Source organism: Nocardia sp. BMG111209 (genome assembly GCF_000381925.1).
Taxonomy (GTDB): Bacteria; Actinomycetota; Actinomycetes; order Mycobacteriales; family Mycobacteriaceae; genus Nocardia.
Genome location: NZ_KB907307.1, coordinates 4,705,491 through 4,820,833, shown reverse-complemented (window position 1 = coordinate 4,820,833; position 115,343 = coordinate 4,705,491). Strand labels below are relative to the sequence as shown.

Annotated in this window: 106 protein-coding genes (2 of these 106 cut by a window edge); 69 read left to right on the top strand and 37 right to left on the bottom strand. The window is 70.0% G+C overall.

All coding sequences use genetic code 11. The annotated features are described in order from the left end of the window. Nucleotides 1-25, bottom strand: the start of a protein-coding gene (locus G361_RS0122360; RefSeq protein ID WP_019929349.1) for a DNA recombination protein RmuC. It extends 1,154 nt beyond the left edge of the window; only the first 25 of its 1,179 coding nucleotides appear in the window; its start codon is at nucleotides 23-25; its stop codon lies off the left edge, out of view. A 181-nt stretch (nucleotides 26-206) separates the two neighbouring features. Here G361_RS0122360 and G361_RS0122355 point away from each other — a divergent pair, with 181 nt between their 5' ends. Both G361_RS0122355 and G361_RS51090 read left to right on the top strand, forming a co-directional pair. After that, nucleotides 207-1,388 (top strand): exonuclease SbcCD subunit D, encoded by a 1,182-nt coding sequence (locus tag G361_RS0122355; RefSeq protein ID WP_019929348.1) that lies wholly within the window; start codon nucleotides 207-209, stop codon nucleotides 1,386-1,388. An 82-nt stretch (nucleotides 1,389-1,470) separates the two neighbouring features. Next, a complete protein-coding gene (locus tag G361_RS51090; RefSeq protein ID WP_019929347.1) occupies nucleotides 1,471-5,946 on the top strand; it encodes an AAA family ATPase in 4,476 nt (1,491 codons plus the stop codon). A gap of 657 nt (nucleotides 5,947-6,603) precedes the next feature. Here G361_RS51090 and G361_RS44465 read toward each other — a convergent pair. The 4 genes from G361_RS44465 to G361_RS0122330 form a co-directional block, all read right to left on the bottom strand. Further along, nucleotides 6,604-7,170 carry a hypothetical protein gene (locus tag G361_RS44465; RefSeq protein ID WP_196814526.1) on the bottom strand — a complete coding sequence of 189 codons (567 nt, stop codon included), beginning with the start codon at nucleotides 7,168-7,170 and terminating at the stop codon, nucleotides 6,604-6,606. A 147-nt stretch (nucleotides 7,171-7,317) separates the two neighbouring features. Beyond that, a complete protein-coding gene (locus G361_RS44460; protein ID WP_063711818.1) occupies nucleotides 7,318-8,853 on the bottom strand; it encodes an AlkA N-terminal domain-containing protein in 1,536 nt (511 codons plus the stop codon). A gap of 134 nt (nucleotides 8,854-8,987) precedes the next feature. Next, nucleotides 8,988-9,221 (bottom strand): YbdD/YjiX family protein, encoded by a 234-nt coding sequence (locus G361_RS51085; RefSeq protein WP_019929344.1) that lies wholly within the window; start codon nucleotides 9,219-9,221, stop codon nucleotides 8,988-8,990. Nucleotides 9,222-9,226: 5 nt separating this feature from the next. Then, nucleotides 9,227-11,554 (bottom strand): carbon starvation CstA family protein, encoded by a 2,328-nt coding sequence (locus G361_RS0122330; RefSeq protein WP_026343363.1) that lies wholly within the window; start codon nucleotides 11,552-11,554, stop codon nucleotides 9,227-9,229. Nucleotides 11,555-11,908: 354 nt separating this feature from the next. On the opposite strand from G361_RS0122330, the gene G361_RS0122325 reads away from it, so the two are divergent. The 4 genes from G361_RS0122325 to G361_RS0122310 all read left to right on the top strand — a co-directional run bounded on the left by G361_RS0122325 (nucleotide 11,909) and on the right by G361_RS0122310 (nucleotide 15,949). Beyond that, on the top strand, nucleotides 11,909-13,225 hold the full coding sequence (locus G361_RS0122325) for a sugar ABC transporter substrate-binding protein (RefSeq protein ID WP_019929342.1): 1,317 nt from the start codon (nucleotides 11,909-11,911) through the stop codon (nucleotides 13,223-13,225). 257 nt (nucleotides 13,226-13,482) lie between these two features. Next, complete coding sequence (locus G361_RS0122320) at nucleotides 13,483-14,331, top strand: carbohydrate ABC transporter permease (protein WP_155981740.1); 849 nt, start codon at nucleotides 13,483-13,485, stop codon at nucleotides 14,329-14,331. Beyond that, nucleotides 14,328-15,179 (top strand): ABC transporter permease subunit, encoded by an 852-nt coding sequence (locus tag G361_RS0122315; RefSeq protein ID WP_019929340.1) that lies wholly within the window; start codon nucleotides 14,328-14,330, stop codon nucleotides 15,177-15,179. The genes G361_RS0122320 and G361_RS0122315 overlap by 4 nt, the downstream gene beginning before the upstream one ends. A gap of 98 nt (nucleotides 15,180-15,277) precedes the next feature. Beyond that, nucleotides 15,278-15,949 (top strand): respiratory nitrate reductase subunit gamma, encoded by a 672-nt coding sequence (locus G361_RS0122310; RefSeq protein ID WP_019929339.1) that lies wholly within the window; start codon nucleotides 15,278-15,280, stop codon nucleotides 15,947-15,949. 58 nt (nucleotides 15,950-16,007) lie between these two features. Here the strand turns inward: G361_RS0122310 and G361_RS0122305 are convergent, their stop codons facing one another. The 4 genes from G361_RS0122305 to G361_RS0122290 form a co-directional block, all read right to left on the bottom strand. Further along, nucleotides 16,008-16,652: a dihydrofolate reductase family protein gene (locus G361_RS0122305; protein WP_026343360.1), complete on the bottom strand. Its 645-nt coding sequence runs from the start codon at nucleotides 16,650-16,652 to the stop codon at nucleotides 16,008-16,010. Between the two features lie 35 nt (nucleotides 16,653-16,687). Next, entirely contained in the window at nucleotides 16,688-17,767 is a 1,080-nt protein-coding gene (gene ychF / locus G361_RS0122300) for a redox-regulated ATPase YchF (RefSeq protein ID WP_019929337.1), read from the bottom strand. Between the two features lie 53 nt (nucleotides 17,768-17,820). Further along, on the bottom strand, nucleotides 17,821-19,356 hold the full coding sequence (locus G361_RS0122295; RefSeq protein WP_026343359.1) for a serine/threonine-protein kinase: 1,536 nt from the start codon (nucleotides 19,354-19,356) through the stop codon (nucleotides 17,821-17,823). Nucleotides 19,357-19,431: 75 nt separating this feature from the next. Continuing rightward, a complete protein-coding gene (locus tag G361_RS0122290) occupies nucleotides 19,432-20,055 on the bottom strand; it encodes a TIGR03086 family metal-binding protein (RefSeq protein ID WP_019929335.1) in 624 nt (207 codons plus the stop codon). Between the two features lie 102 nt (nucleotides 20,056-20,157). Between G361_RS0122290 and G361_RS51640 the strand changes: the two genes are divergently transcribed. The 5 genes from G361_RS51640 to G361_RS0122260 all read left to right on the top strand — a co-directional run bounded on the left by G361_RS51640 (nucleotide 20,158) and on the right by G361_RS0122260 (nucleotide 25,969). Further along, nucleotides 20,158-21,117 carry a YafY family protein gene (locus tag G361_RS51640; protein ID WP_019929334.1) on the top strand — a complete coding sequence of 320 codons (960 nt, stop codon included), beginning with the start codon at nucleotides 20,158-20,160 and terminating at the stop codon, nucleotides 21,115-21,117. Nucleotides 21,118-21,765: 648 nt separating this feature from the next. Then, complete coding sequence (locus tag G361_RS0122280; protein ID WP_026343358.1) at nucleotides 21,766-22,431, top strand: GNAT family N-acetyltransferase; 666 nt, start codon at nucleotides 21,766-21,768, stop codon at nucleotides 22,429-22,431. 182 nt (nucleotides 22,432-22,613) lie between these two features. Next, nucleotides 22,614-23,171 (top strand): hypothetical protein, encoded by a 558-nt coding sequence (locus tag G361_RS0122275; RefSeq protein ID WP_019929332.1) that lies wholly within the window; start codon nucleotides 22,614-22,616, stop codon nucleotides 23,169-23,171. Between the two features lie 287 nt (nucleotides 23,172-23,458). Continuing rightward, a complete protein-coding gene (locus G361_RS0122270) occupies nucleotides 23,459-24,583 on the top strand; it encodes a hypothetical protein (protein WP_019929331.1) in 1,125 nt (374 codons plus the stop codon). Between the two features lie 648 nt (nucleotides 24,584-25,231). Further along, entirely contained in the window at nucleotides 25,232-25,969 is a 738-nt protein-coding gene (locus tag G361_RS0122260; RefSeq protein ID WP_026343357.1) for a DUF1906 domain-containing protein, read from the top strand. A gap of 7 nt (nucleotides 25,970-25,976) precedes the next feature. Here the strand turns inward: G361_RS0122260 and G361_RS51070 are convergent, their stop codons facing one another. Then, a complete protein-coding gene (locus G361_RS51070; protein WP_231386959.1) occupies nucleotides 25,977-26,354 on the bottom strand; it encodes a hypothetical protein in 378 nt (125 codons plus the stop codon). A gap of 210 nt (nucleotides 26,355-26,564) precedes the next feature. Then, nucleotides 26,565-27,368 carry a hypothetical protein gene (locus G361_RS0122250; RefSeq protein WP_026343356.1) on the bottom strand — a complete coding sequence of 268 codons (804 nt, stop codon included), beginning with the start codon at nucleotides 27,366-27,368 and terminating at the stop codon, nucleotides 26,565-26,567. Nucleotides 27,369-27,599: 231 nt separating this feature from the next. Between G361_RS0122250 and G361_RS0122245 the strand changes: the two genes are divergently transcribed. Next, nucleotides 27,600-28,937, top strand: coding sequence for a mannosyltransferase (locus G361_RS0122245; protein WP_155981546.1), 1,338 nt, complete (start codon nucleotides 27,600-27,602; stop codon nucleotides 28,935-28,937). On the opposite strand, the gene G361_RS0122240 is transcribed toward G361_RS0122245, so the two are convergent. After that, entirely contained in the window at nucleotides 28,876-29,172 is a 297-nt protein-coding gene (locus G361_RS0122240; protein WP_019929325.1) for a 4a-hydroxytetrahydrobiopterin dehydratase, read from the bottom strand. The two genes, G361_RS0122245 and G361_RS0122240, sit on opposite strands and share 62 nt — an antisense overlap. Nucleotides 29,173-29,386: 214 nt before the next feature. Between G361_RS0122240 and typA the strand changes: the two genes are divergently transcribed. The 7 genes from typA to G361_RS0122205 all read left to right on the top strand — a co-directional run bounded on the left by typA (nucleotide 29,387) and on the right by G361_RS0122205 (nucleotide 37,289). Then, nucleotides 29,387-31,288 (top strand): translational GTPase TypA, encoded by a 1,902-nt coding sequence (gene typA / locus G361_RS0122235; RefSeq protein ID WP_026343355.1) that lies wholly within the window; start codon nucleotides 29,387-29,389, stop codon nucleotides 31,286-31,288. A gap of 139 nt (nucleotides 31,289-31,427) precedes the next feature. Beyond that, nucleotides 31,428-33,197, top strand: coding sequence for an ABC transporter substrate-binding protein (locus tag G361_RS0122230; RefSeq protein WP_026343354.1), 1,770 nt, complete (start codon nucleotides 31,428-31,430; stop codon nucleotides 33,195-33,197). Beyond that, on the top strand, nucleotides 33,194-34,105 hold the full coding sequence (mshB, locus tag G361_RS0122225) for an N-acetyl-1-D-myo-inositol-2-amino-2-deoxy-alpha-D-glucopyranoside deacetylase (RefSeq protein WP_019929321.1): 912 nt from the start codon (nucleotides 33,194-33,196) through the stop codon (nucleotides 34,103-34,105). The genes G361_RS0122230 and mshB overlap by 4 nt, the downstream gene beginning before the upstream one ends. A gap of 13 nt (nucleotides 34,106-34,118) precedes the next feature. Continuing rightward, on the top strand, nucleotides 34,119-34,277 hold the full coding sequence (locus G361_RS50465) for a hypothetical protein (protein WP_196814525.1): 159 nt from the start codon (nucleotides 34,119-34,121) through the stop codon (nucleotides 34,275-34,277). Next, nucleotides 34,274-34,684, top strand: coding sequence for a hypothetical protein (locus G361_RS0122215; RefSeq protein WP_019929319.1), 411 nt, complete (start codon nucleotides 34,274-34,276; stop codon nucleotides 34,682-34,684). The genes G361_RS50465 and G361_RS0122215 overlap by 4 nt, the downstream gene beginning before the upstream one ends. Nucleotides 34,685-34,854: 170 nt before the next feature. Next, nucleotides 34,855-36,918, top strand: a complete 2,064-nt coding sequence (locus G361_RS0122210) for a nitrate- and nitrite sensing domain-containing protein (RefSeq protein WP_231386955.1) — start codon at nucleotides 34,855-34,857, stop codon at nucleotides 36,916-36,918. Beyond that, nucleotides 36,915-37,289 (top strand): DUF742 domain-containing protein, encoded by a 375-nt coding sequence (locus tag G361_RS0122205; RefSeq protein ID WP_019929317.1) that lies wholly within the window; start codon nucleotides 36,915-36,917, stop codon nucleotides 37,287-37,289. Before G361_RS0122210 ends, G361_RS0122205 begins: the two co-directional genes overlap by 4 nt. Nucleotides 37,290-37,296: 7 nt before the next feature. On the opposite strand, the gene G361_RS0122200 is transcribed toward G361_RS0122205, so the two are convergent. From G361_RS0122200 to G361_RS0122185, 4 genes are all read right to left on the bottom strand, one after another. Continuing rightward, a complete protein-coding gene (locus G361_RS0122200; protein ID WP_019929316.1) occupies nucleotides 37,297-39,252 on the bottom strand; it encodes a GMC family oxidoreductase in 1,956 nt (651 codons plus the stop codon). A 185-nt stretch (nucleotides 39,253-39,437) separates the two neighbouring features. After that, nucleotides 39,438-41,435, bottom strand: coding sequence for an amino acid permease (locus G361_RS0122195; protein WP_019929315.1), 1,998 nt, complete (start codon nucleotides 41,433-41,435; stop codon nucleotides 39,438-39,440). Between the two features lie 72 nt (nucleotides 41,436-41,507). Next, nucleotides 41,508-43,523 (bottom strand): PH domain-containing protein, encoded by a 2,016-nt coding sequence (locus G361_RS47125; protein ID WP_019929314.1) that lies wholly within the window; start codon nucleotides 43,521-43,523, stop codon nucleotides 41,508-41,510. Next, entirely contained in the window at nucleotides 43,520-44,035 is a 516-nt protein-coding gene (locus G361_RS0122185) for a PH domain-containing protein (RefSeq protein WP_019929313.1), read from the bottom strand. The genes G361_RS47125 and G361_RS0122185 overlap by 4 nt, the downstream gene beginning before the upstream one ends. Nucleotides 44,036-44,158: 123 nt before the next feature. On the opposite strand from G361_RS0122185, the gene G361_RS0122180 reads away from it, so the two are divergent. From G361_RS0122180 to dapC, 3 genes are all read left to right on the top strand, one after another. After that, entirely contained in the window at nucleotides 44,159-46,759 is a 2,601-nt protein-coding gene (locus G361_RS0122180; protein ID WP_019929312.1) for a bifunctional FO biosynthesis protein CofGH, read from the top strand. Nucleotides 46,760-46,928: 169 nt separating this feature from the next. Next, nucleotides 46,929-47,252 carry a ferredoxin gene (gene fdxA / locus G361_RS0122175; RefSeq protein WP_026343351.1) on the top strand — a complete coding sequence of 108 codons (324 nt, stop codon included), beginning with the start codon at nucleotides 46,929-46,931 and terminating at the stop codon, nucleotides 47,250-47,252. Nucleotides 47,253-47,268: 16 nt separating this feature from the next. Then, entirely contained in the window at nucleotides 47,269-48,375 is a 1,107-nt protein-coding gene (gene dapC, locus G361_RS0122170; protein ID WP_019929310.1) for a succinyldiaminopimelate transaminase, read from the top strand. A gap of 70 nt (nucleotides 48,376-48,445) precedes the next feature. Here the strand turns inward: dapC and G361_RS0122165 are convergent, their stop codons facing one another. Beyond that, nucleotides 48,446-49,312, bottom strand: coding sequence for an oxygenase MpaB family protein (locus G361_RS0122165; RefSeq protein WP_019929309.1), 867 nt, complete (start codon nucleotides 49,310-49,312; stop codon nucleotides 48,446-48,448). Between the two features lie 112 nt (nucleotides 49,313-49,424). Here G361_RS0122165 and G361_RS0122160 point away from each other — a divergent pair, with 112 nt between their 5' ends. From G361_RS0122160 to G361_RS0122150, 3 genes are all read left to right on the top strand, one after another. Then, the gene (locus tag G361_RS0122160; protein WP_019929308.1) at nucleotides 49,425-50,051 is read left to right on the top strand and encodes a TetR/AcrR family transcriptional regulator; all 627 of its coding nucleotides are present in this window, start codon (nucleotides 49,425-49,427) and stop codon (nucleotides 50,049-50,051) included. A 211-nt stretch (nucleotides 50,052-50,262) separates the two neighbouring features. Then, on the top strand, nucleotides 50,263-51,690 hold the full coding sequence (locus tag G361_RS0122155; protein ID WP_019929307.1) for an acyl-CoA synthetase: 1,428 nt from the start codon (nucleotides 50,263-50,265) through the stop codon (nucleotides 51,688-51,690). Between the two features lie 55 nt (nucleotides 51,691-51,745). Further along, nucleotides 51,746-52,117 (top strand): PPOX class F420-dependent oxidoreductase, encoded by a 372-nt coding sequence (locus tag G361_RS0122150; protein WP_019929306.1) that lies wholly within the window; start codon nucleotides 51,746-51,748, stop codon nucleotides 52,115-52,117. Between the two features lie 656 nt (nucleotides 52,118-52,773). Here G361_RS0122150 and dapD read toward each other — a convergent pair. Then, nucleotides 52,774-53,727 carry a 2,3,4,5-tetrahydropyridine-2,6-dicarboxylate N-succinyltransferase gene (dapD, locus tag G361_RS0122145; protein WP_019929305.1) on the bottom strand — a complete coding sequence of 318 codons (954 nt, stop codon included), beginning with the start codon at nucleotides 53,725-53,727 and terminating at the stop codon, nucleotides 52,774-52,776. A 193-nt stretch (nucleotides 53,728-53,920) separates the two neighbouring features. Between dapD and dapE the strand changes: the two genes are divergently transcribed. The 6 genes from dapE to G361_RS0122115 all read left to right on the top strand — a co-directional run bounded on the left by dapE (nucleotide 53,921) and on the right by G361_RS0122115 (nucleotide 60,187). Next, nucleotides 53,921-55,063 (top strand): succinyl-diaminopimelate desuccinylase, encoded by a 1,143-nt coding sequence (dapE, locus tag G361_RS0122140; RefSeq protein WP_019929304.1) that lies wholly within the window; start codon nucleotides 53,921-53,923, stop codon nucleotides 55,061-55,063. Nucleotides 55,064-55,073: 10 nt separating this feature from the next. Next, the gene (locus tag G361_RS0122135) at nucleotides 55,074-55,877 is read left to right on the top strand and encodes a TIGR00730 family Rossman fold protein (protein ID WP_026343350.1); all 804 of its coding nucleotides are present in this window, start codon (nucleotides 55,074-55,076) and stop codon (nucleotides 55,875-55,877) included. Then, entirely contained in the window at nucleotides 55,871-56,464 is a 594-nt protein-coding gene (locus G361_RS0122130; RefSeq protein WP_019929302.1) for a TIGR00730 family Rossman fold protein, read from the top strand. The genes G361_RS0122135 and G361_RS0122130 overlap by 7 nt, the downstream gene beginning before the upstream one ends. Then, nucleotides 56,461-58,224, top strand: coding sequence for a long-chain-acyl-CoA synthetase (locus G361_RS0122125; protein ID WP_019929301.1), 1,764 nt, complete (start codon nucleotides 56,461-56,463; stop codon nucleotides 58,222-58,224). Before G361_RS0122130 ends, G361_RS0122125 begins: the two co-directional genes overlap by 4 nt. Nucleotides 58,225-58,343: 119 nt before the next feature. Next, nucleotides 58,344-59,219 carry a dihydropteroate synthase gene (folP, locus tag G361_RS0122120; RefSeq protein ID WP_019929300.1) on the top strand — a complete coding sequence of 292 codons (876 nt, stop codon included), beginning with the start codon at nucleotides 58,344-58,346 and terminating at the stop codon, nucleotides 59,217-59,219. Next, nucleotides 59,216-60,187, top strand: coding sequence for a glucosyl-3-phosphoglycerate synthase (locus G361_RS0122115; RefSeq protein WP_019929299.1), 972 nt, complete (start codon nucleotides 59,216-59,218; stop codon nucleotides 60,185-60,187). Before folP ends, G361_RS0122115 begins: the two co-directional genes overlap by 4 nt. A gap of 171 nt (nucleotides 60,188-60,358) precedes the next feature. Here G361_RS0122115 and G361_RS0122110 read toward each other — a convergent pair whose 3' ends face one another. The 5 genes from G361_RS0122110 to sigE form a co-directional block, all read right to left on the bottom strand. Beyond that, nucleotides 60,359-61,195 (bottom strand): hypothetical protein, encoded by an 837-nt coding sequence (locus G361_RS0122110; RefSeq protein WP_019929298.1) that lies wholly within the window; start codon nucleotides 61,193-61,195, stop codon nucleotides 60,359-60,361. Nucleotides 61,196-61,264: 69 nt separating this feature from the next. After that, nucleotides 61,265-61,711 carry a Sec-independent protein translocase protein TatB gene (gene tatB / locus G361_RS0122105; protein WP_019929297.1) on the bottom strand — a complete coding sequence of 149 codons (447 nt, stop codon included), beginning with the start codon at nucleotides 61,709-61,711 and terminating at the stop codon, nucleotides 61,265-61,267. A gap of 9 nt (nucleotides 61,712-61,720) precedes the next feature. Continuing rightward, on the bottom strand, nucleotides 61,721-63,406 hold the full coding sequence (locus G361_RS0122100) for a trypsin-like peptidase domain-containing protein (protein ID WP_019929296.1): 1,686 nt from the start codon (nucleotides 63,404-63,406) through the stop codon (nucleotides 61,721-61,723). 10 nt (nucleotides 63,407-63,416) lie between these two features. After that, nucleotides 63,417-63,890, bottom strand: coding sequence for a zf-HC2 domain-containing protein (locus G361_RS44450; protein ID WP_019929295.1), 474 nt, complete (start codon nucleotides 63,888-63,890; stop codon nucleotides 63,417-63,419). Between the two features lie 65 nt (nucleotides 63,891-63,955). Beyond that, on the bottom strand, nucleotides 63,956-64,816 hold the full coding sequence (gene sigE, locus G361_RS44445; RefSeq protein ID WP_019929294.1) for an RNA polymerase sigma factor SigE: 861 nt from the start codon (nucleotides 64,814-64,816) through the stop codon (nucleotides 63,956-63,958). A 247-nt stretch (nucleotides 64,817-65,063) separates the two neighbouring features. Between sigE and G361_RS0122085 the strand changes: the two genes are divergently transcribed. The 6 genes from G361_RS0122085 (at nucleotide 65,064) to G361_RS0122060 (ending at nucleotide 69,727) form a co-directional block, all read left to right on the top strand. After that, nucleotides 65,064-65,684, top strand: coding sequence for an O-methyltransferase (locus tag G361_RS0122085; protein WP_026343348.1), 621 nt, complete (start codon nucleotides 65,064-65,066; stop codon nucleotides 65,682-65,684). A 73-nt stretch (nucleotides 65,685-65,757) separates the two neighbouring features. Further along, nucleotides 65,758-66,411: a TetR/AcrR family transcriptional regulator gene (locus G361_RS0122080; protein WP_019929292.1), complete on the top strand. Its 654-nt coding sequence runs from the start codon at nucleotides 65,758-65,760 to the stop codon at nucleotides 66,409-66,411. Between the two features lie 25 nt (nucleotides 66,412-66,436). Beyond that, nucleotides 66,437-67,393 carry an ABC transporter ATP-binding protein gene (locus G361_RS0122075; protein WP_036494210.1) on the top strand — a complete coding sequence of 319 codons (957 nt, stop codon included), beginning with the start codon at nucleotides 66,437-66,439 and terminating at the stop codon, nucleotides 67,391-67,393. Then, nucleotides 67,390-69,045, top strand: coding sequence for an ABC transporter permease (locus tag G361_RS0122070; RefSeq protein WP_019929290.1), 1,656 nt, complete (start codon nucleotides 67,390-67,392; stop codon nucleotides 69,043-69,045). The genes G361_RS0122075 and G361_RS0122070 overlap by 4 nt, the downstream gene beginning before the upstream one ends. A 129-nt stretch (nucleotides 69,046-69,174) precedes the next feature. Then, the gene (locus G361_RS0122065) at nucleotides 69,175-69,381 is read left to right on the top strand and encodes a hypothetical protein (protein ID WP_019929289.1); all 207 of its coding nucleotides are present in this window, start codon (nucleotides 69,175-69,177) and stop codon (nucleotides 69,379-69,381) included. Between the two features lie 130 nt (nucleotides 69,382-69,511). Further along, nucleotides 69,512-69,727, top strand: a complete 216-nt coding sequence (locus G361_RS0122060; protein ID WP_019929288.1) for a hypothetical protein — start codon at nucleotides 69,512-69,514, stop codon at nucleotides 69,725-69,727. On the opposite strand, the gene G361_RS0122055 is transcribed toward G361_RS0122060, so the two are convergent. Then, the gene (locus tag G361_RS0122055) at nucleotides 69,718-71,034 is read right to left on the bottom strand and encodes an XRE family transcriptional regulator (RefSeq protein WP_155981545.1); all 1,317 of its coding nucleotides are present in this window, start codon (nucleotides 71,032-71,034) and stop codon (nucleotides 69,718-69,720) included. The genes G361_RS0122060 and G361_RS0122055 overlap by 10 nt on opposite strands. Before the next feature lie 344 nt (nucleotides 71,035-71,378). On the opposite strand from G361_RS0122055, the gene G361_RS49645 reads away from it, so the two are divergent. The 5 genes from G361_RS49645 to G361_RS0122030 all read left to right on the top strand — a co-directional run bounded on the left by G361_RS49645 (nucleotide 71,379) and on the right by G361_RS0122030 (nucleotide 73,995). Continuing rightward, nucleotides 71,379-71,528, top strand: coding sequence for a hypothetical protein (locus G361_RS49645; RefSeq protein WP_019929286.1), 150 nt, complete (start codon nucleotides 71,379-71,381; stop codon nucleotides 71,526-71,528). 99 nt (nucleotides 71,529-71,627) lie between these two features. Next, complete coding sequence (locus G361_RS51635) at nucleotides 71,628-72,017, top strand: DivIVA domain-containing protein (protein WP_019929285.1); 390 nt, start codon at nucleotides 71,628-71,630, stop codon at nucleotides 72,015-72,017. After that, nucleotides 72,014-72,586, top strand: a complete 573-nt coding sequence (locus tag G361_RS0122040; protein WP_019929284.1) for a DNA-3-methyladenine glycosylase I — start codon at nucleotides 72,014-72,016, stop codon at nucleotides 72,584-72,586. The genes G361_RS51635 and G361_RS0122040 overlap by 4 nt, the downstream gene beginning before the upstream one ends. A 182-nt stretch (nucleotides 72,587-72,768) precedes the next feature. Further along, nucleotides 72,769-72,936, top strand: a complete 168-nt coding sequence (locus tag G361_RS48465) for a DUF3117 domain-containing protein (protein WP_019929283.1) — start codon at nucleotides 72,769-72,771, stop codon at nucleotides 72,934-72,936. 246 nt (nucleotides 72,937-73,182) lie between these two features. After that, nucleotides 73,183-73,995: a putative RNA methyltransferase gene (locus G361_RS0122030; RefSeq protein WP_026343346.1), complete on the top strand. Its 813-nt coding sequence runs from the start codon at nucleotides 73,183-73,185 to the stop codon at nucleotides 73,993-73,995. Between the two features lie 19 nt (nucleotides 73,996-74,014). Here the strand turns inward: G361_RS0122030 and glgA are convergent, their stop codons facing one another. Further along, complete coding sequence (gene glgA / locus G361_RS0122025; RefSeq protein WP_052172696.1) at nucleotides 74,015-75,238, bottom strand: glycogen synthase; 1,224 nt, start codon at nucleotides 75,236-75,238, stop codon at nucleotides 74,015-74,017. Between the two features lie 68 nt (nucleotides 75,239-75,306). Here glgA and glgC point away from each other — a divergent pair, with 68 nt between their 5' ends. Then, the gene (gene glgC, locus G361_RS0122020; RefSeq protein ID WP_036494209.1) at nucleotides 75,307-76,521 is read left to right on the top strand and encodes a glucose-1-phosphate adenylyltransferase; all 1,215 of its coding nucleotides are present in this window, start codon (nucleotides 75,307-75,309) and stop codon (nucleotides 76,519-76,521) included. Nucleotides 76,522-76,533: 12 nt separating this feature from the next. On the opposite strand, the gene G361_RS0122015 is transcribed toward glgC, so the two are convergent. The 3 genes from G361_RS0122015 to G361_RS44440 all read right to left on the bottom strand — a co-directional run bounded on the left by G361_RS0122015 (nucleotide 76,534) and on the right by G361_RS44440 (nucleotide 80,152). Further along, nucleotides 76,534-77,673: an Mrp/NBP35 family ATP-binding protein gene (locus G361_RS0122015; RefSeq protein ID WP_026343344.1), complete on the bottom strand. Its 1,140-nt coding sequence runs from the start codon at nucleotides 77,671-77,673 to the stop codon at nucleotides 76,534-76,536. 67 nt (nucleotides 77,674-77,740) lie between these two features. Beyond that, nucleotides 77,741-78,613: a lytic transglycosylase domain-containing protein gene (locus tag G361_RS0122010; RefSeq protein ID WP_026343343.1), complete on the bottom strand. Its 873-nt coding sequence runs from the start codon at nucleotides 78,611-78,613 to the stop codon at nucleotides 77,741-77,743. A 150-nt stretch (nucleotides 78,614-78,763) separates the two neighbouring features. Continuing rightward, nucleotides 78,764-80,152 (bottom strand): lytic transglycosylase domain-containing protein, encoded by a 1,389-nt coding sequence (locus G361_RS44440; protein WP_231386943.1) that lies wholly within the window; start codon nucleotides 80,150-80,152, stop codon nucleotides 78,764-78,766. Nucleotides 80,153-80,421: 269 nt separating this feature from the next. Here G361_RS44440 and G361_RS0122000 point away from each other — a divergent pair, with 269 nt between their 5' ends. From G361_RS0122000 to G361_RS0121990, 3 genes are read left to right on the top strand one after another with little or no spacing between them, the layout of a single operon-like run. After that, nucleotides 80,422-81,402, top strand: a complete 981-nt coding sequence (locus G361_RS0122000) for a CoA ester lyase (protein ID WP_026343342.1) — start codon at nucleotides 80,422-80,424, stop codon at nucleotides 81,400-81,402. A gap of 12 nt (nucleotides 81,403-81,414) precedes the next feature. Beyond that, the gene (locus G361_RS0121995) at nucleotides 81,415-81,906 is read left to right on the top strand and encodes a general stress protein (RefSeq protein ID WP_019929275.1); all 492 of its coding nucleotides are present in this window, start codon (nucleotides 81,415-81,417) and stop codon (nucleotides 81,904-81,906) included. A gap of 4 nt (nucleotides 81,907-81,910) precedes the next feature. Then, entirely contained in the window at nucleotides 81,911-82,486 is a 576-nt protein-coding gene (locus G361_RS0121990; RefSeq protein ID WP_019929274.1) for a suppressor of fused domain protein, read from the top strand. 4 nt (nucleotides 82,487-82,490) lie between these two features. Here the strand turns inward: G361_RS0121990 and corA are convergent, their stop codons facing one another. Next, the gene (gene corA, locus G361_RS0121985) at nucleotides 82,491-83,561 is read right to left on the bottom strand and encodes a magnesium/cobalt transporter CorA (RefSeq protein ID WP_019929273.1); all 1,071 of its coding nucleotides are present in this window, start codon (nucleotides 83,559-83,561) and stop codon (nucleotides 82,491-82,493) included. Between the two features lie 108 nt (nucleotides 83,562-83,669). On the opposite strand from corA, the gene G361_RS0121980 reads away from it, so the two are divergent. The 5 genes from G361_RS0121980 to G361_RS0121960 all read left to right on the top strand — a co-directional run bounded on the left by G361_RS0121980 (nucleotide 83,670) and on the right by G361_RS0121960 (nucleotide 89,658). Continuing rightward, nucleotides 83,670-84,524, top strand: a complete 855-nt coding sequence (locus tag G361_RS0121980) for a PHP domain-containing protein (protein WP_019929272.1) — start codon at nucleotides 83,670-83,672, stop codon at nucleotides 84,522-84,524. Continuing rightward, entirely contained in the window at nucleotides 84,521-84,787 is a 267-nt protein-coding gene (locus tag G361_RS0121975; protein ID WP_019929271.1) for a hypothetical protein, read from the top strand. The genes G361_RS0121980 and G361_RS0121975 overlap by 4 nt, the downstream gene beginning before the upstream one ends. A 51-nt stretch (nucleotides 84,788-84,838) precedes the next feature. Then, the gene (locus G361_RS0121970) at nucleotides 84,839-86,383 is read left to right on the top strand and encodes an FAD-dependent oxidoreductase (RefSeq protein ID WP_019929270.1); all 1,545 of its coding nucleotides are present in this window, start codon (nucleotides 84,839-84,841) and stop codon (nucleotides 86,381-86,383) included. 697 nt (nucleotides 86,384-87,080) lie between these two features. After that, nucleotides 87,081-88,283, top strand: coding sequence for an NADP-dependent malic enzyme (locus G361_RS0121965; protein WP_019929269.1), 1,203 nt, complete (start codon nucleotides 87,081-87,083; stop codon nucleotides 88,281-88,283). 61 nt (nucleotides 88,284-88,344) lie between these two features. Beyond that, nucleotides 88,345-89,658, top strand: coding sequence for a glycoside hydrolase family 27 protein (locus G361_RS0121960; protein WP_019929268.1), 1,314 nt, complete (start codon nucleotides 88,345-88,347; stop codon nucleotides 89,656-89,658). Between the two features lie 132 nt (nucleotides 89,659-89,790). Here G361_RS0121960 and G361_RS0121955 read toward each other — a convergent pair whose 3' ends face one another. The 3 genes from G361_RS0121955 to G361_RS0121945 are packed head-to-tail and all read right to left on the bottom strand — an operon-like array spanning nucleotide 89,791 to nucleotide 92,717. Beyond that, the gene (locus tag G361_RS0121955) at nucleotides 89,791-90,168 is read right to left on the bottom strand and encodes a glyoxalase superfamily protein (protein ID WP_019929267.1); all 378 of its coding nucleotides are present in this window, start codon (nucleotides 90,166-90,168) and stop codon (nucleotides 89,791-89,793) included. Between the two features lie 25 nt (nucleotides 90,169-90,193). Beyond that, nucleotides 90,194-91,387, bottom strand: a complete 1,194-nt coding sequence (locus tag G361_RS0121950; protein WP_196814607.1) for a DUF1501 domain-containing protein — start codon at nucleotides 91,385-91,387, stop codon at nucleotides 90,194-90,196. Between the two features lie 22 nt (nucleotides 91,388-91,409). Continuing rightward, nucleotides 91,410-92,717, bottom strand: coding sequence for a DUF1800 family protein (locus G361_RS0121945; protein WP_019929265.1), 1,308 nt, complete (start codon nucleotides 92,715-92,717; stop codon nucleotides 91,410-91,412). Between the two features lie 107 nt (nucleotides 92,718-92,824). On the opposite strand from G361_RS0121945, the gene G361_RS0121940 reads away from it, so the two are divergent. The 8 genes from G361_RS0121940 to G361_RS0121905 all read left to right on the top strand — a co-directional run bounded on the left by G361_RS0121940 (nucleotide 92,825) and on the right by G361_RS0121905 (nucleotide 99,327). Beyond that, a complete protein-coding gene (locus G361_RS0121940) occupies nucleotides 92,825-93,508 on the top strand; it encodes a winged helix-turn-helix domain-containing protein (protein WP_019929264.1) in 684 nt (227 codons plus the stop codon). Then, nucleotides 93,505-94,872, top strand: coding sequence for a cell wall metabolism sensor histidine kinase WalK (locus G361_RS44435; RefSeq protein WP_052172695.1), 1,368 nt, complete (start codon nucleotides 93,505-93,507; stop codon nucleotides 94,870-94,872). Before G361_RS0121940 ends, G361_RS44435 begins: the two co-directional genes overlap by 4 nt. A gap of 249 nt (nucleotides 94,873-95,121) precedes the next feature. Then, on the top strand, nucleotides 95,122-95,541 hold the full coding sequence (locus tag G361_RS0121930) for a hypothetical protein (RefSeq protein ID WP_155981543.1): 420 nt from the start codon (nucleotides 95,122-95,124) through the stop codon (nucleotides 95,539-95,541). Nucleotides 95,542-95,643: 102 nt separating this feature from the next. Then, nucleotides 95,644-95,970 (top strand): hemophore-related protein, encoded by a 327-nt coding sequence (locus G361_RS44430; RefSeq protein WP_155981542.1) that lies wholly within the window; start codon nucleotides 95,644-95,646, stop codon nucleotides 95,968-95,970. Between the two features lie 69 nt (nucleotides 95,971-96,039). Continuing rightward, a complete protein-coding gene (locus tag G361_RS0121920; RefSeq protein ID WP_036494205.1) occupies nucleotides 96,040-96,873 on the top strand; it encodes a DUF1707 domain-containing protein in 834 nt (277 codons plus the stop codon). A gap of 84 nt (nucleotides 96,874-96,957) precedes the next feature. Beyond that, complete coding sequence (locus G361_RS44425; protein ID WP_019929259.1) at nucleotides 96,958-97,491, top strand: hypothetical protein; 534 nt, start codon at nucleotides 96,958-96,960, stop codon at nucleotides 97,489-97,491. Nucleotides 97,492-97,497: 6 nt separating this feature from the next. Then, entirely contained in the window at nucleotides 97,498-98,637 is a 1,140-nt protein-coding gene (locus G361_RS44420) for a histidine kinase (RefSeq protein ID WP_019929258.1), read from the top strand. Between the two features lie 42 nt (nucleotides 98,638-98,679). Continuing rightward, complete coding sequence (locus G361_RS0121905; RefSeq protein ID WP_231386941.1) at nucleotides 98,680-99,327, top strand: response regulator transcription factor; 648 nt, start codon at nucleotides 98,680-98,682, stop codon at nucleotides 99,325-99,327. On the opposite strand, the gene G361_RS0121900 is transcribed toward G361_RS0121905, so the two are convergent. From G361_RS0121900 to G361_RS0121885, 4 genes are read right to left on the bottom strand one after another with little or no spacing between them, the layout of a single operon-like run. Further along, on the bottom strand, nucleotides 99,290-99,985 hold the full coding sequence (locus G361_RS0121900) for an ABC transporter permease (RefSeq protein WP_019929256.1): 696 nt from the start codon (nucleotides 99,983-99,985) through the stop codon (nucleotides 99,290-99,292). The two genes, G361_RS0121905 and G361_RS0121900, sit on opposite strands and share 38 nt — an antisense overlap. After that, on the bottom strand, nucleotides 99,982-100,638 hold the full coding sequence (locus G361_RS0121895; protein WP_019929255.1) for an ABC transporter permease: 657 nt from the start codon (nucleotides 100,636-100,638) through the stop codon (nucleotides 99,982-99,984). The genes G361_RS0121900 and G361_RS0121895 overlap by 4 nt, the downstream gene beginning before the upstream one ends. 25 nt (nucleotides 100,639-100,663) lie before the next feature. Further along, entirely contained in the window at nucleotides 100,664-101,815 is a 1,152-nt protein-coding gene (locus G361_RS0121890) for an ABC transporter ATP-binding protein (RefSeq protein ID WP_019929254.1), read from the bottom strand. An 8-nt stretch (nucleotides 101,816-101,823) separates the two neighbouring features. Beyond that, nucleotides 101,824-102,720: an ABC transporter substrate-binding protein gene (locus tag G361_RS0121885; protein WP_155981733.1), complete on the bottom strand. Its 897-nt coding sequence runs from the start codon at nucleotides 102,718-102,720 to the stop codon at nucleotides 101,824-101,826. A gap of 240 nt (nucleotides 102,721-102,960) precedes the next feature. Here G361_RS0121885 and G361_RS0121880 point away from each other — a divergent pair, with 240 nt between their 5' ends. From G361_RS0121880 to G361_RS0121860, 5 genes are all read left to right on the top strand, one after another. Further along, nucleotides 102,961-103,956 carry a glycine betaine ABC transporter substrate-binding protein gene (locus G361_RS0121880; protein WP_019929252.1) on the top strand — a complete coding sequence of 332 codons (996 nt, stop codon included), beginning with the start codon at nucleotides 102,961-102,963 and terminating at the stop codon, nucleotides 103,954-103,956. A gap of 106 nt (nucleotides 103,957-104,062) precedes the next feature. Then, nucleotides 104,063-105,523 (top strand): wax ester/triacylglycerol synthase domain-containing protein, encoded by a 1,461-nt coding sequence (locus tag G361_RS0121875; protein ID WP_081635447.1) that lies wholly within the window; start codon nucleotides 104,063-104,065, stop codon nucleotides 105,521-105,523. Between the two features lie 52 nt (nucleotides 105,524-105,575). Continuing rightward, nucleotides 105,576-106,091 (top strand): hypothetical protein, encoded by a 516-nt coding sequence (locus G361_RS0121870; RefSeq protein WP_026343339.1) that lies wholly within the window; start codon nucleotides 105,576-105,578, stop codon nucleotides 106,089-106,091. Between the two features lie 159 nt (nucleotides 106,092-106,250). Next, nucleotides 106,251-107,891, top strand: coding sequence for an MFS transporter (locus G361_RS0121865; protein WP_019929249.1), 1,641 nt, complete (start codon nucleotides 106,251-106,253; stop codon nucleotides 107,889-107,891). Between the two features lie 59 nt (nucleotides 107,892-107,950). Then, on the top strand, nucleotides 107,951-108,448 hold the full coding sequence (locus tag G361_RS0121860) for a hypothetical protein (protein ID WP_019929248.1): 498 nt from the start codon (nucleotides 107,951-107,953) through the stop codon (nucleotides 108,446-108,448). A gap of 8 nt (nucleotides 108,449-108,456) precedes the next feature. Here G361_RS0121860 and G361_RS0121855 read toward each other — a convergent pair whose 3' ends face one another. Continuing rightward, nucleotides 108,457-109,086 carry a TetR family transcriptional regulator gene (locus tag G361_RS0121855; RefSeq protein WP_019929247.1) on the bottom strand — a complete coding sequence of 210 codons (630 nt, stop codon included), beginning with the start codon at nucleotides 109,084-109,086 and terminating at the stop codon, nucleotides 108,457-108,459. Nucleotides 109,087-109,154: 68 nt separating this feature from the next. Between G361_RS0121855 and G361_RS0121850 the strand changes: the two genes are divergently transcribed. The 5 genes from G361_RS0121850 to dhaK form a co-directional block, all read left to right on the top strand. Then, a complete protein-coding gene (locus G361_RS0121850) occupies nucleotides 109,155-110,714 on the top strand; it encodes an NAD(P)/FAD-dependent oxidoreductase (RefSeq protein ID WP_019929246.1) in 1,560 nt (519 codons plus the stop codon). After that, nucleotides 110,711-111,547, top strand: a complete 837-nt coding sequence (locus tag G361_RS0121845; RefSeq protein WP_019929245.1) for an SDR family oxidoreductase — start codon at nucleotides 110,711-110,713, stop codon at nucleotides 111,545-111,547. The genes G361_RS0121850 and G361_RS0121845 overlap by 4 nt, the downstream gene beginning before the upstream one ends. A gap of 5 nt (nucleotides 111,548-111,552) precedes the next feature. Further along, the gene (locus tag G361_RS0121840; protein ID WP_019929244.1) at nucleotides 111,553-112,476 is read left to right on the top strand and encodes an alpha/beta hydrolase fold domain-containing protein; all 924 of its coding nucleotides are present in this window, start codon (nucleotides 111,553-111,555) and stop codon (nucleotides 112,474-112,476) included. Nucleotides 112,477-112,636: 160 nt separating this feature from the next. Then, entirely contained in the window at nucleotides 112,637-114,427 is a 1,791-nt protein-coding gene (locus G361_RS0121835; protein WP_019929243.1) for a long-chain fatty acid--CoA ligase, read from the top strand. 124 nt (nucleotides 114,428-114,551) lie between these two features. Continuing rightward, nucleotides 114,552-115,343: the 5' portion of a dihydroxyacetone kinase subunit DhaK gene (gene dhaK, locus G361_RS0121830; RefSeq protein ID WP_026343338.1), read on the top strand. The gene runs 210 nt beyond the window's last position; only the first 792 of its 1,002 coding nucleotides appear in the window; it begins with the start codon at nucleotides 114,552-114,554; the stop codon falls past the right edge of the window.

Genomic DNA, 115,343 nt, shown 5'->3' with positions numbered 1-115,343 from the left:
GCGCGAACAGCATCGGTGCGGTCATGGGTGCAGATAGTGCCCCATGCCTCCGACAAGTTCCGGCAACCCGGCAACCCTCGGGCGTCGACACGCGGTGCCCGCCGAAACCGGTGGCGCGGAGCGGGCATCGTAATCGGGGTCGTAATTGGGACAGCGCGGAGTGCCGGTTTCGAATTTGTCGGTGCCATCGCCTACGGTTTCGCGGCATGCGGATGCTGCACACGTCGGACTGGCATATCGGCCGTACCTTCCACGGCGTGGATCTGCTTGTGGACCAGGCACGTTCGCTGGAGTACCTCGCCGAGATCGTGGCCGAGCAGCGGGTCGATGTCGTACTCGTGCCCGGTGACGTGTACGACCGGTCGATTCCCGGCGCGGAGGCGATCGCCGTGTGCAATCGGGGTTTCGAGGCGATCCGCGCGGCGGGCGCGGTGATCGTCGCCACCTCCGGCAATCACGATTCGCCGACCCGGCTCGGCGCGCTGGGCAGTTTCGCGGCGGCGGGCGGGCTGCATCTGCGCACCACGGTGGCGGATGTCGACCGGCCGGTGCTGCTGTCCGACGAGTTCGGCGAGATCGCCTGTTACGGCATCCCGTATCTGGAACCGGAGATCACCCGGGTGGAACTGCAGGTGCCGCAGGCTCGCTCGCATGCGGACATCCTGGCGGCGGCCATGACCCGGATCCGGGCCGACCTCGACCGCCGTGGCAATCCGCGGTCGGTGATCCTCGCGCACGCCTTCGTGGTCGGCGGCGAGGCGACCGGTTCGGAGCGGTCCATCTCGGTCGGCGGCGTGGAGACGGTGCCGCTCGGCGCCTTCGACGGCATCGACTATGTGGCCCTGGGACACCTGCATTCGCCGCAGGTGCTGTCGGAGTCGGTGCGCTACAGCGGTTCCCCGCTGCCGTACTCGTTCGGCGAGCGTTCGCACCGGAAGGCGGTGTGGGTGCTGGATCTGGACGGCGACGGTCTGAAAGAAGTGGTGCGGCACGAGATTCCGCGGGTGCGCGGACTGACCCAGCTCACCGGCGAACTCGACCGGCTGCTCACCGATCCCGGCCACGCCGAGGCCGAGGACCACTACGTCTCCGCACAGCTCACCGACCATGCGCGCCCGGTCGACGGCTTGCGCCGGCTGCGCGAACGCTTCCCGCACGCCGTACACGTGGAATGGTCACGGCCGGAGGGCAATCCGGAACTGCGCTACCGCGAGCGCGTGCACGGCCGCCGCGACAGCGAAGTGGCGCACAGCTTCCTCACCGACGTCCGCGGCACACCCACCCCCGGCGAGATGCGGTGGCTGGAACGCGCGCTCGCCACCGCCACCGCCGAGCGCGCCACCGAGGCGGTGGCCGCCACCGCTCTGGTCGAAGGGCTGACGGCATGAGCGGCCGGGAGCCCGACGCGGCAGGCGCGGACCGCTCCATAGTGGCGGGTCCGAGTGGCGGCGGCGCCACGGGTGGGCGCGCGTGAGGCTGCATCGGCTGGAGATGACGGCATTCGGCCCGTTCGCCGAGACCTCGATCGTCGATTTCGACGAACTCGGCGCGGACGGACTGTTCCTGTTGCACGGGCAGACCGGTGCGGGCAAGACGACGGTGCTGGATGCCATAGCCTTCGCGTTGTACGGTCGCGTGCCCGGGGCCCGCGGAGAGAGCAAGCGGCTGCACTCCGATCATGCCGACGCGCAGACGCCTCCCCGGGTGTCGCTGGAGGCGACGCTCGGCGGTCGGCGCTTGCGGCTGATCCGCACCCCGGAATTCCGGCGTCCCAAGAAGCGCGGCACCGGCTGGACCGACGAGAACGCCACCGCCACACTGGAATGGCTCGACGGCCGCGGGCCGCACCTGTCCCGGATCCCGGACATCGGTGACGAGGTGAACCGCCTGCTCGGCATGAGCGCCGATCAGTTCTTCCAGGTGGTGCTGTTGCCGCAGGGCGATTTCGCCCGATTCCTGCGCTCGGACAACGAGGATCGCGAACGCCTGCTGGAAAAGCTGTTCGACACCGAACGTTTCGGCACCGCCGAACAGTGGCTCGCGAATCGGCGGCGGGAGAGCGGCGCCGAGGTGGAGACCCACCGCCAACACATCGACCGGTTGGTAGCCCAGGTCGGTGTCGCCGCGGGCCTGAGCGCGACCGAAACCGTCGGCCCGCTCGAGTCGGTCGACTGGTCACAGCAACTCCTGGACACCGCGCGCACCACGGTCGCCACCGCCGCGACGGAACTCGAACGCTGCCAAGCCGAGTCGAGCCGGGCCCAGACCGCCGCCGAGGAACAACGCCGCCTGCACGACCTGCACCGCCGCCTCACCGCCGCCCGCACCCAACTCGAAACGCATCGCGCCGCCACACCACACCACACCGCGCTGCGAGACGAACTGGATCGGGCGCGCCGCGCCGAACCCGTGGCCACCGCTCTCGGCGACGCCCGCACCGCCGCGGTGACCCATCGCCGGCGCACCGACGAGACCCGCACCCGCGCCGAAACCCTCGCCACCCGCCTGCTCGAACCGCCGAGCGCCGAACTCGCCGGAACATCATGGGCCGCAGCAGATCTGGCGGCGAACGAACTCGCGGGCACCGAGCTGGCCCCGGACCTCACCGCTCTCGTCACCGCGGAATCGGCGAGCACGGACCTCCGGGCCGAGCGGGACACGACGTCCGCTGTCGGCGCGGGAACGAGATCTGCTGTTCTCGTCACCGCCGCCGACACCGCGCTTGTTCGACAGAGCGGCGACCACTCGAAACACGGTGAACGCAAAGAGCTTTCGAAAGGACAGAACCCGCCGGTCGAGTCCGGGTCCGCAGAAGTGCGCACGCTCGATGTGAGCACTGTCGAGGTGGCGGATCCGGTCGACAACTCGTCCGTCGAGGGCTCCGGACTTGCGAGTGCGGTCGAGGACTCATCCGTCGAAGGCTCCAGGCTTGCCAGTTCGGCTGGCGCCTCGTCTGTAGCGGACCTTGGCCTTGTGAGTTCGGTCGGCGACTCGTCCGTCGAAGACTCTGGACTTGCGAGTTCGGCTGGTGCCTCGCCCATCGATGGCTCCGGGCTTGCGAGTGAGGTCGGCAATTTGTCCGCCGAGAACTCCGAACTTGCCTTTTCGGCTGGCGACTCGTCCGTTGAGAGCCCAGGGCTTGCGAGTGCGGTCGGCGACTCGTCAGCCGAGGACTCCAGGCCCGCGCAGGGGCATGATCTCGGAATCCCTCCGAAACCTTCTGTGCACAAAGATGTTTCGTCCGGCGCATCAGATGGCTCGACGGACGATCGGACGACGCTCACCCAGGGTGTGCGCTCGCCGGAGGCTTCTTCCGGCGTGATCGAACTCGAACTGTTCTCGGTCGCGATCGATGAGATCGATCGTAATTCTGCTGCGCCACAGATGGTTTCGCAGGAAGTCGATCCGGGCGAGCAGCCCCCGGCGGGGCGCAAGAAGGCCGCACGCGGCCGGAAGAACGCTCGGCGCACCGCCGACGACCGGCCTCGTCGAGTCGACGAGGCTGCTCTTCTCTGGGAACCCAGCGATGACGAGCCCGGCCTGTTCGCCATGGATGCCGTCCTGGTCGATGCAGCGGTCAGCGAGACCGGTGACTCGGCGGCGGTGGGTGAGGCCGGTGATTCGGCATCTGCGAGCGACTCCGGTGACTTGTCCTCGGCGGGCGGGACCGGTGACTCGTCGGAGTCGGCCGGGGTGAAGGCGAACTTGCACGGTGAACTGCGAGGTGCCGCAACCGATTCGGAGCTTGTCGGGACCGCGGGATCCACAGTGGCCGGGCAACGTGTGCCGGTCGAGTCGGGAGTTCCGGGCGAGGCGGGTGCCGAACGGATTTCGGATGATGTGCCCCGACCGGAGCTTGACGCAATCGACGTTTCGGCGTCGATGCGAGACACGGCCGAGAAGTCCGCGCTGGGCGAGGCGTCCGACGGTTCGGGTGACCCGATTGCGGCCGAAGCCGGTTCGGAACCGGTGGGGGAGCGGACCTCCGGGTTGGTGGTGGCCATTGCCCGTTGGTCCGCGCAGATCGGGGCCCTGGACGAGGTGCGGGCCGACGCAGAGTCGGCGGAACGGCTGGCCCGGGAACTGGCCGAATTGCGCGGGGAGCAGGGGAAAGTCGCCGCGCGGCTGGAGCGGTGTGGTCAGCGACACGCGCAGTTGCCGGAGGAGATCCGGACGGCCGAGACGCGGCTGCGGGAGTCCTCGGACGCGCTGGCGGCGCTGCCCGGGTTGTCGGCGGAGAGCGAACGGTTGCGCACCGCCGCGCGGGCCGCGATCGAATTGGTCGAGCGCCGAGCGCAATCGGAGCCGGCTCGCGCCGAGTACGAGGCCGCACGGGTAGCGCATGTGGACGCCCGGGAACGCACACTCGATGTCCGGGAACGGCGGCTCGCGGGCATGGCCGCGGAGCTGGCCGGCGCGCTCGACGACGGAATGCCTTGTGCCGTATGCGGTTCGCTGGAGCATCCGGCCCCGGCGAGCACGGCGGCGACCACGGCGACCAAGGAGGACGAGGAAAGAGCCGTGGCGGCCGAACGGGCCGCGGAGGGTGCACGCGATCGTGCCCTGGCGCGCAGTACCGATCTGGCACGGCAGATCGAGGTGCTGGTGGAGCGCGGCGGCGACGTCGACCGAGCGGAACTGGCCGTCACGCTGACCGACATCACGCAACGCCACGATGCGGCGCGGGCCGCGGCCGCACGCACCGACGATCTGACCGTCGCACTGGCCCGCCTGCGCAGCGAGGAAACACGGCTGCAGGATGAGCTGCGCGAACTGGAAGGCCGGGCAACGGCGGTCGCCGCCGGAATCGTGGCGGCGGATCGGCGTTCGGCCGAACTCACCGAGCGACTGCGGCTCGCCGCCGGAGCCGACGGCACCGTGGAGCGGCGGCGAGCCCGGCTGGAGGCGCTGGTCCGGGAAGCCTCGGAACTGCGCGAGGCCCGTGCCGAATCGGCGACCGCACGGGACCAACTGCTGACGGCGGCACGCCGGGTGGAACAGCTCGGACGCGCATCCGGCCTGATCACCGGGCCCGGCACTGTGGTGGCAGCCGGCGCGAGCGAACCCGATTACGCCGTACTGAGCAGCCACGCGGGGGTGGTCGACGCGGCCACTCGAACCCCGCAGCAGCAGACGGTGATCGATGCGGAGCTGGCCGCCGCCGACCGCACCCGCGCCTACGCCGAGGCAGTGCTGGCGGAGCCGGACATCCAGGCCGCCGCCACGGCGGTACCGGGCGACCCGGAAACTGCGGAGGCACTGGTCGTGCGAACTCGCGCGGCGCTGGACACTGCCGTCGCAGGCCATGCGGAGGCGGCCCGACGGGTGACCCTGCTGGAGGATCTCGGCGGCCAACTGTGGGCCGCGGTGGACCGCATCGCCCCGATGCAGCGCGCACACGACGAACTGGCCGGACTCGCGGAGGTGGTCGCCGGTCGTGGGGAGAACAACCGGCGAATGTCGTTGCGCTCCTATGTACTCGCCGCGCGGCTGGAGGAAGTGGCGCTGGCCGGATCGGTCCGCCTGCGCCGGATGTCCGGCGGCCGTTACGAATTCGTGCACAGCGACGCCGCCGGCTCGCACGGCCGCCGCGGTGGCCTGGGCCTGGACATCCGCGACGACTACACCGGAGCGATCCGCCCGGCGAAAACCCTGTCCGGCGGCGAAACCTTCATGGCCTCACTGGCTCTGGCGCTCGGACTGGCCGACGTGGTGGCCGCGGAATCGGGCGGCCTGGTCCTGGACACACTGTTCATCGACGAGGGCTTCGGCAGCCTCGACGCCGACACCCTCGACGCGGTCATGGGCGTCCTGGACGAATTACGTTCCGGCGGACGGGTGGTCGGCATCGTCAGCCACGTCGACGAGATGCGGCAACGCATCCCCAGCCGCCTGCACGTGGTACGAACCCCCACCGGATCCCACCTACACGCCACGGTCGCTTGAACCGCCACGTCGGCCGCTCGGAATGGGTTTCGGCCATGCTGGCTGCTCGGGATGGGCATAAGCCGTGTCGGTCGCTTGCGAGGGGTTTCCGCCACGCTGGCCGCGGGGGGCCGTCCGCGGCGTCGTCGCGCGGGCCGTGCGTGGTCGTGAGGGGCGTCCGCCATGCTGGTCGCTCGGGATGGGCGTCGGCCAGGTTGGCCGCTTGCGAGAGGTGTCCGCCATGCTGGCCGCTTACGAGGGGTCGGCTGCTAGTGAGGGGGCGTCCGCCACGCTGGCCGCTCGTGAGCGGCGTCCGCCACGTCGGCGCTCGTGAGGGGGGCCGCCACGTCGGTCGCTCGTGAGGGGCGTCCGCCACGCTGGCCGCTCGTGAGGGGTGTCCGTCACGTCGGCCGCTCGTGAGGAGCTTCGGCCACATCGGCCCCTCGGGATGGGTATCCGTCACGTCGGTCGTTTGCGAGGGGCGTCGGCCACGTCGGCTGTTCGTGAGGGACATCTGCCATGTCGGCCGTCCGCGACGGACACTGCACCGAGCCGACCGACCGAATCATGGCTCTGCATTGCCGAATTCACCCGGGCCGCATTCACCCGGCGACCCGCCGACAGCGGCGCGGCACCGACTCCGCCGTCCGCTCGGATGTTCGCGGCGGCGTCGGCATCTCACGGTCGGGGTGGTGCGCTCATCCGGGGCCGGTCCAGTGGACCGAACAACGTCGGCTCGAACGGCTTTCCATCGCAGAGCAACTCATAGCCGGGGCTGGTGGTCCACATGGCGGCGTGCAGCCGGCGCAGCAGCATCTCGGGCGGGGCGAAGTCGAACGACAGTGTGCGGGTGGCCGATTCCCAGTTCTCGCCTGCCGCGGAGGCCGCTGGACCGGCGCGCAATTGGGATACGAGCGTGGCCCGCATGACCTCGATGTTTCCGCCCCCGGAGAACGACAAGCAGTCGTGCCATGAGGGTAGGCCGCTCATGATCTCGAGCGCCTCGGTGAGGCCGTACCCGATCACGCCTGCCGACCCCTCGGAAGAGGCATAGAGCACCGGACGGATCGGTGCGGGTTCGCCGCAGAGGAAGAACGAGCCGCCGGTGTAGTCGCCCGCCACCGAGGTCAGCGGCAGGCCGGAGGTGAGTCGGTAGTCTTCGTCCATCCCATTGCGCGCCCGGACCGGCGTGAACCGGCATACCTGCCAGATCACCTCCGCAAGATCGGCATCCGTCGCGAGCACATCGAGGATTGCTTGATCGTGCATCAGGCCACACTATCGGCGGCCGCCGACATCCCGGTCGACCGTCGATCCGAACAGCTTGCACCGGAACGGAATTCGCTCGATCAGGGGACGAGCGACTCCCTTGTTGCCGGTCGACGCCGTCCGTCAGCGGCGGGCGGCCAAGGGCATGCCGCGGTTCATCATGGCGGGGGCGCCGAGGCGGGCGGGGGCGGTGCGTTCGGCCAGGGCACGCTTCCACATGTGCATGGACAGGTAGGAGCGCCAGGGGGCCCAGCGGCCGGTGTCGGCGAGGTCGATGCCGAACAGGGCGGCGCCGCGGCGGACCACCAGGTCGGTGTGCAGCAGGATGTCGGGGTCGGCGAGCAGTCGCATCGTCACGTAGTCGGCGGTCCAGGGGCCGACACCGTCCAGGGCGAGCAGGTCGCGGCGGATGTCGGCGGCGGTGCGGCCGGAGTGCAGGACCAGGTCGCCGGAGGCGAGGGCGCGGGCGACGTTGATGATCGAGGCGGTGCGTCGGGTCGGGCCGGTCAGTACGTCGGCGCCGCGTTCGGCGATGGTCTCGGCGGAGGGGAACAGGTACGGCATCGGGCCGGGGATGGGGTCGCCGAGGGTTTCCACCAGGCGGGCGGTGTGGGTGGTCGCCGCCGAGACGGAGATCTGCTGGCCGATCATGGTGCGCAGCAACAACTCCGGGCCGTCGAAGCAGCCCGGCACCCGGATGCCGGGGCTGAAGGGCATGCGGCCGCGGCGATTTCCGGCGTCGAGGGCGTCGTCGATACCGACCGGATCGGCGTCCAGGTCGAGCAGGTGCCGCAGCCGTGCCACCGTCGGCGCGAGGTCGCGCATGTCGTGCAGGGTCAGGCCGGCGCGGACGTGGCCGGGCAGGACCTGCAGCCGGACCGTCGCATAACCGTGCGGGGTGCGCAGGGCCCGGGTGTAGGTGCCGTCCTCCCACTGCTCCAGGCCGGGTACCGCGTGCGCGGACAGGAACCACTCGAGCCACGAGCGGTCCAGCGGCTCCCGGTAGGGCAGGCGCAGCGTCAGCAGGCCGTTCACGGTCGGGCCGTTGCCGTTGGGGATGGCGTCGCCGCGTAGTCGGCGCGACTCCTCGCGCAGGGTGGTCGGGCTGACCGCGAACACCTCGCGCACGGTGTCGTTGAACTGCCGGATGCTGGCGAAGCCGGCCGCGAAGGCGATGTCGGACATCGGCATTCGCGTGGTCTGGATCAGCAGGCGGGCGGTGTGGGCGCGGTGGGCGCGGGCCAGGGCCAGCGGTCCGGCGCCGAGTTCCGCGGACAGCACCCGGGTCAGCTGCCGTTGCGAATAGCCGAGGGCGTCGGCGAGCGCGGGTACGCCGCCGCGCTCGATCACGCCGTCGGCGATCAGCCGCATCGCCCGGGCGGCGAGGTCGGCGCGGGTGTTCCACAGCGGGGAACCGGGGGCGGCGTCGGGGAGGCAGCGGCGGCACGCCCGGAACCCACTCTGCTGGGCGGCGGCCGCCGTGGGTAGGAACGTGACGTTCGAGCGTTTCGGAGTGATAGCAGGACAGGATGGCCGACAGTAGATCCCGGTCGTGCGCACCGCTGTGACGAACTGCCCGTCGAATCGGGCGTCACGGGTCGCTACAGCACGGTAACAGCGCTCGAAGTCCAGACCGTTCGCACTCACGCAGTCCACCATGTCAGTCTCAGCGCCCGAGCGCTAGCGGTATTCAGTCATCTGTCCCGGGTCCTATCGTTCGAATATCATTCGTTTTTGCTATCAATCAGATAGCTATTTGTGTGCTGATTACCGCGCCGGAGAGCTCGGTGGGATCAGCAGCAGCGGTTGACCGGATTGCGATCTGCCGCGTCATGACGCTCGCGCCAGTATTCGCGTTCGGTGGGTATCGGACATTCTGGATGGTTGCGCCGGAGATGCTCGACGTATCGGGCATAATCCTGGCCGCCCAGGACCGCGTTGAGGTACGACGCGAGCGCGCGGCCCGCGCGCACGACGGTCCGGAGGGGACCGCCGAGCGCATCGGACCGCGCGGCGTTCGTCGGCACGGGAGTCAATCCACGGCCAGGGCGTGTGCCGCCCCCGGAATCCGGACCTTGCCGGCCCGCGCCAGCTCGTCCCATTCCTGTTGCACTTCCTTCTCGGTCTCGGTGGTGGCGAATCCGGTGGGACCGAAGATCTTCGACGGCACCTCCGGTGTCTCGGTGGTGGGTCCGCCGCCCTGGCGCAGGGCCCGGACGCAGACGATCACGCCGACCACCGCGACCAGCAACACCAGCACCGCGAAGACGATCGACAGGGTGCCCTGGATATAGGTGTTGCGAATGATCTTGCCGAAATCGGAGATCTGCTTGTCCAGGGCCGGGAAACTGGTGACGCCCTTGGGAAGTTGATGCGCGTCGCGTGCGGCGAGGAACGCGTCACGCTTGGCGATGGTGTCCGAGTGCAGTTTCCAGTAGCCCAGCTTCGGATCGTGCGAGAAGATCTTCTGCCAGGACGCCGTCATCGTGACGATCAGATCCCACGCCAGTGGCAGCGCCGGGATCCACGCCCATTTCACCAGGCCCTTCTTCACCACGATCACGAGGACGACGGTCAGCGCGACCGCGGCCAGCAGCTGGTTGGAGATGCCGAACAGCGGATACAGCGTGTAGATACCGCCCAGCGGATCGGTGACACCCATCAGCAGCACCGAACCCCAGCCCGCGACCACGATCGCCGCGCACAGCCAGGCGCCCGGCCGCCACGACGGATCCTTGAAGCGGCGCAGCGGGCCGCCGAGGTTGCCCAGCGTGTCCGACAACATGAATCGGGCCACCCGGGTGCCGGCGTCGATGGTGGTGAGGATGAACAGCGCCTCGAACATGATCGCGAAGTGGTACCAGAACGACTTGAGCCCGGATCCGCCGATCAATCGCTGCATGACCTCCGACATGCCGACCGCGAGGGTGGGTGCGCCGCCGGTGCGCGAGTAGATGGCCGTCTCGCCGACATCCTTGGCGGCCTGGTCGAGCTGGGCCGCGCTGATCGGATTGCCGCCCAGGCCCAGGGCATTCACCTTGTCCGCCGCGGCCTGCGCGGTGGTGAGGCCGCCGCTGTTGATCGCGAAGTAGAGGTGCTGGTCCAGGATCGAGGCGGCGATGATCGCCATGACCGCGACGAAGGATTCCATCAGCATGCCGCCGTAGCCGATCATGCGCGCCTGCGACTGCTTCTGGAGCAGCTTCGGCGTGGTACCCGAGGAGACCAGCGAGTGGAATCCGGACAGCGCACCACAGGCGATCGTGATGAACAGGAACGGGAACAGACTGCCCGCGAAGGCCGGACCGTTGGAATTGCCGGCGAACTGGGAGATCGCGGGCGCGTGCAGCACCGGCGCGGTGACGACGACGCTGACCGCGAGCAGCACGATGGTGCCGATCTTCATGAAGGTCGACAGATAGTCGCGCGGCGCCAGCAGCAGCCACACCGGGAGCACCGAGGCGATGAAGCCGTAGACGATGAGGATCCAGGAGATGGTGGTGCCGGACATGGTGAAAAGGTCACGGCCCCAACCGGAATCGCCGACCCAGCGGCCGGAGATGATGATCAGCAGCAACAGTACGAAGCCGGCGATCGAGATCTCCCCGACCTTGCCCGGCCGGACGAAGCGCAGATAGAGACCCATCAGGATGGCCAGCGGGATGGTCATCGCGATCGAGAAGACACCCCACGGGCTGCCGCCGTGCAACTTGCCGTCCGGGCCGGTGGTGGCCGCCAGCGCCTGCACCACGACGATGCCGAGCACCGCCAGCAGGATCACCATGATGACCAGTACCGCGATCAGGGCCGCGATGCCGCCGACCACACCCAGCTCGTCGCGGGCCATCTGCCCGAGGGAGCGGCCGCGGCGTTTCACCGAGGCCCACAACACCATGTAGTCCTGTACCGCGCCGGCCAGGACCACGCCGACGACGATCCAGATCGTGCCCGGCAGATATCCCATCTGGGCGGCGAGGACGGGCCCGACCAGCGGTCCGGCGCCGGCGATGGCCGCGAAATGGTGACCGAACAGGACCCGCCGGTCCATCGGCATGTAGTCCTTGCCGTTCTCCAATTCCTCGGCCGGAGTGGCGGTCCGGTCGTCCGGCTTGGTGATCTTCCATTCGATCAGCCGGGCATAGAACTGGTACGCGACGATGTAGGTGCAGACCGCGGCCAGCACGATCCAGACGGCGTTGACGTTCTCGCCGCGGGCGATCGCGAGTACGGCCCAGGCGGCGGCGCCGAGAATCGCGACGACGAGGAAGATGCCCTTCTTCGCCGGGGACAGCGGGGAACGATCCACGACCCCCACGGGGGGTAGGTCGGGGTCTGTCCGGAGGTATTCGATGGTCGCCATGGCGAGCAACTCTCCTGGTGGTCGTGCGTGGTCCTGCGGAAATCGGTCACACCGTAACCGAGCGCGAAAACCCATTGGTCCGACTTAAGCAAGTCTGAACATTGCCCTCCGGTAGGGGTTGCCTACCCGAGCGAGCTGGCCGGAACCCGCTGATCGACACGTTCGGGCCGGCCGCTCGACCTCTGCCGGGCACGCGAATTCGGGCACGCCGGACAGGCCCGCGTGTCGGCGGGTGCGGTGTGTGCGCGGTCCGTAAGCTCCGGACCTGTTCCGCGGCCGGGCCGATGGTGTCGCCGCTCCGCCGCGTTCGCGCTCGTCCTGTCCCGTGCCTCAGGTTTTCCGGCGGAAGGAGATGTGTTGGCGTCGCGACTGCCCCGCCGCACGCTGCTCCGGTCGGCCCTCGCCGCACCCGCCGTCGCCACTTTCGGGACGGCCTGCGGTGGTGGGGCCGACGACGCGGTCACCTTCTTCTTCCAGGCCCGGCCGGAGGAGGCGCGGGCTCGCCTGCGGATCATCGACGCCTTCGCCGCGCGGCATCCCGGAATTCGCCTCCGCATCATCATGTCCGGCCCCGACCCGATGCAGCAGATGCTGACCTACTGTGCCGGTGGCCGGTGCCCGGACGTCCTGATGGCGTGGGAGCTGCTGTACGCGGGCCTGGCCGAGCGCGGCGTGCTGCTGGATCTGCGCACGCTGCTGGACCGCGAACCGGAATACGCGGAACAGCTTCGCGCGGAGTCGTATTCGACGCTCTACGACACGTTCGGCTACGGCGGCGGGCAGTACGCGCTGCCGGAGCAGTGGTCGGGAGTGTTCCTCTACTACAACCGGAAGCTGTTCGCCGAGGCCGGAATCCGGCCGCCGGGCCGCTGGGCCGACGCCTGGACCTACGACGAATTCCTCGCTGCCGCACAGGCCACCACGCGCCGCGACCACGACGGCCGGATCCGGCACTGGGGTTTCGCGGACGGCTGGGTGCCCTACTACTCCGCCGCCTGCTTCGGAATGAACAACGGCGCAACGTGGTTCAGCCCCGCGGTACGGCCGGAGCGGGTGAACCTGGGTGATCCCCGCTTCGCGGCGGGTATGCAGTTCTACGCCGATCTCGCGGTGCGGCACGGGGTGGCGCCGAGCGTCGCGGACCGGCAGGCGATGGCCGCGCCGGACCTGTTCGCCCGCGGCCGCGCGGCCATGCTGCTGGGCGGGCACTGGCTGTTTTCGGAATTCGCCGGACGCGACGATCTCGACTTCGACGTCACCGTGCTCCCGGTCGGCCCGCACGGCGGACCCGCCGCGGTCACCGACGTCGGCTGCACCGGCCTGGCCATCGCCGCGGACAGTCCGCACCGCGAAACTGCCTGGGAATTCGTGAAATTCGCGACCGGACCGGAGGGTCAGGCGCTCGTCGCCGAATCCGGGCTGTTCGTACCGGTACTCCGATCCGCCATGGGCTCGGCCGGTTTCGCGGCGGCGCACCGGCGGATCGGCAATCTGGCGGTGTTCACCGACGGGCCGGATCATTCCCGCCCGCTGGCGGTCACCCCGGTGTGGGGGAAGGTGGACGCGCTGCTGGCCCGGCACTGCAACCGGGTGTTGCGCGGTGCGGCGAGCGCGGACTCGCTGGCGGCCGCGGCGCCCGATATCGACACCCTGCTGGGAGCGCGCTCATGAGCGGCCCCGTCCGGCGCGACCCGATCGACATTCGCAGCCACGCCGCCGAATTCGTGGCTGTTCCGCCACCGGCCCGGGGCGCCGACCGGGCTGCGGTGAGCGGGCCGGTGGACACGGCACCCGAGCGCACCGAATGCGTCTGCGCCGAGGGAAGTCTCGCCGGGTGCGCCGGCCGATGCGGGCCGGTGGGTGCGGCGGGCGACCGGACCGGTCGCCGTCCCTCTTCCGCGCTGCGTCGGCACCGGGCACGGGCCGGAATGCTGTTCGTCGCCCCGAATCTGGCCTCCGTGCTGATATTCCTGGTGTTCCCGCTCGGGTTCTCGCTGTATCTCAGCTTCCATTCGTGGGATCTGTTCCGGCCCATGCGATTCGCGGGGCTCGGCAATTATCGGCAGCTGTTCGGCGACCCGTTGTTCTATGTGGCGCTGCGCAACACCGGGGAATTCACCGTCCTCACCCTGCTGCCGACGGTGGTGATCAGTCTGCTGACCGCCGCGGCGCTCAACCGCCGGTTGCCGGGCATCGGCCTGTTCCGGACCTTGGCATTCCTGCCGCTGGTCGCCTCCACCGTGGCGATGGCGGTGGTGTGGCGATTCCTGTTCGCCACCGACGCCGGTGCGGTCAACCTGCTGCTGCGGCTGTTCGGGCTGAAACCCGTTGCCTGGCTGAGTGATCCGAGCGCCGCCATGGTCGCGCTGAGTATCGTCACCGTCTGGCGGAGCGTGCCGTTCGCCACCGTGGTCCTGCTCGCCGCCATGCAGGGTATTCCGGCGAACCTGTACGAGGCCGCCCGGATCGATGGCGCCGGCCGCTGGCGGCGGTTCCGCTCCGTCACCGTGCCGCTGATCCGCGGGGCGCTGTCGTTCGTCCTGGTGATCACGGTGATCAATTCGGTGCAGGCCTTCGACCAGGCCTACGCCCTCACCGACGGCAACGGCGGCCCCGAGACGGGTACCTATGTGCTCGGGATCATGTTGTTCCAGAACGCCTTCGGCTTCTACGAGATCGGTTACGCGGCCGCACTGGCCTGGGTGATGTTCGCGCTGCTGCTGGCGCTCACCCTGTTCCAGCTGTGGCTGGCGCGCCGGGACGAGGACCTCGGGTGATCGCGGTCCGGGCGCGCCGGGAGCTGATCCGGCGCCTGTGGCACGGCGCGCTGGCGTACGCGGCGCTCGTGGTGATCGGCTGGTGCGCCGTCGCGCCCCTGCTCTGGGCACTGGCGGCCTCGCTGAAAAGCGAAGGCGCGGTGAGCGATCCGAATCCGATTCCGGACCGTCCGCAGTGGTCCAACTACGGCCGGGTCTTCGGCGTGCTGCCGCTGGGTCGCATGCTGCTCAACACCGCCGGTTACGCGGCCTGCGTCACCGCCGGGCAGGTGCTGTTCTGCTCGCTGGCCGGATATGCCTTCGCCCGCTTGCGTTTTCCCGGTCGCGAGGCGCTGTTCGTGGCCTACCTGGCGACCCTGATGGTGCCCCTGACGGTCACGGTCATCCCGCAGTTCGTGTTGATGCGCAGCCTCGGCTGGGTGGATACGCCGTGGGCGATGATTGTGCCCGGTCTGTTCGGCTCCGCCTTCGGTACCTATCTGATGCGGCAGTTCTTCCGCACACTTCCAGCGGAATTGGAGGAGGCCGCCATTCTGGACGGCTGCACGACCTGGCAGATATATTGGAGAGTTCTTCTGCCGCACGCCCGTTCGGCGGTCACGGTGCTGGCGGTGCTCACCTGGATCACGGTCTGGAACGATTTCCTGTGGCCGCTGGTGATGATCCAGCGCACCGAGATCGCCACCGCGACCCTGGGACTCGTGCAACTACAGGGCCAATACCACACGGATTGGTCACTGCTGATGGCCGCGGCCCTCCTCGCTCTGGCCCCGTTGCTGCTGGTCTACGCGATGGCGCAGAAGACCTTCGTCCGTGGCATCGCACAGTCCGGACTGGCTGGTCGGTAACGAGCAAAGCTATATCCGAGCAACCTCCGTGATTGTCTTGTCAATCAGCACTCGGTCTGCAAGTCTGTGAATCGTCATCCGCACACGGAGAGAACCCCATGAAGTATTTCCTGTGGGTAGTGCTGCCCTACAGCGCATTTGCGCTGTTCGTGGCAGGCCACTTCTGGCGCTTCCGACACGACCGCTTCGGTTCCGATCGGCGCGGAACCGGCACGCGGATCGAGGGAACCGGTGCCACGTTGTTCCGGTCCGGCATCCTGATCGTCATCGTCACCCGCCTTCTCGTGGTGTCGTTCCCGGCGTTGCACTCCCAGCCCTACGGCGCCGCCCACATGACGGTCATCGTGTTCGAGGTACTCGGCTCGGCGCTGACGATCAGCGGCGCGGTACTTCTCGCGGTGCCGCACATGATCGCGGGCACCCAGCGCTCACTGGTCTCCCCGATCGACCGCCTCACCGTCCCCGTCCTGATCCTCGCCCTGTTGTCGGGCCTGCTGGTCCAGTTCGGCTCGGACTCCTACCTCGGTGAATATCGCACCGCCGGAACACTTTTCGAATGGTTCCGCTCCCTGATCACCCTGCACCCGCACCCCGCCGCCATGCAGTCCGCCCCCGTCCCCTACCAACTCCGCGGCCTGATCGTCACCCTCCTCATCGCCATCTGGCCCTACACCCGCCTCTCCGGCATCCTCGCCGGCCCACTCCTCCACTGGTGTGGCCGCCTGTACCGGGCCGCGCAGTCGCGTCCGTTGAAACGGTTGCGGCAGTAGGTGATCCACGATCATCTGCCTTGCTGCTACGGGGCGATGAGCCGGTACCGCCGCGCTCTCACTCGCTGCGGTTCCGGTTCCACAGCTGATGCGTCAGACCGCTTGCTGTGCTGATGGACTCGACACTGAATCGCTCTTCCAGGCCGGTGAGGTGATCCCAGATCCGAACACCGGCACCGAGCACGATCGGAATGATCGACACGTGCAGAAAATCAATGAGATCGGCCTGGAGGAACTCGCTCACGGTGGACGGCCCGCCGCCGATCCGGACGTCCAACCCGCCGGCCGCATCGTGCGCCAAGCGAAGCGCCTCCTCGGGTGAGGCGTCCACGAAGTGGAAACTGGTGCCGTTGTCGAACTCGAGAGTTGCGTGCGGGTAATGGGTCAGAACGAAGACCGGGGTGCGGAAGGGCGGTGCGTCTCCCCACCATCCCGTCCAGCCGTCGTCCGGCCATTCGCCCGCTTGCGGGCCGAACTTGCGCCGACCCATGATCTCCGCCCCGATACCCTGGCCCCACATGCTGAACATGGCGCGGTCCACGGTCACCGGTTCGTCTATTCCGTGAATGCCGTGGATGACGCGTCCGTCGAACTTGCCGAACAGCGCTCCTGCCCCACCGATCGGCGCTTCGAACGTCACGTGATCGCCGGCGGCATACCCGTCCGAGGAGACGAAGAGGTTGTGGACTCGCGTACGGGACACAGTGGCTCCCAAACATGTAGTTGCAAGAAACGCGGCTAGACGTTGAAGCGGAACTCGACCACGTCGCCGTCGGCCATGGTGTAGTCCTTGCCCTCCATGCGGACCTTGCCCGCGGCGCGGGCGGCGGTCATGGAGCCGGTGGCGACGAGGTCGGTGTAGGAGACGATTTCGGCCTTGATGAAGCCGCGTTCGAAGTCGGTGTGGATGACGCCGGCGGCCTTGGGGGCCGTGTCGCCCTGGTGGATGGTCCAGGCTCGGGCTTCCTTGGGGCCTGCGGTGAGGTAGGTCTGGAGGCCGAGGGTGTGGAAGCCGGCCCGGGCCAGGGCGTGCAGGCCGGGTTCGGTCTGGCCGATGGATTCCAGGAGTTCCAGGGCGGATTCGTCGTCCAGTTCCAGGAGTTCGGATTCGACCTTGGCGTCGAGGAAGACGGCGTCGGCGGGGGCCACGGCGGCGGTCAGTTCGGCCACCCGGGCGGCGTCGGTGAGGACCGATTCGTCGGCGTTGAAGACGTAGAGGAACGGCTTCAGGGTGAGGAGGGAGAGTTCGCGGAGCAGGTCGGCATCCACGCGGTCGCGCGCGGCGAAGAGGGTGGTGCCGTCGTTCAGGATTTCCTGGGCGGCCTTCGCGGCGTCGAAGACCGGTTTGCGGTCCTTCTTGACCTTGGCTTCCTTCTCCAGGCGGGGGACCGCCTTCTCGAGGGTCTGCAGGTCGGCGAGGATCAGCTCGGTCTCGATGATCTCGATGTCCGCGAGCGGGTCGACCCGGCCGTCGACGTGGACCACATCGTCGTCGGCGAAGACGCGCACGACCTGGCAGATCGCGTCGGCCTCGCGGATGTTGGCGAGGAATTTGTTGCCGAGGCCCGCGCCCTCGGAGGCACCCTTCACGATGCCCGCGATGTCGACGAACGACACCGTCGCGGGCAGGATCCGGGCCGATCCGAAGATCTCCGCCAGCTTGTCCAGCCTCGGATCCGGCAGCGGGACCACGCCGACGTTGGGCTCGATGGTGGCGAACGGGTAGTTCGCAGCGAGCACGTCGTTCTTGGTCAGCGCGTTGAACAGGGTCGACTTGCCGACGTTGGGCAGGCCGACGATTCCGAGGGTGAGACTCACGAGAGTGGGAGTCTACCGGGCCGCGGCGGTCGGCCGTCGCGCGCACGGCCCGATCACTTGCGTGGCATCACCGTGACGACCGTGCCGTCGGTATCCGCCGCCAGGTACGCGCCGCCGTAGTCGTCGGTCAGGTAGACCCGGATGGTCGGGCGGTCGTCGTTGAACGTCCACGCGGGGTCGATGATGATGTAGCGCATGGTGGGATTCGGGACGCCCAGTTGTGCGTCGGCGGCGTCCAGCAGGGCGGGCAGGTTGTCCCAGTTGATCGAGCGCAGCGCCACCGTCTTGGTGCTCAGCTGACCTCCCGGGCCGGTGCGGCTGCCCTTGCCGTCGCGGTAGGTGTACTCGTCGTAGAGCTTGGGCTGGTTGCGCACCGGCGCGCCGGTGTTCACATAGCTCGGATAGATCGTGGTTTCGGTGAATTGCTGTCCGCCGGTGGCCTGTTCGAGTGCGGTGATCGCGGTGCGGATGCCGTCGGGGGTGAGCAGGGTTCCGGTGACCTGTTTGCCGCGGGCCGCGCTGGTCGGGGCGGCCGAGACGGTGTCGGTGTCGTCGGTGGCGGTGTCGCCGGGCTGGACCGGGGCGGTCGTGCTCGGCTGGGCCTCGAGGGTGTTGCCGGCGCCGGATTTCGGCCAGACCAGTACTGCCGCGGTCGCGGCGGCGGCGACCACCAGTACCGAGGCGCCGATCAGGATGCCGCGGCGGCCGGGGGAGGAGGTCCGGACGGGGGCGGCCCGGTGTGTCGCGGCGGCGGGCGGGCGCGGCCCTTGGACAGGGGCGATCGAACCCTGGGCGGCGTGGGCCAGGAGGTTGTCCACGACGTCGGCCGGCGGGCGGTAGTCGGGGTCGGTCACCAGCAGGGCCTGCAGGGTCTGCGACAGGGGGCCGGCGTGCCGGGCGGGCGGGACCGTGCCCTGCATGATCGCGGCCAGGGTGGCGACGGAGGTCTCGCGGTGCATCGGCTGGTAGCCCTCCACCGCGGTGAACAGCAGCATGCCCAGCGACCAGAGGTCCGAGGCAGGATTGCCCTCGATGCCCGCGAGCCGTTCCGGCGCAAGGTAATCCAGCGAGCCGATCACCACGCCGGTGGAGGTGAGGCCGTCGTTGCCCTCCATCGCGGCGATGCCGAAATCGGTGAGGACCGGTGAATCGTCCTCGCGCATCAGCACATTCGCGGGCTTGATGTCGCGGTGCAGGACGCCGACGGCGTGCGCTGCTCGCAGTCCGGCGAGCAGGCCGCGGCCGATCTGCGCGGCCCGCATCGGATGCATCGGGCCGAGGGCGAGATGGTCGGAGAGGGAACGGCCGCGGACCAGCTCCATCACGATCCAGGGGAACTGTTCCGCGGGGGTGTCCACGATGTGATGGATCGCCACCACATTGCGGTGGTTGATCCGGGCCAGGGCCCTCGCCTCCCGCAGGACCCGCTCCCGCTGCTTGACGTCGCCCTCGGCGGGACGCACCTCCTTCAGCGCCACCTCACGATGCAGGGCGAGATCATAAGCTCGCCATACCGTTCCCATGCCGCCACTGCCGAGCGGTTCGATCAACTCGAAACGCCCGTCGACCGTTGTCCGCCCGGTTTCCACGGCGGAAGCCTATGGGGTGCGCGGCCCGCGCGCGAGACCTGGTGTGTCCCGTCGCGATGACGGCGAGCCCGGGACTCAGCGCCGCGGGGTGCGGCCGAGATACCGCAGCAGGTGTTCGACCGCGGTATCGCCGGATTCGCCCGCGACGACCGGCGCGTAGGCGCCCCACTGCCGCAGTGGCTCGATCACGCCGTCGGCGGCGAGCAGCAGCGCCGCGGCCAGGTCCTCGGTCAGCGGGGACGGGCGGCCGATCGTGACGGCGATATCCCAGGCGTGCACGGCGGCGTCCAGTGCGCACAGCACGGCGGCGATCGGGGTGGGCAGGTCGCCGTGCGGCAGCGGGGTCGGGACGGTCTCGGCGTCGTCGGCCACGGTGGCCCAGGCCGCGGCGCTGTCGGCGGCGGCCGCGGCGACCAGACCGGTGGCCGGGACGTCGAGGACGCCGGACGGTGCGAACGGGTCGTAGGCCGGGCCCGCGCCGACGCCGAGTGCGCGGGCGAAGGCGAGCTGATCGCCGGCGGCGTGCTGGATCACCTGGGTGACGGTCCATTCCGCGCACGGCGTGGCCAATTCGCCCTGATCCGTGCGGACCTCGGCGACCACCTCGGTCAGTGCCCGCAACGAGGTGGCGAGGACGTCGCGCCAGATCGGGGCGAGGGTGACCGCGGCCGAATTTCCGGTGGTGGCGATGATGCTCACAGTTCTTGCCTCTCAGTGTTTTTCGCTTCCGTTGTGACCCAATCTACGAGGCCATCAGGTAGGTTTCCTTCCTGATGAGAACCGGCTGCGGAAGGTTTCGATGTGAGCTCGACCACACTGCGGACGCTCCGGCTGCTGTCGCTGTTGCAGGACCGCACGCACACCGGTCCGGAACTGGCCGAGCGGCTGGGGGTCAGCGACCGCACCCTGCGCCAGGACGTCGCCCGGCTGCGTGAACTCGGATATCCGGTGCATGCGGGGCGGGGTTCGGCCGGTGGTTACCGGCTCGGGCAGGGCAGTGCGATGCCGCCGTTGCTGCTCGACGACGACGAGGCCGTGGCGATCGCGGTCGCCGCCGGGCTGGCCGAGGACGGGTCCACCGGTATCGCCGATATCGACCGGAGCATCGCGCGGGCCCTGGCGAAGTTGCAGCGGATCATGCCGAAACGGTTGCAGCGCAAGGTGTCGGCGCTGCGGTCGGCCACCGACATCGGCCCCGCGGTGACCGGTTCGGTGGAACCGGACGCACCGGTGCCGGCGCAGCGGCTGACCCTGCTCGCCGAGGCCGTGCGGGCGGGCCGGGTGCTGTACCTCGACGATGTCCCGGTCGAGCCGTATCGGCTGATCAGCTGGCAGCGGCGGTGGTATCTGGTTGCCTACGAACGGAATTCGCACGTCTGGCGGGCGCTGCCGGTGGCCGGGCCGGCGCGGGTGGAACCGGGCGCCGAGCACTTCGCCGCCCGCGCGCTGCCGGACGAGGATCTCACCGCCTTCGTACTCCGCGAGATCGCCTCCGCCGGTTGGCGGGTGCACGCCCGGATCACCGTGCTCGCACCCGCCGAAACCGTACTGGCCCGGATCAATCCGACGGTCGGTGTGGTCGAGCCGGTCGACGACGTCAGTTGTGTACTGCTCACCGGCGCCGACACCCTGGAGACCATCGCGATCTATCTGAGCATGCTGATGATGGATTTCCGTGTCGACGGACCGCCGGAACTGGTGGCGCACATCCGCACTCTGGGCCGCAGGTACCTGGAGGCGGTGCCGCGGGAGGACGCCTGAGCGCCGCGGCCGCCCGGGAACGGCACCGGGCCGCGCCACCCCCGAGGTTGTTGCCGCGGAGCCGATTTCGGCTGCCGCATGCCCCTCCGGCGTCCGCCCGGCAATCCGGCGAACCTCGCAAATCGGGGTGTGGTCCCGTTCGGACGGGTTATCCGGTTGTCCGGGAAAGGAAGTCGTCGCCCGCTCCGACGTGCCGACGGACCCGGGCGGGTATTCATCGGCGGGCAACACGATGTTCGCAGTCCGGTCCGAACGGGGGGTTGCTGGGATTGCGCAGGAGGCGGTTTCGGTCGACGGGCGGCCGGCGCGCGCGGCCGGGTGGCGCGGTGTGCGCACAAGCATCTCCGCGGGCTTCCGTCAAGACGTAATCGCCCGGTGGAAGCGGATTTAACGTCTCCTTGATCTTGTCCCGGGAGCGCAGGTCACAGCCTTGCCACAACCCCTTTGCACGACCCGCCGAGCGACACGCGAAGGTATGCTGGGAATTTACACGTCGCCTGCACCGGCGACGGCAGCAGTTCCGTTATCGTTCACTTCACTATCCGATGCTGCTGCTGGCGCGCCAGGGCTGGTACGTCGTTCCGGAGATTCGAGCCGGCGGCACCTGCCCGACGTGCCGGAGACCGTCCGCGAAAGCTCGAGGGAAACGTGCCTGCACCCGTTACTCTCACCGGTCGCCACGTGCGACTGGAACCCCTTGCGCCACATCATGTTCCGGGACTCGCCGAGGCGGGCGCCACGGACCGTGAGGTGTACGCGTTCACGCCCGTGCCACACGGGCCGGCCGAGGCGGCCGCCTACGTGGCGCAGGCGATGACCGATCACATGGCGGGTACCGCGCTGGCCTTCGCGATGATCGCGACGGCCGACGGCCGGGTGCTGGGTTCCACCCGGTTCACCCGGTTCGACTACTGGCAGGGGCCGATGGTCTGGCCGATCGTGCACGGCCTGCCGGTGGGCGATCCGGTGCTCGCCATTCCCGATGCGGCCGAGATCGGCAACACCTGGCTGTCGCCGCGGGCGCGCGGCACCGGTGTCAATCTGGAGTCGAAACTGCTGCTGTTGCAACACGCCTTCGAGGTCTGGCGGGTGCGCCGCATCGCCATGCGGGCCGATGTGCGCAATCTGCGCTCGCGGATCGCCATCGAGCGGCTCGGCGCGACCAGTGACGGGGTGCGGCGGGCGCATTCGCGCGGTCTGGACGGCGAGGTGCGCAGCACCGCGTTCTACTCGATCCTCGACGAGGAGTGGCCCGTCGCGCGCGGCACCATCGAACAGCAGCTGGCCTCGAGTTCCAGGCTGCTGAACGCCTGATCGCACGCCGCTACAATCGACAGGGCAACGGTCGGACACGGGGTATTTTCCCGAACGGTCACCCGGTGCCCGGCGTACGGCGGTGATGGCGACCGCCGGTTTTCCGCCCCTGTCCGGGTTCCGCACTTGCACGATTCGCGGGACGGGCCGCCCCCGGCGGCCCGCATGCCGAGGAGATCCGCATGACCGACCCGACGCACGATCGGATCCGCGGCGGGCAGCCGCACCCCCGGATCTGTCTCACCGATTCCGCGCACAGCGAGCCGATGGTGAGTGTGTTCCTCGTCCCCGAGCCCCGGGTCCGCGGAGCGTCCATGCTGCACCTGATCGAACAGGCGCCGGTCGCCGGCGACACTCCGGCCGCGGACCTCGATCTGGTGGCCGCACTGGAGAAGCGCACCCTGCCGGGCGCGCGGGTGCGCATGATGCCGTCCGCGACGGCCCGGGCGGGAGATCCGTTCCGCGGCCCCGGCGTGCGCACGATCTTCCACGACCACTACATCGGCGACGGACCGCTGGGACTGGATCTGGCCGACGCGGCCGAACTGACCCGGCTGGCCTTGCTCCCCGAGCGTCCGATCGGGCCGCGCCGCATCGACGACTTCCAGGACTACTCGATCCGGCAGGCGATGCTGGCGATATATCGCTATTTCGGTGTCGATCAGCGCATCCCGCTGATGTACCACGGCTACGCCGATCCGGCCGGCGCCTGGCTGGCCGTTCGCACCGCGCTCGCCTAGCCGGCCGCGAGGCGCGTCGAAATTCACCGTTACCTCCGGGGTACTGCACCGGGTATGGTCGGTTCGGTCGGTTGTGAGAGTTCCGCCACGCGGGAGACTCCTACCGGTGGGGGAGGGTGCCCAGCGGGCATCACACCCTACGATGTACCCGGCGGTGCCCGGCAGCGCCGCCGTCGCGGACCCTGTCCTGCTGCCCCCTCATCGGCAGGACAGGGCTCCGTATTTTCTGATCTTCTGCGCTACGCGGTATGGCGTCCCCTATCCGACACAGTGAGGTTCGGGAACTCATGCGACAGTCCGCCGGTCAGGCTCGGCTCGTTTGGATCGATTACGCCGAATTCGGCGCCCGTTTCATCGCCGAGGCGGTGACACCGGCGCGGATCGAGGCGGCGGTGGCCGATATGACCGGCCGCGGTATCACCATCGGACCGTTCTCGGTGGGACCGCTCGCGGGTTTCGTGGCCGAGGGCAAGGTCGGCCGACCCGTGATCGTGCAGGGTGGCCCACTGGTGGAATTCGGCGTGCGACTACCGGCGAGTCTGCTGGTCACCATCACCCTGGGCGGTCAGCAGTTCCGGCTGGAGGCGATCGTCGACATCGCGTTGACCCTGCACGCCCGCGCCGCGGATCCACTGCTGATCGTCATCGACATTCCGCCCGTCGAGCCCGGCGACGTCGGCTTCAGTGTGCGGGCCCAGGCCATCGGCGGCGTCCTCGGACTGCTGCTGGAACCGATCACCGTGCTGGTGCAGCGGGAGGTCGCCGCGCGGGTCAACACCATGCTCGACGATCCGCAGACCCGGCGCGCCCGCCTCTTCGACATCGAGGCCATCCTGCAGGGCCGGCGGACCCGTCCGCAGCTGCCGCCGCGACTGGAGTGGATCGGCTACGACGAGTTCGGCCGCCGATTCTTCCCCCGCATCGTCACCGCCGACCGGGTGCGCGAGGTGGTCGAGGGCCTGGCCGGCCGGGTCATCGAGGTCGGCCCGCTGCGCACCGGCCCCGGTGCCGCGGCCACCGTGCAGGCCACCGGGGTGATCCGGATGCCGCGGGTGACCGCGCGACCGGGTGCGGATCCGGTCTCCTTCGACCTGGCGCTGCCGGTCGAACTCGATCTCACGATCGATGCCCTGGTGGCCAACCGGTACCGCGCGGACCTCACGATTCCGCTGACCCTGATCGCCCGCGCGGCCGAACCCCTGCTGATCGTCGTCGACGTACCGGCACCGGCGCCGGAGGACATCCAGGTGAACCTGCGGCCGCTGAGCTGGCGCGCCAAGGCGCTCGGGGTGCTCGGCGGTATCCGGGGGCAGCTCGCCACCCGGGTGGCCGCCGTGGTGCGGGAGGAATTGGCGGACCTCTCCTTCCGGACGATCGACGTCGCCGATCGGATTGCCGCGGCGGCGGACTGAACCCGCGTGACGCGTGTTGTTGTTGAGCCCTGTGTTCCTGGCGGTTCCGTTGTGAATATGGTGGAATAAGTCCGCATTTTGCAGGCTCCCGGCGCGCAGGCGGCACGTCCGTGTCGCCGGGGAAGGCGCGCCGGGTACGCTTCCGGTTCCCTCGCGTCGCACCCCACTCCGTGAGCCCGCGCGCCCGTAAGTCGGTTCCGCACTTCGCAAGTCCGCGCTCGTCGCACGCTTTCCGCTCGCTGCACGTTCTGGTTCGGATATGCCGTAATACGTTGTGCGGCTCGCCGGTCGCACGCTCGGATCGACCGACGCGATCGCGCGCCACACCTCGTGCGATGTCGGCCCGGTGGTGCCGTTCGCCGAGTTCTGTTGCCGGTAACCGACTCTCGTACAGATCGGTCGTCGGTTCGTCGCTCCTCGGGTTCGCTCGCCGGTAACACCTTCTCGTCGATATCAGCTCGGTTGTGTTGCACGCCATCGCACTTCGCGCATTGTTGTTCGCCTCGAGTTCCGATTTCACCGCATGTCCGTGCTCGTCGCACCGCATCGAATTCCGGACGGCCTCGCCGTCCGCGCCCGAAATTGCTGTCGCTCGAACCAATTCCGCTGTTGCTCGAAGTGGGCCGGGTGCCCACGGGAAGGAGCGCGATGCATTCGCGCGCACTCACTCGCCGGACTCTGCTGGGATACGGCGCCGCGCTGACCACTGCCGCCGCCACGACGCTGACCATGGTCGGACTGTCGGTGGAGGACGCCCAGATCGCCGAGGCGGATCCGCTCGGCACACTGCTCGACTACGCGGGCGGCGTCCCCGGCGCCGACGCGATCCGGGACGCCGGGCACGCCGGTGTGATCCGTTATGTATCGGATCGGCGGCCCGGAGCGGAATGGATGGAGGGAAAACCGTTGCAGGCGCGCGAGGTCGATGCGCTGCGGGTGGCGGGACTGTCCATCGTGTCGAACTACCAGTTCGGCAAGGGACCGACCGCCGATTGGCGCGGCGGCCTGGAAGCCGGTAAGCGGCACGGGGATCGGGGAGTGGCCCTGCACCGCGCCGCCGGCGGCCCGGACGCCGCGCCGATCTACGCCTCCATCGACGACAACCCGTCCGCCGAGGAATTCGCCGAGCAGATCGTGCCGTATCTGCTCGGCTGGCAGGCGGTGGTGGGCCCGCAGCGGCTCGGCGTCTACGCCAACTCACCCACCATCGGATGGGCCCGCGACGCCGGCTTGGGTGCCTGGTTCTGGCAGCACAATTGGGGCACCCCGACCGGCTACGTCCATCCGGCCGCGAATCTGCACCAGTTCGAGATCGATCGGCGTTCGGTGGACGGGATCGCGGTCGACGTGAACTCGATCCTGACCACGCAGTACGGCCAGTGGTGACGCGCCCCTAGGTCTGGCTGTGAAAGGTCGCGTCGCGCCGGAGGTCCGGCTCGTCGTCGGGAACCACCCGGAGGGCCGGACGGCCCTCCGGGACTCCGCGGTTGCCCAGCCACGACAGCAGGGACCAGCGTGACAGTCCCGAAAAGGCCGAGCCCGCACTGAAGAACGAGCCCACCGACCCGATCGACAGCATCGACCCCACGGAAGCGATCGACAGCACCGAGTATGCGGAGCCGATCGACAGGATCGACCCCTCCGAACGAATGGACAGGATCGATCGACTGGACCGGGTCGACAGAATCGACCGGCTCGATCCGCGCGAGCGGATGGACCGGTAGGAGTGGGACCGGGCAGCGTCGACAGTCGTCTTCTCAGCAGTCGCCATATCAGCCGGTCTACCAGAGCCACTCGCCCCGATCCACCTCAATGTCCCTCGAACACCCGAACCGACACAAAGCCGAACAAGGTTGTTCGCGGCCCGTCTCGGTCCTGGACTGACGGAGGGAGGGAGCGCAGCGACTGACCGGAGGAGGGAAGGACCGAGACAGAGGGGGCCGCGAACCCGCCGAAGCGAAGCGAAGGCCAAAAGTACAACCTAGTTCACCATGAAGAAGCCCATGGTCGGGATGAACGAGCAGGTGATCGGGGCCTCGTCGGCGACCGCCGTGGTCAGCGAACCGGCGACGACCGCGACCACTCGGCCGCGACCGGTATCGGCGATGGCCGACAGCGTGGCCGGGCCGTCCGGGTTGATGTGCAGCTCGTCGGTCAGCGGGACCGTGCCGGTGCGGCCGGTGTCGAGGTTCAGCCACTGGACCGTCATGAGCGGGTTCTGGATCGGGGTGGGGCCGTGGGTGCCGAGGGCCGTCATCACGAATCCGGTCTGCCCGGACTGCGGGCCGGGCAGCGGCAGATCGGCCGGGCCGGGTACGGCCAGTGCGGTGGCGACCGAATCGCTCTGCGGGCCGATGCAGCCGCGGCCGATCGACGGGTAGAGGAACTGGGCGAAGGCCGGGCCGTCGTACGGGACGGCCGGACCGCCGCCCCCGCTGCCGTCGAGGAAGGTGATGACGCCCTGCAGGGACTGCTTCACCTGCGGGGGCAGCGGCGTGGCCGCCAGCACCGACCTGGCCTGATCGAGGATGGCCTGCTGGCCCGGGGAGGCGATCGCGCCGGCGGTGTGGCCGGTGGCGATGGCGCCGACGATCGCGGGTACCAGCGAGGCGAGCGCGTCGATCGGCACACCCTCGGGCACCATCGGCACGGGATCGGAGACGGTCGCCGCCACGGGTGCCTGCGCTACCGGCGTGGGCGCGGCGACCGCGGCCGGCGCGCACGCGAGGGTGACGCCGACCGCAGCGGCCAGCACGGATACGGAAATACCTCGGGTGCGAAGCACTGGTGTTGCCGTCCTTACCTCGGAGTCCTCACCGGAAGTGATACTGCCCGCATCACTTTCGCGACACTCTAGGGAAATCGATACCGGGTTGTACAGCTGCGACACGACCGCCGCCGATGATTGCCTTCGGGTATGGGAACATATCCCACCGTTCCGTTACCGGAGTGAATGCCGAGGCAAATGTTTCGTAACGGGCCGGGCCCGCAACGGCCGGTGTCCGCCCGGTCGCTAATGTTGTGCTCGCCTGTCACCCGATCCGAAAGCATGCGCGCCGTGACTCGACTCCCCGCCAGTTCCCACCTCACCGGCGGAACCCGCGGACGCCTCGCCATCGCCGCACTGGCTCTGTCGGTGCTGGCCAGGCTCTTGTGGATGCTGTTGTCGCCCAACGGCATCAACGTGGTCGACTTGCACGTGTACGTCAACGGCGCACATGAGCTGGGCACCGGTCATCTCTACGATTTCACCTACGCCGACAAGACCCCCGATTTCCCGTTGCCTTTCACGTATCCACCGTTCGCGGCGATCGTGTTCTATCCCTTGCACTGGCTGCCGTTCACGGCGGTCGCGGTGGGCTGGACCCTGCTCACCGCGGCGGCGCTGTACGCGGTGGTGCGAATCTGCCTGACGATGCTGCTCGGCGAGCAGGCCCGGACCGCGAAATGGCGTACCGCCGCGGTGGCCTGGACCGCGGTGGGATTGTGGCTGGAGCCGGTGCGCACGACCCTCGACTACGGACAGGTCAACGTCTTCCTGGTGCTGGCGGCGATCGTGGCCGCGTACAGCTCGCTGTGGTGGTTGTCCGGGCTGCTGGTCGGCGCGGCCGCGGGGATCAAGCTGACCCCGGCGGTCACCGGGCTCTATTTCCTGACCCAGCGGCGCTGGGCGAGCGCGGTATGGGCCGCGGCCGTCTTCGCGGGCACGATCGGCGTGAGCCTGCTGATCAGTCCGGCCGAGACCCGCACCTATTTCGGGCCGCTGATCGGTGACGCCAATCGGATCGGCCCGGTCGGCTCGGTGTGGAATCAGTCACTGCGCGGGGCGTTGTCGCGCATCCTCGGCCGGGACGCGGGCGCGCCCTGGTATCTGGACGGGCATCGCGTCCCGGAAGGGCCCTGGTGGGTGGCCGGGATCGTGGTGACGGCGGTGCTCACGGTATTCGCCTGGCGCGCGGTCGGATCCGACGACCGGCTCGGCACGCTGCTGGTGGTGCAGCTGTTCGGGCTGATGGTGTCGCCGATCTCCTGGTCGCACCACTGGGTGTGGCTGCTGCCGCTGATGTTGTGGCTGCTGTACGGGCCGCTGCGGGCGGTCCGGGGCGCGCGGCTGCTCGCGGGGTACTGGCTGGTCACGACGCTGGCCGGGGTGCCGTGGCTGTTGTCGTTCGCGCAGCCGTCGATCTGGACCATCTCCCGGCCCGGCATCCTGGCCTGGCTGGGGGCGGTCGACGTGATCGGCGTGCTGGTCTTCTACGTGTGGCTGATCCGCGCGAAACGCGGCGGGGCGGTCACGCCGACTGCGCCGCCATCAGATCTATCTCGTGCGCCAGCAGGACATCCAGCCGGGTGAGCCCGCCGGCGGAATGCGTCGACAGGGTGAAAGTGACCCGGCGCCACCGGATATCGATATCGGGGTGATGGTCGGCGGCCTCCGCGGCGGTGGCGACCCGGGTGACCAGGCCGATTCCCGCCAGGAAGCTCGCGGCCTCGACGGTCCGGCCGATGCTGTCGCCGGTGCGGGTCCACTCGGGCAGGTCCGTCAGGGCGGCGGCGATTTCCTCGTCGGTCAGCAGTGCAGTGCTCATATCCCTGGTTCTACCCCGGTGGACGCGACCGATGCGCGGGTACGCCGGCGGCGTCCGGATGCGCTGAGGGGCGGGCGGCGGGAGGACGGTCCGTGGCATTTCGGTACTGTGTAGCTGGCCGCATGCCCGGTGCGATGTATCCACCTGTCTTGCTCGAGGACCCTCGCCGAGGAGGGTGGGCCGCCCAAGTTACTTTCAGCCAGGAGGATCCAACGTGTCGTCTGTCGAGTTCCGCAATGTTGCCATTGTGGCTCACGTAGACCACGGCAAGACGACGCTGGTCGATGCCATGCTCAAGCAGTCCGGCGCGTTCGCCGAACGGGCCGAGGTCGTCGACCGGGTGATGGACTCCGGTGACCTCGAGCGCGAGAAGGGCATCACCATTCTCGCCAAGAACACCGCGGTGCATCGGCACCACGCCGACGGCAGCGTCACCGTGATCAACGTGATCGATACCCCCGGCCACGCCGACTTCGGTGGTGAGGTCGAGCGCGGCCTGTCCATGGTCGACGGGGTCGTCCTGCTCGTCGACGCCTCCGAGGGGCCGCTGCCGCAGACCCGGTTCGTGCTGCGCAAGGCGCTGGCCGCGTCGCTGCCGGTGATCCTGGTGGTCAACAAGACCGACCGGCCCGACGCCCGCATCGAGGAGGTCGTCGAGGAGAGCCACGACCTGCTGCTCGATCTGGCCTCCGACCTGGACGACGAGGCCTCCGAGGCCGCCGAGCTGGCGCTGGATCTGCCGGTGCTGTACGCCTCCGGCCGCGAGGGCAAGGCGTCCACCACCAAGCCCGAGAACGGCAACGCCCCCGCCGCGGAGAACCTCGACGAACTGTTCGAGGTGCTGCTGAAGTACATCCCGGCGCCGAAGGGCGACAAGGACGCGCCGCTGCAGGCGCACGTCACCAACCTCGACGCCTCGCCGTTCCTGGGCCGCATCGGCCTGGTCCGCATCCACAACGGCACCCTGCGCAAGGGCTCGAACGTGGCGTGGATGCACGGCGACGGCGTGAAGACCGTCCGCATCACCGAACTGCTGCAGACCATCGGCGTCGAGCGCAAGCCCGGGGAGGAGGCGGTCGCGGGCGATATCGTCGCGATCGCCGGCATCCCGGAGATCATGATCGGCGACACCCTCGCCGACGTGGAGAATCCGGTGGCACTGCCGCGGATCACCGTCGACGAGCCGGCCATCTCGGTCACCATCGGCACCAACACCTCGCCGCTGGTCGGCCGGGTGCAGGGGCACAAGCTGACCGCCCGCATGGTGAAGGCGCGGCTGGATCAGGAGCTGGTCGGCAACGTCTCGCTGCGGGTGCTCGACATCGGCCGCCCCGACGCCTGGGAGGTGCAGGGCCGTGGTGAGCTGGCGCTGGCCATCCTGGTCGAGCAGATGCGCCGCGAGGGTTTCGAGCTGACCGTCGGCAAGCCGCAGGTGGTCACCCGGACCGTCGACGGCAAGATCCACGAGCCGTTCGAGGAACTGACCGTCGACTGCCCGGACGAGTACCTGGGTGCGGTCACGCAGCTGCTGGCGTCCCGCAAGGGCAAGATGGTCCAGATGAGCAATCACTCCGCGGGGTGGGTGCGGATGGAGTTCATCGTCCCCTCGCGCGGCCTGATCGGCTTCCGGACCGATTTCCTCACCGAGACCCGCGGCACCGGCATCGCCAACGCCGTCTTCGACGGCTACGCGCCCTGGGCCGGCGAGATCCGGGCCCGGCACACCGGCTCGCTGGTCTCCGACCGGGCCGGTTCGGTGACCCCGTTCGCGATGATCCAGCTCGCCGACCGCGGCCAGTTCTTCGTGGAGCCGGGTGCGGACACCTACGAGGGCCATGTGGTGGGTGTCAACCCGCGTGCGGAGGATCTCGACATCAACGTCACCCGCGAGAAGAAGCTGACCAATATGCGGTCGGCCACCGGTGACGTGCTCGAGACACTGGCCAAGCCGCTGCAGCTGGATCTGGAGAGCGCGATGGAGTTCTGTGCCGTCGACGAGTGTGTCGAGGTCACCCCGCAGATCGTGCGGGTGCGCAAACTCATCCTCAACGCCACCGAGCGTGGCCGGGAACTGTCCCGGCGCAAAGCGCGTGACCGTGCGGCGACGGGCGCGTAGTAACGTACTGGCGGCAAGATTTCGTGAGTACAACTCCCCCGGCGAGTCCCTGCCGAGCGGTACTCGCGCAGGACCTGTGATCAACGTCAGGGGCGCTTACTTGTATGGCCTGAACCGCAGAGCAGCGGGGGTGCCGCGACTGCTGCGGGTACTGACGGTGACGCTGGCGGCATCGGTGGTGGTGCTGACCGGATGTACGGCGAACCCGCCGCCGCCGATCGAGAGCACCGACAGTCCGAAGACCACGCCGGCGAAGCCGACCAAGAGCACGGTCGTGGTGGCCGTCGACGACATCGGCATCGGGCTGAATCCGCATCTGCGCTCGAACCAGTCGCCGGCGACCAACGCGGTCGCCTCGCTGGTGTTCCCGAGCCCGTTCAAACCGGTGCCCTCGGCGGTGCCGGGGTCGCCGGCCGGGGCCACCGACTGGGTGCCCGACACCGCGCTGCTGGCGTCGGCGGACGTCACCGCGCAGGAGCCGTTCACGGTCACCTACAAGGTCCAGAACCAGGCCTCCTGGTCCGACGGCGCACCCATCGCGGCGGAGGATTTCCGCTACCTGTGGCAGCAGATGATCTCGCAGCCCGGGGTGGTGGATCCGGCCGGCTACCGACTGATCTCCGATATCACCTCCTCCGAGGGCGGTAAGACGGTGACCGTCGTGCTGAGCCAGGAGTATCCGGCGTGGCGGCAGCTGTTCAGCGATCTGCTGCCCTCCCATCTGCTCAAGGACTCACCGGGCGGATTCCAGCGGTCGCTGACCGTCGATCGCGGGCTGATCGATCAGAACCCGATCTCCGGCGGGCAGTTCCGGGTGAAGCAGGCCGACGCCGGGCGGGAGGAGATCCTGCTCGAGCGCAACGACCGCTATTGGGGGACGCCCGCGGTGCCGGATCAGATCCTGCTGCGCCGCGGCGGTACCGCCGCGCAGCTGGCCGAATCGCTGCGGTCCGGTGACACCCAGATGGCCCTGGTCCACGGCGGCGTGGCGACCCAGGCCCAGCTGGCCGCGATCCCGTCGGTGCGCACCGCGACCATGCCGCAGGCCCGGGTGATGCAGCTGACCCTCAACGGGCGGACCGGCGATCTGTCCGACGCCCGGGTGCGGCGGGCCGTCCTGGGCCTGCTGGATCCGGTGCTGCTGGCGACCGTCGGGGCGCAGACCGGGTCCTGGGTGGATCCGGTGCGTGCCCAGGTGCTGACCCCCTCGGATCCCGGCTACGCGCCGACCGCACCGCCGCGGCCGGCGCCGGACGAGGTGTTCACCCTGCTCAACGAGGCCGGATTCGGCCGGGCCCCGGAGCAACAGCCGGCGGGCAACACGACCACCTCACCCGCGCCGCAGCCGCGTCCGATCGCCAAGAACGGCCGGACCCTGACCATCCATCTGGCCGCGGTCGACAAGGATCCGAGCACGCTCGCGGTCGCCAATACGGCGGCCGATCAGCTGCGCAGCGCCGGGATCGACGCGACCGTGCGCAGCCTGCCCGCCGACGAGCTGTACGGCAAGGATCTGCTGGACGGCACCGTCGACGCGATCGTGGGCTGGGAGCGGGCCGGGGAGGACGCGGCCACGGTGCTGGCCTCCCGCTACGGCTGTCCCGCGGCGGCGACCCCCGGCGGTGAGGACACCGCGGCGGTGGAGGCGGCCCGCAAGGCGCCGGCCAACGTCTCCGGGGTCTGTGATCCGGCGTTGCAGGCGGCGACCGACGGCGCGCTGCGCGGTCAGGACGCGGCGAAGGTGATCGCCGACGCCGAGCCTCATCTGTGGGAGCTGGCGACGGTGCTGCCGATCATGCAGGACAACGGGGTCGCCGCGGCCGGTCCGCGGGTGGACGGGGTGTCGCTGAACGGCGCGATCCAGGTCGGCATCTTCGGCGGGGCCGCCACCTGGCGACGGTTGTCGTGACCGCGGGCGGCCTGCTGCTGGTGCACGCGCATCCGGACGACGAGACCATCGGCACCGGCGGCACCATCGCGCACTACCGCCGCCGCGGCGTTCCGGTGACGGTGGTGACCTGCACCCTCGGCGAGGAGGGTGAGGTGATCGGGTCGCGCTGGGCCGAGTTGGTCAGCTCCCGCGCCGACCAGCTCGGCGGTTACCGGATCGGCGAATTGTCCGGGGCCCTGGCCGCATTGGGGGTGGCCGAGCCGTACTTCCTCGGTGGGGCCGGGCGCTGGCGCGATTCCGGGATGTCCGGGACCACCGCGGCGCCGCGGGAGGCCGAATCCGCCGGGCACCCACGCGCTTTCGTTCATTCCGGATCCGCCGCGGTCGAGGCGCTGGCCGCGGTGCTGGTGCGGCGGCGGCCGCGGGTGGTGGTGTGCTACGACCCCCGGGGCGGCTACGGCCATCCGGATCATCTTCGCGCCCATCGGATCACGATGGCAGCGGTGGAGACGGCCGCCGGGAACGGCTGGGACGTACCGAAACTGTACTGGTCGGTCGTCGATGACGGTGTGCTGCAACGGCATATCGACGCGATGGCCGGCGAAGCGGCAGACCTCCCGGCCGGTTGGCGGTTGCCACCGCCGGGCGAATTGGCTTGTGTGCCGAGCGAATCCGTCACGGCGGTGATCGACATCGCGGCGGTGCTGCCCGCCAAGTGCGCCGCCCTGCGCGCGCACGCGACCCAGGTGCGCGTGGCGCCCACCGATCGCGCCTTCGCGCTGTCCAACGACATCGCCCAGCCGATCCTGCCGGAGGAGCACTACACGCTGGTCCGCGGCCGGCCGGGTCCGGTGGGCCCCGACGGCCGCGAACGTGATCTGTTCGCCGGATTGCCGGGTTCCCCCGGCGATGTCGCGGCGGAATGAGAGACTGGCCCCCATGTACAACTGGAGCCTGCAGGATGCGATCGTCGCGTTCGTCGAGAGCCAGCGGCCGTTCTGGCAGTCGCAGCACGACCAGTACATGTCGGCGCTGTACGGTCTCGCGGATATGCAGAGTCACCTGCTGACCCTGCTCGGCTACCCCCCGGTCTCGTGACGGCCACCGTCGATCGGCCGCAGGGCGGTTCCGCGTTGCGGGCCTGGGCGCTGCTCGGCGCACTGCTGGCCGGTGTGCTGGTGTTCGACGGCCTGCTGACGCTGGTGCTGGAGGTGCTGTTCCTGCCCGCGTATCTGGGCAGCACCCCGTTCCCGATCACCGCGCTGGTCGCGGCCGTGGTGAACGTGCTGCTGGTGCGCGGCATGGCGACCGTGTCGTCGCGGCCCGCGGCGATGTCGCTGCCGCTGGTGGCGTGGCTGCTGGGCTTCCTGGTGTGCTCCACCACCGGGCCCGGTGGCGATGTCCTGCTGGTCGACAGCTGGACGGCTCCGCTGCTGCTGGCCGGCGGTCTGGTCCCGGCCGGTTTCGCGCTGTTCCGGCGCACCTTCCTGCGCCCCCGTATGTAATCGCGCATTCTGGTCGGTAGCGGGAAGATCCCCGGGCCGTGTTTTTCCAGATTGGCCAGAATAACCGGCCTGTCTTGGTTACCCTTCTCCAGCAAGCGAAATTCGTGCCGACTCTGCCGCACGCGCTCATAAGTTGGGTCGAGATTCTTCGGCCAGTGAGGGGTATGCCGATGTCTGGCGGCGAGCGGGGCATCCGGGGCCGGGTCAGCGTCCGGGTGCGATTGCTGGCGATCGTGGCCATCTCCAGCGTCACGTTGCTGGTGCTGGGGGTCACCGCGGCCGGCTATCTCGTGAGATCCGGTAGTGCGGCGAAGGATTGGGCCGAACTGGCCGGCAGTACCACGACACCGGCCGTCCTGATGGTCAAGTCGTTCGAGGAGGAACGCCGATTGTCGCTGCTGCAACTGGGTGGCAGCCCGGACGCGGCGGCGGGACTGGCCGTCGCGCGGCAGCATTCCGACGAGGCGCTGGCCGCCATCATCGCCAAGGGCGACGCCGCCAGGAAGTTGAATCCCGACGGCTCCCAGGACGAGATCGCGGGCTATCAGCAGCTGTTCACTATGGTCCCGCAGATCCGCACCGGCGTGGATACCCGGCTGGTGCCGCCGGATCAGGTGTTCCAGTTCTTCACCGGGGTGATCGAGACCATCGCCAGCGCTTCGGTACTCGCCGCGCGCGTGGCGCCCGGCGCCGGTGTGGCGATGGCGTTGAACTTCGGCGTGCACCCACTGCGCGCGGCGGAGGCGATGTCGAAGGCCGACACCCTCGGCACGGTGGCCCTCGTCCGCGGTGAGCTGACCCCGGCCCAGCTCATCGAATTCGACGGCTATGTCGGCGAATTCCGCAGTGCGGCAGCCTATGCGGCGACCGTGCTGAAGGGATCACGACTGGCCCAGCTGACCGCGATCACCGGGGGCGCCGCCTGGCAGCAGGTGATCGCGATGCAGGACGCGATCGCGGTGCGCGGACCGGTCACCCCGGACGGTGACGATTCCCGTTCCGCCGCGGGCAGATCCGGCCGGCCCGCACTGCCGCTGAGCACGACGGCCTGGCAGAACGCCTCCGCCCAGGTGGGTGCGGGCCTGCTGACCCTGTGGGAGGACCAGAGCCACGACGCGCAGGCCATCGCCCGCGCCGACAGCTCCCGGCAGGCGAACAACTCCCTGGCCGGCGGCGCGGCCGTGCTGGTACTCGCGCTGCTGGCGCTGCTCGCGGCCCTGCTGCTGGCCAACGGATTCGTCGCGCGGATGCACCGGTTGCGCAGTCACACACTGGAATTGGCCGGTGAGCGGCTACCCGCGCTGATGGAGCGGCTGCGCCGCGGCGAACACGTCGATCCGGACGCCGAGGTGTCCCGGCTGGATTTCGGCACCGACGAACTCGGCGAGGTGGCCGACGCGTTCAACCGCGCACACGTCGCCGCGGTGGCCGCCGCGGTGGCGGAGGCGCGGACCCGGGCGGGCTTCAACGCGGTATTCCTCAATATCGCGCACCGCAGTCAGGTCGTGGTGCACCGGCAGCTCGCCCTGCTCGATCGGGCCGAGCGCACGGAGGAGGACGCCGATCAGCTGGAGATGCTGTTCGAGCTCGACCATCTGGCCACCCGGGCCCGGCGCAACGCCGAGAATCTGATCATCCTCGGCGGCGGGCAGCCGGGCCGGCGCTGGCGCAAACCGGTGCCGCTGCACGATGTGATCCGGGCGGCCGTGGCGGAGGGCCTCGACTACGCCCGCTGCCGGATCGGACGGGTGCCCGACGTGCGGATCGCGGGCGACGCGGTCGCCGACCTCATCCATCTGATGGCCGAACTCACCGACAACGCGACCGCCTTCTCGCCGCCACCGGCGCGGGTCGACATCTCGGCGGCGGTGGTCGGCCGCGGCCTGGCGGTGGAGATCTCCGATCAGGGCCTGGGCATGCCGGCGGCGGATCTGGCGGCCCGAAACGAATTGCTCTCGCATCCACCGGAATTCAGCATGGCCACGGTATCCGGGGACACCCGGCTGGGTCTGTTCGTGGTCGCCAAACTCGCTGCCCGCCATGCCATCTCGGTACATCTGGGTGATTCCGACTACGGCGGCGTGCGGGTGATCGTGCTGATCCCGCGCAATCTGATCGACGCGAATTCGGCCGGGCTGCAACCGATGTCGCTCGAGGAGAACGGCCGTCCGCCGCGGCCGCGGCTGCTCGAGGCGCAGGCCGAGGCGATGGAGTTCCAGGACCGCGGGAGATGAGTCACGGCGACGACGAGGCCTGGTTCGACGAGGAGGCGGGGCCGCTGGTCCGCCTCTACGCGGTGACCCGCGGCCGCGGCCGCACCACGCGGGCCGATCTGAACATGCTCACCCGCGTGGTCGACTCCCGGCTGCCGGTGCGGATGCGGCGCACCGAGCCGGAATATCTGGCGATCGTCGAGCTGTGCCGCAGCCCGCAGTCGATCGCCGAGGTCTCCGCCCACGTGCGGCTGCCGCTGGCGATGACGAAGGTGCTGGTCGGCGATCTCGTCGAGGACGGCCGGCTGGTGGCGCGGGCCCCCGCCACGACCGGGGCGGGGGCCGATGTCGCACTGCTGCAAGCGATCCTGAATGGGATCCGGAGCCTGTGAGGCCGGCTCAGCGCATTCGGGCGGCCAGCCGGGTCGCGTTCATGTAGCCGATGGCCTCGATCGACACCATCGGGTTCACCCCCGGTGCGGTCGGGAAGCAGGAGCCGTCGGCGACGACGATATTCGGCACGTCCCAGGTGGCGCCGTCCGGATCGGTGGCCGACAGCGCCGGCGAACCGCCCATCCGCGCCGAGCCCATGATGTGCAGGGCTCCCAGCGCGCACCGTCCCGGCCCGTAACCGGCGGCCTTTGCGGCCGTGGCGAATTCGGCGTGCGAGCCGCGCCGGCCGGGTTCGTAGGAGACCCCGGCCTGATGCCCGGAGAAGATCCGCCGCGCCCCGGCGGCCGCCAGAATGCTTGCCGCGCCCTCGATTCCGGTGTGCAGGTGGGCGGCGTCGTAGTCGGACAGCCGGTATTTCACCACCGCCTCGCCGGTGCGGTCGACGGTCACCGTGCCGTGGTCCCGGTCGCGGGTGATGATGCCGACGGCATTCGAACGGCCGAACGCCGACATCACCTCGCGGTGCGCGGCGGCGCCCTGCCAGCCGAGGAAGCCGCTGCCCGCGCCGGGATGGGTGGGCCCGGTCTCGTAGATGACGCCGTAGCCGTTGCCGTCCAGATCCGCGTGCTCGCGGCAGATCCGGGCCTGCAACGCACCCTCCCAGGGCCGGATCTCGTCGTCGAATACGCCGAACACCGCCGCGGCCGGATGCAGGCGCAGATAGCGGCCGATGTTGCCGTTGCGCAGCCCGGACCGCCGCAGCAGCGCGGGCGTCTGGATCGCGCCCGCCGCGACCACCACCGCGCGGGCCCGTACCCGGATCTCGGCCCCGCCCGAGGTGGTCGCCACCACCTCCTCGGCGCGGCCGCCGCGCACCTCGATCCGCCGCACGTTCGCGTCGACCACCAGGCGCGCGCCGGCGGCCGCGGCGTCGGCGAGCCAGGTCTTGGTCACCGACTGCTTGGCGCCGAGGCGGCAGCCGAGGCCGCAGCGGCCGCATTCGACACCCGCGTCGCAGGCGTCGGAGACGTTGCGCGGCAACGGATCCACCGTCCAGCCCAGCGCCTGCGCACCGCGCTCGAGCACCCCGTCGCGCGGCGACAGCGGCGACCGGTCGCCGGTGACGGAGATCCGCGTCGACACCGCCGCGAGCGCGTCGCCGAATTCGGCCGTGGCGAACTGCGCCGCCCCCACCCCGGCCCATTCCGCCCGGACGTGATCCGGGGTGGGCAGCGAGGTGCTCCAGTTGACGACCGTGCCGCCGCCCAGGCAACTGCCCGCGACCAAGGCCAGCTGGCCCTCGGCGGTGGCGGCCGGGCCGCCCGCGTAGAGCCGGGTCAGGGCCTCGAATTCGCCGGTGCCGAAATCCCGGTCGTCGTAATAGTTTCCGCGCTCGAGCACGACCACGTCGAGGCCCGCCCCGGCCAGCACTGCCGCGGCCACGCCGCCGCCGGCGCCCGATCCGACCACGACGACGTCGCAGGTCAGCTCGGCCGGGGCGGGGTAGCGCAGTGGTTGCAGCGCCGGTTGCGGGGCGTGTGCCAGGGGGCCCGGCGGACCCGGATAACCCATCTGCCGCCACAGCGGATTGCTGCCGGACGGTCCGGGGGTGATGTTGTAGGCCGTGATCGACGCGCCCTTCAGGGCCTGGAAGATCGCGCGCACCGGCGCCGTTCCCGAGGAGCCGAGCCGCAGCAGCGCGCGCTCGCGGTCCGCCGGCGACAGGGCCGAGAACCGGCGCGGGCCCCGGCCGGTCAGCAGGCCGAACATCGGTGAGTCCCACAGATTCAGCAGCGTCGCCAGCTGTTTCGTCTCGGCCGCCCGCGGGTTGCGGGCCAGCAGCGCGAACACGGTGTCCACCGCGCCCAACTCCGAGGCCGACGGCAGCGCCGCGCCGTCGCCGGGGACGAAGGTATCGCAGATCAGGCTCAGCGCCGCGCGCTGCTTCGCCGTCGGTTCCATCGGAAACATCCACCCTTCATAGTTCGGGTGAGTTGTATCACATGTGATGAACGTCTGCTCACTTATGGACAAATTTCACCTGTAACAGAGGGTTTCACGGCCAGAATTCGTGTTTACTTGATGCGCGAGCGTCGGGGCGGCCGACGGTGGCGCGGCGCGCCGGCCCGACGCTCGCTCCCGAGCGGTCAGCGCAGGTGGACGGTGAGGGTGGCGACGACCGCCGAGGTCCGGGTCCGCAGCGCGGCGGCCAGCACCGGGCCGCGCGGATTGTGCAGCAGCCGCTGCCACCAGTGCGGGGTATCGATCTGGACCAGCAGCACGGTCACCCGGTGACCCTTGTCGGTCTGTTTGCGGACGTAACCCACCAGGGTGGCGATCAGACTGCGATTGGGGGCGGGCAGCACCTTCAGCGGAATGCCCGGATCCCAGCGCTTCCAGCGCGCGCTCAGGCGTTTGGTCGAGGCCGGGTCGATCTCGGCCGCCACCGCGTGCACCTCGGCGCCCATACCCATCGCCGTCTCCAGGGCCCGCGCGGTCATCGAACTCACGGCCACCACCGGCACCACCACCAGGGACGGCACCGTCGGCTCCGGCCGCGGGGGGAGCGTGCCCATACCCAATTGCTGTGCCACCCACCGGTAATAGCCCTGGGTGCGGGAGAACAGCAGGATCAGTACGGGAATGATGATCAGCAGCAGCCAGGCGCCCTCGGTGAACTTCTCCACCAGCAGCACCACCCCCGCGACCGCGGTGAGGACGGCGCCGAAACCGTTGAGCGCCACCCGCCATCGCCACCCGGGCGAGCGCGCCCGCAGCCAGTGCCGCACCAGACCCGTTTGGCTGAGCGTGAATCCGATGAACACCCCGATCGCGAACACCGGCAGCAGCCGATGCGTATCGGCGCGCACGATCAGCAGCACCGCGGCCGCCAGCACCGCCAGTGCGGCCACGCCGTAGCGGAAAACCGGTCGCTCCGAACGCATTCCGAACAGATGCGGCACCCGGTTGTCGTGCGCCAGCAGCGACAGCAGTACCGGCAGTCCGCCGAAACTGGTGTTCGCGGCCAGGACCAGCACCAGCGTCACGGCGACATTGGTGACGTAGAACGGCCATCCGGTGCCGAACGCGCCCGCCGAGAGCTGGGCCAGCACGGTGACGTTGCCGCGCGGCACAGTGTGGTGCGCCCGGATCAGGACGGCCAGGCCGAGCAGCATGGTCCCGAGCAGCGCCCCGAGCATGATCTCGGTGTGCTGGGCCCGCTTCACCGCCGGCGCCCGGAACGCCGGCACCGCGTTCGCGATCGCCTCGACCCCGGTCAGCGACGAACAACCGGCCGCGAAAGCCCGCAGCAGCAACACGATTCCGACACCGTCCGCCGGCGGGAACGGCCCGAGGTCGGTGCCGATCACGGCGACGGGCGTACTGTGCGACAACCCGGCCACGATCACCGCGAGCACCGCGACCACGAAGACGACGGTCGGGCCCATCAGCACCCGGGCGGATTCCGCGACGCCGATCAGGTTGATCGCCGTCAGCGCGGCCAGGCCGATCAGCGTCACCGCCGGCAGGTGACCGGCCAGCGCCGGGAAGACGCTGGCCAGGCTGGCCGCCCCGGCGGCGAGACTGACCGCGACGGTGAGCACGTAGTCGACGACCAGGCTTGCACCCGCGAGCAGGCCCGCCCGGCTGCCGAGATCCCTGGCGGCCACCGCGTACGCGCCGCCGCCGTCCGGATGCGCGGCGATCACCTGGCTGTACGACATCACCAGCACGACCAGCAGCACCGTGATCGCGATCGAGACCGGCAACGTCCACGACACCGCCGCCGCACCCGCGGTGACCAGCACCAGCACGATCGACTCGGGGCCGTACGCGACGCTGGTCAGCGCGTCCAGCGACAGCGCCGCCAGGCCGCCGAACGCGGTCAGCCGGAATCGGTCCCCGCGCTGATGACGGCGCAGCCGCCGATCGGCGATGGGCAGATCGTGCGAGTAGTGCGCGGTCTTGTCGGCCACCGCCCCATTCAACGTTGCCGACGGCGAATCCCGGGGCACCGACACAGACCGACCGTGCGCGGGAGTACGCCGGTTGCCGGTCGCGGGTGGTCCTGCCGTCGGCGCGAGGGTGGACACCGCCGGACCGTGATTCGGCCCGGCCGCGGTGGGCCCGATCGGTCGGGTCATGCCTGAATCGGTCGGGTGTGGGTCAGTCTGGCCGGGTGACGGCCGGCCGGTCGGGTGTCGGTCGGGCGGGGGTCAGCGTGCGCCGAGGATGCCGGGGGTCACGGCGTGGACGAGGGCCCAGGCTCGGTCGATCGGGACGTCCCGGATGTGGTAGCGCTTCTTGCCTGCGGCGGTGGCGGCGACGACGGTGGCGAGTCCGGCGCGGCGCTGGAAGAAGGTCTGCCGGACCGTCCAGCCGATGACGCCGGGTGCTGCCAGGCAGTGCCGTTCCCGATCGAGGCTGCCGTCGCGGGTGATCAGCCAGGTCGGCCGTGCGCCCGCGCCGGGCAGGATCGCGTGGCCGAGTCCGCGGTACCGATCCTCCGCCACGGCCGCCGCGGCGACGCCGAGCAGTGCCAGGATCGGCCAGACCCAGACGGGAATGTGGTTGCCGCCCAGTGCGATTCCGAGGGTGATCACGGTGGCCAGGGCCACCGGGGCGAGGGCTCTGGTGTAGCGCCGCCGGTGTGCGCGCGGCCCGTGCCGTAGCGGTTCCGCGGTCACCGGCGCCCAGGCCTCGCTCGGAACGGGTTGCCGCGCAGGCGTATTCGCTTCGGCCTCGGCCTGCCGGATGGTTTCGGACAACAGGTGGGCGAGCGTGCGATCGACCGCTGCTCGCGGCGCCTGGGGCAGAATGCGTTGGCGGGTACGGGTTCCCGTCATCACGGCCTCCAGTTCCGCTGCACCGGCCAGTCGTAACAGCAGCGGTTCGTTCACGGTGGCGCCGCGCAATCGGGACAGGTCCAGGGTGATCTGGCGTGTGGTGAACAGGCCGTGATTGATGTGCAGGCGACGGCCGTCGTCGATCACCCGCAGGCCGTACCACGTCGTCAGATACCGCAGGCAGGCCGCCGCCGCGCTGACCAGCAGCAGGATCGCGATCCCGGTCAGGGCCACCACCGCGAGGAAGAGGACGCTGTGCCGGCCGAGACCCTGCACGGTCTGCGAACGCACCAGCCGATCGGTGGCGCCGTATTGCGAGGCCAGACCGGCCAGCGGGCCGAAGATCGCCAGCCCGGTCAGCGACAACGGCGCATACCGCACCCACCCCGCCCGCCAATGCCCGATCTCGGCGCCGTCCGGCTCGTCGACCGCGACGGACCACGGCTGACCGGCCGCGCTCCGTTCGGTGGGCGCGACGGACCCGGCCATATCGACCGGCCCCCGGGTGGCAGCGGCTACGGCCCGGCCCGGATCGACCGTCCCCTGTTCGATGGCGGCTATGGACCCGGCCGGGTCGGCCGTTCCTGGATCGGCCGTTGCCAGGGACCTGGTCGCATCAGCCGTTTCTCGATCGCTGGCGGCCACGGGCCCGCCCGGACCGCCGGCTGCTCCTCGATCGGTCGTCGCCGGGGGCCCGGCTGGATCCGTGGTCGTCCGATCGGCGACCGCCACGGGCTCGCCCGGATCGGCCGTGTCTTGTTCGGTGGCGGCCGAGGACCCACGCCGATCGGCGGACTGTCGTTCGGTGGTGACCACGCCGGGGTCGGCTGTCCCTCGGTCGGTGGCGGCCACGGATCCGCTCGGACCGCCCGCCTCGTGATCGGCGATCCCGGCGGGAACGGCTTGCGGCGCAGTGAGTTCCGTGGGGGCGGACCCGTTCGGCGTGGTGCCGAGCAGGGCGGCGCGGAGGGTGGGGACGGCGCGGGCGTCGACGCCGTCGAGGTGGAAGCGCTCCTCGCGGCCGGCCAGTTGTCCCGTGCCGATGGCCAGTACGGCGAGTCCGAGCAGGCGGTGCAGTAGGTCGGCATGGACGTCGACCGAGCGGATCCGGGAGCGGGGCACGGTGAGTGTCTTGCGCTGGATCAGGCCGCGGCGCAGTTCCACGGTGTCCGGGCCGAGCCGGTAGGTGGTGGTGAACCAGCGCGTCACCGCCACCGCGACGATGACCGCCAGGGCCCCGAGGCCCCACATCGGATTGTCGTTGCGGGTACCGATGATCACCGTCGCCAGCAGGACGGGGATGTAGCGGACCACCTCGCGCACCGGATGCAGCAGCAGCATCCGGCGATCGAGGCGCTGCCAGGGTGCGGCGACCGGTCCGGTCATGTCGCGTCACCGCGGTCGGCGGCGGCGCTGGCGGTCAGCAGCGCCACGGTCTGTTCGGCGACCGGCAGGGCCAGTGCGGTGATCCGGACCGCGCCGGCCGAGGAGGCCGTGGTGACCGTGACCGTCGCGAGGCCCAGCAGCCGCTCCAGCGGCCCGCGGTGGGTGTCGACGGTCTGCACCCGGGTCAGGGGCGCGACCCGGCTCTCCTGGGTGAACCAGCCGGTGCGGACATAGACGGCGGTGTCGGTGATCTCCCAGCGGTGCACCGCGTATCGCCACAGCGGCACCACCACCACGCTGAAGGCCGCCGCGAGCGCGCTGAGCAGCAGTACGATCAGCGCGACGGCCCGCCGGCCGTCGTCGAGGACGAGCCAGACCGATTCGGCGATCAGCACCACCGCCCAGCCGAATGCCGGGGCGAGCGCCCACAGCAGTTTCGCGCGGGGGCTCGGTCGCCGGGCCGGTGCGCCCATGATGCTGACCGGGGGCGGAGGTTCCAGCGGCAGGCCCATAACGACAATCGTGGCACGCACCCCCGACGGAAGTCTTGCGCCGGAGCCGGAATAGCCTGCTCGGACACCGGGTTGTGTCTCGGCAACGGACACCAGAGGGAGAAACAGTCGGATGGTTGGCGCATGATCGACAGCGTGACGGATCTACCGAACCCGGGCGTCCCGCCCATCCCGCCCAGCTCCTCGGCCATGCGCCGCGCGCTGCGCCGGGCCCGTGACGGTGCGACGCTCAACCTCGACGAGGCGGTCGTGCTGCTGCATGCCCGCGGCGACGATCTGGCGGATCTGTGCACCTCGGCTGCCCGGGTGCGGGACGCCGGGTTGCGGGAGACCGGCTACGCCGGCGACGGCCCGCTGCCGATCACCTATTCCCGCAAGGTGTTCATCCCGCTCACCCATCTGTGCCGGGACAAGTGTCACTACTGCACGTTCGTGACGGTGCCGGGCAAGCTGCGCGCCGAGGGCCGCGGTATGTATCTGGAACCGGACGAGGTGCTGGAGATCGCCGCCCGGGGCGCCGAATTGGGTTGTCAGGAGGCGCTTTTCACCCTCGGCGACCGGCCCGAGGAACGCTGGCCGGAGGCCCGGCAGTGGCTGGACGAGCGCGGCTACGACTCCACGCTGGACTATGTGCGCGCGATGTCGATCCGGGTGCTGGAGGAGACCGGCCTGCTGCCGCACCTCAATCCGGGTGTCATGTCGTGGGCGGAGATGTCGCGGCTGAAGCCGGTGGCGCCGTCGATGGGCATGATGCTGGAGACCACCTCCGAGCGCCTGTTCACGGAGAAGGGCGAATGTCATTACGGCAGCCCGGACAAGGATCCGGCGGTGCGGCTGCGCACGCTGACCGACGCGGGCCGGCTGTCCGTTCCGTTCACCACCGGCATCCTGGTCGGCATCGGCGAGACGCTGGTCGAGCGGGCCGATTCCATTCTGGCGATTCGCAAGGCGCACAAGGCTTTCGGACATGTGCAGGAGGTGATCGTGCAGAACTTCCTGGCCAAGGACGACACCGCGATGCGCGACACCCCCGATGCCGATCTCGCCGAGTTCCGCGCCACCATCGCCGTCACCCGGCTGCTGCTCGGCCCGAAGATGCGGGTGCAGGCGCCGCCGAATCTGGTCGCGCTGGACGAGTGCCGGATGCTGATCGAGGCGGGTATCGACGACTGGGGCGGCGTCTCGCCGCTGACCCCGGATCACGTGAATCCCGAACGGCCCTGGCCGAATCTGGATGTGCTGGCCGAGGTGACCGCCGCCTCGGGCTACGTGTTGACCCCGCGCCTGACCGTGCATCCGAAATACGTGCGCGCGGGTAATCCGTGGATCGATCCGCGGGTGGCCGGGCATGTCGCCGCGCTCGCGGATCCCGACACCGGCCTGGCCCGCACGGTGAATCCGGTGGGCCGGCCCTGGCAGGAGCCGGATCACGACTGGGAGTCCGTCGGCCGCGTCGACCTGAACACCGCGATCGACTCCGAGGGCCGCAACACCGAGTCCCGCAGCGATTCCGGGCTCGGCACCGAGATCGTGGGTGCGTTCGGCGACTGGGAGACGGTGCGTGAGCAGGTGCTGTCGCTATCGGCCCCGGTGCGGCTGGACACCGATGTCACCGCGGCGCTGCGGGCCGCCGAACAGGATCCGGCCGGGCTCACCGACGATCAGTATCTGGCGCTGGCCACCGCCGACGGCCCGGAACTCGACGTCGTCGCCGCCCTCGCCGACCAGTTGCGCCGCGACACCGTCGGCGACGTGGTGACCTACATCGTCAACCGGAACATCAACTTCACCAACATCTGCTACACCGGCTGCCGGTTCTGCGCCTTCGCGCAGCGTAAGGGCGATGCCGACGCCTTCGCGCTGTCCGCCGAGGAGGTCGCCGACCGCGCCTGGGAGGCGTATGTGGAGGGCGCCACCGAGGTGTGCATGCAGGGCGGGATCGATCCCGACCTGCCGGTCACCGGCTACGCCGATCTGGTCCGGGCGGTGAAGAAGCGGGTGCCCTCGATGCATGTGCACGCGTTCAGCCCGATGGAGATCGTCAACGGCGCGTCCCGCGGCGGTGCCAGCATCCACGACTGGCTGACCGCGTTGCGCGAGGCCGGCCTCGACACCATCCCGGGTACCGCCGCGGAGATCCTCGACGACGAGGTGCGCTGGGTGCTCACCAAGGGCAAGCTGCCCACCTCGGCGTGGATCGAGGTGATCACCACCGCGCACCGGGTCGGCCTGCGGTCCAGTTCGACGATGATGTACGGCCATGTGGACAACCCGAAGCACTGGGTGGGCCATCTGCGGGTGCTGCGCGGCATCCAGGACGAGACCGGCGGTTTCACCGAATTCGTGCTGCTGCCGTTCGTGCACCAGAGCGCGCCGCTGTATCTGGCGGGAGCCTCCCGGCCCGGCCCGACCGTCCGGGACAACCGCGCGGCGCACGCGCTGGCCCGGATCATGTTGCACGGCCGGATCTCCAACATTCAGACCAGCTGGGTGAAGCTCGGCACCCGGGGCACCCAGTTGATGCTCGAGGGCGGCGCCAACGATCTCGGCGGAACCCTGATGGAGGAGACCATCTCCCGGATGGCCGGTTCCGAGCACGGCTCCGCCAAGACCGTCGCCGAACTGGTCGGAATCGCCGAGGGGATCGGCCGCCCGGCCCGGCAGCGCACCACCACCTACGGCATCCCGCCGGAGCGGACCCCGCTGCCGCTGCCGGTCGGCTGAACGGCGACTACTGTGGACCGGTGACGAGCGATGCCGCGCGTCACCGATCGACGGTTGCCCGTCGGGGGCTGTATTAGGTAAGGCTGACCGGCAGTAACCTTCAGGCCTGAGGATAGTGTTCCGTGCGCGGAACACCCGCAGGCAAGGACCAGACTAGGAGAGACCGGCAGTGCCGTACATCATCGCTGAACCGTGCGTTGACGTGAAGGACAAGGCATGCATCGAGGAATGCCCCGTGGACTGCATCTACGAGGGTGGGCGCATGCTGTACATCCATCCGGACGAGTGCGTGGACTGCGGTGCCTGTGAGCCGGTCTGCCCCGTCGAGGCCATCTTCTACGAGGACGACACCCCGGACCAGTGGAGCGGTTACGTGAACGCCAACGTCGACTTCTTCGACGATCTGGGTTCCCCGGGCGGCGCCACCAAGGTCGGCAAGGTCGATTTCGATCCGCCGTTCATCGCGGCGCTGCCGCCGATGGCCGGCGAATAGCGGTAGGTCACCGACGTTGTCCACGCGTGGCCCGGTCAGTGCACTGCTGCCCGATTTCCCCTGGGACACCATCGCCGACGCCAAGCGGCGGGCGGCGGAGCATCCCGGCGGCATCGTCGATCTGTCGGTCGGCACACCCGTCGACCCGGTCGATCCGCTGATCCGGGCGGCGCTGGCCTCGGTGTCGGAGGTGCCGGGTTATCCGGCGACGCACGGTACCCCGGAGCTGCGGGCGGCGGCGGTCGACGCGCTGAAGCGCCGCTACGGTATCACCGGCGTCGCCCCAGAGGCGGTGCTGCCGGTGATCGGCACCAAGGAGTTGATCGCCGGGCTGCCGCGGCTGCTCGGCCTGGGCGGCGACGATCTCGTGGTGATCCCGGAGGTCGCGTACCCCACCTACGAGGTGGGTGGGCTGCTGGCCGGAACCCGGGTGCTCCGCGCCGACGGCGTGACCCGGCTGGGGCCCGAACGGCCCGCGCTGATCTATCTGAACTCGCCGTCGAATCCGACCGGCAAGGTGCTCGGCGTCCCGCATCTGCGCAAGGTCGTCGAATTCGCCAGGGAGCGTGGGGCGATCGTCGCCTCCGACGAGTGCTATCTGGGCCTGGCCTGGGACGAGCCGGCGGTGTCGCTGCTGGATCCGGAGGTCTGCGACGGCGACCACACCGGCCTGCTGGTCATCCACTCGCTGTCGAAGACCTCGAATCTGGCCAGCTACCGCGCCGGATTCGTCGCCGGTGATCCGGCGCTGGTGCGCGAACTGCTGGAGGTGCGCAAGCATTCCGGCATGATCGTCCCGCTGCCGGTACAGGCCGCGATGACCGCCGCCCTCGGCGACGACACCCACGAACAGCAGCAGCGCGAGCGCTACCGGCGCCGGCGCGAGGTGCTGCGGAATGCCTTGCAGCAGGCCGGTTTCCGGATCGACGAATCACACGCCGGGCTGTACCTGTGGTCCACCCGCGGCGAGAACGCCCGGGTCACGCTGGACTGGCTGGCCGAGCGCGGCATCCTCGCCGCACCCGGTGACTTCTACGGTCCGGCCGGTACGCAACACGTGCGGATCGCCCTGACCGCCACCGATGAACGCATCGCGGCGGCGGCGCAGCGCTTGACGGCCTGAGCGGCCTCGACTTGCCGCCGCGCCCCGAGCGGTCGGCCGCACCGCGACGGACCGGGTCGGCGCGTCCCGATCACACCAGCGGCAGGCCGAACCGCCGCCGGACCCGCAGATCGAAGAGATAGGTGTTCAGCGGCATACACCGGATCGCCGGGGGCATCCGCCGCCACACCGTCGAAACGGCGCCCAGGATCCGGCGATAGCGCCGTTCGTCGCGGTCGGTCCAGGTCATACCCATCTCGTCGCGCAGATGCTGCGGCAACAGGGCCGTCACGCCGTAGCGGTGGAAACGCCCGAACAGCACCTGATTCCAGCGCGGCATCATCTTCAGGTCGATCAGATCGTCGAAGTAGCGGCGGACGGGTTCGTCGATGGTGCGCTTCGCGAGATTCTCGTCCCAGTACCGGTAGAAGGCGGCGCGATCGGCGGGCCACATGTCCGGGCGCATCTGCAGGGTGGTGCCGAGCCGCGCGCCGTAGCGGTAGAACCGTTCGGCCAGTTCGGGTTCCATCGGCCCGCGCATCCGGGTGTAGAGGTCGTCGATACCCCAGTACAGGCAGGCGGCCACCCACAGCTGGAGTTCCGGATCGAAGGCGTTGTACTTCACCGGACTGTCCGGTCCGGAGCGCACCGGGCGATGGGATTCGTTGACCGCCTTGCGATATGCCCAACGCTCCTCCTCGGTACCCAGCCAGGCGACGGCGAGGTAGGTGAGGGTGGTGCGCAGCCGCTTGATCGGATGCAGGGTCACCTTGCCGCTGTCCACGGTGCTCTCCAGCACGCCGTAGCCGACGGGCGGATAGGACAGCTGCATGATCACATTCGCCACGCCGCCGAGGAAGGCGGCGATGCCGTCGATGTGCAGCCGAACCTCCGCGGGAGTGAGCGCGGCCGGCGGGGTGGACTGCTCGTCGACACAGCTCGAGGTGGTGGACGTCATCGTCGGGTCGGCTCCTCGGTCACGCTCCACCTGGTGAAGCTCGGTACGTTGAGAAACTTCTCACTTCACTTTCTCATCGTGATCATCGAGTGTCAATTGTTAGAGTTCAGAGATGGCCAAGCTTGCGAAACTGCTGCCGCTGGTGCGCGATGCGGGCGCCGAGGACGGTAACCAGGCGGCCGTGCTCGACGCGGCGCTGATGGCGTTCCTGGATTTCGGCATCAAGCGGACCAGCATGACCGAGGTCGCCCGGCGCGGCGGCCTGTCCCTGGCGACGCTGTATCGGCGCTTCGCCGGTAAGTCCGAGTTGGTCCAGGCGGTGGCGCTGTGGCAGGCGCGGCGATTCGTGGAACAGGTCGACGCCGTCGTACAGGCGCAGGTCGACCGCGACGCGAGCGCCGAGGACCAGATCGTCGAACTGTTCATCGCATTCCTGGCCGGACTGCGCCGCAACCGACTGCTGGAACGACTGCTGAACACCGAGCCGGAGATCGTACTGCCGTATCTGACCACCCGCGGCGCCCCGGTCATCGAACTCGGCCGCGACTACCTCGCCGAGTTCATCACCCGATTGCAATCGGAAGGCAAACTGCCGCAATACGATCCGCTGCCGGTAGCGGAGATGGTCGCCCGCACCTCCCTGTCCCTGTCGCTCACCCCGCAGACGGTGATCCCCATCGACGACGACGCAGCCGCCCGCCAGTTCGCCCGCAGACACGTAGTCCCCGGGTTCGTATAGCTGTATTTTCGGCCTCCGCTTCGCTCCGGCGGGTTCGCGGCCCTCAAGTCTCGGTCCTTCCCTCCTCCGGTCAGTCGCTGCGCTCCCTCCCTCCGTCAGTCCAGGACCGAGCCGGGCCGCGAACAGCGTTGTCGGGCCTGCTGATCGGTGACCGTCGACAGGCGCGCCGCCCTCGGGGTGAGGTGGGGGCCGAGAGCACTAGGCTGGCTGGATGTCGTTCGGATCGTTGCCGTTGCTGAGCTCGCTGAATCCGGCTGCCGTGGCGGCCGGTGCGGATCTGCCGGATGCCGTCACCATCGACGGTGTCACCCTGTCCCGTAGTGATGTGATCGGCGCGGCCACCTCGGTGGCGGAGCGGGTGGCGCAGGCGCAGCGGGTCGCCGTGCTGGCCCGGCCGACGGTCACCACCGTGCTGGCCGTGGTCGGCTGCCTGATCGCCGGGGTCACAGTGGTGCCGGTACCGCCGGATTCCGGCAAGGCCGAACTCGCGCACATCCTCTCCGACTCCGGGGCACAGGCCTGGCTCGGCGATGCACCCGAGGGCACCGAGTTGCCCGTGCTGCCGGTGCGCCGCCATGCCCGCTCGTGGCACACCTACCCCGAACCCCCTTCGGACACCACAGCTTTCGTGCTCTACACCTCGGGCACCACCGGCGCCCCGAAGGGGGTGCTGCTGAGTCGCGGCGCCATCGCCGCCGGGCTGGACGCCCTGGCGCAGGCATGGCAGTGGACCGCGAAAGATGTTCTGGTACACGGACTTCCGCTCTTCCACGTACACGGACTGATTCTCGGCCTGCTGGGACCGCTGCGGGTCGGCAGCCCACTGATCCACACCGGCAAGCCGACACCCGAGGCCTACGCGGCAGCCGCGGGCACCCTGTACTTCGGGGTGCCGACCGTATGGTCGCGGGTGGCCGAAGATCCCGTCGCGGCAAAGGGTTTGGCAGGTGCCCGGCTGCTGGTCTCGGGCAGCGCCCCCCTGCCGGTGCCGGTGTTCGAGCGCTTGCGCGAACTGACCGGGCTGACACCGATCGAGCGCTACGGCATGAGCGAAACCATGATCACCCTCTCCACCCGCGCCGACGGCGAGCGTCGCCCCGGCTGGGTGGGCGTACCGGTCGCCGGGGTGCAGACCCGGCTGCGCGACGAGACGGGCGCGCCGGTACCGCACGACGGCGAGAGCGTCGGCGGCCTGCAGGTGCGCGGCCCGATGCTGTTCGACGGCTACCTCGGCCGCCCCGACGCCACCGCAGCCTGCTGGACCGAGGACGGCTGGTTCGCCACCGGCGACGTCGCCGTGATCGACGCCGAGGGCTTCCACCGCATCGTCGGCCGCGAATCGGTGGATCTGATCAAGTCCGGCGGATTCCGGGTGGGCGCCGGCGAGATCGAGACCACCCTACTGGGCCACCCACAGGTGGCCGAGGCCGCAGTGGTCGGCCAACCGGACGCCGATCTCGGCCAGCGCATCGTGGCCTACGTGGTCCCCCGCGACGGCGCCCACCACACCCTGCCCCAGGACCTGATCAACCATGTGGCGCAACAACTCTCGTTCCACAAGCGTCCCCGCGAGGTGCGCCTGGTGGCAAGCCTGCCCCGCAACGCGATGGGAAAGGTACAGAAGAAGCTGCTGAGCTGACGGTTCGGCCACACGCCTTGACCTCCACCTAACTCGAGCTTCTAGGCTCGACCACATGATCGCAACCTTGTCGCCCGCCCAGATCGAATACATGCGCAGCCAGCGGCTGGGCCGCTTGGCCACCGTCCGCCCGGGCGGCGCACCACAGAACAACCCGGTCGGCTTCCACTACAACGAGGCCCTGGGCACGATAGACATCGGCGGCTACCACCTCGGCACCTCACAGAAATTCCGCAACCTGGCCAAGGAACCCCGCGTCTCGTTCGTCATCGACGACATCAAGTCCGTGCAGCCGTGGGAAGTACGCATGCTGGAGATCCGCGGCACCGCGGAGGCCCTGACCGACGTGACCACCTACCTCGGCGGCGGTTCCCCCGAACTGATCCGCATCACCCCCACACGGATCATCGCCTTCGGCATCGAGTGATCCCCGGACACCCGGCCCGCAACACGCAAACCCGTTGTCCCGCAACACCTATAGCCCACCGCCCACCGCCCACCGGTAACGGTCGAAGTGCGAGCCGGTACCGGCTACCGGCCCACCCCGCCCCGGTCACCAATACGCAGGCCCAACGCTCCTGTTCGCGGCCCGGCCCACCGGTCCCGGTCACCGATCCGCAGGCGTAACGCTCGTGTTCCCGGCCCGCCCCGACCCGACCTGGTCACCGATCCGCATGCTGAGCACGCCCGTTCGTAGCCCAGCTCACCCGGCCCCGGTCACCGATGCGCGGGCTGAGCACGCCTGTTGGTGGCCTCACCCCGGTCCCGGTCACCAATAAGCAGGCGTAACGCTCCTGTTCGTGGCCCGGCCCGATCCTGGACTGACGGAGGCGGGGGAGCGAAGCGGAGGAGCCGGAGGAGGGAAGGATCGGGCCCGGAGGGCCGCGAACCCGCCGGAGCGAAGCGGAGGCCAAAAACACAGCCTGTCAGCAACACGCAGGCCCAACACTCAGCCCCAGCCCCGCTCAACCCGGCCAGCCACCCAATCAGCGCCCGATACCGCCCAATCAGCACGCAATGTCACCTAATCAGCGCGCAATACCACCCCATCAGCGCAATACCACCCAATCAGCGCCAACACCACTAATTAGCGTGCAACGCCGCATTCAACTCGATCCCGGTCCCCTTACGCGGCACCACCTCCACCGCACCCGACAACGAGTTCCGCCGAAACAACAAATTAGACCGCCCCGACAGCTCCACAGCCTTGACCGACCCCCCGTCCGGCAGCACCACCTTGGTCCCCGCCGTGACATACAGCCCGGCCTCCACAACACAATCGTCACCGAGCGAGATACCCAGCCCCGCATTCGCCCCCAGCAAGCACCGCTCCCCGATCGACACAACTTCCTTACCCCCACCGGACAAAGTGCCCATGATCGACGCCCCACCGCCGATATCGGACCCGTTCCCCACCACCACCCCGGCCGAGATACGCCCCTCGACCATCGACGCCCCCAAAGTGCCCGCGTTGTAATTCACAAACCCCTCATGCATCACCGTCGTGCCCTCGGCCAAGTGTGCACCCAACCGCACCCGATCAGCATCAGCCACCCGCACCCCACTGGGCAGCACATAATCAACCAGCCGAGGAAACTTGTCCACCCCGTAAACAGTGACCGCCCCCCGCCCCCGCAGCCGAGCACGGACCAACTCGAACTCTTCCACCGCGCAAGGACCGTGATTGGTCCACACCACATTCGACAACAGCCCGAAGATCCCGTCGAGGTTCGCACCATGCGGCCGCACCAACCGATGCGACAACAGATGCAGCCGCAGGTACACATCATGCGTATCGACAGGCGCAACCGAGATGTCGGCAATGGTCGTCCGAACGGCAACCACGTCGACCCGCCGAGCCTCGTCGAACCCGACCAACTCGGCGAACCGGCCGTACTCAGGATCACCCGGTTCCAGCCGCCGGCTTCCGGCCGCATCGAATGCGCCGAGTTCCGGATACGGATACCACGTGTCGAGGACCGTGCCGTTGACGGTCACCGTAGCGAGGCCGACCGCAGTTGCTCCCTGAATACTCACGCGCCGAGTTTAGGTCAGCGCCGATCGGCGACATACGCGGGAGTGCGCCGCACAGCCCCCTGAACAGCGGGCGACCACAAAGTGTCGCCCGGATCGGAGTGGGCTATCTCACAGGTGAACTGCTGGTGATTCGGCCGCGGCGGATCTCAGAGTGGAAAGAGGGGATAATCGGACGACACCTAGGCTGGCTCGAATGACGACGATCGATTTGCATGCCGACCCCATCGCCCTGACCGCCGCCCTCGTGGACATTCCGAGCGTGTCGCGGGACGAGGCGGCCATCGTCGACGTCGTCGCCGAGGCGTTGCGCGAGCAGACCCGGGGCTTCGAGGTGGTGCGCCACGGCAACACCGTGCTGGCCCGCACCCACCGCGGCCTGCCGACCCGGGTGATCCTGGCCGGCCACCTGGACACCGTGCCCATCGCGGACAACGTGCCGGGCCGGTTCGAGGTCGATCCGCACGGCAACGAGATGCTCTACGGCTGCGGCACCTGCGATATGAAATCCGGCGACGCGGTATTCCTGCACCTGGCCGCCACGGTCGCCGACCCGGTCTGCGATCTGACGCTGATCTTCTACGACTGCGAGGAGATCGCCGCGGAGTTCAACGGCCTCGGCCGCATCGAACGTGAACTGCCGCAATGGCTCGACGGCGATCTGGCCGTCCTGGGCGAGCCGTCCGGCGGCTGGATCGAGGCCGGTTGCCAGGGCACCCTGCGGGCCCGGCTCACGGTCACCGGCACCCGCGCGCACACCGCGCGAGCCTGGCTGGGCGACAACGCGATTCATCACCTCGCCCCGATCCTGGAACGGCTCGGCGGCTACCGGCCGCGCGAGGTCGAGCTGGACGGCTGCGTCTACCGCGAGGGCCTGTCGGCGGTGCGCATCTCCGGCGGGGTGGCCGGCAATGTCGTGCCCGACGAGGCCGAGGTGGACGTGAACTTCCGCTTCGCCCCCGACCGCACCCTGGATCAGGCGACCGAACACGTGCGCGAGGTGTTCGACGGTCTCGCAGTGGATTTCGAGCGCACCGACGGCGCTCCCGGCGCGTTACCCGGCCTGTCCGCGCCCGCGGCCAAGGATCTCGTGGAGATGGTGCACTCGCACGGTGGCGGCGGGGTCCGGGCCAAGTACGGGTGGACCGACGTCTCCCGCTTCGCCGCCCGCGGCATCCCGGCGGTGAATTTCGGCCCCGGCGACCCGAATCTGGCGCACAAGGTCGACGAGCACGTACCCACCTCCCAGATCACCGTCGTCTCCGACATCCTGCGCAGTTATCTGACCGGACAGGCAGGGCCGCTCGACCCCGGCTCGGCGGAGGTTGCGGACCGGTAGCGTTGGCGGTATGTCCGACGGCGTACCCGAGTCCACTCGTACCCCTCGATCCGCGCCGAAGATGCGCGGTCCCATCCAGTTGCGCGGCGATCTCAAGCGCGGCGGCGGCACCACCGACGCCCATCTGCTCGACGGCCACGGCGCCACCGACTGGGTGCACACCGATCCGTGGCGGGTCCTGCGAATCCAGAGCGAATTCGTCGAGGGTTTCGGCGCACTCGCCGAAGTGCCCAGGGCGGTGGCGGTTTTCGGCTCGGCACGGACCCCGGCAGACTCCCCGGAATATCAGGCGGCGCAGGCGATCGGGGCCGCGCTGACCCGGGCCGGATTCGCGGTGATCACCGGCGGCGGGCCCGGCATCATGGAGGCCGCCAACCGCGGCGCCTGCGAGGAGGACGGGCTGTCCATCGGATTGGGGATCGAGCTGCCGTTCGAGCAGAGCCTCAACGAGTGGGTGGATCTCGGCATCAACTTCCGATACTTCTTCGCCCGCAAGACGATGTTCGTGAAGTACTCGCAGGCCTTCATCTGCCTGCCCGGCGGATTCGGCACTCTCGACGAGCTGTTCGAGGCGCTGACCCTGGTGCAGACCCGCAAGATCACCCGCTTCCCGATCGTGTTGTTCGGCTCGCGGTACTGGGCGGGCCTGATGGACTGGCTGCGCGATTCGCTGCTCGGATCGGGCAAGATCGCTGCGGGCGATCTCGAACTGCTGTATGTGAGCGACAGTGTGGACGAGGTGGTCGACATCGTGCTGCGGGCCGCCGAGACCGCGGCCGCCGAGGATGCCATCGGTACGGAGGATCAGTGGTGAGCGAGCGTGTGAACGATCCGTCGCGGCCCTATGCCGTCTGCGTCTACTGTTCGGCCAGCGCCGACGATCCGGCCGCGCTGCGCCTGGCCGCCGAGGTCGGTGCCGAGATCGCCAGGCGCGGTTGGCAATTGGTGTCCGGCGGCGGCCGGGTGTCGATGATGGGCGCGGTGGCGACGGCCGCGCGGGCCGGCGGCGCGCACACCGTCGGGGTGATCCCGAAACGACTGGTGCACCGCGAACTCGCCGATGTCGACGCCGACGAACTGATCGTCACCGACACCATGCGCGAGCGTAAGCAGATCATGGAGGACCGGGCCGACGCCTTCCTCGCGCTGCCCGGCGGCATCGGCACGCTGGAGGAACTGTTCGAGACCTGGACCGGCGGTTATCTGGGCCAGCACGAGAAGCCGGTGGTGGTACTGGATCCGGACGGGCACTATCGCGGCCTGTTCGACTGGCTGGGCGGGCTGACCGCGACCGGATTCGCCGGGCGCGGCACGCTGGAACGGGTTACCGTGACCGCGGAATTCGCCGCGGCTTTCGCGGCGCTGCACGGGGATTCGCCCGGGATGGAGGGGACACAGTGACCACCGCGACCACCTTCGGCCTCCTGGATCTGGTCCGCTGCCTGCCCGGGATGGTGCCGGACCTGCCGGAGATGGTCCGCTCGGCGCGGGGCATGCTGGTCGGGCCGGACGATCGGACCTCGGTGGGGCACGTGTTCCAGCGCACCGCGCAGCAGACGCCGAGCCGGCCGTTCCTGCGCTTCGAGGATCGCAGCTACACCTACGGCGAGGCCAACGCCGAGGTGAACCGATACGCGAGTGTGCTTGCCGCGCAGGGGGTCACCCGCGGCGACGTGGTCGGCGTGCTGATGTCGAACCGGCCGGAGACGTTGCTGCTGGTCCTCGCGACCGTGAAACTCGGTGCGACCGTGGGCCTGTTGAACCACAACCAGCGGGATCGGGTGCTGGCGCACAGTTTCGGGCTGTTGCACAGCGTGCTGAACGTGGTCGGCGAGGAGTGCCGGGAGGCGGCGGACTCGCTGCCGGAACCGATCCCCAACGAACTGCCGGCGGCCGAACTGCAACGGCTGGCCCGCACCGCCGATGCCGCGAATCCGCCGGTGTGCGAGGACATCCGGGCGCACGAGCGCGCCTTCCTGATCTTCACCTCGGGCACCACCGGCCTGCCGAAGGCCAGCGTGATGACCCATCTGCGGTGGGCCAAGGGCATGTACGGACTCGGCGGCCTCGGTGTGCGGCTGCGCGCCTCCGACACCCTGTACTGCTGCCTGCCGCTCTATCACAACAACGCGCTGACGGTCGCGCTCGGAGCGGTGCTGCGCGCACGGGGGACCTTCGCGCTGGGCCGGAAGTTCTCCGCCTCCGGATTCTGGGCCGAGGTGATCGCCACCCGGTCGACGGCGTTCATCTACATCGGCGAACTGTGCCGATATCTGCTGAACCAGCCGGCCCGGCCGCAGGAGCGCGAGCACGCGGTGCGCCTGGTGGTCGGCAACGGCCTGCGGCCCGAACTGTGGGACGAGTTCCAGCGCCGGTTCGGGATCCGCCGGATCGTCGAGTTCTACGGCGCCAGCGAGGGCAATGTCGCGTTCGTGAACGCGTTCGGCCTGCCGCGCACCGCCGGATTCGGCCCGCTGCCGTACGCCATCGTCGAATTCGACGACGCCACCGGCAAGGCGAAGCGGTTCCCGGACGGCCGGGTGCGGCGGGTGGTGCCCGGCGGGGTCGGCCTGCTGCTGACGAAGGTGACCGAGCGGTCGCCGTTCGACGGGTACACCGACGCCGCGGCCACCGAGACGAAACTGGTCCGCGATGCCCTGGATCCCGGCGACGCCTGGTTCGACACCGGCGATCTGGTGCGCGACCAGGGCTGGCATCACGTCGCGTTCGTCGACCGGCTCGGCGACACCTTCCGCTGGAAGGGCGAGAACGTCGCCACCACCGAGGTGGAGAGCGCCTTCGACGGTATCGAGTCGATCACCGGGGCGGTCGTGTACGGCGTGGACGTCCCGGGCGCCGACGGCAAGGCCGGGATGGCCGCGATCACGCTGCGGCCCGGCGCCGCCTTCGACGGCCGGGAGCTGGCCGCGCGGCTGTACCGCGACCTGCCCGGTTACGCGGTGCCGCTGTTCGTCCGGGTGGTCGCGGAGCTGGAGACCACCTCCACGTTCAAGAGCCGCAAGGTGGACCTGCGCCGCGCGGGCTACGCCCCGGCCGACGACAGCGCGGTGTATGTCCTGGCCGGCCGGACCGAGGGCTATCTGCCCTGGTATCCGGCCTATCCGGCCGAGGTCGCGGGCGGTCCGGCGCCCCGGTCCTGACCGGGTATACGGTCGCGCGCCGGCGGGTATTCCGGTGCCGACCCGACCGGCGCGGCCGGGCCGAGTTGTGATCAACTGGATGTGACGTGCGAGACGTGAGTCCAGGAAGGCGGACGAGCATGAGCTCCGTGGTGTTGTCCACCTTGTGCGGGAAACCGGTGCCGACGGATCGGGCGCTGGTCATGGCGATCGTCAACCGCACCCCCGATTCCTTCTACGACCGGGGCGCCACCTTCACCGACGAGGCGGCCATGGCGGCGGTGGCCCGCGCGGTGACCGAGGGGGCGGATCTGGTCGACATCGGCGGGGTGAAGGCCGGACCGGGCAGCGAGGTCGACGCCGCCGAGGAGGCGCGCCGGGTGGTCCCGTTCGTGGCCGCGATCCGCGAGCGCTACCCGGACCTGCTGATCAGTATCGATACCTGGCGCGGCGAGGTGGCGCGGGCCGCCGTCGCGGTGGGTGCGGACCTGATCAACGACACCTGGGCCGGCGCCGATCCGGAGCTGGCCGCGGTCGCCGCCGAACTGGGCGCGGGCATCGTCTGCAGCCACACCGGCGGCGCACGGCCGCGCACCCGGCCGCATCGCGTGCGGTACGCCGATATCGTCGCCGAGGTCACCGAGACCGTGGTGACCGCGGCCGAGGCCGCCGCGGCGGCCGGGGTGAGCAAGGACGCCATCCTCATCGACCCCACCCACGACTTCGGGAAGAACACGTATCACGGGCTCGAACTGTTGCGCGCAGTGGACGTTCTCGTTAAAACCGGATGGCCGGTCTTGATGGCGCTGAGCAACAAGGATTTCATCGGAGAGACACTCGGTGTCGGGCTCTCCGAACGCTTGGAGGGCACGCTCGCGGCGACGGCGTGGTCGGCCGCGGCGGGCGCCCGGGTATTCCGCGTCCACGAGGTCGCCGCGACCCGGCGGGTGGTGGACACGATCGCTGCGATCCAGGGCCTGCGGCCCCCCGCACGAACCTTGCGAGGTCTGGTATGACGATCAACTCTCATTCGACCGCCCCCGACGACCAGCGTCACGCCGATACGGTCGGCTGGTCGCGCTCGCATACCTGGGATCAGCCCGGCTGGACCGTCGACGAGCTGGTCGCGGCCAAGCACGGCCGGACGGTCTCCGTGGTACTGCCCGCCCTGAACGAGGAGAAGACCGTCGCCGACGTGGTGGCCAGTATCCGGCCGCTGGTCGGGACGCTGGTCGACGAACTGGTGGTGGTCGACTCCGGTTCCACCGACGCCACCGTCGCGCGCGCCCGTGCCGCCGGCGCCCGGGTGTTCACCCGCGAGGAGGCGGTGCCCGAACTGGACCCGTTGCCCGGCAAGGGTGAGGTGCTCTGGCGCTCGCTGGCCGTCACCGGCGGCGATCTGGTGGCCTTCGTCGACTCCGATCTGATCGACCCGGACCCGATGTTCGTGCCGAAGCTGCTCGGCCCGCTGCTCACGGTCGACGGCACCCATCTGGTCAAGGCGTACTACCGGCGCCCGCTGCGGCACGGCGAGATCGTCGATCACCACGGCGGCGGCCGGGTCACCGAACTGGTCGCGCGGCCGCTGCTCGCGGCGCTGCGGCCCGGACTGTCGCACGTCCTGCAGCCGCTCGGCGGCGAATACGCGGGCACCCGGGATCTGCTCACCTCGGTCCCGTTCGCACCGGGTTACGGCGTAGAGATCGGCCTCCTGCTGGACACCTACGACCTGCTGGGCCTGTCGGCGATCGGCCAGGTGAACCTCGGCGTCCGTACCCACCGCAACCGCCCGCTCTCGGATCTGGGCAAGATGAGCCGGCAGATCGTCGGAACCATGCTGGCCCGCAGCGGAATTCGCGACTCTGGTGCCGCCCTCACCCAATTCCCCCTGGTGGCAGGCGAATTCACACCGCTGGACACGGAAGTGTCACTGGCGGACCGCCCCCCGATGAACACCATCCGCCCCGACCGCGTAGCCGCATAGCCGAACCCCCGGCGCAGAGCCTGCCCCGAGCCTGCACTACCCGCACCGCGCACGCGGGGCCCGCCCAGGGCCTGGACTGACGGAGGCGGGGGAGCGAAGCGGAGGAGCCGGAGGAGGGAAGGCCCGGGGTCACGAGGGCCCCGCCGCCGCAGCGAAGCGGAGGCAGATAACTCAACGCTCGTGCCGGTAGATGGGGGTGAGCAGGTCGGCCTCCAGCGGCTCGCCGGTGTTGCGGTCGTAGCGCACACCCACGACGGCCGAGAACGGCAACGTGCCCGCCCGCTCGTGCAGGGTGGCCAGCCGGGTGGCGAGCAGCCGGATGGCACCCAGCGAGCCGGGCGGGTGCAGGCCGTCGATCACCAGAACCGTGCCGCGGCCGTCGGGCCGGGGCAATCGGGCCAGATAGGCGATGTCGTACGGTTCGGTGCCGCCGGGCCGGTACACCCGCCGGGCCGCCCGATCCTCGATACCGCGCCGGACCCGGCCCGCGCGCGCGACCGTCCGCCGCAGCCGCGGATCGGCCGCGACCAGGTAGCGCAGGCTCGGCGACAGTTCCGGCCCGCCCAGGATGATGAGACCCTCCCGGTCCATGTCCACCGGCCGGCCGGGCAGGAAACGCTCCACCGTGGCCGCGAAACCCAACTCCCGCAACAGTTCCACCAGCCGATGCGGCGCCGCGGCGTCCGGCGCGCCGATCAGGGGCGCGGCGCGGGTGGTGGCGCGGACGTCCGGGGTGAGGATGGTGAGCGGGCCGTGCCCGAAGAACAACCCCTCCGGCACCGGTCCCTGGGTGCTCACCTGATGGATGCGGGCCCGCGACAGTCCCGCGGCCGCACCAATTCTGGCGAACGTCCAGCCCTCGGCGTGCAGTTCGCGGATCACGGCTCGCCGGATGCGCGTGAGTTCGTTGATGGTCTGCTGCGCCTGGGCGACCCCTTCGGTGGCGGCCTTGAGACGTTCGACCCGGTCCTCTATCGCGAACACCCGTGCGACCTCATCGGCCGACATGTGCGCAGTCTAGACAGCTCGACAGCCGGATGCGTCCAGTCGGGTTGACGCCGAACACGTCCGGCGGCGTCAGGTCGCGTCGAAATCGATCGGCGGGGTCTCGTTGTGGGCCAGTGGTTTCGGGGTCTCCGGCAAGCTCTGCCCGGGGGCCGGCAGTGGCATGGCGGTGCCGCCGCCGGTCGGGGTGACCGGGCCGTTGGCCGTGCCGAAATTGCCGCTGAACAGCGAGTCGTCACCGTCGAGCAGGTGTTTGGTGACCATCGAGCGCGGGGTCATCCCGCGCAGTCCCTCCAGCGGTTTGCGTAGTTCGTTGAGCTCCTCGAGCGGCTTGCGCAGCTCGTCGAATTCGGGGCCGAGTTCGGTGCGGAGCTGGCTGGTCGCGCCGCTGGCGTAATCGCGCACCTGCCGCAGGCTCTGCGCGGTCCAGCGGATGGCACCCGGAAGCCGCTCCGGGCCCAGGATCATCAAAGCGGCGACCACCAGGATCACCATCTCGGGCCAGCCGATATTGAACATGAGTCCAGGCTACTGGGGTTGCTGGGGAGCGTTCTTGTCGGATTCCAGCGTGACCGGAACGTCGACGCGGCGGCCGTCCCGGATCAACTGGAAGGTGACCGTCTCGCCGATGTTGTGGGTCTGCACCGCGACGCTCAGTTCGGCCGGATCCGCGACGTCGCGATCGCCGACCCGGACGATGATGTCGTTCTCGGCGATGCCGGCCTTGGCCGCCGGGCTGTTCGCCACCACGTCCTGTACCGCCGCGCCGCTCATCACGTCGTTCTCGACCTGCTGGGTCTTGGCCGACACGCCCAGCCACGGGTGGTAGACCACACCGTCGCGGATCAGCGTCTGCGCGACCTGCTGCACCAGATCGACCGGGATCGCGAAGCCCAGGCCGACCGATCCGCCGCTCTCGCTGCGGATGGCGGTGTTGATGCCGATGAGCCGGCCCTGGTTGTCGACCAGCGCACCGCCGGAGTTGCCGTGGTTGATCGCGGCGTCGGTCTGCACCGCGTCGAAGGCGCCGGCGGTGTCGTCGCCGGCCTCCGGGCTCTCCTTGATGGGCCGGTGCAGGGCGCTGACGATGCCGGAGGTGACCGTCTTGGTCAGGCCCAGCGGCGAGCCGACGGCGAGTACGTCGTCGCCGACCTGCACATCGCCGGAGCGGCCGAGGCGGGCGACCGTGAGATTCTTCACGTCGACCTTGAGCACCGCCAGATCGGTCTTCGGATCGCGGCCGACCAGCTTGGCCGGCACCCGGGTGCCGTCGGAGAAGGTGACCTGGATCTTCGCCCGGCCGGACTTGTCGGTCGCGGCCATCGAGATGACGTGGTTGTTGGTGACGATGTAGCCGCCGCCGTCGATGACCACGCCGGATCCGAGGGCGCCGTTGTCGCCGACGGTCTCGCGGATCGAGACCACCGAGGGCAGGACCGCATCGGCGACCTTGGCCACCTGGCCGTGCGGGCGCTCGGTGGACGCGTCCTGCTGCAGGGTGACCTTGCGTGAGGTGAGGGTGGAGGCGGTCTCGGCGGTGAGCCGGCCGATCAGGCCGCCGGCCACGCCGACGATCACCGCGACGACGGCCAGCGCCGCCAGCGCGCGCGGCGCGACCTTGCCGCCGAAGAGGACCTCGCGGGCGCTGAGCCGGACGCCGGGTGGCAGGGCCTGCGGGCGCGGGGTGTGCAGGGCCGGTGCGCCGAGCGCGGCCGCCGCCGCCGGATCGCGCCACGGATCCGCGGGTGCGGCGGGTGCGGCCGGTGTGGTCTCGGCGTCGGGATCGCGTTGTAGTAGTTCGCCGGAGCCCGCCGGGCGGCCGAAGGCCTCGGCCAGCACGCCGTCGGGCGGGCGGTTCACCTCGACCTCGGTGGCGGAGCGCGGCGCGGATTCGCCGGCCGCGATCGGCGCGAAGGAGCCGCCGAGCCCCTCCGGGCGGCCGAAGGTGCGGGAGGTGTGCTGATCGACCTCGGGCCGGTACACCGGCCGCGGGCCCAGAATCGGTGCGTCCGACGGGCGCAGGGTGCCGCCGTCGCCGTTGGCCGTGGCGCCGCCGGGGCGGGTCAGGTCCGTCTCGGCGCGGGACGCCGCATCGGGCCGCCGGTCCGCCGCCTGCGCCCCGGTCCCGGGGTGCGCATCCGGTACGCCCGCGGTGCTGTCGGCGGAATTCGATCCCGCCGGTTCGCTTCCGGTGTTGGTCGATTCGGTCGTCACGGAGTGAACTCTACTTGCGCCACCACCCGGTCCACCGCCTGCTGTCCGAACTGATTTCGCGGTTCGCCGGTGCGGCGAACCGGAACGAATCCGCCCGCAGGCCGAGGAAACTCGCGCCGCGGGACATGCCCTCCAGACCGGGGGCGGACAGCGTTTCGGGACCGGGCAGATTCTCGGGACCGGTGAGGTGGGCCAAGGGAATTCGGCTGAGCGTGTCGTGCAGGCCCAGGGGTGCGGAGATCTGCCGTTGCGCGGCCTGTCGCAGCGCGATCCGCGCCTGCTGCTGGGCCTCCACCTCGGCGGCGCACTCCGGGCACTTGGCCAGATGCTGTGCGGCGCGCAGGTAGGGATTCATCCGCAATTCGCCGTCGACATAGGCGGCGATGGCCTCGGTGGCCAGATGTTCGGTGGCGGCGAATCGAGGCGGGCGCGCGGGGGCCCGACCGGACTCGCGACCTGCCGAAGCAGCCTCCTCGCCACTCATACGGTGCACACCCTTCCGACGGACCGAAATCTACGCCAGGTGCCGCTCGCGCGCGATGCGGAAGATCACCCGACTTTCTCGTCAGCGGCAAACCACTGCTGAGATCCATTATGCGCAAGGTACTCCCGCAGTGCCTGACGGCCGCGGTGGATCCGGCTGCGCACGGTTCCCAGCTTGACGCCCAGGGTGGCGCCGATCTCCTCGTAGGACAGGCCCTCGATATCGCAGAGCACCACGGCGGCGCGGAACTCCGGGGCCAGCGAGTCCAGGGCGGACTGCAGGTCCGGGTCCAGGCGGGCGTCGTGGTAGACCTGCTCCGGCCCGGGGCCCTCGGCGGGCACCCGGTCGTAGTCGTCGGGCAGCGCCTCCATCCGGATGCGGTTGCGCCGGCGGACCATGTCCAGGAACAGATTGGTCGTGATGCGGTGCAGCCAGCCCTCGAAGGTGCCGGCCTGATAGCTCTGCAGCGACCGGAAGACGCGGATGAACGTCTCCTGGGTCAGATCCTCGGCGTCCTGCGGATCGCCGGTGAGGCGGTAGGCGAGCCGGTACACCCGATCGGCGTGCTCGCGGACCAGATCGTCCCAGGACGGCATCATGGTCCGGTCGCCGGTGGCGTCGAAGGCCGCGGTGCCGGACAGGGCATCGTCGAGCTCCTCGGCCTCGGACAGGGCCTCGGTCTCGGCGATGGCCTCGGCCGCCGCGACGACCTGCGGCTCCACCACCTCGGACGGCTCGGCGGCGCCGGGCAGCGCGTAGGCGCCGGGAAGCTGGTATTCGACCGAGTCGGTGCCCGTGGGCAGCGTCGACTCGGGGAGGGTGGCGTACTTGCGCGCCGCATCGACCTTGTGGATGGTGGCACCTCCTACTCGGGACCAGGGTCGGCGCTCGCGGCTGGGCCGCGAATGTGTGGTACAACCGGACACGAAGTCCGATATTCCCGCGCCGCCCGACGGTCGGCCGGTCTTTGCGTAGCCACAACTCTCTCCGGTCCCGATGTGCCGGTGGTTATGAGAGGCTGAGGAACGCCTGAGAACATCGGCGACTCGAGAAAAATCCTCGCATCGCCTCGTCGCAGCCGGACTCCGGTGGGGTCCCGCCGTTAGCCTCTTAGCCGTGACCCTCTTACCTCCGGCCTCCCCGTCGCCACCGGCCGCGCTCGCGGCGGCGGCCCTGCAGCGGAATCTCGCGTACGTGGAGGCCTCCATCGTCGAGGACGAGATCCTGCAGGCGGCCCGGGAGCGTGCGATCGAACTGGGTGCGGCGCCGGTGGCGCCGTCGGTGGGCGCGCTGCTCAGTATCTACGCGCAGGTGTCGGGGGCCCGGTCGGTGGTCGAGGTCGGCACCGGGGCCGGGATCAGCGGGTTGTGGCTGCTCGACGGCATGCGCGAGGACGGCACGCTGACCACGATCGACTCCGAGCCGGAACATCAGCGCGCGGCCCGCGACGCGTTCCGCTCCGCGGAGATCCCGCCGGCCCGCACCCGGCTGATCAACGGCCGGGCCCTGGACGTGCTGCCCCGGCTCGCCGACGGCGCCTACGACCTGGTGTTCATCGATGCCGCGCCGCTCGAGCATCCGCAGTACGTCGAGCAGGGGGTGCGGCTGCTGCGCTCCGGCGGGGCGATCCTGCTGCACAACGCGCTGCTGGGCGGCCGGGTGCCGGATCCGGCCCAGCGCGATCCCGCCACCCTGGCGGTCCGGGCGGCCACCCGCGCCATCGCCGAGGATTCGCAGCTCACCAGCGTGCTCATCCCGGTCGGCGACGGCCTGCTCTGCGCCTCGCGCAACTGATACCGGTTACCCGGATCGAACTCGCGGCGGACTCTTGCTGGCCGACTGAACATATGTTTAATATACTGAACATGTGTTCAAAGGAGCAGCCGTACCGGAAAGATCCGCCGACGAACTGAATACCCGCGCCCGCATCCGGGACGCGGCGATCACGGTCTTCGGCGACGAGGGTTTCGGGGTCGGGGTGCGCGCCATCGCCACCGCGGCCGGAGTGTCGCCGGGGCTGGTCAATCACCACTTCGGCTCCAAGGAGGGCCTGCGCGAGGCGTGCGACGACCACGTCCGCGAGGTCATCCGCAAGTCCAAGCTGGAATATATGCAGCGCCCCTCGCCCAACGGGTTGCTGCAGTCACTGGCCGAGATCGAGGATTTCGCGCCGTACCTCGCCTACCTGCGCCGCAGTTTCGCCACCGGCGGGGCCCTGATGCTCGACATGTTCGAGCACATGACCGCCGACGTCGAGGACTATCTCGCGGCGGGTATCGCCTCCGGGGTCCTCAAACCCCTGCGGGATCCGAAGGCCACGGCGCGCTTCATGGCCTACCAGAACGGCGGTGGGTTCTTCCTGTTCCTCCAGGTGCTGGAGGCCCGGCAGGGCGGCCCGCTGGATTACCGATCGGCCCTGCGCGAGTACGCCGACCACATGTTGCTGCCCGCGCTCGAGATCTACACCAACGGCCTGCTCACCGATTCGATGATGTTGGACACCGTACTCGGTGAGCAGTAAAACCATTCTCTGACAAGGAGATACGATGTCATCGGCAATCGTGGTCCGGGATCTGCACAAGCATTTCGGACCGGTTCGCGCCCTCGACGGGCTCGACCTCGAGGTCGCCGACGGGGAGGTGCACGGTTTCCTCGGTCCCAACGGGGCGGGTAAATCGACCACCCTCCGCATCCTGCTCGGCATCCTCACCAGGACCTCCGGCGATGTGCGGGTCCTCGGCCGCGACCCGTGGACCGACGCCGTCGCCCTGCATCGCGACATCGCCTATGTCCCCGGCGATGTCACGCTCTGGCCGTCGCTGTCCGGCGGCGAGACCATCGACCTGCTGGCCCGGATGCGCGGCGGCCTCGACGCCGGCCGCCGCGCCGAGCTGATCGAGCGCTTCGAATTCGATCCGCGCAAGAAGGCCCGCACCTATTCGAAGGGCAACCGGCAGAAGGTGGCGCTGGTGTCGGCGTTCTCCTCCGATGCCCGGTTGCTGCTGCTCGACGAACCCACCTCGGGCCTGGATCCGTTGATGGAGAAGGTCTTCCGGGACTGCGCGCGGGACGCGGCCCAGCGCGGCGTGACGGTGCTGCTGTCCAGCCACATCCTCTCCGAGGTGGAGGCGCTGTGCGATCGCGTCACCATCATCCGGGCCGGGCGGACCGTGGAGAGCGGCAGCCTCGCGGAGATGCGGCACCTCAGCCACACCTCGATCACCGCCGAATTGACCGGGGACCCGGGCGATCTCGGCCGCATCGCGGGGGTGACCGATCTCAGTGTCGACGGCGCCACCCTGCACTGCCAGGTCGACAGCGCACATCTGGGCGAGTTGATCCGGGTGCTCGGTGACGTCGGTGTCCGCAGTCTGGTCAGCCAGCCGCCGACGCTGGAAGAGCTGTTCCTGCGCCACTATTCGCTCGACGGCCACGGGGACGGATCGCAGCCGGCCGACGCCGCGCACGCGGGCGTCGCGTCCACGACGGGGGCCGCGAAATGACCACCGCCGTCGCCCGCCCGCCTCGCGGGTTCGCCGAATCCGTCCGGGGCACCGGGGAATTCGCCGGGACCCGGCGACTGCTGCGGTTGTATCTGCGCCGCGACCGGATCGTGCTGCCGCTGTGGGTGCTGCTGCTGTCGCTGCCGCTGGGCAACGTCTACATCAAGAGCATCGACAAGGTCTATTCCGGTCCGGCCGAACTGGCCTCGTTCGCGCACACGGTCAACACCAGTCCGGCGCAACTGGCCATGTACGGGCCGATCTACGCGATCAATCTGGGCGCCTGCGGGGTGTGGAAGGCGGGGATCTTCCACACCCTGCTGGCGGTCGCCACCATCCTCACCGTCATCCGGCACACCCGGGCCGAGGAGGAGACCGGCCGGGAGGAACTGCTGGCCTCGACGCGGGTCGGCCGCTTGGCCAACCTCACCGCGGCGCTGATCGTCGCCTGTACCGGCGCGCTGCTGGCCGGGCTGATCGGGGCGGCGAGTATCGCGGGGGCCGGAGTGCCGGGCAACGGCGCGCTGGCCTTCGGCCTGGCCGAGGCGGCCTCGGGCATCGTGTTCGCGGCCGTCGCGGCGGTGGCCGCCCAGTTGAGCGCCGGCTCCCGGACCGCGCGCGGCTACGCGTTCGCGGTGCTGGCGGTGGCCTACACCCTGCGCGCGGTCGGCGACGCCCGCGCGGCCGACGGTCCCACCTCGCCGCTGGTCTGGCTGTCCCCGCAGGGCTGGTCGTTGCAGGTGCGCCCGTACGCCGGCGATCACTGGTGGGTGCTGTTGCTGCACGTCGCGCTCACGGCGGCGCTGATCGCGGTGGCGTACACGCTGCTGCGGCGGCGCGATCTGGGCGCCGGCCTGATCGCCGAGCGGCTCGGGGCACCCGCGGCGGGCGCCGGGCTGGCCGGTCCGTTCGGGCTGGCCTGGCGGTTGCAGCGCGGCACGCTGCTGGTGTGGGTGATCGCGCTGGCGCTGTACGGCCTGCTCATCGGCGGCGTCGTGCACGGTATCGGCGGCGAGCTGGGCAACAGCAAGGCGGTGAGCGACGTGATCAGCCGGATGGGTGGCGGTCAGGCGCTGGAGAACGCCTTCCTGACCATCGCCTTCACCATGGTCGGGCTGGGCGCCGCCGCGTACTCGATCTCGGCCGCCCTGCGCCTGAACGCGGAGGAGAGCAGCGATCGCGCCGAATCGGTGCTGACCGGTGCGGTGGGCCGGATGCGCTGGGCCGCATCGCATCTGGTGTTCGCCTTCGCCGGACCGGCGCTGGCCCTGCTGATCTCCGGGGTGCTCGCCGGATCGTTGTACGGCGCCGCCGTGGGCGATATCGGCGGCAAACTGCCCGGTGTGGTGGCGGCCGCGCTGGTGCAACTGCCGGCCGTGTGGTTGTTCACCGGGGCCACGGTGCTGCTGTTCGGGGTGGCGCCGCGGTGGGCGCCGGCCGCCTGGGGGGTGTTCACCGCGGGTATCGCGCTGTATCTGCTCGGCTCGATCTCCGGTGTGCCGCAATGGCTTCTGGATCTCGATCCGTACGGCCACCTGCCGAAGCTGCCGTCCGAATCGTTCACCGCGACGCCGGTGGTGGTGCTGATCCTGCTGGCCGCCGCGCTGACGGCGGTGGGGCTGTTCGGTTTCCGCCGCCGCGATCTGAGCTGAACCGCGGCCGGGCCGATCCCGGCGCCGCCGGCATCGTGGCCGTCGCCACGATGCCGGCGGCACATGTCGGCGAACCCGGATATCATTGGGGCGTAGTCTGTTCGGCACAGTCCGGTGTGGGGAGGCGTCGTGGTTTTCCAGCGGGAGATTCTCGTCGAGGTGGCCCCTCGGGGCTGGCTGGTACTCGCGGCAGTCGTGATCGGGGCGGCCCTGTTCGTGGCGCTGCTGGTGCTGTTGCTGGTCAGTGGCGCCAACTTTCACGAACATCCCATCCCGAAGGGGTCCTGCTACCCCTTCTGCACGATCACCCAGGAACCGCCGCCGCCGGGTTTCTGAGCCGGTACGGTGCCGTTGCCGCCGCGTTACGATGTTGCGGCAGTGGGTATTCGGTCGCATCCGGCTCGTGACCTGCACCCCGAGCCGATATCATGGGTGTGACGAGTGACTCGAGCGCACTGGAGGATCGGTGGACGAATCCGAGGTCTTCTACGAGGTGCTCCCGTCCGGATGGTGGACCCTCGCGGTGGTCGCCTTCGGTTTCGTGGTGTTCCTGGCCCTGCTGGTCATGTTGCTGGTCAGTGGCAGCAAGTTCCACGATCCGCCCGGTTCGGTGCCCACCACGCCCGGCTCCTGCTATCCGTTCTGCACGGCCACCACGGTGGCGCCGGCCGTTCAGCCGTAGTGGGAGGCGAACGCCTCGCGCACCGCCGGGACGCCGTCCGCGCCCAATTCCTCGGCCGCGGAGAGCACCTCGTCCACCCGCCAGAAGTTCGACGGCACCAGCCGGCCCGAATTCACCGCGGTCATCGCGAGTTCCACGGCCTCCTCCGGCTTGCCGACCTTCACCAGCGCCAGCCCCAGATCCAGTTGGGCCGAGGCGAGCCGGCGCGGTTTCGAGGCGGGGGTGGCCTGTAGCCGGTCCAGGGTCTGGCGGGCATGGAATTCCGCGGCGCTGTCACCGAGCCAGGCCAGGGTGGTGGCCACATACGAGTCGAATTTGGCCGGGTCGTAACGGAAGTGGTGTTCGGGCCGGTCGGGCTGCGGCAGTGCGGACACCAGCCGCGACAACCGGCGCAGGGCGTCGTAGGTGCCCGTGCGGTCCTGCAGGCGCGACAGCGCCCGGCCCTCCTGCGCGGTGGCCTGGATGTACACCGAACTGCCGCGCGGCGCGCACGCCTGCGCCTGCCGCGACAACTCCACCGCCCGGCTGAAATCGCCCTGGACCAGGACCTCCCAGGCCTGGGTCTCCAGGCACCAGGCCCGGATCTCCGGTTGCCCGCCCTGATCGCCGAGTTCGTCGGCGGTGCTCAGATATACCGAGGCGGTGGACTGCTGCCCGAGGTCGACGTGGCAGGTGGCGGCCAGCAGCGCGAGCCAGCCGCCGGCCACCACCAGCCGGCGATGTTCGTCGAGGGTCTTGCGGGAGTCCATCAGCATGGTCGTGTAGCGCAGGTATTCGCGCAGCCGCTGCAGCAACAGGGCGGGGGAGGTGGTGGCGTAGGCCGAGGAGAGGTCGTCGACCGCCCATTCCAGCCGCTCCACCGTGCCGGAACCGACATCGGAGGCGACGGTGCGGCGGGCCAGCTCGACCGCGATCAGTTCGTCGGTACCGGTTGCCGAGCCGTCGGCGGCGGCCGTCTGCGGTGTCTCCGCGCGTGGCGCGGTCCGGTCGGCCGGATCCGCGGCGGTCCGGGTGTCGCCGGCCGCGGCGCCGCGCCGGACCGGCAGGCGCCGGGAGCGCAATGCGGATTCGCCCTCGGCGAGAATCTGTTCGAACCGTTCCCGCACCTCGGCGCCGACCTGTACCAGCAGGGTGTCGAGGAGTTCCTGGGTGAGCGGGCGCGGGGTCACCGCCGCCAGTCCGGCGCGCCAATTGGCCACCGTGGTCATCTCGACACCCAGATGCGCGGCGAAATCCCGGACGGATTTCCGCATCGCCTCCTGCAGTGCCACCGCTTCGAAGCCGGTCCACGGCCGACCCAACACCATTGTGAGCCTTCTGTTGTCTGCGCTGTGCCGCGTGTTCTTGTTAACACGATGTTACCGAGCTTGATACACCAACAGTAGGCCAACACCAACGCCAACGGAGCGCGATTTCGCGAGCGGGCCGATGCGACGAAAGTTGAACGTGCATCCGGCGTCGAGGCCACAAATCCTTCGCAGCCGTGGCGGTGAAACCGTGAGCCGGCGATCCCGGTGGTGGAGTTCGCCCCCGCTTCAGAGTCGAGGGGTTGCTCGACCACCGCGGCGCACGTTTCCGGCGCCGGGTGCACTAGCCAGTTGGAGGTACACCCATGTATGCGCCATCTTCGGATGCCCGGGATCTTTGGTTGATGTCGAGCCGCGACTGCAACCACGAACCGCTGGATCTCACCTACGACCGGGCCCGGTTCATCCTGACCGTGCACGCGGGTCACGGCGGTGGGTGCCGGCAGTATCTGGCGGCGTCGGCCTACTGCTTCCGGCGGACCGGAGAGAGATGAGGAATCCGGTCCCCGGGCGGCGGATCTCGCCGGCGCCGCCCGGCCCCGGCACCCCCGGCAGCTCCGTTCGTGTCGGGGCCGCCCCCTATCCTCGACCCTATGCTCACGCTGCTGTTGTACGTGCTGATCGTCGGTCTGGTGGCCGCACTGCTGTTCCTGGTGGCGAGTGTGCTCTTCGGCCGGGGGGAGGAGCTGGGCCCGCTGCCGGAGGGCACCACCGCGACGGTGCTGCCCGCGGCGAGTATCAGCGGGGCCGATGTGCGGGCACTGCGCTTCCAGCAGGTCCTACGGGGATACAAGGCCGGTGAGGTCGACTGGGCGCTGGCCCGTCTCGCCGCCCGCATCGACGAGCTGGAGATGCAGCTCGCCCACGCCCGCGGTGAGCAACTGCGCTCCGTCTTCGGTATCGATCCCGATTCCGAGCCGGCCGACCCGACGGCCGACCCGGAATCGGCGGCCGCCGAATCACAGCCGGGGAGCCGGTCGTGAGCGGCGAGCCGGTACCGGCCGACGATCGGATCCGGTGCGGCTGGTCTCGGTCGTCCCAGCTGTACCTCGACTATCACGACACGGAATGGGGCCGCCCGCTGCACGGTGACGACGCGTTGTTCGAACGCATGTGCCTGGAAGCCTTCCAGTCGGGGCTGTCCTGGATCACCATCCTGCGGAAACGCCCGGCCTTCCGGGCCGCGTTCGCCGGATTCGCCATCGATCGGGTGGCCGAGTTCGGCGAGGCCGACGCGCAACGGTTGCTGACCGACTCCGGCATCGTGCGCAATCGCGCCAAAATCGCGGCCTGTATCGCCAATGCCCGGGTCGCGCGGGAGGTCGACGGTGGCCTCGATCAGCTGCTCTGGTCCTTCGCCCCGCCGGCGCGCCCGCGTCCGCGCACCCTCACCGACGTGCCCGCCGTCACACCCGAATCCACCGCTCTGGCAAAGGAACTCAAAAAACGCGGATTCCGTTTCGTCGGTCCCACCACGGCCTATGCGCTGATGCAGGCCACCGGAATGGTCGACGATCATCTGGTTGATTGCTGGGTCGAGGCGCACGCGTGAACACGCGCCGCGGCGGTCCGTTTTCGAGCTCAGCTACCCGCCCAGTTCCGTGATAAGGAAGAATGGGCGTGGTGTAGCCCTCCGGCCGCGGCCTGTCGCGTCCCGGAACGGCTGCCTGTTGGTGACAACACGAGTTCCAAGAAAGTGCGCAGCAGACCGCGCGGATCTGGAGGGAGCAGAGGATGGCGGCCATGAAGCCCCGCACCGGGGACGGTCCCCTCGAGGCAACCAAGGAAGGGCGTGGAATCGTCATGCGGGTTCCACTCGAGGGTGGCGGGCGTCTGGTCGTCGAGCTCACGCCGGAAGAGGCCGCGGCCCTCGGCAAAGAGCTCACCGAAGTCACCAGCTAGTCGGAACGTATCGCACGCGCGCACACGGGGCCCGGTGGCGTCGTGCGTGAGTCTCGCGGGCCCCGGAAACCTCGCCGGGAACCACCGGAGGCCGTGCCCGTCCCGGGCACGGTCACTTCCCGATCGGAGACGGCCGCGCCCCGGCCCGGCGCAGCCGAATCCCACGCCGGCGGGGCCGAATCCCGCGACAGTGGGGCCGGGTCCGCACCCGGTGCGGCCGTATCCCGATTCGGTACGGCCGTCCAATTGTTGGCGTGTCCCGAATGCGCCGCGCCTATTACCGAGCTGGATCGTTGCCTGCGCTGCCCGAATGGGCACAGCTTCGATATCGCGAAACAGGGCTACGTCAGTCTGTTGACCGGTGCTTCGACCAAGATGATCGGCGATTCCGCCGATATGCTCACCGCACGTGCCGCATTTCAGGGAAGCGGACATTTCGCCCCAATTTCGGCGGCGGTCGCACGGGCCGTCGCCGGGGCGGCGGGGGACGAATCCGCGATACTCGAACTCGGTTCCGGGACCGGCTACTACCTCGCGGCGGTACTCGACACGGTGCCCGGCGCTCACGGCATCGCCCTCGACGTTTCCAAATTCGCCGCCCGCCGCGCCGCCCGCGCGCACCCGCGCGCGGCCTCGGTCCTGGCCGACGCCTGGCGCGGACTGCCGATCCGCGACGCGGCGCTGAGCCATGTGCTGTCGGTGTTCGCGCCGCGCAATCCGGACGAGGTCGCCCGGGTCCTCGCCCCCGGCGGGACGTTCGTGGTGGTCACCCCGACCGCTCGGCATCTGGGCGAACTGATCGGCCCGCTGGGCATGATCACCGTCGACGCGGACAAGGACAGCCGCCTCGCCGAGGCACTGTCCGCCCGCTTCGCTCCGCTCGACCGCACGGTGGTGGAGTACCCGATGATGCTCGGTCACACCGACATTGCGCATGTTTCCGCCATGGGACCGTCGGCCCACCACGCCGCCGCCGGCCGCACCGAGCGCCTGGCCGCCCTGCCCGAGCAGCTCGCGGTCACCGCCTCGGTCACCGTCGCCCGGTACCGCGTCCGCTGAGCCGGACCCGGGCGCCCCGTCAGCTCTTGCGGAGTTGTTCGTACAGACCGAGGGTCTGGTCCGCGATACGCGCCCAATCGAATTCGGTGACCACCCGGGTACGGCCGTCGGTCCCCATCGCGGCGGCGCGGGCCGGATCGGCGACGACGGCGTTGACCGCGGCGGCCAGATCGTGCTCGAAATCCGCCTGGTGGGCGCTGTCGTAGTGCACCAGGCGGCCGGTGCGGCCGTCGGCGACGACCTCCGGAATGCCGCCGACATCGGAGGCCACCACGGCGGTGCCGCAGGCCATCGCCTCCAGATTCACGATGCCCAGCGGTTCGTAGACCGAGGGACAGACGAAAACCGTGGCGGCGGCGAGGATCTGACGGACCTGTTCGGTCGGCAGCATCTGGCGGACCCAGAACACGCCCCCGCGGGTCTCCGACAACCGCGCCACCGCCGACACCACCTCCGCCTCCAGCTGCGGCGTGTCGGGGGCGCCGGCGCACAGGACGAGCTGCGCCGCGGGATCGAATTCGGCGGCCGCCGCGAGCAGATGGGAGACGCCCTTCTGCCGGGTGATCCGGCCGACGAACGCCACGATCGGGCGATCGGTGTCGACCCCGAGTTCGGTCAGGATGTTGCGGGTGCCGTCGGCCGCCGCACCCGGATGCCAGGCCTGCGGATCGATCCCGTTGTGCACCACGTGCACTCGGGCCGGGTCGACGGTCGGATACGCCTCGAGTACATCGCGGCGCATCCCGTCGCTGACCGCGATCACGGCGTCGGCGTACTCCATCGCGTTGCGCTCGGACCACGACGACAGCCGGTAGCCGCCGCCGAGTTGTTCGGCCTTCCACGGCCGCCGGGGTTCCAGGGAGTGCGCGGTGAGCACATGCGGGACGCCGTACAGGGTCGCGGCCAGATGTCCGGCCAGGCCCGTGTACCAGGTGTGCGAATGCACCACGTCGGTACCGTCGGCCGCATCGGCCATCCGCAGTTGTGCGGACATCATCTGCAGCGCCGAATTCGCCGCGTACAGCATGGGATCCGCCTCGTGCACCACCGCGTCCGGGCGGGGTACGCCCATGCAGTGGACGGTCACGTCACACAGCGGGCGCAGCTTCGCCACCAATTCGGTCACGTGGACGCCGGCGCCGCCGTACACCTCCGGCGGATATTCCCGAGTCATCATCGCCACACGTAGCCGGTCCTGCTCCGATTTCGAAGGCTCGTGGCCGCCACTCGCATCGAGACTCATGGGACCAAAGTAAATCGTTCACGTCGGTGGTGACCATCCGAGTCGCGTTTCGGCGGTAGGTTGACAGTGTGAGGAGTCAGCCGCACATACTCGGGATCGTGCTCGCCGGCGGCGAGGGCAAGCGACTGTTTCCGCTCACCAGGGATCGTGCCAAACCGGCGGTTCCCTTCGGGGGCGCCTACCGCCTGATCGACTTCGTGCTGTCCAACCTGGTGAACGCCGGATTTCTGCGGCTCTGCGTGCTCACCCAGTACAAGTCGCACTCGCTCGACCGGCACATCTCGCAGACCTGGCGACTGTCCGGATTCGGGGGCGAGTACATCACCCCCGTACCGGCCCAGCAGCGGCTCGGGCCGCGCTGGTACACGGGCAGCGCGGACGCGATCCTGCAATCGATGAACCTGATCTACGACGAGGACCCCGACTACATCGTGGTGTTCGGCGCCGACCATGTGTACCGGATGGATCCGGAACAGATGGTGCAGCACCACATCGAATCCGGCGCGGGGGTGACGGTGGCCGGTATCCGGGTGCCGCGCAGCCAGGCCAGCAGCTTCGGCTGTATCGACTCCGACGAGTCCGGCCGGATCACCCAGTTCCTGGAGAAGCCCGCGCATCCGCCCGGCACCCCGGACGATCCGAATGTGACGTTCGCCTCCATGGGCAACTACGTGTTCAGCACCAAGGCGCTGGTGGACGCCATCCGGGCCGACGCGGACGACGCGGATTCCGATCACGACATGGGTGGCGACATCATCCCGGCGCTGGTCGCGCAGGGTGAGGCCGGTGTGTACGACTTCGCCCTGAACGACGTGCCGGGTTCCACCGACCGCGACCGGGGCTATTGGCGCGACGTCGGCACCATCGACGCCTTCTACGACGCGCACATGGATCTGGTCTCGGTGCATCCGGTGTTCAACCTGTACAACCGGCACTGGCCGATCCGCGGCGCCACCGAGAACCTGCCCCCGGCGAAGTTCGCCAAGGGCGGGCTGGCCCAGGAGTCGATCGTGGGCTCCGGCAGCATCCTGTCCGCGGCGACGGTCCGCAATTCGGTGCTGAGCTCGAACGTGTTCGTCGAGGACGGCGCCACGGTCGAGGGCAGCGTGGTGATGCCGGGCGTGCGCATCGGCCGCGGCGCGGTGGTGCGCCGCGCCATCCTGGACAAGAACGTGATGGTCGGCGAGGGCGAGATCATCGGCGTGGACCTGGACCGCGACCGCGAGCGGTTCGCGGTCAGCCACGGCGGGGTCGTCACCGTCGGCAAGGGCGTCTGGGTCTAGCCGGCCGGCCGGCTACAGGTGCCGGGTGGTGTCGATACCGAGCGACATCCCGGCCAGCCCACGGCGGCGGACCGCCAGCTGATCGGCGATCTCCAGCAGCGCCGCGGCGGCCGGGTTCGCCGGATCGCTCAGCACGAGCGGGATGCCCGAATCGCCGGCCTCGCGCAGTTCCTGGGTGATCGGAATCTGGCCCAGCAGCGGCACATCCGCGCCGACGGCCCGGGTGAGCCGGTCGGCCACCGACCGGCCGCCGCCGGAACCGTAGAGGTCCATCCGGGTGCCGTCGGGCAGGTCCAGCCAGGACATGTTCTCGATCACGCCCGCGATGCGCTGGCGGGTCTGCAACGCGATCGCGCCGGCCCGCTCGGCCACCTCGGCGGCGGCCGGCTGCGGGGTGGTGACCACCAGGATCTCGGCGTTCGGGATCAGCTGCGCGATGGAGATCGCGACGTCGCCGGTGCCCGGCGGCAGATCCAGCAGCAGGATGTCCAGATCGCCCCAGAACACGTCGGCCAGGAACTGCTGCAGCGCCCGGTGCAGCATCGGGCCGCGCCACACCACGGGCGTGTTGCCCTGGGTGAACATCGCGATCGAGATGACCTTCACGTCGTGCGCGACCGGCGGCATGATCATCCGCTCGACCTGGGTGGGCCGCTGATCGTTGGTGCCGAGCATGCGCGGGACGGAATGGCCGTAGATGTCGGCGTCCAGTACGCCCACGGACAGCCCGCGCTGGGCCAGCGCGGCCGCGAGATTGACCGTGACGCTGGATTTCCCGACTCCGCCCTTACCGGAGGCGACCGCGTACACCCGGGTCAGCGAGCCGGGCTGGGCGAAGGGGATCACCGGTTCGGCCGAATCGCCGCGCAACTGCTTGCGCAGTTCGGTGCGCTGCTCGTCGCTCATCACATCGAGTTCGACGGTGACCGCGCCCGCGCCGGGGACATCGGCCACGGCCCGGGTGACCAGCTCGGTGAGCGTGGTCCGCAGCGGGCAGGCGGCGGTGGTCAGATAGATCTCGACGTGCACGCCACCGTCGGCGGCGACCGCGACACTCTTCACCATGCCCAGTTCGGTGATCGGTTTGCGGATCTCCGGGTCGTTCACCTTGGCTAGAGCGCCGCGTACATCCGATTCCGTTACCACTGGCATACTCGCGAGTTTATGCGGACCCGATCCGGACCGGCCGCGCGGGCGGTACCGATCCGGCGGGGCGCACTCACATCCGGTTGTTGGCGGCCGCCGGGCCGACGCCCTCGCGGTAGGCCGTCTCCCAGGCCATCACGTTCGCGACGTACGCCATCGAGTGGTTGTAGCGCATGATCGCGCGGGACTGCTGCGCCGGATCGTTCATGTCCAGCCCGCCGTCGCACAGGTACTTCCCGGCCGTCAGCGACGCGTCGAAGATGTTCTGCGGATCGGAGGTGCCGTCGCCTTTGCCGTCGGCCGCGAACTTGCGGTAGGTGCTCGGCAGGAACTGCATGGGGCCGACCGCGCGGGCGTAGGTGGACATACCGTCGAGCTCGCCGCCGTCGGTCGCGTTGACGACCTGGTTGCCGCCGAGGCTGCCGTCCAGCACCGGGCCGTAGACCGGGTTGATCGGGTAGCCGTTCTCGTCGAGTCGGCCGTAGCCGTGGTGCGATTCGATCTGGCCGATACCGGCCAGCTGCGACCAGGACATGTGGCAGTCCGGATTCTCCTGCGCCAGCACCCGTTCGGCGTTGGTGTAGGCGGCGAAGGCCACGCCGGGCATGCCCAGCGGCCCGGCCACGGTGGTGGCGGCGACCCGGTTCTCCGGCAGTGAGTTGCTGCGCACCGTCGGCTTGCCGGGGTGGCGGGCCACGTGCATCAGGGCGTCGTCGGCGGCGAGGTGACCGTCGGCGGCCGCGGCGGACAGTCGCGCCTCGGCAGCAACGGTCTCGGCATCGCCCGCGACCTGCTGCGGGGCGCTCATAGCCGCGAATTCGCCGGTATTCGCCTCGGTGGTGGCGGCCGCGCTGACGGCGACCACGCCCGCGGGAACCAAGCCGGTCAGGGCGAGAACGGGATTGACGGAAGTGCGCCGGGCCGGCGGTTTGCTGTGACGTCCCACGGTGTGGCTCTTCTCTGCTCGCTGCGAGCGTCTATCAACGCAACGAGTCGAGATTACCGCATCCGAGACGCTTTCGTTACTCCTTCGTGACCGTCTTTCCGGTTTGTTGATCTCCGTGCCGGACAAGGAGGTTGGAACCGGACGAGGGGGTTACGGCTGCGGCTGCGGCGGGACCGGCAGCGGGATCGTGATGCCGAACGGCAGGGTGATCGCGGGCGGGGGCGGCGGCGTCGACGGGTCCGCCGGCGGTGCGGGAGCGTCGTCCGACATCGGCCCCGGCTCCGGGGTCTTGCTCGGCGCCTGCGGTTGCGCCGGTTGCGGATTCGCGGCGCCGGGCGCACCCGGCGCACCGGCCTGATCGGTCTGCACACAGGATGCGGGCTGCTGCGGTGCGTTCGGGTCCACGGCGGCCGGATCGGCGTTCTGATCCGGACGGCCCGGCGCGACGCCGGGTTTCGCACCGGGCGCCTGCGGAGCGTCGGTGGCCGCGGGCATATCGGTGGTCGTCACCGCGCCGCCGGGCGACCAGCGCCGGGCGCCCAGTGCCGGGTCGTCCGGATCCGGCGTCGCCGGAACCGCCGCGGGGTCACAGGGATTCGGGCGCGGCGGCGGGCAGAAGATGCCGCACGGGATCGGCGGCAGACCCGGGATGACGATCATCACCGGCGTCGGCGTCGGGGCCGGCGCGACCGGAGAGGTGGCCGACGGCCGATCGCCGGTGGTCGGGATGCTGGTGTTGACCGCCAGGATGTCCGGGCCGACGGACTGCGAGCCCGGCGGGATCAGATCGGGGGAGATCGGAACCTGGGTCGGCACGCCACCGGTGGCGTAGGCGTTCGACCAGCTCAGCACCTGCGCCGCATAGGCGAGAGAGTTGTTGTAGCGCAGCACCGCTCGCAACTGCTGCTGCGGATCGCGCAGATCCAGCCCGCCCGTGCACAGATACTTCCCGGCGGCCAGCGCCGCGTCGAAGACGTTGTTGGGGTCCGGATGTCCGTCGCCGCGGCCGTCGGAGGCGTAGTGCGCCCAGGTGCCGGGCAGGAACTGCATGGGCCCGATGGCCCGCACATAACTGCCGTCCGCGGCCTGGATGACCTCGTTACCGGCCAGGGTGCCGTCCAGCGGCGGACCGTAGATCACGCCGATGGTGGTGCCGTTGGCGTCGGTGCGGCCACCCGCCGCGTGATTGGACTCCACTTTTCCGATACCCGCCAGCAGATGCCAGGTGATACCGCAGTTCGGCATCGAGGACTGCAGGGCCAGTTCGGCATTGCGGTACGCGGCCAGCACGATCTCCGGGATACCGAGCGCGCCGCCACCGGGCAGCGAGATGTCGTGCAGCGGAACGGTTCCGCCGAACAGCGGGACACCCTGTGCGGGGCCGAGCGCGCGCAGTTTGCGCGGCGGCTCGGGGGCGGCGGGCACCAGGCCCACCGAATCGGCGTCGTCGGCGGTGATCGCGGAAGGCGCAGCGACGGGGTGGGTTCCGGAGTTCGCGGGCGCGTGCACCGCGGAACCGGAAGCCAGCAGACCTGCCACCACGAGCGCCGATACGGTTACTGGACCAGATATTCGCATCGACGCACCAACCCCTCGTAGTCGTGAGAGCTGTGGTCCGAGTCCCCGGAAAACCGGGATCGATACCGACTGCTCGCGAGCAACGTGCTCCAGGTTACCCATGAGTCAGCTTGTTGTTGTCGACATTTGCGGTCAGTCGCCCTCTGTTCGGGGTCCGTTCGGGACCGTCGCAACGGATCTGCCAGGCTGGGAGCGCCGTCCGAGCAATCCCGACCTCAGGAGCAAATCTCATGACGACACGCCGCACGAGTCCCGCCACGCGACGTTCGGTGCTCGCCGTCCCGGGCAGCAATCCCCGCATGATCGAGAAGGCCAAGGGACTCGCCGCGGACGAGATCTTCCTCGATCTGGAGGATGCCGTCGCACCCGCGGCCAAGGCCGCCGCGCGGGCGAACATCGTTGCCGCCCTCGTCTCCCCGGGCTGGGGTGAGCAGATCCGGGTGGTGCGGGTCAACGACTGGACCACCCAGTGGACCTATGCCGACGTGATCGCGGTCGTCGAGGGCGCCGGCCGGGAACTGGACGCGATCCTGCTGCCGAAGGTGACCGACGCCGGTCAGGTCCGCGCCCTGGATCTGCTGCTGACGCAACTGGAGAAGGCCGGCGGCCTGGCGCCGGGCAGTATCGGTATCGAGCCGCAGATCGAGAATGCGCTGGGGCTGCGCAACATCGATGCGATCGCCACCGCCTCGCCGCGGGTGCAGACCCTGGTGTTCGGGCCGGCCGACTTCATGGCCAGTATCAACATGCGCACCCTGGTCGTGGGTGAGCAGCCGGAGGGTTACGAACCCGGCGACGCCTACCACCACATCCTGATGACCATCCTGCTCGCCGCGCGCGCCCACGGCCTGCAGGCCATCGACGGCCCGTACCTGCAGATCCGGGATCTCGACGGCTTCCGGCGCGCCGCGGGGCGCACGGCCGCACTCGGTTTCGACGGGAAGTGGGTGCTGCACCCGACCCAGATCGACGCCGCGAACGAGATCTTCAGCCCGCGGCAGGCGGATTACGATCACGCCGAACAGATCCTGGACGCGTACGCCCATCACACCTCCGACGCCGGCGGCGCCCGCGGCGCGGTGATGCTCGGCGACGAGATGATCGACGAGGCGAGCGCCAAGATGGCGCAGGTGATCGCGGCGAAGGGCCGGGCGGCGGGCATGACGCGCACGACCGCGTTCGAACCGCCGCACAGCGATCGGCAGGACTAGGATGTCCGTGTTATGACCAATCCCTTGGGCAACGCGAATCGCAATCGGGCGGGCCTGCCGACGCCGCCGTCGGGGTGGCCGGTCGGCTCCTACCCGACCTACGCCGAGGCGCAGAAGGCCGTCGACTATCTGGCCGACAATCAGTTCCCGGTCGAGAACGTGACCATCGTCGGCGTCGACCTCATGCAGGTCGAGCGGGTGCTGTACCGGCTCACCTGGGGCAAGGTCATCGGCGGGGGCATGGTGTCCGGCGCCTGGCTGGGATTGTTCCTGGGTCTGCTGCTGAGCCTGTTCACCTCCGGCGGCGCCCTCGGCCCGCTGGTCGTGGGCCTGATCGGCGGTGTGATCTTCGGCGTGATCTCCACCTCCATCCCCTACGCCGCCACCCGCGGCCAGCGCGATTTCGCGTCCACCATGCAGTTGGTGGCCGGCCGTTACGACGTGTTGTGCGAGCCGAAGGCGGCCGAGCAGGCGCGCGACATGCTGGCCCGGCTGGCCCTGTAGTCGCATGCAGGTCCTCGACCGGGTACGGGCCGCGGTGTTGTCGTATTACGGTGCGCCGTCGGCGGATTCGGCCTCGGTGACCTTCCTGGGGCTGGAGCCGATCGAGATCCTGCGGGTCCGCGACGGCGACCACGTCCACTACGTGACGCTCGGCGGCAGCCGCCATCCGATGACGGATGCGGCTGCGGCCGTGGCGGATCCGGAACGCGGCCCGCGCGCGGAACTGGTGCTGACCCTGCGCGGCGGTCCCGGCGCGCACTCCGGCCTGACTCGTGCGCTCGGCGTCCTGATCGCCGCGCCCGCGGTGGAAGGTGTTGTGCTGCAAGAGGATGCGCTGCTCGATCTCGGCGAACCGTTGTGGCACAACGCGCCGTTCACCGCGGCATTGCTGGGTGCCGCGCCGGTTCCGCCGGTGCCGTTGCCGGAACCCGCCGAGCCGGTGCGATTCCTGTCGGCGGCGCCGATCACCGCGACCGAGGCGGCGTGGGTGCGCATCCGTGGCGCGACGGCGTTGCGCGACGCCTGGGACGAGGCGGGTATCGATGTGCGCGATCCGTACCGGGCGGCCGCGGCGCTGTGATCGGCTACAGCCAGTCGTTGTGCCGGAAGACCATGAACAGCCCGCTGCAGATCGTGACGATGACCACCAGCACGAGCGGATAGCCGTAGGTCCACGACAGTTCCGGCATGTGCTGGAAGTTCATACCGTAGATGCCGGCGATCATGGTCGGCACCGCCGCCATCGCGGCCCAGGCCGAGATCTTGCGCATATCGGTGTTCTGCTGCACGCCGACCTTCGCCAGGGCGGCGTTGATCAGTGAGCTCAGCGCCTCGTCGAAATCGCGGATGTGCTCGGCGACCACGGTGTGATGGTCGGCGACATCGCGCATGTAGCGGCGGATCTCGGTGGGCAGCGCGGTGTCGTTGCTGAGCAGCTGCAGCGGCACGGTCAGCGGGGCCACCGCCCGGCGCAGTTCGACCACCTCGCGCTTGAGCTGGTAGATCTCCTCGACCGCGATGTGGCTGCGCGGGGTGAACACGTCCTCCTCCATCCGGTCGACGTCGTCCTCCATGGACTGCGCGACCTCGACATAGCTGTCGACGATGTGGTCCGCGATGGCGTGCAGTACCGCGGTCGGGCCCAGCGCGAGATGTTCGGGATCGGCCTCGAGTCTGCGCCGGACCCCGGTCAGCGGGGTGTGGTCGCCGTGCCGGACGGTGACCACGAACGACGGCCCGACGAACATCATCACCTCGCCGGTCTCCACGATCTCGCTGATGCCGTGGCGCGGGTGTTCCAGATATTTCACGGTGCGCAGCACCAGGATCAGGGTGTCGTCGTAGCGTTCCAGCTTCGGCCGCTGATGGGCCTGGACCGCGTCCTCGACGGCCAGTTCGTGCAGGCCGAAGGTCGCGGCCACCTCGGCCATCTGGGTCTCGTCCGGTTCGTGCAGGCCCACCCAGACGAATCCGGACTCGCGCTCGTGCACCTCGGCCAGCGCGGCCGCGGGCAGCAGCCGGCCGGGCAGCCGCTTGCCGTCCACGTAGACCGCGCAGTCGACGATCGCGCGCGCGGTCGGCACCGGGATCCGATGGACGGGTTCCTCGGGCCTGCGGCGGTTGCGCAGGGACGACAGCGGTGGAATGGAGGGCACGAGCTGGATGGTAGCGGTACGGGCGTGCCTGTTCGAGTCCCGGATATCGCCCGCGCCACGCGACCGGCGCGCCGCCGCGGCGGCCGCCGTTGGGCAAGATGGAATATCGTGCGCATCGACCTGCATACCCATTCGACCGTCTCGGACGGCACCGACACTCCCGCGGAGCTGGTGCGGCGAGCGGGCGCGGCCGGGCTCGACGCGGTCGCCCTGACCGATCACGACACCACCGCCGGCTGGGACGAGGCCGCCGCGGCCCTGCCCCCGGGGATGACGCTGGTACGCGGGATGGAGATGTCCTGTACCGGCCTCGGCGAGGACGGCCGCCCGGTACCGGTACATCTGCTGGCGTATCTGTTCGATCCGGCCGACTCCGCCTTCGCCGCCGAGCGGGAGCGACTGCGCGGTGAGCGGGTGGCGCGGGTCCGCGCGATGGCGGAACGGATGGCCGCCGACGGCCTCCCGATCGATCCGGACGCGGTACTCGCCGGGGCCGGGGTGGTGGCGGGCCGGCCGCATCTGGCCCGCGCGCTGGTGGCGGCCGGGGTGGTGCCCACGGTGGATGCCGCGTTCCGCGAGCTGCTCGCCCAGCACGGCCCCTATTACCTCGACAAGTCGGATACCCCGCTGGATCGCGCGGTGGCGATGGTGGCCGCGGCGGGCGGCGTCACCGTGGTGGCCCATGTGCGAGCGCGCTCGCGGGGCCGGCTGCTCGATCTCGCGGAGGTGCGCCGGCTGGCGGCGCTCGGGCTCGGCGGTATCGAGGTCGACCATCCGGACCACGCGCCCGAGGATCGGGAAATATTGCGTGAATTCGGTACCGAACTGGGACTGGTCACCACCGGATCGTCGGACTATCACGGCGTGGACAAGGCGGTCGAGTTGGGCCGATTCACAACGGATCCGGAACAATTCGAGATCCTGATCGGAAAGGCCTCCGGGATACCGGTGATCACCGCGTGAAGGCGCTGCGGGCGTTGAGCGGATTGGTCGCGGGCGGGTTGGTCGTACTGACCGCGGTGCTGGTGGGTGCGGCGATTCTCGGTGCCCAGCGGGGTTTTCCGGGTCCCGGCACCGGTCGGCTGAGCTGGCATCTGGGACTCACGGTGGTCGCGGTGGCGGCGCAGGTTTTCGCCGATCGGCATCGGGGTATGGCCGCGCTTTCCGGATCGCTGGTCGTTTTTGTTGCGACAGGTTACCTACTGGTTACGCAATGGTGGAATTGAGCCCTGCGTGTCGGTTGCGGTCGAGTGAATTGTGGCCGAACATTTTGCCCTATGGGTGAATTGGTCGCCGATGTGCTGGTGGTGGGGGGCGGCCCTGCCGGGGCCTGGGCGGCCCTCGCCGCGGCGCGTGGTGGCGTCCGGGTCGTCCTGGTCGAGAAGGGGCGGTGCGGCAGCAGCGGTCCCACGGCGCGCGGACCGGTCTCGCTCTGGTTCGTCCCGCCCGGCCCGGCGCGCGAGGAGGCCGTGCGGCAGAACTACCTCCACGGCGGCTGCCTGGGCGATCCGGAATGGATGCACCGGGTTCTGGAGGAGGCGCACCGGCGCGTCGAGCAGTTGATCCGGCCGGGGCACCGCGGCTCCGGCGACCGCGCCGACCGGCCCGGTCGGGTGACCGTCGAGGGCGCGGACTATCTGGGCAAGCTGCGCCGCAGCCTCGTGCTCGCCGGGGTGCGCATCCTCGATCACCATCCGGCGCTGCAACTGCTGGTCGACGCCGCGGGCACGGTCGGCGGCGCCACCGGGGTCCGGCTGCGCGGCGGCACGAACTGGACGGTGCACGCCGCGGCGGTGGTCGTGGCCACGGGCGGGTGCGCATTCCTGTCCGGCGGTCCGGGTACGGATGTCGCCACCGGCGACGGGCTGCTGATGGCCGCGGAGGCCGGCGGCGAACTGTCGGGGATGGAGTTCTCCAACGCGTATTCGCTGGCGCCGGTCGGGCCTCGCCGGCCGGCGATGGTGGCCGAGGGACCGCCCGCCCCGAGCGCGGCGGAGCCGGCGCCGCAGCTGGCCACCCTCTACGACCACAGCGGCGCGGTCCTCGGCGCGCACGACGCGGCGTTCGCCGCCCTCGCCGACGGGCAGCGGGTCTACGCGGCGGCCGACCCACGCGCGCAGGCGCGGGAGTCCGGTCCGGGCCGGGTGCTGCTGCGGGCGGTCGCCGAGGGCACGGTACGTGGCACAGGCGGTCTGCGACTGACCGGATTCGATTGCGCCACAACGGTTCCCGGTCTCTTCGCGGCCGGTGACGTGGCGACCCGGGAGCCGATCACCGGCGCCGTGGGCGGTTTCGGCGGGCAGGGCGGCGCATGGGCGATCTCCTCGGGTGCCTGGGCGGGGACCAGTGCCGCGCGGTTCGCGGCCGCGACGAGCGGCGGCCGGGCGCGCCGGATGCGGCCGGTACCGGGTGCGGGCTTGAACGCGGCGCCGGGTATCGATCCGCGCGCGGTGATCGGCCTGGTTCAGGAACACACCCTTCCGCTTCGGCGCAGCTACTGGCGCAGCGCGGGCAGCCTGCGCGACAGCATCACCGAACTCGACGCCCTGTGGCCGGTCACCGAATTCGGGCTCGGCGGCAGCGGCGCCGACCGGTTGTACGCCCGGCAGGCCGCGGCGCTCCTCGCGGTGGCGCGGTGGACCAAATACAGCGCGCTGGCGCGGACCGAGACCCGCGGCATGCATCGGCGCACGGATCATCCTGGGGTGGGCAGTGATTGGCGGGTCCGATTGGTGTCCGGCGGCGTGGAATCGGTCTGGGTACGGCCGGAACAACCCGATCCGGATACCACCTCGCCGTGGGCGGACCTGACATCCGCGTGAACTCCCGATGATTCACCGGCGACCCGGATCGGCGACGAGTATTTGTTTACCGGCCGGTAATTCGCCTTTTCCGGCAGCGTACGGGAATCGCGCGGTGACGTTTACTTCGCGGTAGCTGCGCGCGGGACGATGCGGGACGCCGGCGGGTATGTGCGGCGGCCGCCGGGGAAGTGGCGGCCGGTGCGGACATCGCGGCGCGAGCGGTCCGCCGCCGGATCCGCGGCGACCGGCCGCGCGGGGATTTCCGCAGGCAGTGGCGCGGTTGCGGTTCCGGTCGCGGGGCGATTTGGCACGGGGGTGCCGATGCTGGCAGAATGTAGCGGATTCCCGGCCGGTGCCACCGCCCGGCACGGGATGCGTGATGTTCCCGGCTACGTGCGCACGGCTCCGGTCCCGGGAACATCGGTAGCGGATTACCCGGACCCACCCCTCCGGGTGTGGTTCGGCGACTCCGCACGGCGATGCCCACGACGACATTCAGTTTTACTTTGTGCGATTTGTGCGATGTAAGCGATGGCGATTTCGTGCGCGACATGCGACAGTGACACCACCGTAACGAACGATGGCGTTCCGCCCACCACAAACGACGGCGTTCCGGATCGCTACCGAGAACAGTGAAAAACCGGTAATAGCAATACCAGCCGGTAACCGAACACCCGTTTAGCCCGGACCCTGCAGGAGTGAAATCGTGTCACCTGTGACTGACGCAGCGAATGCCACCACCACCCCCGAACGTGAAGACCTGTCCGCGATCACCGACGAGGAGATCTTCGCCGGCCACCTCGGTGGCAAGTTGTCGGTAGAGCTTGCCGCGCCCCTGGAGACCCAGCGGGACCTGTCCATCGCGTACACCCCGGGTGTGGCCCAGGTCAGCCGGGCGATCGCCGCCGACGCGGAACTGGCCAAGCGGTACACCTGGACCGATCGCCTGGTCGTGGTGGTCAGTGACGGCACCGCGGTGCTCGGCCTCGGCGATATCGGCCCGCGCGCGTCGCTGCCGGTCATGGAGGGCAAGGCCGCGCTGTTCAAGAAGTTCGCCGGTCTGGACTCGATCCCGATCGTGCTGGACACCAAGGACGTCGACGAGATCGTCGAGACCCTGATCCGGCTGCGGCCGAGCTTCGGCGCGGTCAACCTGGAGGACATCTCGGCCCCGCGCTGCTTCGAGATCGAGAAGCGGGTCATCGAGGCGCTGGACTGCCCGGTCATGCACGACGACCAGCACGGCACCGCGATCGTGGTGCTGGCGGCGCTCACCGGCGCGGCCAAGCTGCAGGGCCGCGACATCTCCGGCCTGAAGGTGGTCACCTCCGGCGCGGGCGCGGCGGGCGTGGCCTGCACCGAGATCCTGCTGGCCGCGGGCGTGCAGGACATCGTGGTGCTCGACTCCAAGGGCATCGTCGGCACCCACCGCGACGATCTGAACCCGGTGAAGGACGATCTGGCCCGGCGCAGCAACCCGCGCGGGCTCACCGGCGGCGCGGCCGAGGCCCTCGCGGGCGCGGACGTGTTCCTGGGCCTGTCGGCGGGCACCGTCGACGAGGCGCTGATCGCCTCGATGGCGCCGGAGTCGATCGTGTTCGCGATGTCCAACCCGGATCCGGAGATCCACCCCGAGGTGGCCGGCAAGTATGCCGCGATCGTGGCCACCGGGCGCAGCGACTTCCCGAACCAGATCAACAACGTGCTCGCCTTCCCGGGCGTGTTCAAGGGCGCGCTGGACGCCGGCGCGCGGCGCATCACCGAGGGGATGAAGGTGGCCGCGGCCAACGCGATCTTCGGCGTGGTCGCCGAGGAGCTGGCGCCGGACCGGATCATCCCCAGCCCGCTGGACCCGCGGGTCGCCCCGGCCGTGGCGGCCGCCGTCGCCGCTGCGGCACGCGCCGAAGGCGTTGCGTAACAACGTAGTCCACCATGACGGAGGGTCGGGCCGGCGGTCGCCGGAACACCCTCCGTCATCGGTGTCCGGCGGGCGCACCGCATCCGGGGCACTGATCGCGGTGGTGACCGCGGTACTGACCGTCGTGCTGCTGCTCGGCGTGACGGCCGCGGCGCCGATCCGGACCAGCGGCCGGCTCGGCGACGGCGTGGCCATCGCGGGCGTCGCGCTCACGCCGCCGATGGGCTGGAACACCTGGAACAGCTACGGCTGCGACATCTCCGCGCGGGTCGTGCAACAGGCCGCGGACGCGCTGGTGTCCAGCGGTATGCGCGACGCCGGGTACCGATACGTGATCGTCGACGACTGCTGGTTCGAGCCGGCGCGCGGGCCCGGCGGCGTGCTGCGCGCGGATCCGGCCCGATTCCCGCAGGGCATGCGGGCGGTGGCCGATTACGTGCACGCGCGCGGGCTGAAGTTCGGCATCTACGAGAGCCCCAACGACCGCACCTGCGCGCAACTCGGCGGCGCCTATCCCGGCCGCACCGGCAGCGCCGGTCACGAGGCCCTCGACGCTCGCACCTTCGCGGACTGGGGCGTCGACTATCTCAAATACGATTGGTGCGCACCGGAATCCGATCTGGACCGGCAGCTGTCCGCGTTCACCCGGATGCGGGACGCGTTGCGCGACACCGGACGTCCGATCGTGTACAGCATCAACGCCAACAGCGACGTCCTCGCGGTACCCCCCGGCGCGATCTACGACTGGTCCGGTATCGCGACCATGTGGCGGACCACCAACGACGTCACCCCGGCCTGGGCGATCGGGCTGGGCGTCGCGACCAGCCAGGGTATCCGCGAGATCCTCGACACCACCGCGCCGCTGACCGACCGTGCCGGACCCGGGCACTGGCCGGATCCGGACATGCTGGAGGTCGGCGTCGCGGGTGTCCCGGGCACCCTCACCCCCGGCCTCACCGCCGCCGAGCAGCGCACCCAGTTCGGCATGTGGGCGCTGCTGGCCGCGCCGCTGATCGCCGGAAACGCGCTGCCCTACCTGGATTCCGCGACGCGGGCCCTGCTGACGAATCCGGAAGTGATCGCGGTGGACCAGGATTCGCTGGCCGCCCCGGCCACGGCGGTCCCCGATACGGGTGGAAAGGTCCTGCGCCGCACCATGTCCGACGGTTCGGCGGTGGTGGCGCTGACCAACCGCGACCGCGCCGCGACCCGGATCGACACCTCGGCGGCCGCTGCCGGGCTGCCCGCCGCACCGCGCTACGAGGTGCGCGACCTGTGGACCGGCGCTGCGTCCGTCACCGACGGCCCGCTCGGCGCGACGGTGGCCGCGCACGACACGGTGCTGCTGCGCATCCGCCCGGACACCTCGGCGTAGTCGGTCGCTGTACATCTCCGCACAGGTGGGGATCGCCCTCGGATCGGTGCGGGCGCGGTGTGGCGGTCGCAGACTCCGGCGGTGTCCGTCCGAGATCGGGCGGGCGACCGCGGGTGGCCTCCGTAGGCCGGATCAGTCCGGCTGGGAGAAGCGCAGGGTGTTGCCGAACGGGTCGGTGATCATGAAACCGGGGCCGCCGGGGCCCGGCTCGGGGGCGCCGGGGCGGCCGTAGCGGTAGTGGTGGGCGGCCAGTTCGGCGTGCAGGCCGTGGACGTCGTCGACCGGGATCCACACGACCGTGCCGGGGGTGCCGTCGCCGTGGTGCTCGCTGAGGTGGAGGGTGGTCTGCGAGCGCGACACCTGTGCGTACAGCGGCAGATCCGGCTCGAACCGGTGCTCCCAGTCGACGGTGAAGCCGAGATGATCGCGATAGAACTCGTACGCCTTGGCCACATCGAAGATGCGCAGGATCGGGACGGGTGCGGCGAATCGGATCGAGTCGGCGGCCATGCTGCGATGCTACCGGCGCCGATCGTCAGGCGATGATGCCGAGGTCGCGGCGGCCGGCGCCGACGACCGGGACCGGGTCCGCGCCCAGAACCCGGTGCAGCAGTTCGTGATAGATGTCGCGGAAGTCGACGGTCGATTTCAGATCGCCGTCGGCGAGGTCGGTGAGGCCGGGTTCGTCGCCGTGGAAGCCGGCCGCGACCGGTGCGCCCGCGACGAAGACCGGCCCGGCGGTGCCGTGATCGGTGCCCTGGGAGGCGTTGGCGCGCACCCGGCGGCCGAATTCGCTGTAGGCCAGCAGGACCACGTCGCGGCCGCGTGGATGGCCGGACAGGTCGCGCAGGAAGCCCGCCACCGCCTCGTCGAAGCGGCCCAGCAGCTGTTCCTGGGTGTGCCGCTCGTCGGCGTGGGTGTCGAAACCGCCGAGGCTCACGGTGTAGACCCGGGTCGGGACGTTCGCCCGGATACAGCGGCCGACCAGATCCAGTTGCGCCGCCAGCGGATTCGCGCCGCCGAGATCGCGCGCCGGCGGCGCGATCGAGGCGAAGGTGCCGGTGACGGTCTGGGCCGCACGATATCCGGTGCACACCGCGGCCCGCGCCGCGCTGTCACCCGGATCGGCGGCGCCTAGTCCCGCGAGTACCGCCGCCGCTTCCGGCGTCTGCCCGGTCGCGGCCGGATTCAACGCCGCCGCGGTGTGTTTCGCGCCGAACGCCAGCCGGGGGAGCACCGGCCCGATGTTCACCGCGCGGACCGGATCCGCGCCGGTCGCGTCCAGCCAGCGGCCGATCCAGCCGGTCGGCAGCGGTTCGTCCGGTGCGGCGGTCTGCCAGATGTCCATGGACCGGAAGTGGCTGTGGTCCGGATTCGGATAGCCGACCCCGCGCACGATCGCCAGCTGCCGCCGGTTCCACAGGTCCGCCAAGCCGCGCATCGCCGGGTTGAGTCCCTGCGCCGCATCGAGGTGCAGCACTTCCTCGGGGCGATAGGACAATTCGGGACGGGCGTCGTGATAGGCGTTGTCGGCGTACGGGATCAGCGTGTTGAGGCCGTCGTTGCCGCCGTACATGGTGAGTACCACCAGGATTCCCGAACCCGCGGCCAGTGGGGTGGTCTCGGCGTGGTGCCGCAGCTCCGCCAGGGTGATCCCGCCGCCGAGTACGCCGAGCGCACCGAGCGCCGCGGAGCCGGCGAGGAACCGCCGGCGGTCGATCGGGCCGATCCGGGGCATGAGCGAACCGCCTTCAGCTGGTGAGGTATTCGGGGGTGTTGAGCGCGAGGACGGCGAGCCGGACCGGGTCGGCCACGGCGGTCGCGAGCACCTTCGCGCTGCGGTCGGACCAGTCGGCGATGCCGAGCAGATGTCCGGCCGCGTCGATCCGATCGGACCTGCCGGCCGCCGAGATCGGGGTCGGGTCGGCCCGTTTCAGCAGTGTGGTGGTCGCGGTGAGCCGGATCTGCGCGGCGGCGCTGGACATCCAGCCCGGCCCGCGCGGCCAGCCGCCGACATCCGGTGGGTGGAACGGCAATTGGCCGAGGCTGCGCAACACCCCGGCGACCCGCCGGGCGTCGGCGTCGTCGGCCAGTGGCACCCGCAGCGCGCGGATCGCGCCGATCAGCCACTCCACCGGGCCGTGGACGACGGTGTCGCGCGCGGAGAGGAAATCCGGATCGGTGAGGATCGCGGTGGTCAGCGCGGTCAGATCGCGGCCGGGTCCGTAGGCGGCGGTGATCCGGTCCAGGGCGGCGGCCGCGGGTGGTTCGTCGGCGGCCAGTTGCTGCCAGGTCCGCGCCGCCACGTAGCGCGCCGACTCCGGGCGGGCCAGCACGATATCGCAGAACTCCCGCGCGCCGAGCGGACCCGTCACGCCCAGCAGGGTTTTCGGCCCGCGATCGTGGCGCGCCGGATCCAGGGCCGCGGCGCCGTCCCGGATCGTCCAGCCGGTGAGCGCGCGGGCCCCTTCGCGCACATCGGTTTCGGTGTATCCGTTGCCGTGGCCGAGCGCGAACAGCTCCAGGAATTCGCGGGACAGGTTCTCGTTCGGGGCCTTCGCGCTGTTGGCGGTGCCGTCGAGCCAGCGCAGCATGGCCGGATCGGTCAGCATCGCGTAGGCCAGCGTGTCGAAATCGCCGGTGCCGGCGGCCCGGAGCGTGCGGTTCTGCGCGGCCATCGCGGCCGCGCTGCGCACCTTGACCGCCGAGGTGGCGAAGTGGTTGTGCCACACCAGCGTCAACTTCTCCCGCACCGGAACCCGCACGGCCGCCATGCGGCGCAGCCACCAGAAGGTGAGATCGTCCAACTGAGCGGTCGATTCGGCCCGGTAGCGACGCCGTTCGTCGGCCGAGGCGGATTTGCCGGGTGCGGCCGGGGCGACCGGCTGCGGCATCGGCGTCGCCACCGCCCCCGGATCGGCCGCCGGATCCGCGGCGAGGGCGGTGCGCAGATAGGCGGCGGGGTCGGTGACCGCATCGATCTCGGCGCCGGTGGCGCCGAAGCCGGATCGGCGCAGTACCCGCGCGGTGACCGCCCACTGGGACGAGTGGCTTCCCATGCTCCGAGTATCACGGCCGGCGCGCGGCCCGCACCGCCGCCGACGCCGATGTTCAGCCGATCCTCAGCGCCCGAGCCGGCGCCGGCGGTCGCGGCGGGCGGGGCACAATGTCGGATGTGCAGCCCGGTCGCATTCTGGTCATCGAGGACGCCGACGCCATCCGGGCGGCGGTGACCTCGGCGTTGTCGGCCGCCGGGCACGAGGTGCTGGCGCGCGCGGACGGCAGCGGCCTGGAACACGATCTGTCCCGCTTCCGGCCCGATGTGGTGGTGCTCGATGTGATGCTGCCCGGCCGGGACGGGTTCACCCTGCTGGAGACGGTGCGCGCGCGATGCAAGGCGGGTGTGGTGATGCTGACCGCGCGCGACGGCGTCGAGGACCGGGTGCGCGGCCTGCGCGCCGGCTCCGACGACTACGTGGTCAAGCCGTTCGATCTGACCGAACTCGTCGCCCGGATCGAGGCGTTGCTGCGCCGGATGGGCCGCTTGCAGACCAAACTCACCATCGGCGATCTGGTGGTCGACGTCGATTCCGGTGTCGTGGTCCGCGGCGACGGGCCGATCACGCTCACCGCCACCGAATTCAAACTGCTCGCGTACCTCGCCGCGCATCGCGACCGGGTGGTGACGAAGACCCAGATCCTCACCGCCGTCTGGGGTTACGAGGACTACGACCCGAATCTGGTCGAGGTGTACGTCAGCGCGGTGCGCCGCAAATTGGAGGAGCACGGCCCCCGGGTGCTGCACACCGTCCGCGGTCTCGGCTACACGCTGCGGGTGGGGGACCGGTGAGGACGGTGTCGCTGCGGCGGCGGGTCACCCTGACCGCGGCCGCGATCTCCGGCGTCGCGCTGCTGGCGGTGGCGCTGACCGTGCACAGCCTGTTCGGGGTGGTGGTCGGCCGCAGCGAGAACGCGGTCCTCACCGACCGCGCCCAGCTGGCCCGCCAGCTGGCCCAGGCCGACACCCCGCCGACGGTGCTGATCACCCGGGTGGACAACCGCTCGGTGCGGGCCCGCCTGGTCCTCGCCGACGGCCGCGTCTACGGCAGCCTGGGCCCGCGCCACGAGGACGATGCCCGGCCCCGTGTCATCCAGTTGATCGGCCCCGGCGAACTGAACCACGCGCGCCTGACCCTGCAGGTGGACACCCCGCTGCTGTCCCGTTTGCAGTCCCGCCTCGGCTGGGTCCTGATCGGCGCGACCGTCGCCGCGATCGCCGTCATCGCCGCCGGTCTGTGGCTCGGTGTCCGCCGCGCCCTGGCGCCGCTGGACTCGATGACCGGCCTGGCCCGCGAGATCGCGCGCGGCGAACGCGGCCGCCGCCTCCTCCCGGATCGCGCCGACACCGAATTGGGCCGCACCGCAAGTGCTTTCGACGAAATGCTGGACGCCCTGGAAGGCGCCGAGGCCCGCGCCCGCGCCTCCGAACAACACCTGCGTTCCTTCGTCGCCGACGCCGCCCACGAGCTGCGCACCCCGGTCGCCGGAATCCGCGCGATCGCCGAGGCGGTCCTGCACCAGCCCCCCGGCGCCGACCCCGAGGAACAACAGCGCATGCACCTGCTTCTGGCCCGGGAGGCCCGGCGCGCCGGCCGCCTGGTCGAGGACCTGCTCGACATGGCCCGCATCGACGCCGGCCTGCACCTGCACCGCACCCCGACCGATCTCCACGACCTGGCCGCCACCCACCTGGACCGGATGCGAATGCTGCACCCCGGCATCGACTTCCGCCTCACCGGCCCCCACCCGATCGCCCCCGTCGACCCCGAACGCATCGGCCAGGTCCTGACCAACCTCCTGAGCAACGCCTGCCGGGCCATCGCCACCGCCGACCCGGCCCCCGACCCCGGCATCGTCACGGTCACCCTCACCGCCGCACCGGAATCCGCCGAGATCACCATCACCGACAACGGCCCCGGCGTACCCGCCGCCGACCGCGACCGCATCTTCGACCGCCTGGTCCGCCTCGACCCCGCCCGCGCCCACCACCCCCAGGGCGCCGGCCTCGGCCTGGCCATCGCCCGCGGCATAGCCCGAGCCCACGGCGGCGACCTGACCTGCCCACCCCCACCCACCCCCGGCGCCACCTTCACCCTCCACCTGAACACCCGCGTTCCGGATATTCGATTGGACAAGTTGTCGTCTATTGATTAGACTTAAATCGGTCAAGTCAATAGACTTTCGTGCCATGATTCGCGAGGAGCCGACACGGACCGTTCCCGGAGAACTCACGCGCGCGGGTTGGATGCGAAAACGCCGAGGCAGGGGTAGTCACAGCTTGTGGCAGTGCCCCACGGGGTCGCACACGACGGTCGTACCGGACGGTCACACCGAGATTCGCCCCGGCGTGGTGCGGGTGATCAGGCGAGCGATCCTGGATTGTTCGTGCGGGAAGGAGGATCTGTGAAATACACGGCTCATGTCACCGGACGCGAAGGACGCTGGTGGGTGGTGGAGATTCCGGCGCTCGGCGAGGCCGCGCAGACGCAGGCGCGCCGGCTCACCGAGGTCGAGGCCGAGGCGCGCGACTACATCGGCGTCGCACTCGATCTCGCGCCCTCGGCGGTCGATATCGAGGTGGTGATCGGTGATATCGGCCGCGCGCACGATGTGCAGCGCCGGTCCGAGCGGATCCGGGCGGCCCGGGCCGAGGCGTCGCGGCTGGAACAGGAAGCGCAGCGCGAAACGCAGTTGCTGGCAGGCGAACTGGCTGCGGAGAAGATCCCGGTCCGGGATATCGCGACGCTGGTCGGTACGACGTTCCAACGCGTCGGCCAGCTGGTTTCGGGCGCGGTGGACGGTCCGCCCTCGGTGGCGGGCTGAGGATCGGCTGAAGGTCGGGTGGGGTGGGGGTGATCTTCAGGGGGGCTTCAGGTGGGGCGGGGAGATTCGGTGGTGGAAGGTACCGAATCGAAAGGATCCGATGTGAGACGAATTGCCGCAGGGGTGCTCGCCGGGGTTGCCGGGCTGGCGATGGTTGCCGTGGCCGGGCCGGGGATCGCGGCCGCCGATGGGCCGCAGTGCAATCCGCCGGCGCGTGCGCAGGCGCGGGCCGCGGCGCGCGGGCAGGTGCAGGCGTATCTGTCGGGGCATCCGGAGGTCGCGGCCGAGGTCGCGAAGGTGAAGGGGTTGCCGAAGGAGCAGCGGCGGGCCGAGTGGCAGGCGTTCCGGCAGGCCCATCCGCAGCAGGCGGCGGAGTTCCGGGCGGCGCGGCAGCCGATCATCGACTATCGGGCGGCCTGCCACCGCTGAACGGCGCGGCGGCGGCGCCGGCCGGATGTTTGCTGTGCGCGGGCTGTGGCCCGGCCGTACACTGCGGGCATGCCCGACCAGGCGCCGCTGCGTGCCAAAGATATTGCGTACGCGTGCACGTTGCTGAACAGTGCCTACGCCGACGGCCAGTTCGACGGTGAGGAGCATCGGGCGCGGGTCACCGCGGCGATGTCGGCCGGGACCGTCGCCGAATTACGTTCGCTGACCGCGGATCTGCGACCGTCGCGCACAGGAGATGTCGCAGGGCAGTATGTTTCGCGGCCGGCACCCGGCGGTGCCTCGTACGGCCGGCGCGCGATCGTGACGGCCGCGGTCTTCGGGATCGGCGCGGCGGCGGGCTACGCGTACGGGCTCGCCACGCGCGGAACGCGGGATTCGGTGTCCGCGAACGCGACTGCGACCGCGGGAACCGGCCGCACCACGGCCGCCCCGACCACCACGGCCGCGCCCCGGGCGCTGCACACCGCCGCCGGATTCTCCGCATTCGTCGCCGCGGTGTCACGCACCTTCGGCGATACCGTCGTCGACGATGCCAGCGTCTATCCCGACTACGCGGTGGTGACGCGCGGGGTGCCCAACGAAGCCGCGCACGCCCTGCTCTTCTCCTACCGGGGCACTTTCGACAAGGGCAGCCCGATGTCGCGGCAGCCGGGCACCGGGGTGGTCGATCTGGCCCGGGTCGACGTGGCGAAGCTGATGGAGTTGCTGGCCGGGGCGCCGCAGACGGTCGGCGTGCCGCAGCCGAAGACCACCTATTTCAGCGTGGACGGGCACGACGGCGGCCGGTCGGTGATCTACGAGACCGACGCGTACAACGTCAGCGGCTACCTCATCGCCGGTCTGGACGGCACCGTGAGCTCGGTGCATCCGGCGCCGCACTGAATCCCACCCGGACCTCCGGAAGATCCACCCGCACTCCACCCGCGGGTGGTGGGTCGCGGGGCCGCGCGCCGCGATCGTAGAGGCATGAGTTCGGCACAGATTTCGGAAATTGTTCTCGTCGTCGCGGTGCTCGGCTGGATCGTCTACCGGCAGACCCGCTGGCAGGTGCTCGATCCCGCGCGGATCTGGCGGATGCCGCTCATCCTCGCGGTGATCGGCCTGGTGTCGCTGCGATCCACCCCGGTCGACGGCGACACCTTCGGCACGGTCGCGGTGACGTTGCTGCTGGCGACCGGCCTGCTGAGTATCGGCGTCGGCGCGCTGATGGGGTCGATGTCCCAGCTGCGCGTCGTCGAGGGCCGGTGGCAGGCCCGCACCGGCTGGGCCGGATCGCTGTGGTGGCTGGTGCTCATCGCCGTGCGGGTCGGGGTCGATGTCGGCGCGAACGCGCTCGGGGCGAAGATCCTGACCTCCACCGGCGTCATCCTGCTGATGGTGGCGCTCAACCGGGTGGGCCGCACCCTCGTGCTGATCCGCCGCGCGGACCTGCGCACCCCGGTGCCGGTCGCGGGCCGGGCCGGGGACCGGTATCCGAGCGGCCCCGGCCGGGGATACTGAGCGGCGATGACCGAATCCCCGCTGGCGACGTTCCCGTCCAGGCTGCTGCGCCTGGTCGGGCTCGTCGCCGTCGTCGCGGCGGGTGGCGGAACCGTCCTCCAGCACGGCTGGTGGGCGGTACCGGCGGTGATGTCCTGGCTCGGCTGGGCGGTCTGGATCGTGGCGCCGGAGCGGCCGCGCTGGCCGACCCTGACCGCCCTGTTCGCGATGGCGATCGGCGGTGGCCTGACCACCGCGTGGTCGGCGGGTTCGGCGATCACCGCGCTCGCCGTGGTGTTCGCCGGATTCGCGCTGCTCAACGAGCCGGTGGCGGTCGGCGTGGTCCTCGCGGCCCTGGCGATCTTCGGCGCGGGCATATCCGATCTGGCGGCGGGCGACGAGCCCCGGTCGCTGCTGGCGGTGGTGTCCGGCGCGCTGGTGATGGGCTTGATGGGCTGGACCCGGCGGCAGTCGCGGATCTCCGCCGAACAGAACCGGTTACTGGTCGAGCAGAACCGGATCATCCGCGCCGAACGCGACCGGGCCGCCGCCCTCACCGAGCGCGGCCGCATCGCGCGCGATATGCACGACGTGCTCGCGCACACCCTGGGCGGGCTGGTGTTGCAACTGGATGCCGCCGACGCGCTGCTGGAGGCCGGCGAGGTGGACCGCGCCGCCGAACGGGTGAAGGCGTCGCACCGCCTGGCGGTGTCGGGACTCGCCGACGCCCGCCGGGTGGTGGGTGCGCTGCGGGCCGAGGGGGTGGATCTCGGCGCCGAACTGCACCGGCTGGCCGACGATCACCGCGGCAGCGGCGGCCGGGTGGAGGTGGGTGTCGACGCCGAACTGCGAGGGCTGGACGAGCAGACCGCCGTGGCGCTGTCCCGCGCGGTGCAGGAGGCGCTCACCAATGCCCGCAAACACGCTCCGGGACAACCGGTGTCGATTGACCTCCGCACCACCGGCGCGAATATCGCGGTGACGGTGTCGAATCCGCTCGGCTCGCGGATCGGCGCGCTGGCGCGCAGCGGTTCCGGGGCCGGATTGCTCGGAATGACCGAGCGGATAGCGGCTCTCGGCGGCTCCGTCGCGGCGGGCCGGGAGGAGGACCGGTGGGTCGTCCGCATCCTGGTACCGGCCACGCAGCGCGCGGACGCACCGGAGTAGCGACGAATGACACAGTGGGACACGGGCCGAGGAGGAATTGTGGTGGATGCTGATCCGGGCACGATCACCGTGGTGGTCGCCGACGATCAGACGACGGTGCGCGACGGACTCACCACCGTCCTGTCGCTGCTGCCGGACGTGACCGTGGTCGGCGAGGCCCGCGACGGCGCCGAAGCGGTCGAGGTGGTGGGCCGCCTGAGCCCGCGGGTGGTGCTGATGGACCTGCGGATGCCCGGGGTGGACGGCGTCGCCGCGACCGCCGCCATCACCGCGGCGCATCCGGCGACGGCGGTACTCGTACTCACCACCTACGCCGACGACGCCTCGATCGCGGGCGCACTGCGCGCGGGCGCCCGCGGCTACCTCACCAAGGATGCGGGCCGGGCCGAGATCGCCGCCGCGATCCGCTCGGTCGCCAGCGGCCACACCACCCTCGCCGCGGATGTCGGCGCACGGCTCGTCTCCGGTCTCACCGCCGCCGAGCCCGCCCCCGACGTCGACCTGACCGACCGCGAACTGGATGTGCTGCGCCGGATGGCGGCCGGCCGCAGCAACACCGAGATCGCGAAGGATCTGTTCATCGGCGTGAGTACCGTGAAGAGCCATATCAATTCGCTGTTCGCCAAGCTCGGCGTGCGCGATCGGGGTCAGGCTATCGCGTACGCGCACCGCGCCGGACTGGCACGCTGAGCCGGCCCGTACCCGGCACGCTGAGCCAGACCACGAAGGCCAGGACGCCGTCCAGCAGCAGTGCGAGCACCGCGACCAGGATGGCGCCGACCAGCACCCGGGTGTAGTCGTAGAGGCCGATACCGTCGAAGATGTAGCGGCCCAGCCCGCCCAGGTTCACGTACGCGGCGATGGTCGCCGTCGCGACCACTTGCAGTGTGGCCGAACGCAATCCGGTCAGCAGCACCGGCAGCGCGTTGGGTACCTCGACCCGCAGCAGTATCTGCCGCTCGGTCATGCCCATCGCGCGGGAGGCATCGACCACACCCGGATCCACGTTGGCCACACCGGAATACGCGCCGGCCAGCAGCGGCGGGACCCCGACGGTGAGCAGTGCGATCAGCGGCGGGATCAGGCCGAGACCGAGCAGCAGCACCACGAAGGTGAGCAGGCCCAGGGTGGGCAGCGCGCGCATGGCGTTGGCGACACCGACGATCGCCGCGGCGCCGCGGCGGGTGTGCCCGATCACCAGCCCGGTCGGCACCGCGATCACCACGGAGACCGCGACCGTGAGGAAGCTGTACCAGAGGTGTTCGGCGATCCGGTGACCGATGCCGGTACGGCCGCCCCAGTGCGCGGATTCGGTGAGATAGTGCCAGGCACCGAGGAAGAGGTTCATGCTCGGGCACCTTTCGCGCCGCGGGCGCGCAGCCACGGGGTGGCCCAGCGGCCCAGCAGGAACAGCAGCCGGTCCACGATCAGCGCGAGCACCAGCACCACGATGATGCCCGCCACGATCTCGTCCGGATAGTCCCGCTGATAGCCCTGGGTGAACAGTTTGCCGAGCCCGCCCACCCCGATCAGCGCGCCGACGGTCACCATCGAGATGTTGGTGACCGCGACGACCCGCAGGTTGGCCACGAAAATCGGTATCGCCAAGGGGAATTCGACGACGAGCGTGCGGCGCAGCGGCGGGTAGCCGATGGCCTCGGCCGCGTCCAGCACGGCGGCGGGCACCGCGTCCAGTGCGGTCGGCACCGCGATGACCAGCAGCGCCACCGAGTAGACGGTCAGCGCGATCACCACGTTCAGCGGATCGATGGTGGCGATCCCGGCGATCGGCGGGATGATCACGAACAGCGCCAGCGACGGGATGGTGTACGCGAGGCCGGCCACCGTGGTGGTCACCCGTCGCAGCCAGGACACCCGGCGGACCAACGCCCCCACCGGAATCGCGATCACGAGCCCGATGAGCAGCGGCAGCAGTGCGAGATACGCGTGGGTGCGGGTGAAACCCATGATCTCCGAGAAGTTGTGGAGCAGATACCTCATCGCGGGACACCGCCGCTGCGCTCGCTCATTCCGGTACCCGGCCGTCGGCGAGGTGCCGGTTGCGCTCGGCGTCCTCGTCCGCGCGCTGCCGGGCCAGCAGGCCGATCGCCTCGGTGGCATCGACGCCGCCGGCCACCGCGCCCGAATCATCCACGGCCACACCGATTCCCGAGGGCGACGAGATCGCCGCGTCGAGGGCCTGACGCAGATCCGCGCCGGGCCGGAACAGCGAACCGCCCGCGGACATGCTGTCGGCGAGCGAGCGGCCCGCACGCACCGCCTCGACCGCGGTGCCGTCCACCCAGCCCTGCGGATGCCGGGCCGCATCGGTGACCAGCACCCACGCCCCCGGATCCAATTCCAGCTGCGGTACCTGTTCCGCGGTGGCGGTGCGGATCTCGTGCCGGGCGAGATCGTCCGCGGTCCGGAACGACAGCCCCCGGTACCCGCGATCGCGGCCCACGAATTCGGCCACGAAATCCGTTGCGGGCCGGGCCAGCACCCGCTGCGGCGGGTCGTACTGCTGCAGGGTGCCGCCCCGGCCGAACACCGCCACCCGATCGCCGAGCTTGATCGCCTCGTCGATGTCATGGGTGACGAAGACGATGGTCTTGCGCAATTCCGCCTGCAGGCGCTGCATCTCGGCCTGCAACTCCTCGCGGACCACCGGATCCACCGCGCTGAACGGCTCGTCCATCAACAGGATCGGCGGATCGGCGGCCAGTGCCCGCGCCACCCCGACCCGCTGCTGCTGACCGCCGGACAACTGTGCCGGATACCGTTGCGCCAGAGCGCGATCCAGCCCGACCCGATCCAATACCTCGAGCGCGGCCCGGCGCGCGGCGCGGCGGCGCTCACCGCGCAGCACCGGCACCGTCGCGACGTTGTCGAGAACGGTCCGGTGCGGCAGCAGGCCGCCGCTCTGGATGACATAGCCGATCCCGAGCCGCAATTCGACCGGATCGATGGCCGCGATATCCGCGCCGCCGACGGTGATCGTGCCCGAACTGGGCGTGATCATGCGGTTGATCATCCGCATCGAGGTCGTCTTACCGCAGCCGGAGGGCCCGACGAAGACCGTGAACGATCCGGATTCGATGCGCAGGCTCAGGCCCGTGACCGCGGTGGTGCCATCCGGATAGGTCTTGGTGACGTCGGTGAATTCGATCTCGGTCACGAATCCGCCTATCCGACCGGCTTGTTCAGCCCCTGCGCGGCCACCCAGGTCTTCGCCGCGGCCGCCGGTTCGGTCTTGCTGGCGCCGGAGACCGCGTCGTTGAGCGAGATCAGTTCGGCGGTGGTCAGTTTCGCGGAGACCGCGTTCAGCACCCGCACCGCCTTGTCGGACTTCTTCTTGGCGTTGAGCACCGGCACCACGTTCTGCGCGGCGAAGTTGTGCTTCGGGTCCGCGAGCACCACCAGATCGTTCTGCTTGATCGCCGGCGAGGTGGTGAAGATGTCGGCGGCGGTGACCTGCCCGGAGGTGAGCGCGCGCACCGTGGCCGGGCCGCCGCCGTCCGCGATCGGCACGAACTTGTCCGCGGCGATGTCCAGGCTGTAGGTCTTCTTCAGCCCCGGCAGGCCGCCGGGACGCTCCGAGAATTCCGCCGGCGCACCGAAACTCACTTCGGCCGAATGCGGCGCCAGATCGGCGATGCTGTGCAGATTCCACTTGTCGGCGGTGGCGTGGGTGACCACCACGGCGTCGGAATCCTCACCGGGAGCGGGGGTGCCGGCGGCCAGATCGCTGCCGAGCGCCTTGGTCAGCGCGGCGTTCACATCGTCGGCGCCGGTCGCGGTGGCCGACTTGTCCAGGTATTGCAGCAGATTGCCGGTGTAGTCGGGGACCACGCCGATCGAGCACTGCCGCAGCGCCGGGATGTACGCCTCGCGGCTGCCGATGTTCAGCTTGGTGTCGACGCTGAAACCGTTGGCGCGCAACGCCTCCGCGTAGACATCGGCGACGGTCTCGGATTCCGGGAAGTTGGCCGAACCGACGGTGAGCTTGTTGGTGTCGTTGTCGCAGCCTCCCCCGCCGGAGGACAAGGGATCGGAATTGCCGCCACACGCCGACAGCGCCATGGCCGCGGCCAGCGCGACGGCGGCGGCCAGGATGCGCACGACGGCGAGGGCGGGACGATGTCCACGCCGCCGCGCGGCGGAGATGATCGAGGAGTTCAAGGCAGTCCTTCCGATGTCCCGGGCACTTCGAGAGGACCGGCGCGCGCCGACTACGATCTGTGCGCAGGCGCAGCCTCCCGGCTGTCCATACTGCCTGCAGTGTGTCGTTCTTTCCATGCAACGGGAGTGGGGTGTCGCCGGATGGGATCGACCGGGCCGGTACGGATCGCAGCCCGTGCACTCGTCGCCGCCGTGGCCGCCACGCTGCTGGTTTCCTGTTCCCACGACGACGGCGGACCGGTCCTGCGGGTGGGTGCGGGCAATTCGGATCAGGCTGATTTGATCGCCGAAATCTATGCCGGGGCTCTCGCCCGCACCGGCGCCCGTACGGCCGTGGTGGCGCACATGGGACAACGCCGCGACTATCTGGCCGCGCTGGACGCCGCCACCGTGGTCCTGGTCGGCGAGGTCAGCGGCGACCTGCTGACCACCTTCGACCCGAACTCACCCGCCCATCTCCCGGATCGGACGGCCGCGGCGGGCGGCGCCGCGACGAATCCCGCCGCGGCCGTGGACGGTCCGGTCGGCGCGGCACCGGCCCCCGACGTCGCCGACGCACTCAGCCGCGCACTCCCGCAAGGACTCTCGGTCTCCGACATCGCGGACGGCACCGACCTCCGCCCGGCGCTGCTGGCCCGCGCCACGGACGATCTCCCCGCCGCACTGCCGGATCTGGCCCCCCGTTGCGCCGACCTCACCGTCGGCATCGCCACCGGTTCCGAGCTGGATCCCCTGCGCCCCGCCCCCGACCCGCAACGCGACGTGATCGATCCGCTGCACACCCGGTACGGCTGCGACATCACCCACCCCACCGTCTACCCGTCCGATACCGAGCTGCGAAAAGCCTTGCAGGACGGGCAGGTCCAGCTCGGTATCCTCACCGGACCCGCTGCCCTGCTGCCCGGCGGCACGGACGGCCTGACCACGATCGCCGATCCGCGCTACGCCTTCCGCGCCCGCAACGTACTGCCGCTGTTCCGCACCGGCTCCCTCACCCCGGTCCAGATCAAGAAGCTCAACTACGTCGCGGGCGAACTGACCACCGCCGAACTGATCGACATGATCGCCCACCTCCGCGACGACCACACCTCCGCCGCCACCCTCGCCCGCACCTGGCTGGACGCACACTCACTCTGATCGTGGGTCGGTCGGCTCTCGAAGATGCGGCCGGCAGCCCTGCGGCGAGCAGTCGGACAGCCGAGAAGGATCGGCTGACCGGCCCTGGGGCGGCGAACGATACGGGGTGCTCAGTCGGCGACGGGTGGCGGCGCGATTGTGTTATCACGGAAGGGTGGGTAGTGGGCCGCGTCCCGGGCTGGGACGGGACATCGGCGCTGAGCGGTATGCGGCGGTCGATGCCCTCGGTAGGCCGGGGCGGCGGGTAGTAGTGCATCGGCACTTGCCGCCTGCGGCGGGGGCGCGTCGGCGTTCGTTGCCGGTGGCGCCGGCCGATGCGTTCTTCTTGCATGTCGAGAATGCGGGTCCGCCACAGCAGGTCGGGGGATTGGTGGTGCTGGAGCCGGGTGCGGCCGGGCCGACCGTCCGCGACCTGCGGGAGCTGGTTCGCGCCGAATTGGATGGGCTGCCGCGGTTCCGGCAGCGGTTGCTGCCGGGTGGGCGGTGGCGGCGGGCGCGCTGGGTGGACGGTGCGATCGACTGGGAGTGGCATGTCGCCGAGCGGGTGGTCGCGGCCGGTGATCCGGTGGCCGAACTTCGGCGGGTGGTCGGGGAACTGGCCGCGGAGCCGCTGCCTCGGGATCGGCCGTTGTGGCGGATGGTGCTGGTCCGCGAGCGGGACGCGGGTCCGGTCGGGGTGATTCTGCTGGTGCACCATGCCGTCGCGGACGGGGTCGGGACGGTGGTGCAGGCGTTGCGGCTGTTGCGGCCGCGGACCGAGTTGCGGATCGCCGAGCGGGGCGGGCTCCGCGCGGGTGCGGCGGCGGTCGCTACGGCCACCGGGCTGGCGCAGCTGGCGGCGGACGCTCGTCCGCGTGGTCGGATGCCGGTCGGTTCCGATCGGCGGCGGTTCGTCACTGCCGAGCTCGATCTGGAAACCGTTCGGGGCGTGGCGCATTCGTATCATGCGCGGGTGACCGACATTCTGCTGGCGGTGGTCGTGATAGCACTGCGCCGGACCCGTCCGGATCTGATGACCCGGCTGCGTGGTCCGTTGCGGGTGGCGGTACCGCTGATGGTGCGCGGGCCGCGGTCGGCGGCGGAAGGAAATCTGACCGCCGCCGTGATGATCGACATCCCACTGCATCTCGACGATCCGGCCGAACTACTCGCGGACATCGTCACGCGCGGCGACCGGTTGCACAGCGGAACCCGCGCGCTGGCATCCCGTTTCGTGATGGCCACCGGATTGCGGATCCTGCCGGAGCCGCTCGCGGGCCGGTTCGCCGCGACGGTATACGGCGGCCGTTTCTTCCATGCGATCGTCTCCAATATGGCCGGTCCCGACCGGCCGCTCACCCTCGCGAATGCCGCTGTCGCGCAGGTTTTCCCGATTCTGCCGCCCGCATCGGGGGTGCCGCTGGTGGTCGGTGCGCTGAGCTGGGCCGGTCGCCTCGGGCTCGGGATCTCCGCCGATCCGGAACTGGTGGACCCGACCGGGTTCGCCGCCGAATTGCCGACCGTATTGGCCGAATTGGGTCCGGCGCCGGTCGCCGATCCAGGCCCGCCGGTCGGTTCCGGCGAGTAATCTGAGTGTGCTGAAGATCACCGCCGACCGTCACCTCATCGGAGGCCGAGGCATGTTTCTGCTCGATCGCACACCCGCGGCGAAAACCCTTGCGGCGAGAGCGCTCGCCGCCTGCGCGTTGATCACGATGTCGGCCCTCGCCGGATGCGGCGCATCCGATCACTCCACCATCGTCGACAGCGCCCCGGCACCCGGCGGCGGTGTCACCCAGGAGGTCACCGGCAGTTTCCGCACGTTCTTCGACGGCGGTACCGGCGCCGCACAGAAGATCGCGCTGCTCGAGAACGGTCCCACCTTCGCGGATGCGATCAACGCACAGGCGAATTCGCCGATGGCCAAGGCCACCACCGCGTCGGTCACCACCGTGACGAGTACCGCCGCCGACCACGCCGACGTCACGTATTCCATTCTGTTCAACGGCAAACCGGCGCTGGCCGACCAGCACGGCGCCGCCGTCCGCCAGGACGGCACCTGGAAGGTCACCGCCGCCACCTTCTGCGCGCTGCTCACCCTGGAAGGCAATCCGCCCCCGGCCTGCGCGGCATCCGCCCCCACTCCGGCACATTGACCACCCGGGCGGCCGCGCCGCCGGGCCCCGCTCGCTCGTTCGATCACGAAGCTCGGTAGGGCGAGGCGCCGGCCCGGGGACCGGTCACCTGCCGCGCCGGCGCGGATCCGGATGCGATCGGCAAACGGCCGCAACAGAATTCGACCGATGGAGGTAGTGATGACATCGGAGCAGGTACCCGGGACGGATTCCGGCGCATGGCCACCAGGTTCGGGCGCAGAGCCATCGGATCCCGCCGCGCGGTCCGCCGGAATCGGAACCTCACCCGCGCTCGCCCTGGCCGTCCTGACCGCCGTGTTGTTCGTGACCTTCCTCGACACCACCGTCGTCAGCGTGACACTCGGTGCGGTGCAGTCGAATCTGCACGCGGGTGTGGTGTCGCTGCAATGGGTGGTCAACGCCTACACGCTGGTCTTCGCGAGTCTGATGCTGCCCGCGGGCTCGCTCGGTGATCGCCTGGGCCGCAAGAAGGTCATGGTCGGCGGGCTGATCGTGTTCGGCCTGGGCTCGCTGCTCGCCGCGCTGGCGGGCAGTGTCGCGGTGCTGATCGCGGGCCGCGCGGTGATGGGGATCGGCGCGGCCGCTTCGGAACCCGGCACGCTGTCGGTGATCCGGCATCTGTTCCCGGATCGGCGGCAGCGCGCGCGGGCGCTGGGTGCGTGGGCCGCGGTGTCCGGTCTCGCGCTGGCTACGGGGCCGGTGCTGGGCGGGGTACTGGTCGGCGCGTTCGGATGGCGTTCGGTGTTCTGGTTCAACGTGATCGTCGCGGTCCTCGTGCTGGCCGCCGCGGTGCGCTGGGTGCCGGAGAGCGCCGATCCGCGACCGGGGAGCCTGGATTGGGCCGGATTCGTCCTCGGCTCGGCCTTCCTCGGCTGCGTGATCTACGCCGGGATCTCCGGTGAGCAGGTGGGTTACGGGGCCGCCTCGGTGATCACGCTGTTCGTGATCGGCGCGCTCGCGTTCGCCGCGTTCCTGTATGTCGAACTGCGCGTGCCGAATCCGATGTTCGACTTCCGTTATCTGCGCCGGCCCTCGGTGCGCAGCGCGCTGATCGTGGCGTTCGCGGTGTACTTCGGGATCTTCTCGATCTTCTTCTTCACGGCGCTGTATCTCCAGGAGGCGGTGGGTTATTCGGGCTGGCGGACGGCGGCGGTCTTCGCGCCGATGGCCGTGTCGATCGTGCTCGGCTCGCTGCTGGCGGGCTTCTGGGTGGCGGTGCGCGGGTCGCGCACGCCGCTGATCGTGGGCTGTGTACTGGCCGCGGCGGGCATCCTGCTGTCCCGCGAATTCCTCGGCACCCATGTGGATTTCACGCCGCTGGCGCTGTCGCTCACGGTGGCCGGGCTGGGTTTCGGTATCGCGGTGGTGCCGTTGACCTCCGCGGTACTGGCCGGGGTCCCCGCCGAGCAGTCCGGGATGGCGGCGGCCGCCACCAACACCATGCGACAGGTCGGCGCGGTGGTCGGGGTGGCGGCGCTCGGCGCGCTGGTCAACTCGTTCCTCAACGCGGACCTGGTCGACCGGCTGAACGAGTTGCAGATCCCGGCCAACTTTCAGTCGATCATCATCGACGCGATCGAGACCGGGGCCGTGCCCAACGGTGGCGACCTGGCGGATCGCGCCTCCTACGGCCCGATCGTCGATCAGGTCATCGGCGCGGCGTTCGAGGCCTTCCACCGCGGGCTGGACGTCGCCCTGCTGGTGTCCGGCATCCTGATCCTGGTCGCCGCGGCGGGTGCGGCGGTGTCGATGTGGCGCGGCGGAGACCGGTCCGGCTACGAACCCGAGTCCGATAACTGAGCAATTGCCAGGTGTAGGCTCGACCTGCCGAATGTGTCCATTCCACTCGGGAGGCGCCCATGCTGGTCCGGAGGTTTCCCCGCGTCGTCGCGGCCGTCGCCGCGGTGGCCACGGTCGTGACCCTCGCCGGCTGCGGCGGCAGTTCGAAGATCGCGAACAACACCGGCACGTCGCCGGAGGTCCGGCAGGCCGTGATCGATACCTACGACCGCTTCTTCAGCACCTCGATCCCGGTCGAGGAGAAGCCCGCGTTGCTGGAGAACGGCCAGGCGTTCACCCAGGCACTGAACGATCGGGCCGAATCCGTGGTCGCCAAGAAATCGCGGGTGACCGTCTCGGATGTCGCGAGCACCGGCCCGAACAGCGCCGACGTGATCTTCACCGTCTCGTTCGGCGGCCTGCCGATGCTGCGCAACCGCAAGGGCGGCGCGATCCGGACCGACGGCACCTGGCAGGTCACCCAGGCGACCTTCTGCGCCCTGCTCCAGATGCAGGGCGGCGCACCCCCGGTCTGCGACTCCGGCGCCTCGACCACGGCGCCGGCGCCGGGCAACTGAGCCCGCGTTCAGCCGCCCAGCGCCGCGGTCAGCTCCGGATGCATGGCCAGGGCGGGCAGGGACCGCACCAGCAGGTCGATCAGCTGTTCGCGGTCGATGGTGGCGGTGCGCAGCCAGCTCAGCGTCGTCTCCTCGGTGAAGGCGATCCAGCCCCGCACGGCCAGCCGCAGCCGCGGCAGGTCGGCGTCGTCGAGCGCGATCGGCGCCTCGTCGAGCACCCGGTCGGCGACGGCCCCACGGGTCGCGTCGATCAGGGCGGCGAGATCGGGATCGGCGCTGGCCGGTCCGCGCAACAGGGCCAGATACGAGGTGCGGTTGTCGCTGACATAGTCGACGTAGCGGCAGACCGCGTCGCGCAGCATCTCCGGCAGCGGGAGGGTGTGGTCGGGAGTGGTGCGGGCGAGCAGTTCGGCATTGGCGTGGCGCACCAGCGCCAGCTGGAAATCCTGGAGGGTGGGGAAGTAGTGGAACAGCAGTCCGCGCGAGATACCGGCCTGTTCGGCGATATCCCCGACGGAGATGTCGTGCAGCGCCTTCTCCCGCAGCATCCGCACGCCCAGAGCGATCAGTTGCTCCCGCCGTTCGGCCGGACTCATCCGCACCCGCTTCGCGCCCGTTCCGGGACCGTTCACGCTCACCTCCTCAGCCTACTGAACCGGGTTCAATACTATTGACTGCGACTCAACAAGAATTTAAGCTCTGTTACATGAGTCGCAAGGTTACAGACAACGGTGTCGCGCCGGAGGGGGCCGACGACCGGGCCGCCCGGCACGTACACGTCCTCATCATCGGCAGTGGCTTCTCGGGACTGGGTCTGGCGATCCGGCTGAGCCAGGACGGGCGGGACGACTATCTGGTCCTCGAGCGCGGCGGTGATGTCGGCGGCACCTGGCGCGACAACACCTATCCCGGGGCGGCCTGCGATGTGCCGTCCCATCTGTACTCGTATTCCTTTGCGCTGAACCCGAATTGGTCGCGCTCGTTCTCCCGGCAGCCGGAGATCCAGCGCTACATCCAGGATGTCGCCGACCGCTACCGGGTGCGCGACAAGCACATCTTCGACTGCGAGATGACCGGCGCCCGCTGGAACGACACCGCGAAGTACTGGGAGGTGCAGACCAGCCGCGGCGCCTACACCACCGACATCCTGGTCTCGGCGGTCGGCGCGCTGTGTGAGCCCGCGCTGCCGGATATCAAGGGCATCAACGACTTCGAGGGTGAGCTCTTCCACTCCGCGCGCTGGGACCACGATTCCGATCTGGCCGGCAAGCGGGTCGCGGTGATCGGCACCGGCGCCTCGGCGATCCAGATCGTGCCCTCGATCGCGCCGCGGGTGGCCCGGCTCGACGTCTACCAGCGCACCGCGCCGTGGCTGCTGCCGCGGATGGACCGGCCCTACACGCGGCCGGAGCGGCTGGCGTTCCGGTATCTGCCCGGCGTGCAGCGGCTTTCCCGCACGGCCATCTACGCCGCGCGCGAATCCCAGGTCGTCGGCCTGGCGAAATTCCCGCCGGCCATGCTGGCCCTGGAACTGATCGCGCGCGCCAAGCTGCGGCGCGAGGTGCCCGATCCGGCGTTGCGGGCCAAGGTCACCCCGAACTTCCGGATCGGCTGCAAGCGCATGCTGATCTCCAACGACTACTATCCGGCGCTCGGCCGCGACAATGTCGACCTGATCACCGACGGCATCCGGGAGATCCGCGCCGGTTCGATCGTGGCCGCGGACGGCACCGAGCGCGAGGTCGACGCGATCGTGGTCGCCACCGGCTTCCACGTCACCGACTCGCCCGCGTACGAGGTGGTGTACGGCCGCGACGGCCGCAGTCTCGCAGCGGTTTTCGACGAATCGGGCCAGCAGGGCTACAAGGGTTCGGCGATCGTCGGCTACCCCAACATGTTCTTCCTGCTCGGCCCGAACGTGGGCCTCGGCCACACCTCGATGGTGTACATGATCGAGTCCCAGATCGCCTACATCGCCGATGCGATCGCCGCCTTCGACCGCCTCGGACTGGGTACCGTGGAGGTACGAAAGTCCGTGCAGGACAACTACAATCGCGACCTGCAAGGCAAACTGGTGGGTTCGGTGTGGAATACCGGCGGCTGTGCCAGCTGGTATCTGGACAAGCACGGCAACAACACCACGCTGTGGCCGGACTTCACGTTCCGGTTCCGTAAGATGCTCGAGAAATTCGACCCGGGGGCCTACGAGACGACGATCGCCGACGGCGCGACCCGGCCCGATCCGAAGGTGGTAGCAGCACGATGAGCGAAACGAACGACGAATACTTCCGCGGCAAGGTCTGCGTGGTCACCGGCGCCGGTTCGGGTATCGGCCGCGCCCTCGCCGAGAACCTGGCCGGCCGCGGCGCGAAACTCGCGCTGTCCGACATCGATGCCGAAGGTCTCGCCGAAACCGTCCGGCGCTGCGCGGAATCGGGCGCCGAGGTCAAGTCGGATCGGCTGAACGTGGTCGAGCGCGAGTCGGTGCTGCTGTACGCCGACGCGGTGAAACAGCACTTCGGCGTGGTCCACCAGATCTACAACAACGCCGGTATCGCCTTCCACGGCGACGTCGTGCGCTCGGAGTTCAAGGACATCGAGCGCATCATGGATGTCGACTTCTGGGGAGTCGTCAACGGCACCAAGGCCTTTCTGCCCTATCTGATCGAATCCGGTGCGGGGCACGTGATCAACGTGTCCAGCCTGTTCGGCCTGATCGCCATCCCGGGCCAGAGTGCCTACAACGCGGCGAAATTCGCGGTGCGCGGCTTCACCGAGGCGCTGCGGCAGGAGATGCTGGTGAACGGGCAGCCGGTCAAGGTCACCTGTGTGCACCCCGGCGGTATCAAGACCGCCGTCGCACGCAACGGCGGCTATGCCGAGGGCATCGACTCGGCGCGGTTCGCGGCGTTCTTCGACAGCAAGCTGGCCCTGCACAGCCCGGAGATGGCCGCCCGCACCATCACCGAGGGTGTCCGCAAGGGGCACGGCCGGGTGCTGATCGGCTGGGAGGCGAAGGCGCTGGACGTGTTCGTCCGCGTCACCGGCTCCTACTATCAGCGCATCGCGTCCGTGGTCAACAAGCGACTTCTTCCCTGAACCCGGTGGTGAACGTGCCCGCATTCCAGGACTTCTCGCTGCCGCTGCCGGTCGCCCGCGCGATCCTGCACCCGTTCTTCCGATTCACCATGCATCCCCGGGTGCCGTGGCGGGTGCAGCGCACGCTGCTCGACGCCGGATCGGTGCTGCAACAGTCGCCGCCGGGCACCCGGCGGCAGCGGTTGCGGCTGGGTGGCCGCCCCGCCGAACGGATCACCGGCGACCGGCCGGCCGTCGACGCCGGCGCGGTGCTGTATCTGCACGGTGGCGGCTACACCATCGGCTCGCCGGCCACCCATCGCAGCCTGGCCGCGCATCTGGCCCGGGATCTGCGCCGACCGGTGTACCTGCCGGACTACCGGCTGGCGCCGGAACATCCGTACCCGGCCGCGCTCGACGACGCCGAGGCGGCGTTCCTGGAACTGCTCGGCACCGGACTCGCGCCGGAAAACCTGGTGGTGGCCGGTGATTCGGCCGGTGGCGGGCTGGCGCTGGCGCTGGCCGAGCGCCTGCGCGATGTGCACGGGATCGGGCCCGCCGCACTGGGTCTGATCGCGCCCTGGTCCGATCCGAACGAAAAGCCCGGCCGCCCACGGGATCTGGTGATCAACTCGGCCTGGTCGCACGCCGCGGCCGAGGCGTACCGGGGCGGCGGTAACGGACTGGATCCGGGCTACGCGCCGCTGCTGGGCCGCCTGGACGGCCTGCCGCCGTGCTACGTACAGGTCGATGCCGGGGAGTTGTTGTACGGGCAGTGCACGCGGCTGGTGGCGGGCCTGCGCGCGGCCGGCGTGCCGGTGCAGTTCTCGGTGACCCGGGGGCTCTGGCACGTCGCCCAGTTGCAGGCGGCGCTGGTGGCCCCCGCGGCCGCCGAACTGCGCGCGATGAGCGATTTCCTGGGCCGGGCGCTGGAGCCGGCCGCGGCGTGATCCCTAGGATGGGGGCGCTGCCGTGCCCTACGTCCGCGCCGCTCCGGCCGGTCGGGTCCGGTCGCGGGCGTACCCGGTGCCGGTGTTCGTGCCGAGCGTGCCGTGGCGTAGGTTACTAGTGGGTAAAGCTACCGGCGGGTAGTACATCGGAAGGGTTGCGATGCGAGAATTCGAGGTTCCGGCGACATATGCCATCCCCGAGGATGCCAACATGGCCGACGGGGCCTTCCGGCATGCCGAGCGCACACCCGGCCTGGTCGTGTTCAACACGCCCGACGGCTCGGGCGGCTGGAACGACATCACCGCCGCCGAATTCGCCGCCTCGGTGACCGCCGTGGCCAAGGGCCTCATCGCCACCGGTGTCGAACTCGGCGATCGCGTCGCCATCCTGGCCTCCACCCGGTACGAGTGGGTCGTCCTCGACTTCGCCATCTGGGCCGCGGGCGGCTGTACCGTCGCCATCTTCGACAGCTCCTCGGCCGAACAGGCCCGCTGGATCCTGTCCGACTCCGCCACCCGCCTGCTGGTCGTCGAGAAGCCGAAGCATCGCGCCACCATCGCCGAGATCGAGGCCGGTCTGCCGGAGCTGAAGGAGACGCTGGAGTTCGACGCCGGCGCCCTCGACGAGCTGATCGCCCGCGGCAGCGAACTCGACGACCGCGTCGTGCACGAGCGCCGCGCCCTGGTGACGGACGCCTCGCCGGCCACGCTGATCTACACCTCCGGCACCACCGGCCGGCCCAAGGGCGTCATGCTCACGCACGCCAACCTGTACGCCGAATCCGCCGCCGACCGCGCCGCGATGCCGGAATTCCTGAAGCCGGGCAACAAGTCGCTGCTGTTTCTGCCGCTGGCTCACGTATTCGCGCGCGCGGTAGCGCTGGCCGCCTTCGACGCCGGGGTCACCGTCGCGCACACCGCCGACTGGTCCACCCTGGTCGAGCAGTTCGGTCAGTACCGGCCGGACTTCATCCTGTCGGTCCCGCGTGTCTTCGAGAAGGTGTTCAACGGCGCCCGACAGAAGGCCTACGACGGCGGCAAGGGCAAGATCTTCGACGTGGCCGCCGACACCGCCATCGCCTACAGCGAGGCGCAGCAAGCCGGCGGCGCAGGCCTGCTGCTGAAGCTCAAGCACGCGCTGTTCGACCGGCTGGTCTACGGCCAGCTGCGGGCCGCGATGGGTGGCCGTTGCCGATCGGCGGTCTCCGGCGGCGGTCCGCTGGGTGCGCGGCTGGGCCATTTCTTCCGCGGCGTGGGCGTCACCATCTACGAGGGCTACGGCCTCACCGAATCCACTGCGGCCGTCTCCGTGAACACGCCGGAGTACATCCGGGTCGGTTCCGTCGGCCGGCCGCTGCCCGGCCACGGCGCCAAGATCGCCGAGGACGGCGAGCTGCTCATCCGCGGCCCGGTGATCTTCGCCGGGTACTGGCGCAATCCCGAGGCCTCCGCCGACGCGTTCACCGACGGCTGGTTCCGGACCGGCGACCTGGGCGCGCTCGACGACCGCGGGTTCATCACCATCACCGGCCGGAAGAAGGAGATCATCGTCACCGCCGGTGGTAAGAACGTGTCCCCGGCCATGCTGGAGGATTCGCTGCGCGCCAACCCGCTGATCGGCCAGGTGATGGTCGTCGGCGACGGCAAGCCGTTCGTCGGCGCCCTGGTCACCCTCGATCCCGAGGCCCTGCCCGGCTGGAAGCAGCGCCACAATCTGCCCGCCGACCTGCCGATCGACAAGCTCATCGAGCTGCCCGACCTGGTCGCCGAGGTCGACTCGGCGGTGGCCGATACGAACAAACTCGTCTCGCACGCCGAGGCGATCAAGAAGATCCGCATCCTCCCGGTCGACTGGACCGAGGAGAGCGGCGAGCTCACCCCGAAGATGTCGCTGAAACGCAACGTGGTGATGCAGAAGTTCGCCGCCGACGTGGACGCCATCTACAACTGAGTCGCACTCGACCGCCGGCCCGCATCCGATCGGATGCGGGCCTTTCGCGTATCTCCGTACCGAAATCCGTGGCCGCGATCACCGCCGCGGTGGCAGCGTGGACGGTGACCCGAGGAGTATCGCGATGAAGAAATTGATCAACGACCCCGCCGACGTGGTGGTGGAGGCGCTGGCCGGGATGGCCGCCGCACATCCGGAGTTGCGGATCGATGCGCGGAACCGGCTGATCCTGCGCGGCGACGCACCGGTGCCGGGGAAGGTCGGCCTGGTGTCCGGCGGCGGCTCCGGCCACGAACCGTTGCACGGCGGCTTCGTCGGCCTCGGCATGCTCGACGCCGCTTGTGCCGGTGAGGTTTTCACCTCCCCGGTCCCGGATCAGATCCTCGCCGCCACCACCGCCGTGGATGCCGGTGCGGGCGTACTGCACATCGTGAAGAACTACACCGGCGACGTGATGAACTTCGAGATGGCCGCCGAACTGGCCGCCGCCGAGACCGGCACCGAGATCGCCGCGGTCGTGATCGACGACGATGTCGCCGTCCGGGACAGTCTGTACACGGCCGGTCGCCGCGGGGTCGGCGGCACGGTCGTGCTGGAGAAGATCGCCGGGGCCGCCGCCGAACAGGGCCGCCCGCTGACCGCGGTCGCCGACCTCGCCCGCACCGTGAACGCCCGATCGCGCAGCATGGGTATGGCGCTCACCTCGTGCACCGTGCCCGCCGCCGGCAAACCCACCTTCGAACTCGGCGAGACCGAGATGGAGATCGGCATCGGCATCCACGGCGAGCCCGGCCGTCGCCGGGTACCGCTGGCGCCCGCCCGCGAGGTCGCCGCGCTGCTGGTCGAGCCCATCCTGTCGGATCTGCCCTTCGACCGCGGCGACCGCGTGATCTGCTTCGTCAACGGTATGGGTGGT

Coding starts and splice junctions, on each gene's coding strand:
- G361_RS0122355 (WP_019929348.1), top strand. CDS start 207: ATGCGGATGCTGCACACGTCGGACTGGCATATCGGCCGTACCTTCCAC.
- G361_RS44460 (WP_063711818.1), bottom strand. CDS start 8,853: ATGGTGGACTGCGTGAGTGCGAACGGTCTGGACTTCGAGCGCTGTTAC.
- G361_RS0122330 (WP_026343363.1), bottom strand. CDS start 11,554: ATGGCGACCATCGAATACCTCCGGACAGACCCCGACCTACCCCCCGTG.
- G361_RS0122320 (WP_155981740.1), top strand. CDS start 13,483: ATGCTGTTCGTCGCCCCGAATCTGGCCTCCGTGCTGATATTCCTGGTG.
- G361_RS0122310 (WP_019929339.1), top strand. CDS start 15,278: ATGAAGTATTTCCTGTGGGTAGTGCTGCCCTACAGCGCATTTGCGCTG.
- G361_RS0122275 (WP_019929332.1), top strand. CDS start 22,614: ATGACCGACCCGACGCACGATCGGATCCGCGGCGGGCAGCCGCACCCC.
- G361_RS0122270 (WP_019929331.1), top strand. CDS start 23,459: ATGCGACAGTCCGCCGGTCAGGCTCGGCTCGTTTGGATCGATTACGCC.
- G361_RS0122260 (WP_026343357.1), top strand. CDS start 25,232: ATGCATTCGCGCGCACTCACTCGCCGGACTCTGCTGGGATACGGCGCC.
- G361_RS51070 (WP_231386959.1), bottom strand. CDS start 26,354: ATGGCGACTGCTGAGAAGACGACTGTCGACGCTGCCCGGTCCCACTCC.
- G361_RS0122245 (WP_155981546.1), top strand. CDS start 27,600: ATGTTGTGCTCGCCTGTCACCCGATCCGAAAGCATGCGCGCCGTGACT.
- G361_RS0122240 (WP_019929325.1), bottom strand. CDS start 29,172: ATGAGCACTGCACTGCTGACCGACGAGGAAATCGCCGCCGCCCTGACG.
- G361_RS50465 (WP_196814525.1), top strand. CDS start 34,119: ATGTACAACTGGAGCCTGCAGGATGCGATCGTCGCGTTCGTCGAGAGC.
- G361_RS0122210 (WP_231386955.1), top strand. CDS start 34,855: ATGTCTGGCGGCGAGCGGGGCATCCGGGGCCGGGTCAGCGTCCGGGTG.
- G361_RS0122205 (WP_019929317.1), top strand. CDS start 36,915: ATGAGTCACGGCGACGACGAGGCCTGGTTCGACGAGGAGGCGGGGCCG.
- G361_RS0122200 (WP_019929316.1), bottom strand. CDS start 39,252: ATGGAACCGACGGCGAAGCAGCGCGCGGCGCTGAGCCTGATCTGCGAT.
- G361_RS0122195 (WP_019929315.1), bottom strand. CDS start 41,435: ATGACCCGACCGATCGGGCCCACCGCGGCCGGGCCGAATCACGGTCCG.
- G361_RS47125 (WP_019929314.1), bottom strand. CDS start 43,523: ATGACCGGACCGGTCGCCGCACCCTGGCAGCGCCTCGATCGCCGGATG.
- G361_RS0122185 (WP_019929313.1), bottom strand. CDS start 44,035: ATGGGCCTGCCGCTGGAACCTCCGCCCCCGGTCAGCATCATGGGCGCA.
- G361_RS0122180 (WP_019929312.1), top strand. CDS start 44,159: ATGATCGACAGCGTGACGGATCTACCGAACCCGGGCGTCCCGCCCATC.
- G361_RS0122165 (WP_019929309.1), bottom strand. CDS start 49,312: ATGACGTCCACCACCTCGAGCTGTGTCGACGAGCAGTCCACCCCGCCG.
- G361_RS0122160 (WP_019929308.1), top strand. CDS start 49,425: ATGGCCAAGCTTGCGAAACTGCTGCCGCTGGTGCGCGATGCGGGCGCC.
- G361_RS0122155 (WP_019929307.1), top strand. CDS start 50,263: ATGTCGTTCGGATCGTTGCCGTTGCTGAGCTCGCTGAATCCGGCTGCC.
- G361_RS0122150 (WP_019929306.1), top strand. CDS start 51,746: ATGATCGCAACCTTGTCGCCCGCCCAGATCGAATACATGCGCAGCCAG.
- dapE (WP_019929304.1), top strand. CDS start 53,921: ATGACGACGATCGATTTGCATGCCGACCCCATCGCCCTGACCGCCGCC.
- G361_RS0122135 (WP_026343350.1), top strand. CDS start 55,074: ATGTCCGACGGCGTACCCGAGTCCACTCGTACCCCTCGATCCGCGCCG.
- folP (WP_019929300.1), top strand. CDS start 58,344: ATGAGCTCCGTGGTGTTGTCCACCTTGTGCGGGAAACCGGTGCCGACG.
- G361_RS0122115 (WP_019929299.1), top strand. CDS start 59,216: ATGACGATCAACTCTCATTCGACCGCCCCCGACGACCAGCGTCACGCC.
- G361_RS0122110 (WP_019929298.1), bottom strand. CDS start 61,195: ATGTCGGCCGATGAGGTCGCACGGGTGTTCGCGATAGAGGACCGGGTC.
- tatB (WP_019929297.1), bottom strand. CDS start 61,711: ATGTTCAATATCGGCTGGCCCGAGATGGTGATCCTGGTGGTCGCCGCT.
- G361_RS44450 (WP_019929295.1), bottom strand. CDS start 63,890: ATGAGTGGCGAGGAGGCTGCTTCGGCAGGTCGCGAGTCCGGTCGGGCC.
- G361_RS0122075 (WP_036494210.1), top strand. CDS start 66,437: ATGTCATCGGCAATCGTGGTCCGGGATCTGCACAAGCATTTCGGACCG.
- G361_RS0122070 (WP_019929290.1), top strand. CDS start 67,390: ATGACCACCGCCGTCGCCCGCCCGCCTCGCGGGTTCGCCGAATCCGTC.
- G361_RS0122055 (WP_155981545.1), bottom strand. CDS start 71,034: ATGGTGTTGGGTCGGCCGTGGACCGGCTTCGAAGCGGTGGCACTGCAG.
- G361_RS49645 (WP_019929286.1), top strand. CDS start 71,379: ATGTCGAGCCGCGACTGCAACCACGAACCGCTGGATCTCACCTACGAC.
- G361_RS51635 (WP_019929285.1), top strand. CDS start 71,628: ATGCTCACGCTGCTGTTGTACGTGCTGATCGTCGGTCTGGTGGCCGCA.
- G361_RS48465 (WP_019929283.1), top strand. CDS start 72,769: ATGGCGGCCATGAAGCCCCGCACCGGGGACGGTCCCCTCGAGGCAACC.
- glgA (WP_052172696.1), bottom strand. CDS start 75,238: ATGAGTCTCGATGCGAGTGGCGGCCACGAGCCTTCGAAATCGGAGCAG.
- G361_RS0122015 (WP_026343344.1), bottom strand. CDS start 77,673: ATGCCAGTGGTAACGGAATCGGATGTACGCGGCGCTCTAGCCAAGGTG.
- G361_RS0122000 (WP_026343342.1), top strand. CDS start 80,422: ATGACGACACGCCGCACGAGTCCCGCCACGCGACGTTCGGTGCTCGCC.
- G361_RS0121995 (WP_019929275.1), top strand. CDS start 81,415: ATGACCAATCCCTTGGGCAACGCGAATCGCAATCGGGCGGGCCTGCCG.
- G361_RS0121990 (WP_019929274.1), top strand. CDS start 81,911: ATGCAGGTCCTCGACCGGGTACGGGCCGCGGTGTTGTCGTATTACGGT.
- G361_RS0121970 (WP_019929270.1), top strand. CDS start 84,839: ATGGGTGAATTGGTCGCCGATGTGCTGGTGGTGGGGGGCGGCCCTGCC.
- G361_RS0121955 (WP_019929267.1), bottom strand. CDS start 90,168: ATGGCCGCCGACTCGATCCGATTCGCCGCACCCGTCCCGATCCTGCGC.
- G361_RS0121945 (WP_019929265.1), bottom strand. CDS start 92,717: ATGGGAAGCCACTCGTCCCAGTGGGCGGTCACCGCGCGGGTACTGCGC.
- G361_RS0121940 (WP_019929264.1), top strand. CDS start 92,825: ATGTCGGATGTGCAGCCCGGTCGCATTCTGGTCATCGAGGACGCCGAC.
- G361_RS0121920 (WP_036494205.1), top strand. CDS start 96,040: ATGCCCGACCAGGCGCCGCTGCGTGCCAAAGATATTGCGTACGCGTGC.
- G361_RS44425 (WP_019929259.1), top strand. CDS start 96,958: ATGAGTTCGGCACAGATTTCGGAAATTGTTCTCGTCGTCGCGGTGCTC.
- G361_RS44420 (WP_019929258.1), top strand. CDS start 97,498: ATGACCGAATCCCCGCTGGCGACGTTCCCGTCCAGGCTGCTGCGCCTG.
- G361_RS0121900 (WP_019929256.1), bottom strand. CDS start 99,985: ATGAACCTCTTCCTCGGTGCCTGGCACTATCTCACCGAATCCGCGCAC.
- G361_RS0121895 (WP_019929255.1), bottom strand. CDS start 100,638: ATGAGGTATCTGCTCCACAACTTCTCGGAGATCATGGGTTTCACCCGC.
- G361_RS0121885 (WP_155981733.1), bottom strand. CDS start 102,720: ATGGCGCTGTCGGCGTGTGGCGGCAATTCCGATCCCTTGTCCTCCGGC.
- G361_RS0121880 (WP_019929252.1), top strand. CDS start 102,961: ATGGGATCGACCGGGCCGGTACGGATCGCAGCCCGTGCACTCGTCGCC.
- G361_RS0121870 (WP_026343339.1), top strand. CDS start 105,576: ATGTTTCTGCTCGATCGCACACCCGCGGCGAAAACCCTTGCGGCGAGA.
- G361_RS0121865 (WP_019929249.1), top strand. CDS start 106,251: ATGACATCGGAGCAGGTACCCGGGACGGATTCCGGCGCATGGCCACCA.
- G361_RS0121860 (WP_019929248.1), top strand. CDS start 107,951: ATGCTGGTCCGGAGGTTTCCCCGCGTCGTCGCGGCCGTCGCCGCGGTG.
- G361_RS0121850 (WP_019929246.1), top strand. CDS start 109,155: ATGAGTCGCAAGGTTACAGACAACGGTGTCGCGCCGGAGGGGGCCGAC.
- G361_RS0121845 (WP_019929245.1), top strand. CDS start 110,711: ATGAGCGAAACGAACGACGAATACTTCCGCGGCAAGGTCTGCGTGGTC.
- G361_RS0121835 (WP_019929243.1), top strand. CDS start 112,637: ATGCGAGAATTCGAGGTTCCGGCGACATATGCCATCCCCGAGGATGCC.